This window comes from Burkholderia sp. LS-044 (assembly GCF_004803625.1).
Taxonomy (GTDB): domain Bacteria; phylum Pseudomonadota; class Gammaproteobacteria; order Burkholderiales; family Burkholderiaceae; genus Burkholderia; species Burkholderia cepacia.
On the sequence record NZ_SSWO01000013.1, the window covers coordinates 55,165 to 170,507 of the forward strand.

The following is a 115,343-nucleotide window of genomic DNA, read 5'->3' on the forward strand; positions in this document are numbered from 1 at the left end:
CGATCCGCTGCACACGCTCACACCCGGCTTCGCGAGTCCGTGCGGCCGCTTCTCGACCGGCATCTGGGAAAGCACGCCCGGCTGCTGGCACGTCGCATACACCGAAGCGGAATACTGCGAGATCCTCGAAGGCACGTCGGTGATCACCGACCTCGAGGGCAACCGGAAGACCCTGCGCGCCGGCCATCGTTTCGTGATTCCGCCGGGTTTTCGCGGCACGTGGGAAGTCGTCGAACGCACGCGGAAGATCTTCGTCGCGTACGACGAGCAGCCGCCCGAATGAGCGGCGGGCGGGCGCGATCGATGCGGCATTGCACGACAGGTCGACGATCCGCCAGCCGCGCGGCATCGCCGCCGTGCGCCATCGTTCGTCCGGGTTCGTCGCAACCGCATCGGTCACCTTCCCGACAGCTCGGCACGCCGGCCGTGCGGCACGACCGGCCCGCCGGCTGAAACGTTACCGCCGGCCGTCGAGCGCCCCGAGAATCCCGTACGCGGCCTTCACGCGGTCCTCGTTCGGAAAGCTGCGGTTCGCGAGCATCACGATCGCGATCCGCTTCGACGGGACGAACGCGACATAGGTGCTGAAGCCGTTGGTCGAGCCCGTCTTGTTGATCCACGTATCCGCGCTCGGCGCGAGCGGCGGCTTGATCGCGGAGGCCGGCAACCCGTCGCGCAGCATCTTCATCGAGTTGCCTTCGAGCAGCGTCGGCAGCGCGACCGGATACGGATACTGTTCCCAGATCAGGTCCTGCGTCAGCGGCCCCGCGCGGAAATAGCCGGTGTGGGTGCGTTCGAGCGCGCGCTGCAGGCGCGGCGCGGTTTCGATCAGCCCCATGTTCGCCTGCACGAAGCGCAGCAGGTCGGCCGCCGTGGTCCGCACGCCGTAGGCCGGCTGCCACAGCATGCCGCCCGTCATCCGGATCGGCTTGCCGTCCTGCGTATAGCCCTGTGCGTAGTCGGCCCGACGTGCTTCCGGCACGTTGATGTACGTGTGCGTCATGCCGAGCGCGGGAAAGAGCCGCTGCTCCATCAGCACCGCGAAATCCTTGTGCATCGCCTTTGCGGTGAGCCACCCGAGCATGCCGACCGACACGTTCGAATACGTCCGGTACGTACCCGGCGCGTGCGCGGGCCGCCACGCGTCGAGATAACGGATCAGCCCCGCGTCGTCGCGGATGCTGTCCGGCACCTGCACCGGCATGCCGCCGGACGTGTGCGTACCGAGATCGAGCAGCGTCACGACACCGAACGGCTTGCCCTGCAGGGCAGGCAGGTACTTGCCGACCGGATCGGCCAGCGACAGTTCGCCGCCCTCCTGCGCGTCGGCCGCGAGCGTCGCGGTCAGCGTCTTGCTGACGGAGCCGATTTCGAACAGCGTGTCGCCGGTGACGGGCTTGCCGGTTTGCGTCGACATCACGCCGTAGTCGAACACGTAGGGCTTGCCGTCGGCGACAATGCCGACCGCCATGCCGGGAATCGCGTACTGCTTCATCAGCGGCGCGATGTGGCGGGTCACGGTGTCATGGAGGTCGTCCGGGGTGGCGGCGGCCGCGCGGCCGGCCGTGGCGGTGACGCACGCGGCGACGAACAGGGTCGCGGCGAAGCGTGTCGCGTTGAATCGCATGGTTGCGGTTCCTTCGATTTGCGATGGTTGCGTGGACAACAGATCCGGTCGCGCCATGCGGAAATCGCAGCGGCCGGCCTGCCGAAGCAGGACTATCCGCTGTAAGCCGTCCGTCAACAATCGACGTTATGTTGATCGAGCCTAAAGAAAAACTTATGGGATTGGCGAAGGCGTGGATGACCGCTGCCGTCGCGGCGTGCTGGATGGTTTGCGGGGAACGTCGGGCAGCACCGTCAAGTGCACTGCCACGAACGCGACACGTCGGTGACGTTGCCGTACAAGCGAGTCACGGCGCTGGCAACACGAGGCTCGAGCGCGTCACCCCGGCAACCGGTCCAGAAACGCCAGCATCGCCGCGTTGAACCGCGCGGGCCGCTGCAGCGGCGCGAAATGGCTCACGCCGGGCAGGATCGTCAGCGTCGCGCCCGGGATCGTACGCGCGAGGTACGCGGCATGCTCGGGCCGGATGAATTCGTCATGCTCGCCCAGCACGATCGTGACCGGCACGGCGATCGCCGCGAGATCCTCCGCGCTGTAATCCGGTTGCGTGCGCATCATTTCGCTGACGGCCGCGACGAATGCATCGAACTCGCCCGGTGTCGCGGAAAGCGCCGCATAGTCCTTGCGATGCCGCGCGAAGCAGCGGTCGAGCAGCGGGCCCGGCACGATCTCCTTCGTGCCGCCCGGGTCCATGTTGCATGCGAAGAAGAACACGCCGGCCGCACGTTCCGGCGCGCGATCGGCCAGCACGAGTGCGATGCACGCGCCGTCGCTCCAGCCGACGAAGCGCGCACGGTCGACGTGCAGCGCATCGAGCACCGCGAGCACGTCCGACGCCATGCGTTCGTAGGAATAGGGTTGAGTGTCGCGCGTGCTGCGGCCGTGGCCGCGGCTGTCGATCACGATCGCGCGGTAGCCGGCCGCGAGCAGCGCCGGCACCTGGTTGCCCCAGTTGCCGCCGTGGCCGAGGCCGCCGTGCAGCAGCACGACCGGCGGGCCGTGGCCGAACGACGCGTGCCAGATGCGCGCGCCGTCGTGTTCGAGCCATCCTTGCGCGTCGGCCGCCGGCAGCGGCGTGCCGCCTTGCGCGTCGAAGCGGACGAGGTCGTCGTCGTCGAGTTCCGCATGCATCGTTCTGCCGTCCTGTCGAGGGAGACGTGCTTGCGATTGTAATGCGTGCGGCCGACGCGGCCGCATCCGCTCAGGCCTGCGTCGACACCAGCCCGCCCGCCGACGAGCCGCCCGTCTTCTCGACGGCCGCCGCGAGTTGCGCGATCGCGGTCGCCAGCGCCCCCGCGATCGCGCCGGCTTCCGCGCTCAGCGACTGCTGTTCGACCGCCGCGGCCGGGTCGTCCTTCGCGCGCTGCGCCGCGCTCGCCATCTGGCGCTCGATCGTGGCCAGCTGCTTCTGCAACCGGTCGATCAACGCTTTCAGCTGCGCGACCGCCGGATCGTCGGACGACGCCCCCGATGCGCCGAGCGTTTCGCCGGTGGCACCGGTCGAACCCTGCGCACCGGACGTGCCTGCCGTACTCGTCGTACCCGTCGCGCCCGCGGCATTCGTCGCGCCATCGGTGGATGACGTCGCGGCGGGCGCGGCCGACGAAGCGTTCGCGCCCGGGCTCGCGTCCGCCAGCGAGGTGCGCGTGGTCGTGGAGAAATCGATCTGCATCGTGTCGGTCCCTGTGTCGGTAAACGAATCGTGGCTGGGGGAAAAATTGCCTTCCAATTCGTTTACGGCATTCGTCACACGAAACTTGAGTATCAGGGCCCGACAGATTTGGCTGAAGATCGCCGGTTTTAGTCGCGAAAGGGCCAGATTCGCGGCGCCGCAGCGCTGATAAAATCGCGGCTTCGCCGGCGGAAGTCGCGCGCCCGCTGCCCCCGGGGCACGAGCGCGCAACGCCGCCGGTATCGACTCCCGCCCTTCCGGGCGCGGCACGCGACACGTGCCGACGCCGCGGTCGCGGCTGCGCGGGTCGCCTTTTCCGTTCGCCTGCGTGCCCCGCTCGCCGCTTCAAGCGGCGAACGCCGTCCGGCGCGCGCTCACTTCATCACGCATTCGAGGAACACACGATGGCCCGCATCGGCGCCTTCTGCATCACGACGTGGCTTGCCGCCGCGATTCTCTACTTCGGCCAGCACTCCGTCGCGATGATCGTGTTGAGCGGTGTCGTCGTGTTCGGCGGATTCGACCTGCTGCGTCCGTAAGCGCGCAGGGCCACGCGGCCGCGCCCGGTCGCGACGGCCGGCGCGACTGTGATAGCCTCTTCCGCACCGTCTGTCACGCGCACGCCTTGCCGGCAACCAGGAGAACGGAATTTGAATCATGGTTCGAACCGCCACCCGGCCGCCCTCGCCTGCAAGGTGTGCTCGGCCCGCGCCCCCATCTGCGGGCTGGTCGATTTCTCGCGCTGCGGCGCCGACTTCATTGCCGGGAAGAAAGTCGACCCGTTCGCGGGCGTGCCGGTCTACTACCATGCTTGCGAGCAATGCGGCTTCACGTGGGCGCCCATGTTCGACAGCTGGACCCACGACGATTTCGCGCAGCATGTCTATAACGCCGACTATGCCCGCCACGATCCCGAGTATCTCGAGGTCCGTCCGCAGCAGCATGCCGACCTGATCTGCACCAGTTTCGCGGAAATGCGGGAAGGCCGGATTCTCGATTTCGGCTCGGGGCTGGGCTTGCTGGAACGGAAACTGGCGTCGCGCGGCTTCACGGACGTGACCTCATACGATCCGTTCTCGCACCCGGTTCCGCCCGAAGGCACGTTCGACACGATCCTGTCGTTCGAGGTGTTCGAGCATCATCCGGCGCCGTTCGACCTCTTCGACCAGATCATGCGTTACCGGAAACGCGACGGCGCGCTGCTGTTCCAGACATCGCTGATCAGCCGGGAGATCATCGAGCGCGGCATCGAGCAGTGGTGGTACTGCGTGCCGCGCAACGGGCACATCTCGTTTCACTCGCCGCAGTCCCTGACGCTGCTTGCCCAACGCCACGGGCTCGAATACGGCGCGTTCAGTCCCGAGCTGCACGTCGTCTTCGATCGCGCGGCGACACCGCGCTGGCTCGACAGGTTTCTCAAGCCGTAACGGCTCGCCGGCGATCGGGCATGCAACGAGCGCCGCGTGCCTTCACGCGGCGCTCGAGCGGCTCGCTGCCGCTTGCACGGCATCGTGCCCACGCCCACGCCCACGCCGCCGTCAGCATGCCCCGAACGTAGGAACCGCCGGATCGACCGCCAGCGCGCGCTCGTTGAACACGACCGGCACGCCGCCGAGCCCAAGCCTGCAGTTCGGGCGGTCGAGCCGCCACCCGTCAACGCGCAGCGCGGCGCGCGACACCGGCGCACCGCTCGCATGCGGCAAATCGATCGTGATCTGCCGCTTCGCGCCCGGCATCAGGTTCAGGTAGTTGTCGCTGTAGAACGCGGGCAGCACGCGCGCACCGGTCGACGGATCGAATACCTGCACGTGCGTCATCAACGCGAACGTCGTGCCGATGTTCGCGACGTCGACCGTGATGCGCGTCGTCGTGTCGTCGGTCTCGGCCGATGCCGCGCCGATGGCAACCGCCGCGCCCGGCATCGTATCGAGCGACGTATACGCGGTATCGCCTCCGTCGCGCTGTCGCCAGTACACGTTCTCCGCGAGCGGATTGCCGCCCGCATCGGTCAGCACGAGCGACACGATGCACACGTCCGACTTCGCCGCGGCCATCGCCGCCTTCAGGTTCGCCACCACGCGATAGGATGCCTTCGCGACGCCGCCGACGTCCGCGACGGTCCGGCTGCTCGACGTGCCGTCGAGGTTGTACACGCGCATCTCGACGCGGCCGGTGACAGCCGCCGCCGTATGATTCGCGATCGTCACGTCGGCGGTATTCGCATCGAGGATCGGATTGACGCGACGGCACCCGTGCCGCACTGCGAAGAACGACGCGTGCGCGTCGAGGTCGTGGCTGTACATCTGCCACACGAAGCTCGGCTGCGCGGGGTTCGTCATCCACATGATCACGCCGGTGGCCGGCGACGTGATCTTCCCGGCCACCGGGCCGATCATCACGGCCGCGTTCGCCTCGTAGATCGAGCGGATGCATTCGTAGTTCATCATCTGCGCCTTGCGCACGAAGTCCGCGAGATTGCGGATCGGGCCGTAGCGCTGCGCCGTCATCGCGATGTAGCCGGCGCCGCCCTGCTTGCCGACCGACGGGTAGTACGCGCCGTTGCCGTTCATGTCGCGGTCGGCCCAGAAGTCGTCCGGGCATTCGTACGAGCCGGGCGGCAGCATCGATTCGACGCATTCGAGCGTCGGGATCGAATGCGAGCCGACCTCGTTGTGAAACGCAATCGACGTCGTGCCGTAGCCGCGGCTGAATGCCGCCTGCGGCGAGGCCCAGTTGTACGGGCCGCCGGACGAATAGCCGTTCACCGCGCCGGTGCCCGTATCGCCGGCCGAACTCGTGAGGCACAGGCGCTGCGGGTCGAGTTCGGCGACGAGCGCGTCGAGCCCCTTGACGAGTGCCGGCGGCGGCGCACCTTCGTTGCCGCCGCACCAGAGCAGGATCGACGGACGATGGCGGTTGCGCGCGATCACGTCGCGGATGTTGTCGAGATCGCGCGGCACGTTGGCCGGCCCCGACCCGTCGCCTTCGGTCGAGAAGAAGAAGTCCTGCCAGACGAGGATCCCGTAGCGGTCGCATGCATCGAAGAAATCGTCGCTCGTGCTCTGCCCGTTCCAGTTGCGGATCAGGTTGAGGTTCGCGTCGCGATGGAGCCGCACCTGGTTGAACAGCCGTTCGCGCGGAATGCGCTTCAGCGCTTCGTCGAGCCCCCAGTTGCCGCCCATCACGAGGATCGGCAGGCCGTTGACCGTGATGCTCAACTGCGGCCCCATGCCGATGTCGCGCACGTATTCGATGCGGCGCAGGCCGACCTTCAGCGTGCGCTCGTCCGAGCGCCTGCGCGCCACCTCGATGCCGACCGTCACCGCGTAGAGGTTCGGTTCGCCATACCCGTTCGGCCACCACAGTCTCGGCTGCCTGATCGACAGCGCCGCGATATCCGACGACGTGAGCGACACCTTCGTCGTCGTACTCGATGCGGGAATCGCGATGTCGTGGCGAAACGGCGCGCCGTTGCCGACGGTGCCGACGACGGTCGCGACGAGATCCGCGCCGGAGCCGTTGTCCAGTTCGAGATCGAGCCGCAACTCGGCGTGCGACAGGTCGGTGGACAGCGTGTGCGCGACGTTGATCGCCGCGATCCGCACCGCGCCGGTCGTGAACCATGCCACTGGCTGCCAGATGCCGAGTTCGCGATCGGGGATCGTCGGCAGCCAGTCCCAGCCCGCCGAGCAGAAGAAGGTCGGCCCGTTCTTCAGCGTGACGCCGGTCGGGCCGCCGTTGCGCCCGCCGCGCGTGACGCCGCTCGCGTAGCTCGGCAGCAGCGGCCCTTCCGAGAAATCCGGCTTGACGACGCGCACCGCGAGACCGGCCGCGCCGCCCGCCTGCGGCACCAGCCTCGAGATGTCGAACGTCCCCTGCTTGAACGCGCCTTCCAGCCGGCCGACGGGTGCGCCGTTCAGCCAGACCTCGGCGCAGTAGTTGACGCCGCCGAAGCGCAGCCACAGCCGCTGCCCCGGCTGCCGTGCGGGCGCCGTGAAGGTCGTCCGGTACCAGTAGTCGGTGTCCTTCAGCGTGTCGGGAATGGTGTCCGTGACGATGCGGCCGTAGAACGGGTCGGGATACTTGCCGTTGACGATCATGCTGTTCAGCACGGTGCCGGGCACCGTCGCCGGCGCCATGCCCGGCACGCCGGCCGCGCCCGACAGTTGCGCGCCGCCGGCGCCCGGCAGGCGGCTCGCCGGGGCGAACGTCCAGTTCGTCGTGAGATCCTGCGCGGCCAGCAGGCTGTGTTCGGGGTCGCCCGGCACGACGGGCGTGACCGTCGCGGGGCCGTCGGCGCCGGGCGTGCCGGACGCGCCGGCGGGCGCATCCATGTCGCCACCGCAGCCGGCGAGCCAGTTCGTGCCGACCAGTGCGGCGCCATACGACAGGAATTTCCGGCGTTCTTTCGACGTCATGTGGTTGTCTCCCTGATGATGCCGACATCGTCGCGGGCACGCGCGCGGTGCGAGACCGTGCGCGCGCCGGTCACGTTCACTGCGCGCCGGCCCGGCGCATGCGCATCACCGTCGACGGACTGCCGGCCGTCATCTGCGTATAGTCCGCGTTCGGCCCGGACGGCGGCGTCAGGTTGTCGGCGGCCGCCCATTGCGTCGGCGCAGCCGACAACGTGTAGCTCATCGTGCCGCCATTGGCGATCTTTCCCAGCGGCAGCCATGAGCCCGCGTAGTCCGCGCCGTTCACCTTCAGCGACTGGATATACGCAAACGACGGGTGCCCCGCACCGTCCATCGCCACCTGCTTGTCGCTTTCGAGCCGCAGCGTCTTGCCGTTGCCGAACCAGACGGTGATCCCGCTGAACTGCGGCGTGGACAGCGCGAGCCCCGCCTCCGACGGAATCACCGGGAACATGCCGAGTGCCGCCCACACGTACCAGCTCGACGTCGCCCCCATGTCGTCGTTGCCCGGCAGCCCGTCGCGCGCGGTCGTGAACGCCTTCGACATGATGATCGGCAGGATGTACTGCGCACCGCTCGGCTGCCCGGCCCAGTTGTAGCCCCACGGCGACTGGAACGACGGTTCGTTGCCGATGTACAGGCCGGTGGACGATTCGCCGCCGTTCAGGTCGCCGGAGGCCGGCACGGTCGAGAACGGCGTCGTGATCGCAAACAGCGTGTTCAGCCGCGCGACGGCCGCCTGCTTGCCGCCGATCGCGTCGATCAGCGCGCTCCAGTCCTGTGCGAAGGTCCAGAAGTAGTTCGGCTCGGTCGATTCATGGAACGAGCCCTGCACGAGCGTCCCCAGCGTGCCGGGCGCCGAGCCGGCCGGCGGCGCATTGCGCGCGGCGATCACCTTGTTCGTGTAGTCGAAGATGTTGCGCCACCACCCGGCCCGCGTGTACAGCGTGCCGATGTTGTCGGGCGTCACGCCGACCGACGGCGCGTTCAGCACGCTGGCGGGCAATGCCTGCAGGAACGCGGCCGCGGAACGGTCGCTCAGCACGCGCTCGATGGTGGCCGAAGACGAGTGACCGTCGTCGCCCTGCGACAGGTAGTGGGCCGTCAGGAAGTTGGCGAGGCCCGCTGCGCTCGTGCGGTCGTTGCATGCGCTCGACGGATCGAACACCGACTGCTTCGTCAGCCGCGCGGCCGACACCAGATCGAAATCGGTCGCGCCGAACTTGTACGCGCCGGCGATCACGTTCAGCGCGTTGTCGCCGGCCATCGGCGTCGAATCGTCGCTGCCGTCGACCCAGTGCGGGAATGCACCGCACTGAAGCCCGTCGACCACGAGCGACTGCATCATGTCGCTCGTTTCCTTTGGCGCGAGCAGCGCCAGCAACTGCGTCTGCGACCGGTACGTATCCCACAGCGAGAAGCCCGTGTAGTGGTTGCCCGCGCCGCCCTGCGAGCCGTCGGTGCGCCGGAATGCGTAGTCGCCGACCTTTGCCGTCGCGCGCTGCGGCACAGTGCCGGTCTGGTCGACCGACGCCGGATAGCCGCCGCTCGCGTTCTTCGGCTGGCGCATGCTGCGGAATTCGCCGTTCGTGTCGCTGTAGAGCGTCGGCGTGCCGAACACGCGATAGAGCGCGGTGTAGAACTTCGTCAGGTTCGCCTTCTGCGTCGCGTTCAGCGATGCGGGCGCGGCGGCCTGGTCGATCTGGATCGTGTTGAGCCGGTCGTTCCACAAGCCGGACGCGTTGTTGCGCGCGTCGTCGAACGCGAGCTTTTCGCCTTCGGCTTTCAGGTTGGCCTGCGCATTCTGGATGCTGACGGACGAGACCCCGACCTTCACGGTGACGGTGCGGTCGGTGTCGGTCAGGTCGAATTGCAGCGTCGCCGCGCCGTTGCTGACGGTATTCACCGCCGACGTGCCCGCCTGCTTGCGCAGCGGCTTGTCGAAGGTCGCGTAGAAATACACGGGCGCGTTCCACACCGTGCCGTACGGCGTGCAGAACGCCGGCGCGACGGCCTGCCCGCTCATCGACCTGCCGTCGCTCGCGAGCGCCAGCGCGACGTTGCTGGCGGTGACCTTCGTGCTGCCCGAATCGCTGTTGCCGTTCAGCTTCGCGTCGATCGAGAAGAAACCCTTGTCCTTGTCCGTGTACGTGAAGCGCGCGATGCCGGAGCGCGCCGTCGCGCTCAGCTCCGTGACGATGCCGTTCGCGAGGCGGACCTTGTAGTACCCGGGTTCGGCCGTTTCATCCGCATAGCTGTACCCGATTCCGGTCGGCCGGCCGCCCGACGCGATCGCCTTCGCCGCATCGGCCGGCAGCATCGCGACCGTGCCCTGCCCCGGGCACCCGACACCGCTCAGGTGCGTCACGCTGAAGAAGTCGATCGTGCCGCCCGCCCCGCCCGTCGACAGGTAGCCGCCCGAGCCGTTGAAGTTGTAGCGCGGCGTGTTGGGCCCGAAATTCACCATCCCGAACGGCACCATCGCGCCCGGGCTCACGTTGCCCGCGTAACCCGAGTCCGAGTTGACCTGCGTGCCGATGAGCGGATTGACGAACCGGGTCAGCTGCATGTTGGTGCGCCTGGGCGGCGCCGGTTGATCGGGCTGCGACGGCCGGGACGGTTCCGAAGTCGGCGGCACGGTCGACGGCGTGTCTCCCGCGCCGTTGCTGGCCGTCTGAACGCTGTTCACGTCGTCGCCGCCGCACGCGGCAAGCGCCGTGCAAGTCAGCGCGGCGACGAGCAAGAGTCGTGGATGTCTCATTTTTTCGTTTAGTACCGTTAATCAAAACGATTGTTCCGGCGCCGCGATCATCCGGCACGCCGTGCGGCTTGCGGCCCTGCGCGACACCTCGATGCCGCGCGGCGTGGCGTCGACTGGCCCTCCAGGCGACGTCATGCTGACTCGTTACATGCGAATACCCCGCGACGATCGTTGCTGCCGCAACCGTCGCCTCACCGCCCTGTCTCCGGGAACGTCACATCCTTCCCAGGGGCTTACAGTGCCGTAACGACTGTTTATTCACCACGAGAAGTTTCCCGAATTTTCAGTTTGTTTAACTAAACAATCGGGAGTTAAGCAGCTTCGGGTATGCATTCCCGCCATTTGTTGCGTTGCAACGGCGGCGCACCGGGAGGTGCATTGACGGGCGCCCGGCGAACCCGGGCGCCGCATGAACGTGAAGAACGGGACGAACGGATGCCGTGCGCGTCAGCGCGGCAACGTCCGCAGCGACGACGGTCCGCCCGTCAGCGCGATCCGCTTGCCCGTATCGCGCAGCTTGCCGCCTTCCACCGCATAGAACGCCAGTTGCCGCTCGACGTTGAACTGCACGATCACGTGCCGGCTGTCCGCGGTAAACACGATGCCTTGCGCGGCTTCGCCGCCGGGCACCTCGCTCACCTTCACGGCCTGCCCGTTGCGGATTTCGAACAGCAGCACCTTGCCGATCTTGTGGCGGCCCGGATTGTCGGCCGTCAGGTTCGAGCCGTCCATCGCCTGCACGGCGATCCACTTCCCGTCCGGCGAAATCGCGACGCCTTCCGGCAGCGACGGCACCGTCAGGTACTGGACCGTGCGGAACGGCACGCGCGACACGTCGATCAGCGCGACCGAATCGGCATCGCCCGCGAGCGTGCCCGTATAACCCGGCAGCCCGGCCAGCCCCACGTTGCTGACGACGGCCCAGCGGTTGTCGCTCGACACGTCGATCGTGTAAGGCGCGACACCCGTGCTCAGGCGCGACCCGCTGTCGGTCACCTTGCCGTCGTCGACGTTCAGCACCGCGATGCCCTGCTCGTCGCGCAGCGACACGAGCGCATGCTTGCCGTCGTGCGTGAAGCTGATCCCGGCCAGCCGCTTCTTGCCGATCTTCAGGCTGCCGTCGAGCGTCACCTGCGTGCCGTCGATGCGAAGGATCGACACGCTGCCGTCGACGTTCGCGACGAGCGCGAGCTTGCCCGAGCGGTCGATCGCGATCCCCTGCGGATGCGTGCCGAGCTCGATGCGCGTGACCGACGGCGGCGCGGCGTCGAGATTCACGACCTGCAGGAACGTGTCGAACACGAGCTGCTTCGCGGCCGTGTCGTAGCGCGTCGGCGCGCCGACAAGCGCGAGCTTCGCGTCGGGCGTGATCGCGACGGCCTGCGGCGGCCCCTGGATGCCGTTCTCGACGTCGATCTGCCGCGCGACCTTCGGCGGGAACGTGCTGGCGTCGAGCAGCGTCAGCGTGTCGGCGGGCGGCGAAGCGAGATAGGTATCGCGACCCTCGACGCGCTGGTACTTGCCGTCGTTGCCGGACACGATCCAGTCGGCGGCGTGCGCGGCAACGGCCGTCGTGGCGAGGGTCAGCGCGGCGAGCAGGCGCGCGCTGCGCGGGCGGAAAGGATTCGAATGCATGGCGGTCGGTTCTCCGGATCGGTTGCGGATGCAATGGTTGGCTCGACCCTGCTGCTCGACGGGTCGAAACCACCGCATGATGCCCGAAAGCTGCCGAATCCGGCGTCCCGCACCCGGTTCGTTTCGGTCAACCCGTCCGTCGCGCGCCGGACGACCACTCGCCGACATCATCGAGCGGATACACCGGCCGCGCCAGCCGCTCGTAGTGAAACAGCCCGTAGTCCGAGCCCGTCACGCCGCGGCTGTCGCACTCGACCAGCGCGGCCGCGATCGGCACGAACACCGGTCGGCAATACATCCGCGATTTGAGCAGCAGGAAGCGTGCGCGGCGCGGATCGACGCCGACGCTCTCGAACACGCCGAGGTCCCACGGCTCCTGCGTACGCTCGGTGATGACGAGCGTGGCCGCGCCGATATCGAGCACGGCCGTGCGGCCCATGTACGCGCGCTGCCCCGTGTAAGTCGGCCCCGTGATCACGTATTCGCCGTCGGTGAGCGCGCGCACGATGCCGGTCGCGCGAAACGGCTCGCGCCGCACGCCGCCGTGCGATGGCAGGCGGTTGCCGACCGGCACCGTGACGGTCGCGCCGACGCCCGCGTCGATCAGCGCGGCGACGGCCTGCGGGTCGCACAGCGGCCCGCTGACGATGCCGTCGAGCCCGTGCCCGAGCGCGGCCTCGAGCAGGTCCATCGTGTCGCACGGGCCGCCCGACATGCAGTTGTCGCCGTGATCGAGCATCAGCACGGGGCGATCCGCGTCGCGCGCGAGCGCCGCGGCCTGCGCGACCGATTCGGTAAGCGGCGCGCTGCGATAGACGAATTCGTCGCGCGCGTCCCAGATCTGCCGTGCGATGCGCTCGGCCGCCGCGTCGGCCGCGGCGCGGTCGCCGTCGGCCACCACGACGACGCTGATGCACGGCGCGGGAATGTCCGCGAGCGAGAAACCGGGCAGCACCGATACCGCAAGCATCCCGTCGGCCTCGGCCGCGCGCGCGGCCTCCACCGCGCGCTTCATCGCGCCTTCCGCGCTCGCGCTGCGCAACGTCGACGTCATCAGCGGCGGCTGCCGCCACGCAAGCACGGGCCGCGTGCGACCGTGGAGACGATCGAGCAGCACGCGCGCCGCATGCTCGCCCGTCTCGTACATATCGACGTGCGGATAGGTCTTGAAACTGACGATCACATCCGCGTGATCGACCATCTTCTGCGTGACGTTCGCATGCAGGTCGAGCGCAACCGCGATCGGCGCGCCGGGCAGCGCCGCACGCACACGTTCGAGCAGGTCGCCCTCGCCGTCCGCGCTCTGCTCGGCCACCATCGCGCCGTGCAGGTCGAGCATCACGGCATCGCAACCCGGCGCGGCCGCGACGATCGCATCGCAGATCGCCGCATACGCGCCGGCCGCGACCGGCCCGCTCGGGTTCGCGGCCGCCGACACGGGCGTGACGATCCCGGCGCCTTCACGCTCGGCCGCGTCGAGGAACGCGGCCATTGCGGTGCGCATCCCGCGATTCGCGCGATACGCATCATCGCCCCAGTCGGGGCCGTTGCGGCCGAACGCGGCGAGCGGCGTCGGCACCGGCGAGAACGTGTTCGTCTCGTGGTTCATCCGGGCGATCAGGATCTTCATCGTGTACCGCCCTTCGCGATCCCGGCCGCGCCCAGCATCGCCTGCAGCAGCACGTTGCAGCCGGCTTCCAGATGCACCGGATCGGCGTCCTCGATCTCGTTGTGGCTGATCCCGTCCTTGCACGGCACGAAGATCATCGCGGTCGGCGCAACGCGCGCGAGATACACAGCGTCGTGGCCCGCACCGCTGATCACGTTCATCGACGACAGCCCGAGCGCGTTCGCGCCGGCGCGAACCTGCTCGACCAGCGTCGCATCGAACGGCTGCGGCGGAAAATACACGACCTGCTCGACGTCGATCCGCATGTCGGCCGCTGCGCCCAGGTCGGCGCACGCCGCGCGCAGTTGCGCATCCATCGCCGTCAGCGTCGCGTCGTCAGCCGCGCGCAGGTCGACGGTCAGCGTCACGCGGCCCGGAATCACGTTGCGCGAATTCGGGTGCACGTCGACCCAGCCGACCGTGCCGCGTCCGTGCGGCGGATGCGCGAGCGCAATGGCGTTCACCGCGCGCACCAGATCGGCCGCGACCAGCAGCGCGTCGCGTCGCAACGCCATCGGCGTCGGGCCCGCGTGCGCCTCCATGCCGTGCACGGTCACGTCGTACCAGCGCTGCCCGAGTGCGCCCTCGACCACGCCGATCGTCGTGTCGTGCGCCTCCAGCACCGGCCCCTGCTCGATATGCGCTTCGAAATACGCGCCGACCGGATGCGCGCCGCGCCCGCCGCCCGCATCGCCCGCATAGCCGATCGCAACCAGCGCGTCGCGTACCGACACGCCGTCGCGGTCGCATTGCGCGAGCGCATGGTCGAGCGTGAACGCGCCCGCGAACACGCCGGAGCCCATCATCACGGGCACGAAGCGCGAGCCTTCCTCGTTGGTCCAGACGGCGACCTCGAGCGGCGCACGCGTGCGCACGCCCGCGTCGTCGAGTGTGCGCAGCACTTCGAGGCCCGCGAGCACGCCGTAGTTGCCGTCGAACTTGCCGCCGGTCGGCTGCGTGTCGATATGGCTGCCCGTCGCCACGGGCGGCAGGTCGTCGCGTTCGCCCGCACGCCGCGCGAAGATGTTGCCGATCGCATCGACACGCACCGTACAGCCGGCTTCCTTCGCCCATGCGACGAACAGGTCGCGCGCCTCGCGATCGAGTTCGGTGAGCGCGAGGCGGCATACGCCGCCCTTGTCGGTCGCGCCGATCCGCGCGAGACGCATCAGGCTGTCCCACAGCCGCGCGCCGTCGACGCGCAAGCCGGACGCCGCGACGCCCGATGTCGAATCCTGATCTTGCATCGATGAAATTCCTCGCAATGAAAGGGCACGGCGCTTACGCGACGCCGACGCCCAGGTAACGGTCCTTCACCTCGTGATCGGCCGCGAACGCCGCGTTGCTGCCTTCATAGACGATCACGCCCTGTTCGATCACGAAGTGGCGGTCCGCGAGCTGCGTGCACACTTCGAGGTTCTGTTCGACGAGCAGGATCGCGACGCCGGCCGCCTTGATCTGCTTCAACTGCGCGACGATCTCCTCGACGATCACCGGCGCGAGCCCCTCGACCGGCTCGTCGAGCATCAGCAGCCGCGGGTGGTTCATCAGCGCGCGTCCGATCGCGAGCATCTGCTGTTCGCCGCCCGACAGCTGTGCGCCGCCGTTGCGGCGGCGTTCCTTCAGGCGCGGAAAGATCCGGTAGATGTCGTCGAGCTGCCACGGCGAATCCCGGCGCGCGCCGAGCAGCAGGTTTTCCTCGACCGACAGCAGCCGGAAAATCCCGCGATGCTCGGGCACGAAGCACAGCCCGCGCGTGGCGATCCGGTGTGCGGGCTGCCCGGACAGCGAACGGCCCGCGAACGTCACCGTGCCGCCGGTTGGTGCCACGACACCGGCGATGGTCTTGAGCGTCGTCGACTTGCCCGCACCGTTGCGCCCCAGCAGCGTCACCGTCTCGCCTTCGTTCACGTTCAGCGAAATGCCCTGCAGCACGTGACTCTTGCCGTAGTACGCATGAACCTCCTTCACGTCGAGCATCATGCGCGGCCTCCCGTGATCATGTTGCCGAGATACGCGCTGCGCACGCGCTCGTCGCCGCGAATCGCATCCGGCTTGCCTTCGACCAGCACGCGGCCCTGCTGCATCACCGTAATCGTGTCCGAGATGTCCATCACGATGCCCATGTTGTGTTCGATCAGCACGACCGTGTAGTCGTCGCGCAGGCCGCGGATCAGTGCCTTCATGTCGTCGAGATCGTCGATCCCCATGCCCGACGTCGGCTCGTCGAGAAAGATCGCGCGCGGTCGCGCCGCCAGCGCCATCCCGACCTCGAGCCGGCGCTGCTGGCCGTGCGACAGCACGCCGGCCGCCGTATCGGCGAAGCGCTGCAGGCCGAGCCGCTCGAGCACGCCGTCGACAATGCCGTCGTGCGCGAGCGCACCGCGCGGCGGCGTCCACGGATTCAGCGCGCGCCGCGATTCGACGCCCTGCGCGGCAACCCGCAGGTTCTCGCGCACGCTCAGGTTCGGAAACAGGCTCGTCACCTGGAACGAGCGCGCGATGCCGCGCCGCACGCGCTTGTGATCGGGTTCGCGCGACACGTCGTGACCGTCGAACAGGATCGAGCCCGACGTGATCGGCAGCGTGCCCGTCAACGTATGGAACAGTGTCGTCTTGCCGGCGCCGTTCGGCCCGATCACCGAATGCACGGTGCGCGGCATGATCCGCAGATCGACGCCGCCCAGCGCCGTGAACTTGCCGTAGCGCTTGACGATGCCGCGCGCTTCGAGAATCGCTTCGCTCATTGCCGCTCCTCGGTCGTCACCGCCGTGCGTCCGCCGCGCCGCAGCGACGCCACGACGCGTTCACCCAATCCCCACAACCCGCGCTGCATGAACAGGCTGACCGCGATCAGCACGAGGCCGAGCAGCAGCAGCCAGCGCGGCCACAGCGTCGACAGCCAGTCCGCGAACAGCACGTAGAATGCCGCGCCGAGCACCGACGCGAACAGGTTGCCCGTGCCGCCGATCACCGTCATCACGAGGATCATCTCGCTCGTGTGATAGTCGATGTTCGACAGCGGCGCGATGCCCGTCATCAACGCGTGCAGCGCACCCGCGAAACCCGTGACCGCCCCCGAAAGCACGAACGCCGCAAGCTTGAAGCGCTTCACGTCGTAGCCGGCCGCCGCCGCGCGCGCCTCGTTGTCGCGGATCGCGAGCAGCGTGCGGCCGAACACGGAGCGCGACACGCGCAACAGCAGCCAGAACACCGCGACAAACAGCACCGCGACGAAGCCGTAGTAGCGCCACGGCGAATCGAGTGAAACGAGCGGATGCCCGAACACGGCGAGCGCGGGACGCGGGATGTCGAGCAGCCCGTTGTCGCCGCCCGTGACGTCCGGCGTCGTGTAGGCGAGAAAGTAGAACAGCTGCCCGAACGCGAGCGTCAGCATCACGAAGTAGGTGCCACGCTGCCGGATCGAGAACCAGCCGACGAGCGCCGCCGCGACGGCTCCGAGCACGGTGGCTGCAGCGAGCGCAGCGGTCACCGATGCGACGCCGTGCGTCAGCACCAGCCCCGCCGCGTAGCTGCCGAGCCCGAAGAAGATGCCCTGCCCGAATGACAACAGCCCCGTATAGCCCAGCAGCAGGTTGCAGCCGAGCGCGGCGAGCGCGAACACCAGCACTTCGGTCGCGAGCGAGCCCGAGCTCAGCGCGACCGGCAGCACGCACACGACGGCCACCGCGAGCCAGCCCTCCGGGCGTTGCAACGCAGAGCGCCATACAGGCACGCGCTGCGAGACTGCCGCTCCCGACGGCAGCGGTTTCGACGATTCGATCATGCGGCCCTCCCCAGCAACCCGTTCGGACGCAACAGCAGCACGGCCGCCATCGCGACATAGATCATCAGCCGTGCGCCTTCCGGCCACAGCGTGCTCATCAGGCTCTGCACGATACCGACCAGCAACCCGCCCACGAGCGCTCCGAGAAAATTCCCCATCCCGCCGACCACGACCACGACGAACGCGACGCCGAGCGCCTCGATGCCCATGAACGGATCGACGCCGCGGATCGGCGCGGCGAGCACGCCCGCGAGTGCCGCCGTCGCCGCGCCGAGCGCGAACACGAGACTGAACACGCGCGTCACGTTGATGCCGAGCAGCGATACCATCTCCGTCGATTCGCTGCCCGCGCGCACCGTACTGCCGAGCCGCGTGCCTTCGAGCACCCACCACAGCAACGCGGCGAGCACGGCCGTGAACCCGATCACGAACAGCCGGTATTTCGGGTAGACGAAGCCGCCCCAGATCACGACGCCGTTCAGCGCGTCGGGCGGCGGCACGTTGTCGCCGAGCGGGCCCCATGCGAGGATCGCGCACTCCTGCAGCACGAGCGCGAGCCCGACGGTCGCGAGGATGTGGAATTCGTGCTGTTGCGCATACACGTGACGCAGCACGAGCTTCTCGACGATCCACGCGAACGCGCCGACGACGAGCGGCACGACCGCGAGCGCGACCCAGAAATTCGCCGACCATTGCAGCGCCTGGTAGCAGAGATACGCGCCGAGCAGGTAGAACGCGCCGTGAGCGAAATTCACGAAGCGCAGCAGGCCGAACACGATCGACAGGCCGACGGCGAGCAGGAAATACAGCATGCCCACGCCGATGCCGTTGACGATCTGCAGCAGATAGACGTTCATGGCTTCCGTGTCAGAAAGGAAGGAAATGGACGTCCGCGGCGCACGACGGCCGCGGACGCATGCATAGCGTCACGCGAGCTTGCAGCCCGTCTTGTCGATCGGCAGGAACGACTGGCCCGAGCTGACGATGTCGGCGTAATCGTCGGCATTCTTCATCCGGTTCTTCGGCTTGCCCTTCAGCAGGTAATAGTTCTTCAGCACCTGGTGGTCGCCCTTGCGGATTTCCTCCGGGCCCGTGAGGCCGTCGTACTTCATGCCCTCCATCGCCGCAACGACCTTCTTCGGATCGGCACTGCCGGCCTTCAACATCGCGTCGACCAAGATCTTCGAGCAGATGTACGACCCCGCGAGGCTGTAGTTCGGGTTCGCCTTGAACGCGGCGTTCGTGCGCTTCACCAGATCGCGGTTCAGCGGCGAATCGATGCCGTGCCAGTACTGCGCGCCGAAATACACGCCGTCGCAGATGTCGGGCCCGAGCGCCTCGAACTGTTCGAGGCCCGACGCCCACGCGAGCAGGATCGTGCAGTTGCGCTTCATCCCGAAGCTGACGGCCTGGCGCAACGTATCCGACGATTGCGAGCCGAAGTTCAGGATCAGCAGCACGTCCGGCTGCGCGGCCACCGCGTTCGTCAGGTAGCCGCTGAATTCCTTCTCTGCGAGCGAGTGGTAGCTGTTGCCGACATGCTCGATGCCCTTCTCCTTGAAGATCGCTTTCGCGGCCGACAGCAGGCCGTCGCCGAACACGTATTGCGGCGTGATCGTGTACCAACGCTTCGCCTTCGGCAGCATCTGGATCAACGGGCGCACCGTCTGCTCGATCGCGCCGAAGGTCGGCACCGACCAGCGGAACGTCGCGGCATTGCAATCCTTGCCGGTGATTTCGTCCGCGCCGGCCGTCGTGATGAACACGCCGTCCGCCTTCTGGACTTCCTTGCCCATCGCCAGCGATTCGGACGACAGGATGCCGCCCGCGAAGAAGCGCACGCCCTTCTGCTGCGCGATCTCCTGCACACGCCGCACAGCGGTCGCGGGCTTGCCCTCGGTGTCGAGCGCCGTATAGGCCAGCGGCATCCCGAGGACCTTGCCGTACTGCTTGACGACGAGCTGCATGCCGAGATCGGCGTACTTGCCGTTGGCGGCGAACGGCCCCGACATCGGCACCGGGCACGCCAGCTGGATGGGCGAACCCTGCGCGAACGCGGCACGGGACGACATGCTGCCGAGCGCACCCGGCACGGCCGACAGCGCGGCCAGTTTCAACAGTTCTCGGCGATTCAAGTTGACGCTCCTGATAAAGGGGGACACACGCGATGCGACCGACTGCCAAACCGTGCCCACGCCCTGCAGGATGCGCGCCGCCGGTTGATCCTATTTATCATGATAAATAGAATGAACCTGATGCTAGAGTTGATCAAAATTAGTGTCAATCAGGCAAAATTCCGTACTCGCGCCGGAACGGATCGTCGACGATGACGCGGCGCGCAGTCAGACAAAGGAGTCGTGAAGATGGTCATGGACCGAGCCAGGGCGGGCCTCGCAGTCGAAATCAAGCAGCCGAAGCGGGCCGACCTCGTCGCCGAGGAGATCAAGCGGCTGATCACCGAGAAGGACCTGAAGCCGGGCGACCGCCTCCCGCGTGAAGCCGAGCTGCAGCAGCTCTATGCGGTGAGCAAGAGCACGATCCGCGAGGCGCTGAAGTCGCTCGAGGTGCAGGGGCTCATCAAGGTCACGACGGGGCCGACGGGCGGCGGGATGGTCGTCGAGGTGCCGCTCGACCGCACGCTGCAGCTGCTGCAGAACTACCTGTTCTTCAAGGACGTGACGATCGACGACATCTATACGGTGCGCCAACTGCTCGAACCCGAGCTGGCGGCGGGCGCCGTGCCGCACCTGACCGAGCGCGACTTCGCGGCGCTGGAGGCGAACATCGCGTGCTGCGACGGCGCGTCGGGCGTACACGACCGCGGCCACATGCTGCGCCAGCGGCAGGAGGACACGACGTTCCACGACATCCTCGCGGCCGCGAACCCGAACCCGTTCCTGCGCTTCAGCTGCGAGCTGATCAACGAGATGATCCGGCAGTTGATCGAGTTCCGGAACGATACGCCGCTCGTCGAGCACAAGCGCTTCGGCGAAGCGAACGTGTCGATCCACAAGGCGATCCTGCAGGCCGCTCGCGAGCGCGATGCCGAGCGCGTGCGTGCGCTGATGGTCGAGCACATGACCGACGCGCCCAAGCATGTGAAGCGGATGAAAGGCAAGCTGCGCGGGCGTCTGATCCTCGACTCCGAAATCCGCAGGCGGGCCGCCGCTCACATTGCGGGACCCGATGTGGCCGCAACGGATCCCGAAGAGGACTGAGCGTCGGCCGGCGCGGTCGATTCAAGGCCGACTGCTTCGCTGCGGCCTGAATACCCCTACCGCGCCGCGAATGCCGATGACGCGCCGTTGCGCACCGTTGCGGCCGAGCGCCGCGAGCGGCGTCGGCACCGGCCGGAACGTATTCGTCTCGTGGTGTACCCGGGCGATCGGGATCGTCAGCGCACGCCGCCTTCCGTGTACCCCGTCGTACCCTTCGTCTCCAGATATTCGACGAGGCCGAACTCCGCATACTCGCGTCCGTTGCCCGAACGCTTGTAGCCGCCGAACGGCGCAGCCGGGTTCCATGGCGGGTAGTTGATGTGGACATTGCCGACCCGCAGCCGTGCCGCGACCCGGCGCGCGCGCTCGAGATCCTTCGTCTGCACGTACGCCGCAAGCCCGTAGACCGAATCGTTCGCGAGCGCGATCGCCTCGTCCTCGGTGCGGTAGGTCAGGATCGACAGCACCGGCCCGAAGATTTCCTCGCGCGCGATCGTCATGCCCGGCGTGACGTTCGAAAACACCGTCGGCTTCACGTAGAAACCTTCTCTGAGCCCGTCGGGCCGACCGGTGCCACCGGCGACGAGCGTCGCGCCTTCGTCGATCCCGCACTGGATCAGCTGCTGGATGCGGTCGAACTGCGTGCGGCTGACGACCGGCCCGATACCCGTTTCCGTCGAACGCGGATCGCCGACGACGGTGCGCGCCGCCTCGTTGCGCGCCGCGGCCTCGGCTGCGGCAAGGTGGTCGACATGCACGAACATCCGCGTCGGCGCGTTGCACGACTGCCCGCTGTTGCTGAAGCAACTGCGCGCACCGCGCGTGACCGCATCCTCGATGTCGGCATCGGGCAGGATCAGGTTCGGGCTCTTGCTGCCGAGTTCCTGGTGCACGCGCTTCACGGTATCGGCGGCCGCCTTCGCGACCTCGACACCCGCGCGCGTCGAACCGGTGAACGACACCATGTCGACGTCCGGATGCCGCGACAGCGCGTCGCCCACTTCGTGCCCGTAGCCGTGCACGAGGTTGAACACGCCCGGCGGCACGCCGGCTTCGTGCAGGATCTCCGCGAACAGGATCGCGCTGAACGGCGCGATCTCGCTCGGCTTGAGCACCATCGTGCAGCCGGCCGCGAGCGCCGGCGCGACCTTGCACACGATCTGGTTGATCGGCCAGTTCCATGGCGTGATCAGCGCGCACACGCCGATCGGCTCGTGCGACACCAGCAGCGAATCGGTCTGCGTGCTGAAGCGGAACGACTGCAGCGCGCGAATCGTCTGCTCGAGGTGCGCGGTGCCGACCGCCGCCTGCATCGCGCGCGCGAATGCGATCGGTGCGCCCATCTCCTGGCTGATCGTCCGCGCGACCTCTTCGTAGCGGCGCTGGTAGATCTCGAGCACGCGCCGCAGCAGCGCGACGCGCTCGCCCACCGGCCAGCGCGAATACGTGTCGAAGGCCTGCCGGGCCGCGCCCACTGCGCGGTCGACGTCGGCCGCGCCGCCGATCCTGAGCTGCGCATACGGCCGCGCCGTGCTCGGGTCGATCACGTCGATCGCCTTCGCATCGGCCGGGTCGAGCCACTGGCCGTCGATATAGGACTGTTGTGAGGTTCGCATCGAGTGCTCCTGTGGTGACGGATGCCGGTGTCGCGCTCAGTGCGTCGCGCGCGCGAAGGTGTCGACGAGAATGTCGCGGATCTGCGCGACGAACCACACGATTTCGTCGCGCGACATCACGAGCGGCGGCGAGAACTGCACGATCGGCGTGCCTTCGTGATCGACGCCCGCGCGGCACAGCAGCCCCGCGTCGAAGATCGCGGGCGCGAGCAGCGTCGACACGAACGCCTGCGCGCTGATGCCGGCCGCCCAGCGGCGCGCGGTCTTGTCGGTCACGAGTTCGAGCGAGTAGTGGTAACCGTCGCCGCGCACGTCGCCGACGCACGGCAGTTCGAGCAGGCCGTCGAGGGTCTGGCGGAACACCGCTTCGTTGCTTCGGACGTTCTCGAGCACGCCTTCGCGCTCCATGATCGCGAGGTTCGCGAGCGCGGCCGTGCACGCGACCGGATGGCCGCCGTATGTCGCGCCGTGCAGGAACATCTGCTGCGGGCCGTCGAGGATCGTTTCGACGACCGCGTCGCTCGCGATCACGCCGCCGAGCGGCACGTAGCCCGACGCGATGCCTTTCGCGAACGTGATGATGTCCGGCTTCAGCCCGTAGCGCGCGGAGCCGAAATATTCGCCGAGCCGGCCGAACCCGCAGATCACTTCGTCGGCGACGAGCAGCACGCCGTGCCGGTCGCAGATGTCGCGCAGCCCGGCCGTGTAGCCGGCCGGCGGCGTCAGGCTGCCGCCCGCGTTCTGCAGCGGCTCGACGACGATCGCGGCGACGGTATCCGGGCCTTCCTGCACGATCAGCGACTCGATCTCGTCGAGCAGATGGCGCGTGAACTGCGCTTCCGTCTCGCCCGCCGGGCGGCCGTAGCGTTTCGTGTTGCCCACGTGGCGCACGCCCGACATCAGCGGCTCGAAATGCTTGCGGAAGTTCGTCATCCCGTTCAGCGCGAGCGCGCCGAACGACGTGCCGTGATACGCGACGCGCCGCGCGATGAACTTGCGCCGCTGCGGCTCGCCGCGCGACTGGTGATACTGGCGCACCAGCTTGATCGCCGCTTCGTTCGACTCCGAGCCGCTCGACGTGAAGAACACGCGGTTCAGCCCGTCCGGCGCGAGCGTCGCGAGCTTGTGCGCGAGCGTGATCGCCGGCTCGTGGCCGACACCCCAGTTGGTCGCGAACGGCAGCCGCACCATCTGCTCGCGGATCGCGTCGCCGATTTCCGCGCCGTGGCTGTAGCCGACCTGCACGCAGTACAGCCCGGCCAGCGCATCGAAGTAGCGCTTGCCGCGGCGGTCGACGAGCCAGCAGCCTTCGCCGCGGTCGAACACGGTCAGCGCATGGTCGCGATACGCATCGGCGTGCGTGAAATGCATCAGCAGGTGGCGCTTGCCGAGCGCCTGCAGGTCCGCATCGAGATTGACGTCAACAGCGTTCATGGTTCACTCCTCCTTCAGGGTTTCAGGTCCGGCGCGGCGCGCCCGGTCATTCAGTTCATCGACAGCGTCGGCGCGGGGCGCGTGAAACCGCGCGTCAGCCATGCGAGCTGGCAGAGCCCGAGCACGAGCCAGCCGATGCCGACGTAGAACGTCTGGCGCGACAGCCCCGACCAGAGCCACACGTTCATCGCGAAGCCGAGCGCCGGCATCACGCCGAACGTGATCCAGCCCGCGAAGCGGCGATGCTCGGCGCGGCACAGATAACTGCGCATCACGCACAGGTTCACGACCGCGAACGCGACGAGCGCGCCGAAGCTGATCATGGTCGACGCGAGATCGAGCGTGACGAACAGCGCGGACAGCGACACGACGCCGACCGCGAGCGTCGCGCGCACCGGCGTGCGCAGCCGCGCATGCAGGTGGCCGAACACGCGTTCGGGCAGCACCCGGTCGCGGCCCATCGCGAACAGCACGCGCGTCACGCTCGCCTGCCCGGCCATCGCGCTCGCGAAACAGCCGGCCACGTACACGGCGACGAAGAACGCCGACAACGTGCCGCCGCCGATGCGCCGCATCAGCTCGAGGCTGGCCGAATCGAGATCCTTGAATGCGTGCCAGTCGGGAAACACCACCTGCCCGACATACGCGATCAGCATGAACAGCACGCCGCTCGCCAGCGTGCAGAGCAGGATCGCGCGCGGCACCGTGCGCTTCGGCTCGCGCGTTTCCTCCGACAGCGTGGTGACCGCGTCGAAGCCGAGGAACGACAGGCACAGGATCGCGGACCCGGCGAAGATCGCGCGCGCATCGCCCGACGACGGCAGCGCGACGGCCATCGACAGCCCCTCGCCTGCCGCGACCCGCGCCGATGCGATGACGAAGATCGCGATGAACACGAGCTGGCTCGCGATGAGGATCAGGTTCACGCGATTGACGAGCCGGATGCCGACGATGTTCAGCCCGGTGATCAGCGCGATGCTCCCGACGATCCACACGCTGGCCGGCACCATCGGAAAAATCTGCTTCATGTAGATGCCGATCGCGAGGTAGCTGATCATCGGGATGAACAGGTAGTCCATCAGCAACGCCCAGCCCACCATGAAGCCGGCCGACGTGCCGAAATTGCGGCTCGCGAACGTATAGGCGGACCCGGCGCTCGGCATCAGCCGCGCCATGTGGCCATAGCTGCGCGCGGTGAACAGCATCGCGACCAGCGTGACCGCATACGCGGCCGTCAGGTGCCCGTTCGTCTCGCTCGTGACGAGCCCGTAGGTCGTGAACACCGTCATCGGCAGCATGTACGCGAGGCCGAAGATCACCAGCGTCGCGAGGCCGAGCAGGTGCGGCTTGCGGCGTTCGTCCGCGTCGCCGCGAAACGCGTGCGCTGCGAAGTCCTGTGTCGCGGCGGCCGATGCGTATCGACCGGGGCTGTCGTTGTCCATGCTGTCCTCACGTAGGTGGCGTTCACGGCTTCAACACTCGTTCGCCCGGCACGGCCGGCGGCGCACGACTGGAAGAAAGTGTGGTGCGCCAAAAATTCCGCCACGAATGAGAAATGCGGACGTAATCGGGGGATATTTCCGGACACCCCACCGCGTATCGCGCCGGCGCGTCATGCATGGTGCTGTGCCGCACTGGCGTTTTGCGGACATTCCGGCTATGTTCTACGCGACCCAGTCGCCCCGTCAGCACCATGGACACCCGATCTCATCGAAACCAGAGCCGGGCCGAGCGCAGCCTGCGTTCGTCGCTCGGCCTCGCGCGCCCGGCCGGACGCCAGGAGGACATTCCCGCCACCGTCCACGCGATCGCGGTCGCGCTGGACGAGTGCCGCGTGCGGCACATCGACGGTGCCGCGCTGCTCGAAGGCACGGGGCTCGGCGCGGACGAAGTCGCGTCGCCGAACCTGCACGTGAATCGCGGCCAGGAGCAGCGCTGCTTCCGCAACCTGCTGCAGCGCAGCGGCGTGCCGTCGATCGGGCTGTCGATCGGCGCGCGGCTGCACGTATCGACACTCGGCCTCGCCGGCTACGCGATGCTGATCAGCGGTTCCGTCATGCAGGCATTCCGGTGCATGAGCCAGTTTCCGCTGTTCATGGGCCTGTATTTCGACGTGCGTATCGATGCGCATGCGGACGGCATGAGCGTGACCATCAGCCGCTACAACGGCGAGCCCGATCTCGAGGTGTTCCAGGTCGACATGTGCCTGTCGAGCCTGCGCCTGATCGTGTCCGACCTCGTCGGCAAGCCGGTCTGGCCCGCGCAGGTACAGCTCGCGCGCCGCACGCCACGCAACGCGGCCGACTACACGCGCCACTTCGGCTGCAAGGTCGCGTTCAATGCCGGTGACAACCGGCTCGTGTTCACGTCCGTGAACGGCACCGAGATGCCGCTGCTCGCGAACGAAGTCAGCTTCAATGCGCTGCACGGCCAGTGCGAGGCGCTCGAACGGCAGTGGGCCGCGTCGGTCGGCACGCGTTTCGCCGATCGCGCGAAGGAGCTGATGGCGCGCGACCTCGCGCGTTTCAAGTCGATGACGTCGCTCGCGAACGCGCTGCACCTGACGGAGCGCACGCTGCGCCGTCGGCTCGACAAGGACGGCCTCACGTTCCAGTCGCTGCTCGACGACGTGCGCCGCGACGAGGCGGTGCGGATGCTCGACGATCCCGAGCTGACGGTCGCGGCCATTGCGGAACGTCTCGGCTACAGCGAGCCCCGCAGCTTCCGCCATGCGTATCGACGCTGGACCGGGCACCCGCCGCGCGCCGGCGCCGAATCCGACGCGTAACGCGCCATGGACGCCCGGTTGAAAGGCCCGCCGCACAAGCCTTTGCGCCGACCGGCCACGAGCCGGATTCATTGACGGCATCGGCCATTCCCGCACACGTCATGCATCACCTGCGTCTGCATGAAGTCGCGTTCGAGATGGCGGTTATCGTCCGGGTCGACTCAAGTAGAATGCGCGCAACCATCAAGCCGAGCGGGGCCACGCTTCCATTCCACTCGCACCGGCGCAACGCGAACAAGACGACACGAACATGCGCAGCGGCATCCGCGGGCCGCGCCGCCCCATCCGGGCGCGCGCCACCGCGACGATCGCCCGCCAACGAAGCCTCCATGAGCAAACCGATCCTGTACCTCCTCGCCGGCAACGGCAGCGCGGCCGACTGGTGGGACGACACGCTGCCCCACTTCCGCCATTACCGGCCCGTGCCGCTGGAACTGCCGGGCTTCGGCGACAATCCCGCGCCGCCCTGCGAAGATCTCGCCGCGTATGCGCAAGCGCTGCTGGACGCGACCGAACCAGGCCACGCGATCATGGCGGTCGGCGTGAATGCGCTGCTGGTGCTGCATGCGTTGCAACGGCGCCCCGGCCACTTCGGCCGCAGCGTGCTGCTCGCGCCCGTCGGTGCATTTCTGTGGGAACGGCGCCTGCCGAAACTGATGGCGCCGAAGCCGCTGCGCAAGACCATTCACTGGCTGCTCGCGCACTACCCGGCGCTGTTCGCCCGCAAGTTCTCGAACCTGACCTGGACACGCGCGCAGTACCGCCGCATGGGCGCCGGCTACGCGCGCTGCCGCGCGTTCCTGCCGCACTGGGATCTCGTGCGCGCCGATACCGCGCTGCCGCTGCTCGAGTGGGTCACCGATCGCATCGAACTCGTGTGGGGCGACCAGGACGCCGTGCTCGGCGTGCGCCAGGCCGCCGCATGGTCGGCCATCCTCGCGCGCGCCGACCTCACCGTCACGCTGCAGGCCGGCTGGGGACACTATCCGTGGATCGACGCGCCGGCGGCATTCGCGCAGTGGCTCGAAGCGGGCGACGCCGGCTTCGTCGCGCACACCAAGGGCGGGCGCCTGGCGCTGGCGACGATGGCCGGCCTGCCCGTGCCGCCCGCGCTGTCGCTGACCCGCGCCGACGATCCGCGCCTGCCCGGCTTTCTCGCGAGCCAGCCCGACGCCGAGTGGGCGATCCGCTCGTCGAGCCATGGCGAAGACCAGGCCGATGCGGCCAACGCGGGCCTGCACACCACGTTCCTGCGCGTACCGGCGTCGCACGCCGCCGCGCGCGTGGCCGAGCTGCTCGACGGCGGCCTCGAGGAAACGGTCGTACAGCGCTTCATCACGCCGGTGCTGTCGGGCATCGCGTTCGTGCGGCATCTCGCGGTCGAAGTCGAATGGGTGGAAGGCCACCTCGAATCGCTCGCCGACGGCCAGGCCAGCCCGCAACGCGCGATCCTGTCGCGGCTCGGCGAGCCCTGGCAACGCGGCACGTTCCCGGGCGCGCACGGCCTGGGCGCGACGCAACTGTGGACCTTCCTGCAACGCGTGCTGCGCGCGTTCCACTACGTGCCGGGCGATGTCGAATGGGCGTGGGACGGCACGCAGCTGTGGCTGCTGCAATACCGCCCGATCAGCAGCTACGGCTGGCACCGGCACCTGACTGCCGCGAACATCGCCGAGATCCTGCCGCCGCAGCCCAGCCGGCTGGTCGAGTACGCACAACGGCGCGCGGCCGGCAGCATCCCGGCCATCATGGCGCGCTGGGATGCGCGCGTATTGCAGGACAACGAACCATTCACCGCGCTCTATGGCGGCGCGTCGTACATCAACAACGACCTGTTCCTCGCCCGTCTCGCCGACTGGGGCGTATCGGCCGGCAACTACAGCGGCGAGATCGGCGGCGCGACCCCGCCGCTGCGCTGGCGCCCGCTGCGGCTGCTGCGTTCGCTGCCGGTGTTCTGGCGCATGCTGCGCGCCGCCCGCGGGCATCTGCCGACGCTCGAACGCGGCCTGCAGCGCTTCGACCGGGAACTCGCGACGCTCGTCGAGCAACGCGCCGACGGCCGGCAGCTGGCCGACTGGTTCACGCGCTTCTACGTGTTCGTCGTGCAGGGCAACCTGTGCATCGCGTCATCGCTGGCCAGCAGCGGCGGCGCACTGTGGGGCCGTCCGCCGACCGCGTATGGCCGGCTCGAGAACAGCCCGCATCGCCTGCCGTGGGAAACCGATCCGGGCACCGCACGGCCCGCGCCCGCCGATCTGCCGTTGCAGGCGTTTCCCGACTGGCCGCTGCCCGTCCGCGTGCTCCACGCGCTCGGCGCGCCCGGCATGCGCGGCTGGTATCTGCAGGTGCGCGAGTGGTATCGCGACAACCTGATGCGCGTGTTCTTCCGCCTGCATCACGCGATGCCGGCCGCCGACCGCGACGCATGGTTCGCGCCCCATCCCGATCGCCGCGAACGCAACGGCAGCTTCTGGCAGGACGGCAGCGAAGGCACCGACGAGGCGGCCGGCTTCATGATCTATCCGGGCCACACGCAAGGCGTGCTCGGCCGCGACATCCTGCTCGAAGACACGCTCGACCCGGGCCGGCACGCGCAGTACCAGGCCGCGCGCGCGGTGATCGCGCGCATGGGCGGCCGGCTGTCGCACGGCGCGACGCTGCTGCGCGAACTGCGCAAGCCGTCGGCCGTGCTGCCGCACGTCGACGCGGCGTGGATCGGGCGCGAGGTGCAACTCAGCGACGGCCGGCTGACGCTGGTCGACTAGGCGCGACGCGGTTGCCGCGGGCCCGGGCGCGGACTCAGCGCACCGGCGTGCGGGGTTTCCCGTCGACCTTCAACGTACGCCGGTCGTGCGCGGCTTCGTATTCGACCGTCTGCGCCGGTGTGACGGCGCCGTACGAACGGCCGTTCACGTAGACGATGCCGTCCCGCAGCTCGATCCGGTCGCCGTTGACCGTCGCGGTGGCACGGTCGCCCTGCAGCACCGCGCCCGAGCAACCGGCGGTCGAAAAGCTGCGCACCGACGTGCCAGGCATCGCGGCGATCCCGCCCTGATCCGCCGCATGCGCCGCGCTGCAGGGCGGCGCATCCATGCTGCCGGCCGCGTGAACGGCACCGGCACCGGCACCGGCACCGATCCCGCATCCGGCAAGCAACGCAATCGTCATCGGCTTCAGATTGTTCATGGTGGGCTCCGTTGTCCGCCGCCGCGGATCGAGACCGGCCGACACCCGCGCTCGCATGGCGGGGCGTCCGGATGCATCGAGTATGCGTCCGGTGCCCGGCACTCCGCCATCCGCGCCAATACCACTCACCGCCCGCCCATCCGTCCCCGTGATCCGCGCCGGCGCCGGCCCCGCAAGCACCGCTCGGCACGACGCGTCCCGATGAAAATCCGCCTTGATCAAGTTGCGACCCGCAACTATTATTGCTTGCGATCCGCAACCTTTCCGGGCTGACCATGGACCTCATCGACGCTCCCGCCAAGCCTCGCGAAGCAACCATCCTCGAGCTTCGCGACTTCTCCCGCAAACTGGTTCGCGAGCTCGGCTTCATGCGCGCGACGCTGGCCGACAGCGACTGGGCGCCTTCGGCGGTTCACGCGATCCTCGAGATCGGGATGGCGCCCGGCATCAACGCCCGCGATCTGGGCAACATCCTGCGGCTGGACAAATCGAACACGAGCCGGCAACTCGCGCGGCTCGAGGCGGCCGGCATCGTCGAACGGCGCGTGTCGAGCGACGATGCGCGCGCGACCGAGCTGTACCTGACCGCCGACGGCAAGAAGCTCCAGAAAAGAATCGACGCGTTCGCGACGGATCAGGTGTCGAATGCGCTGCGCCGCATGGTGCCGGCGGATCAACAGGCGCTGCTGCGCTCGCTCGCGCTGTATGCCGATGCGCTCGCGCAGGACAATGCCGCCAGGGCAAGCGCCGCGACACCCGATGCGCCATCGATCCGCGAAGGCTACCAGCCGGGCTGCATCGGCGATATCGCGAGCCTTCACGCGCGCTTCTATTCGGAACACTGGGGATTCGGCGCCTTTTTCGAAAAGCGGGTGGCGACCGAGCTGGCCGAGTTCGCCGGTGCGCTGCCGGCCGACGGCAAGGCGCTCTGGCTGTGCCAGGAAGACGGACGGACGCTCGCGTCGCTCGCGATCGACGGCGACCCGGCAACGGGCGTCGCGCACCTGCGATGGTTCATCGTGAACGATGCGTTGCGCGGCTCGGGCATCGGGCGCCGCCTCATGACGGAAGCCATGCGCTTCGTCGACGCGCAGCGGTTTCGCGAAACCTACCTGTGGACGTTCAAGGGCCTCGATTCGGCACGCCACCTGTACGAGTCGTTCGGCTTCACGCTGACGAGCGAATCCGCGGGCACGCAATGGGGCACCGAGGTGGTCGAGCAGCGCTTCAGCCGGCCCGGGCCATCCGGCGGCTGAAGGTCGACGGGCTGCATGCCGTCGAATATTCTCATCACTTGACGCCCGTCATGGCTGCTCGAGCCGCGTCGCGTGCGCGGTTCATCCGTTATCGCGATCACGCCGAACGCCTGCATCGGCCTGCGAATCACTAGGGAAAATCCCGAGACATCCTTACAGCGATTTACCTGATGATTCACGGAAGCGTCATGTTTTCGGCGATCCAGCGGTCCGCCAAGCTTTCAGTTCCCGTCTCGAAACCGATCGCGCATCGCGGCAAATTCGATGACCGCGGCCTGAAACGGCAGTCGCTGGCGAATCGTCAGGTGTTCAATACTTTCAACAACCCGGTCGAGAGTAAACGTGAGATTCCGTGGCCCGCTGGTGCGGTGGAGACGAGGCGATGCGCGAAACCTGCGCGCCGCGATCGCGTCCACCGACGACAGTGGTGACGGCTGGCAAAGTCCTCGCCTGCATCTGTCGATCTACACCATCCTGTCCTGCCGCTCCGTTCGCCGCCACAACGCCGTCGCCGCGCGTGCGTACGTCGCGATCCATACCGACGACGTGGCCTCGCTGCTGCCTTAGCGCTTCACCCCTTTCCCTGTATCCGTTCGACCTGCCCGCCGTGTCGCCCGACCGGTGACGGAATCCGCTCGCGCTTCGTTTCCGTGCGAGCCGGCCCGCAATCGAACGGATTCCTGATCGTCGCGCACCACGCTCGCTCACCGCGAGCGGTGCTCGCGCACGCCCGCTTCATCCGATGAACCGTCGCGCACCGGCCCGCGCATCGCGGATCGACACGCGCCCTGAAAATGGAAGACTTCGTCATGCGAATCCGCACGCTTGCCCGCAGCATTGCAACCGCCGCCACCCTGTCGGCCGCCGCGTCCGCCGGCACGACCGCCCACGCGGCCGGTGAACTGAACATCTACAACTGGTCCGACTACATCGCACCGGACACGGTCCCGAACTTCCAGAAGCAGACGGGCCTCCACGTGCGTTACGACAACTACGACAGCGACGACACGCTGCAGGCGAAACTGATGTCGGGGAATTCCGGCTACGACATCGTCGTGCCGACGTCGAACTACATGGCCAAGCAGATTCAGGCGAGCGTCTACCAGCCGCTCGACAAGTCGAAGCTGCCGAACCTGTCGAACCTCGATCCGCTGCTGATGAAGATGGTCGCCGACGCCGATCCGGGCAACCAGTACGGCGTGCCATGGGCCTACGGCACCGACGGCATCGGCTACAACGTGCAGGCGGTGAAGAAGGCGCTCGGCGACAAGGTGCCGGTCGACAGCTGGGCGCTGGTGTTCGATCCGGCCAACATGGCGAAGCTCAAGAGCTGCGGCGTGTCGTTCCTCGACCAGGCGGTCGACGTGTTCGCGGCCACGCTGCAGTACATGGGCAAGGACCCGAACAGCACGAACCCGGCCGACTACCGCGCGGCGTACGAGGTGCTGAAGAAGGTGCGCCCGTACATCACGCAGTTCAACTCGTCGGGCTACATCAACGATCTCGCGAACAACGACCTCTGCGTGTCGTTCGGCTACTCGGGCGACGTCGGCATTGCGCACCGCCGCGCCGCCGAAGCGAAGCGCCCGTACGAGATCCGCTTCGCGAACCCGAAGGAAGGCGGGCTGCTGTGGTTCGACATGATGGTGATCCCGAAGGATGCGCCGAACCGCGACGCCGCGCTGAAGTGGATCAACTACCTGCAGGATCCGAAGGTCAACGCCGGCATCACCAACGCGGTGTTCTATCCGACCGCGAACAAGGCCGCGCGCCAGTACGTGAAGCCCGCGATCGCGCGCGACCCGTCGGTGTATCCGGCCGACGAGGTGCTGAGCAGGATGACGCTGCTCAAGCCGATGCCGCCCGAGATTCGCCGGCTGCAGAACCGGCTGTGGGCGCAGTTGAAGACGGGGCGCTGAGCGTCGTCGCGCGACGCGATCCGGTGCCGCGCTTCCGGCCGTCCGGACGGCAGCCCGTACAGCGCCGACGCGCTCGTGCTCGCGTCGTAGCGGCGGATGTTCGACCCATTCGCGACGTCGCCCGACCTGCCGCACGGCCGGCGACAGCAGGAACCGGCCGCGCCGAGCGGACGTCGAGACGAATGCGCTCGACGCCATTCAACGCGCTATCGCGGCACCTGCTCCGCCGAAAACGCGTCTTCCACGAACCGGATCACGTCGTCGAGCGACGACGTGCACGTGGCTCCCGCCGCGAGCACGCGAAACGCCCCCTCCGGCCCGAAGCAGACGAGCGGTTTGCGCCAGCGCCGCGCGAGCGCAATCTCCTCGGCCGTGCCGTGCCCGCCCGGCAGCGCGACGATCAGGTCGCTGCTCAGCACGTTCACGTAGTTGCGGTTGATCGTGTGCGGCTCGGCGTCCGGCTCGCGGCGCGGCAGCGGCGTGAGGATCGGGATGTCGACGAACGGATGCGGATAGCCGTCGAGCGGCACGAAGCCCGCGAGCGGATCGGCCTGCGTCGGCAGGATGCCGATCGACCGCCCGGTCCGCCCGGGCACGCCGGCGAACGCCCGCGCGACCGCCAGCATCACGCCCTGCCCGCCGCCCGTCAGCAGGTTGAAACCGGCCTGCGCCAGCCATGCGCCGAGCGGCTCCGAAAACGCGAGCCACGGCTCCTTGCCCGAGCCCATCACGCCGATCGTCCTGTTCTTCTGCTGCATCGTGGTTTCCGGAGAAGGGGTTGGATTGCGCGCGATCGCCGCGCTCATTCGAGCTCGACGCCCTTGAGCTCGGGAATCAGGAACAGCGTCGCGACCATGTCGAGCACGTAGAGGCCGGCGAGCATCGCGATGGCCGTCTGGAACGAATAGTGCGCGGCAAGCGCGCCGACCGCGACCGGGCCGAAGCCGCCCACCGCGCGGCCGATGTTCCACAGCACGTTCTGCGCGGTTGCGCGTGCGGCCGTCGGATAACCCTCCGACATCAGCGTCCCGTAGCCACCGACCATCCCGTTGACGAACATGCCCATCAGCGCGCCGGCCCACAGCATCGCCGTGGGGTCCGACAGCTGCGCATACGCGATGACCGTCGCCACCGCGCCGAGCTGGTACAGCAGGAACGTCGGCTTGCGCCCGATGCGGTCGGCCAGCTGCCCGAACACCCAGACGCCGATCATCATCCCGACGACCGTCGCCGCCGTCCACACCCCCGACTTCGTCAGCGAGAAACCCATCTGTTTCGACAGGAAGGTCGGCAGCCAGATCATGATCCCGTAGTAGCCGAAATTCTGGACCGAACACAGGATCACGATGCCGAGGCTCGTGCGCGCTGTACGGCCGTCCGCGACGAGCAGGCGGAACGCGTTGGCCTTCGGCTGCGCCGCGCGCTGCACGAACGCTTCCGGCTCGTGCAGCTTGTTGCGCATCGCCCACGCGAGCAGCGCGGGCAGCACGCCGACCAGGAACATCCCGCGCCAGCCGATGTGCAGCAGCAGGAACGGCGTCAGCAGGGCGGCCAGCAGCACGCCGGCCTGCCAGCCGAGCGCGACGTAGCACGACACGCGCGCGCGTTTGCTGGCCGGCCACGCTTCCGCCGCGAGCGCCATGCCGATCCCGAACTCGCCGCCCAGCCCGATGCCCGCGATGGTGCGGTAGACGAGCAGATCCCGGAAACCCTGTGCGAACGCACACAGCCCGGTGAAGACCGCGAACAGCAGGATCGTCCAGGTCAGCACACGCACGCGCCCGTAGCGGTCGCTCAGCGCACCGAACAGGATGCCGCCCGCGACGGCGCCGATCAGCGTCCAGGTGACGAGCGCGCCGCCCTGCCCGGGCGTCAGGTGCAGCGCCGCCGTGATCGCCGGCAGCATGAAGCCGAGGATCAGCAGGTCGAAGCCGTCCATCGCATAGCCGATCGCCGATCCGGCCAGCGCTTTCCACGCGTACGCGCCGACCTGCTCGACGCGCGGGGCCGACGGGCCGCCGAGCGTCGGAGATTTCATGTTTGCTGCCATGGTGTCCCGCCACGATTGTCCGGCGACATTCTAAGGCCTGTGCCCGCGAACGAAGGACCGGCAGGTCGGCCAGTGGCGAGGCTCCGCGCGCGCCGGCACCCGTCTGCGGGACGGCATGGCGGCAACCTGCGGGTCATGAACGGGAGAGAAAAACGGCGGGCCGGTGTCGGCGGTGAAGCCGGCGATGTCGCGGCCAGGCCGGACACCGGATGAACGACTACGTGGGGGGAGCAGGTTGCCGGCCGGCCCGCTTGCGCGAGCCGGAGGGCGCCGGAGGGTCCGGCAGCCTGGCCGGCTTCAGCCCTGGTCGTCTCCGGGCCACCAGGTCTTGGCCTCGCGGTCGACGGCGAGCGTGTCGAGATCCTTGCCTTCGAGCCATTTCGGCCGCGGGCCGCGGCCCGACCATGAGCGGCCGGTCGTCGGATCGTAGTACTTGGCAGGTGCCTTGCGTTTTCGCTGGACGATATAACCGAGCGCGCTCAGCACTTCCTGCTGCGAAATTCCCAAAAGCTCGACCTGTTCCTTGAATGCCGCGAGCGCGGCCTGCTTCTCCTTCTGCTTCGCATCCGACAGCTTGATATTCAGGTCCCGAAGTTGTGCTTCGAGTTCCTGCAGGGCCTGGGTCATGTATTCATCCTCTTTGGGCATGTTTTCGCAAAAAGCTCCGATGGCGGAACCTACCACGAAGTTCCGCCGATGGGTGCTGTCAAATGTATGTATCGTTTGCCTGAGCCGGCGTGGCTTGCGCGATACGCACTAAACGACGTCGCGCGTCAATCGATGACAGACTGAACCGGCCCGGCAACGCGCAGCCCGCCGCATACGAAGGCACGGGCGAACGACTGCGGCAAGTAGGCGCCGCACCAGGCACTGGCGCGGCATGGCGCGAATGATAGCAGTGCACGGCATCGCGATGCAGAAGTCGTCGGCCGGCGTCGATCCGGACCCGGTCGCTTTTTGGTCGCTTTTCGGCCGCTCGTCGATCGCTTTTCAGCCGCTTACAGACCGACGTCGCAGGCGTCCCACTCGATCCTGTCGAACAGCGCGCGCAGCTTCGCGCCGCGCGCCGCGTTCAGCGCGGCCGCATGCGCGACGCGCCCGGCGAGATGCGCGTGGAAATCCGGACGCGCATCGCGATTCTGCGACGCCGGCCCGCTCCGGATGCAGTTGGTCAGGATGGCCTTCAGGAGATCGAACTCATCGCGCGCCAGGTTCGGATGACGATTGACGACCACGCCGGCGAGTTGCTGGCGCATGCCGCGCCGCATCACGCGCGTCTTGCGCAGGTGCAGCGCAAAGCCCTCCTCGAGCGCGATCGCGGCAACGCGCACCTGCAGCCGCTCGACGTCGCGCGCCAGCGCGCCGCCGCCGGAAAATGCGAGATCGTCGGCGTAACGCGTGTAGGTTGCATCGAGCGAACGCGCGAGCGCGGCGAGCCGCATGTCGAACCGGAAGGCGCTCAGGTTCGCCAGCGCCGGCGACGTCGGCGCCCCCTGCGGCAGATGCCGTTCTCGATAGCGCTGACGGCCGATCCAGTCGAACCGGTCGCGCAGATCCGGTGCGAGCAGCCGCGCGGACGGCACGCGGTTGGTGCACAGCCCGGTAAGCGTGCGCGCGACTTCGGCCGGGTATCCGAGCGTGACGAACAGCGCGTGAATGCGTGCGGCGCGTATCGATACGAAGAAATCCGCGAGGTCGAAACGGACGACGACATCGCGATCGGCATGCGGCGCCGCGAACGACACGATCCCGTGCCCCTTGCGAAAACCGTGTACCGCATCGTGCGGCGCAATGCGGTCGAGCAGCCCGTGCAGGATGCGGCGCTGCGCTTCGCGCAGCCGGCCCTTCGGGATCTCGACCAGGCGGCACCCGCCGCTGCGCTTGTCGTGCGCCACGTACGTGTAGTGATGCAACGGCGTGGCGCCGCTACGCGCGTCGACGCGCCAATGGTCGGACAGCCAGTCGAGTTCCGGCACGCGCACGCCGAGCCAGTCGGCGAGATCGCCGGGCGTCGCCCATTGCGGCACGTCGCAGCCGGCCAGCGGCGCCGGCAACGGCAGCTGGACGAGCGGCCGCCGCACGACGCGGATCGCGGCGGGCCGGTCGCTGCCGTACCACGCGAGCACGAACGGCGGCGCATCGGCGAGGTGCGCCGCAAGCGCATCGATGTCGACATCGGCCCAGCGCGCGCCGAAGCGCACGAGCGCGGCGTCCGCGACTTCGTGAGTCCACGGCGGCGCGCCGCCGAGCACCGCCGCCATCCGGGACAGGACGCCGGCACGTTCGGGCGCACCGGCCAGCATCGCCTCGGCAATCGTGCGGGTGGTATCGCGCAGGGATGAAGACATGGAAAAGGATGGGCGGGACGATGAGCCAACGTGACGGGTATTGCGAGGAGTCACGTTGCGCAACGCGCAACGGCGCTCCTTGCGACGCATCGGGATGTCGATCTGATCCACGGGGTAGCCCCGTAGTCCTGGAACATCGGCTGCCTGTTCCGGGCGTGAGCTTGACCCACCGGCCCGCGATGCGACTTTAAAGGCCGCGAACGCGGCGTGTCAAACCGGGGCGATCCGGTGCGGCCGGATCGCGACGACCGACCTACGCGCGCCGGGAAAACAGTTCGCGGTACGCGATCGGCGCGACACCGACGCCGGCCATGTTGTTCAGCATCGTGGCCCAGGTCGCGTTGTCGACGCTGACCGGAAACGACCGCACGCGGTTGGCGAGCAGCCAGAAGGTGCGCGTCATGCCGTTGCTCATCGCGACTTCGTACCCGCCTCCCTCGATCCAGTAGCCGACCGGCGGCAGTGCCACCGGTTCGAGGCGGCCGGCCCGGAACGCGGCGGCGGCCGACGCGTACTTGCTGTCGAGCGGCATGACGCGGCGCGGCACGCAGTCCTGCGAGTTCGGCTGCGGGAATCTCGGGCTCGTGCCGAGCCACAGGCCATAGAACGTCTGCGCGTCGAGATGCACGACGTAGCGCTCCGTTTCGGCGGGCGTCGCCGCCATGTAGCAGTCGGCCTGGCCCGGAACGGCGACACGCCACATCGCGCGCTGCGCGCTGAGGTCGACCAGTTCGCTCGCCTGCGGCCGTGGATGGACGGGAGACGGTCGTCCCGCTTCGCGCAGGTCGCGCGCGCGATCGAGACCGATACGAAGACGTGTCAGCATGGGCCCTCTCTTGCTCTCGTGATTTGTTCGAATGAGCCGGGGTGCGGGCGAAACCATCGTCGCGTGTCGGCAAACCGTGTGTCCGGCGCCCCGGCGCTCCCGGTGTGCCCGGGAACCCGCGCAGTGTAGCGCCTTTCCGTTCGGGCACGAGTCGCTTCGTGCCATGGATTCCTCCCGCGCTCGAACGATCGAGCCCCATGTACGCCCATGCGCATCGCCTGCCGCGCCGGCACCACCACCGATCATCGCCTCAATATTCGCCGCCGATTATTTGAATATCGAAACAATCAAAAAATAAAAACAACACCACCCAAAATTCAATTAAATCAAATTCAAACAAAAAATTATCGAATTCCATTAACGATAAATTAATTCGATTGGCGCCCTCAAACCCAAATAAATAGTCTGTGTTGTGCGCCGCAACACCGCGATTCAAAAATCAAAGAGGTAACGGAGGCGCAGCACGAATCATTTCATTCGTGCTTTGTCGCAAAGTTCCAGCTTGCCAGGCCCCGTTGATTTCCAGACGCTTGCGAATCAGCAATCCGGAAGGACAGACATGTCTTTCCGGACGTGGCCGACGTCGTCAGATCGCATCATTTCATTCAATTCCAAAGGAAAGTCATGAAGAAGATTGCAACCGTGCTGTTTTCAGCACTGATGCTCGCCTCCACGTGCGCGTCCGCACAGGCGCTTTGCAAAGCCGGCAAGATCGACAAGATCGAAACCGACACCACCGGCAACCTGCTGGTGACGATCAACGATGGCGTCTACTCGTTCAGTGCCAAGGAAGTTTATTCGATTATTTACCAGGCATATTCGGAAAACAGAAATATGTTTATCTATGGAAATAATTGCGCGAATGGCTCGCCGGCGACCCGCTTTGCGATTCGTTAATCGATCTTGAAGCGCTCGACGATTATCGATACGTGAAGCCCGGTGCTGGATTGACGGTCTGAATCCAGCACCATCGCGGGCTGGGGTGCCGATACTGCGCGACATCGCACCTGCATGCCCGCTACCTGTTCATCCGTCTGCCATTCCCGTCCCGGTAACGATGAAGCCGGCCGGCTTGCCGTTGCGAATCAAGCGTCGTCCAGCGTTTGTCGCCTCCATCGCATCATCGTGACGTTCACGCCGAGCCGGATGCCCGGTTCGTTGCGCCAGGCTCGCGCGTGATTCCATGTGCGGCTTGTGAAAGCGCATGCGCGGCCGTAGCATCAGGCATCCCTGCGTCGGCGACCGTCGGGGCCCGGCCACGAGCAGACGCCCGGCTGTCGGATATCGCCATGCGCGGACCGTACCCATCCACGTCGAAGGCGCCCAATGATCGACCACGTTTACATCTCAGTCACCGACATCGAAAAATCACTGGCCTTCTACGCTGAAGCCTTGAAGCCGCTCGGCTGGAGCATTTTCGGCAACTACGACTCCGCCTCGGGCCCGGAAAGCGTCCCCGATCTTTACGGCATCGGCGACGACGTGTACGGCAAGGGAGCGGGAGTCGGATCGAGCATCTGGCTGCGCAAACGTCATCCCGGCGAGACCGGGCTTTACGTCGGGATCGTCTGCGATACCAATGAACTGGTCGACGCCGCCTACGCCGCTGCGATCAAGGCCGGCGGGATTGACGAGGGGAAACCGGCGGATCGTACCTATTTCGCCCCCGGCTACTACGCCGCCAACGTAGCCGACTTCGACGGCAACCGCCTCGAATTCGTACACAAGGCGTGGAACCCGAAGCGACACGCGTAGCACATCGATGCACGGGCGCCCTGGCTGTTCGGTCTGCGCCGCCCGCGCCGATGCGTGAATCGCATGCGGCATGGCCCACCCCGCATCGGCTGAGAAGCGCGACCGCGCGGGCCGTCTCCCGGCGGTCCGCCAAAGGCGACGTCACCGATCCAGCAAGCGCCCCAGCCGCATCATCGTGACGTTCACGCCGAGATGCCGCATCGACGGTTGCACGATCACGCAGTTGTCGTACGGCGTGACGATCACATGGTCGCCGTCGCGGGCAATTTCGGTGCCGGCCTTCCCGATCACCTCGAGCCCCGTGAACGGTTGCGAGAACCGGAAATCCATCGAACGCGCGACGACCGGCTCCGTGATCTCGACGAACTTCTGCCGCACCGGCGCGGCCTGCGTGAGGAAGGCCGCGACGTCGTCGCGCGCGACCACGCCCGCATGCAGCAGGAAGCGCGCCGCGCTGTCGAGCGCGACGTCACGCGCGCTCGCGGCGAAGTGCTGGCCCGTCTCGATCAGCAGCGCATTCTTCGCGCTCGCCGCGTCGCCGAAGCCGCCGTAGTCGCGCAGCCGCGTGCCGTTCGCATGGCCGCGATCGATGATCACGTGCTCCGGCGTGCCGATTGCGGCCGCCAGCGCGATCGCCTTCTCGAGCGGCCCGGTCATCATCAGCGGCGCGGACGCTTCGTGCATCGAATGAATGTCGAGCAGCAGGTCGACCGTATCGAGCAGCGGACGCATCGCGCGCGCACGCGCGAGCTCGCGGCTGTCGCGCGTGCCGTCGAGCGCGGCCGGCGTCCACACGCGATTCATGTCCTCGTCGAGGTAGCGCGTCGCATCGGCGTTCTCCGCACTGAAGTGCTCGTAGGCGCCCACGTTGCCGAAGCCGAGCGACAGCCGGCCCGCGACCGGCTGCAGGCCCGCGGCCAGCAACGTGTCCACCGCGATCGCGCCGCTGACTTCGTTGCCGTGCGTCAGCGCGAGGATCATCACGTGCTTGCCGGGCCGGCCGCTGTCGAACGTATGCAGATAGTCGATGCCCGTATTGCCCGCGCGCCAGCGCGAGATGTCGGGGAAGGCCACTTCGATCGGATAGGCCGGCAAGGCGGCGCGGATGGCTTCAAGCGTGGTCATGTCGGAAAGGCTCAACAAGGTTCGGAAAAGGCACGGCCGGCGTGTGCCGGCTGCGCCGGAATCGGGTTTGCGGCCGGCGCGTCACGCCCCGGTCGCGCGTGTCGATGGCGCGGCGGCGGCCGCCGTGCCGCGCATCCGGCGGCCGAGCGAAATCACCGACGTGATCCCGAGCACGGCCGTCGCCATCACGTAGAAACTCGGCGCCAGCTTGTTGTGCGTCGCGTCGATCAGCCAGGTCACGATCAGCGGCGCGAAGCCGCCGAACAGCGTCACCGAGAAGTTGTACGACAGCGCGAGGCCCGTGCCGCGCGTGCTCGTCGGGAAGATGTCGGCGAGCAGCGCCGGCAGCGGCGCGAGGCTCACCGCGATCAACAGGCCGACCAGCGCCTGGACCGCGAGCAGCGTCTCGACCGTCGGATAGCGGTTCAGCATGACGAACAGTGGCCACGTCGTCGCGCCGACCAGGATCAGTGCGATCAGCATCACGCGGATGCGGCCGAAACGGTCCGACAGATGCCCGACGACCGGCGCGGCGACCATCAGCATCGCGCCCGTGACGACCGCGCCGAGATACGACGACGTGGCCGGGATATGCAGCTGCTTGACCGCGTACGTCGGCATGTACAGCTTGTGCACGTAGTTGAAAGCCGTGGCCGTCGCGACCACCCCCGCGCCGAGCAGCATGTTCGCGCGATCGCGCACGAACACGTCGCGCAGCGGCGACTTCGCGCGCCCTTGCTCGCCCAGCCGGCGGAAATCGGCCGGTTCGTCGATGTTGCGGCGAATGTAGAGCCCGACCGGGCCGATCAGCAACCCGACCGAAAACGCGACGCGCCAGCCCCACGTGTGCAGCTGGTCGGTCGTCAGCAGCAGGCTCAGCAGCGCCGATACGCCGGCCGCGAGCACCGTCGCGAGCCCCTGCGTCGACATCTGCCAGCTCGCGAAGAAACCGCGGCGCTTCGCGTCGGCCTGCTCGACCATGAACGCGGTTGCCGCGCCGAATTCGCCGCCCGTCGAGAAACCCTGCAGCATCCGCGCGACGATGATCAGCAACGGCGACGCGATGCCGATCTGCGCATACGTCGGCGCGAACGCGATCATCGCGGTGCCGAGCATCATCAGCCCGATCGACATCGTCAGCGATGCCTTGCGGCCCGCGCGGTCGGCGTAGCTGCCGAGCACGATCGAGCCGAGCGGACGCGTGACGAACGAAATGCCGAACGTGCCGACCGACAGCAGCAGCGAAGTCGCCGCGTCGTGCGTGGGGAAAAACAGCTGGCCGATGACGATCGCGAAGTAACCGTAGATCAGCAGATCGTAGAACTCCAGCGCGTTGCCGATGCTCGCGGCGCAGATCTCGCGCCACGGGTTGTGCGGGGCCGGCGTCGCGCCGTGTGTAGTGCGGGTCATCCCTTTGCTCCTCCGGTAATGCTGGCCGTCAGGATTTTGAAAGACGGCGCGCGGCTTTGCCGGCGGCCGTTCGGGCCAGTCAAGCGCGGAGTGTAGGCAACGCGGGGCGGGCGTTCGTGCCGTTTCGGCACGCAATCGTGCCGATCGGCGCGCAGGCCGCGCGGGCGCTGCCCGCGGAAGCTACGCGGCGCCGTCGTCGCGGGCCGGCGCGGTGCGCCAGATCGCGTCCAGTACCGGGTGCGGGTCGTTCCGTCGCCGGTACAGCGCAATGTCGAAGCCGATCTGCCAGTCGGCGCCCCCGACGATCGCGAGCTCGCCGCGCCGGACGTCGTCGGCGACGAGCCGCTGCGGCAGCCACGCCAGGCCGAGCCCGCGGCGCGCCATCGCGAGGATCGCTTCGTACGAGTCGGCCTGGTACACGGGCCGCAACGTCGGGCGGCCGGGCATTTCGGCGAGATGGCGCGCCAGCACCGCGCGCAGGGTCAACGTGCGCGCGAACGCGAGCCACGGCACCGGCGCCTGCCCGGCCGGCAGCCGGTAGCGCACGCTGCCGCGCGCATCGAACGCGCTGACCGGCACCAGCACCTCGCGCGCGACGGACAGCCAGTCGAAGCGGTCGCGATCGATCAGCAGCCGCGTATGCGGGCTCGAATAGACGATCAGCATGTCGGCGTCGCCGGCCGTGAGCTGCAGGATCGCTTCCTCCGCGCTGCCGGTCGACACGGTCGCCGTAAAAAAACCGGCGCGCGCAACGGTCTCGTCGTACCAGTCGGGGAAGAAGGTGGCCGAGAGCGTGCGGCCGGTCGCGATTCGCAGGTTGTTCTCCAGCACCGGCGACGCTTCCTGGAGTTGCGTGCGGGCGCCGTGCAGGACGTCGAGCGCGTTCGATGCCGCATCGAGAAACACGGTGCCCGCCGCCGTCAGTTCGAGCGGCTTCGTGCGCGCGATCAGGCGCGCGCCGACCCACTCCTCGAGCGACCGGATACGGCGGCCGAACGCCGGATGCGTGACGAACCGGTTCTCCGCCGCGCGGGTGAAGCTGCGCGTGCGCGCGAGTTCGACGAAGTCTTCGAGCCATTTCAGTTGCATGGCTGGGCTCCTGGGTGGGCGATGATGGGCCGGCCGGTGCGCGCGGGCCGCCTCCGTCGCGCGGCTGCTGCCATGGACGGCTGCGGATCACGCGGCGCGGGTCGCGGCGCGGCGCCCGATCCTACAGCGTCTGCGGCGCATCGCGCAGCACGGCGCGCAGCGCGATATCGAAAGGCGTCGCGTGATCGATCCCGGCTGCGCGCACGCGCGATGCGTCCAGATGGCAATCGTACGGACGCGGCGTCGCGTCGGTCGGCTGGTCGATCCGCGTGAGCGATGCTTCGATGCCGAGCGCGGCCGCGATCCGCTGCGCAATGTCGTACTTCGTCATCGGCTCCTCGCCCGACCAGTGACGGATGCCCGTGATCGACGCACCCGCGAGATGGCGCAATGTCAGGTCGCGGATGACGTCCGCGACGTCGGGCGTATAGGTCGGGTAACGGATCGCCCAGGCGTCCATGCCGACCGCGGCGGCGCCCGGCCGTGCGGACGCGGCGATCGCCGGCACGAGACTCGTGACGGCCGATTCGCTCCAGTCGACGATCGGGCCGTACAGCAGCGGCAGGCGCAGCACGCACGACAGCGGCGACGCGGCGAGGAGCGCTGCCTCGCCTTCCAGCTTCGTGCGGCCGTAGATGTTCAGCGGATTCGGGGTGGCGTCCTCGCGGTACGGAGCGGCCTTGCCGTCGAAGACGTAGTCGGTGGAGATACCGAGCGTCCATGCGCCGTGGCGCGCGGCGAGCGCGCCGATGCGCGCCGGGGCGGTGACGTTGATTGCGCGTGCGCCGTCAGGATCGCGTTCGCAGACGTCCGGGCGGCGTTCGGCCGCGCAGATGATCACGGCGGCCGGCTGGCGGGTGGCGAAGAGGTGTTCGAGGGCCGGCTCGTCGAGGACGTCGAGTTCGGCGAGGTTTTCCGCCGGCAACGCAAGGCGTTTTGCGCCTGCGCCGTGCGGGTTGCGGATCGTCGCGACGAGGTTTAACGAAGACTCGCGGGACAGCGATGCGGCAACCGCGCGGCCGAGGAGGCCGGCGGCGCCGATGAGAAGGACGGTCGATTGCGGTACGGTAGCCATCTGTGAAAGGGGAACGGGGATTCCCCAATCTATACAAGAACAGGCAACCGATGTCGACTCCCCTCACTCGTCGGCTGCATGCCCGCCTTCTCAGGAACCGTGGGCAAGGAGGCGATCGGCGCCGAACACCTGCGTGAACAGCAGCCACAGCAATATCGCATCGAGCGCAGGCATCGCCACCGTACCCAGCGCGACCGAAACACGGCTGTAGGTCTTCTTCGCCGGCCGCACGATTGCGTCCTCCGGCGCCACTCGACATTGCGCATCCACCTCCGCCGGCCAGCGAGGCAAACGGCTCATGCGCATGCCGAGCCAGCGGAACAGGCCGGCCGGTGTCGTGAGCGGCGCGAACAGCACCGCGAACGGGCCGAACATCTGCCATAGGCGATGCACGCCGTAAAGGAACGGTTCACGGCGGTTTTCGATCGGCAACAGATAATTCGGAGCAGGCACGCTCGCCGGCCCTTCCTCCATGTAGCGGCGGAAGTATTCCCAGTGCGCGAGCAAGGGCTCGTCCGGCCCGATACCCTTCGGGTGAACCGGCATGACCGCGCCCAGGTAGAGCGCATGCGTCACTTGCCCGTCCGCGTCCGGCAAATAACCGAGCACACCCCAGTTCAGTCCCCCCTTCTTCAGGCAAAACACCAGTTTGTCCCAATCGAGCGACCATACGCCGCCGGGGCCGTTATGCCGGAACACGTGCACCTTGCGTGTGGAGCGCACCAACCGGATCGGCTTGTAGGTGTAGCTCAACATGTCCTGCTTCCATTGATAGCCGATCATGAGGAGCAATGGGGCGCCGACTATCACAAGCAACGCCAGCAGCACCAGCGAAAGAGCAATCGAATCGAACCGGTTGGTAAAGACCGAGATCAATACCAGCATGTCGACAAACAGAAGTGGCGCCAGCAAAAGCGTGAACACCATCCCGCCGAAGCCGCGTCGCATGTATCGGCTATCGGCGACTTCCAGATAGGTTGCGTTGTACGACACGGCCATATCCAGCGACGTCGGCTGCCCCGTGATCCGTGCTGGCTTCGTCTTGCCGAGTTCGTACGCCAGCATTTCGCCCGTCGGCGCCCATGGTTCCTTCGGCGGCATTCCGAACTCGGCTTCGAGCCAGTAGCGCTTGCTGAACAGTTGGCCCCAATAGGCCTTTGCTGATGCGTCGTCGCTCATGTCGGTGCCCGCGTTTTTGTCTGCTTGATCGGTGACGCCGCTCGAAATTCAGGAGCTTCAAGTAAAGAGACGATCGATTTCGAACACGCGTGTAAACAGCAACCAGAACAACACGACGTCCAGCGCCAGCATCAGCACGACACCCATGGCAACGGACACGCTGTTGTCCGTCGCTTTCTTCTTGGGCGGCGCGGTTGCATCATCCGGGGACACCTGGCATTGCGCGACCACCTCCGCCGGCCAGCGCGGCAAACGGCTCATGCGCATGGCCACCCAGCGGAACAGGCCCGCCAGCGTCGTGATCGGTGCGAACAACACCGCGAACGGGCCGAACATCTGCCATAGGCGGTACACGCCGTAAAGGAACGGCTCGCGCCGGTTTTCGATCGGCAGCAGATAATCCGGAGCAGGCACACTCGCCGGCCCTTCCTCCATGTAGCGGCGGAAGTATTCCCAGTGTGCAAGCAACGGTTCGTCCGCTCGCATACCGCTCGGGTGAACCGGCATGACGTTGCCGAGATAAAAAGCATGCGTCGCCTGACCGTTCTCGTCCGGCAAATAGCCGAGCACACCCCAGTTCAGCCCGCTCTTCTTCAGGCAGAACACCAGCTTATCCCAATCCAGAGACCAGGTGCCGCCGGGGCCGGCGTGCTGGAAAACATGAACCGTGCGTGTCGAGCGCACCAGCCGAATCGGCTTGTAGGTGTAGCCCAACATGTCTTGCTTCCATTGATATCCCACCCATATCGACAAAGGGACGAACAATAGAAAAATCAGCAAGGAAGCCAAAACCAGAGGAAGTGTTATTTCATATTTCAAAAATCCATAAAAAGGGATAGCCAGGAAAGAAATAATTGGCAATTCAAACAATGAAAATATCAATCCACCGAAACCACGCCGGGCATACTGACTGTCGGCTACTTCCATGTAGGTTTCGTTGCGTATGACTACCATGTCCAGCGAAGCCGGTGGGCAATCTACTTTCGTTGGCTTTGCTTTATTGAGGACGTAAGCAAGCATCTCGGCTGTCGGGGCCCAAGGATCCCTCGGCGGCAAACCAATGACCACCTCCCGCCAGTAGCGCTTATCAAACAACTGGCCCCAGTAGGCCTTCATCGACGATTCATCGCTCATACAGCCTATCCCGTTGTTGCCTTCTGGAAGTTGTCTTGCTCCTCCGGGCCATCCTGATAGCTATTGGCCGGCCCCCACATGCAATTTCGCGTCCATGTCAAGGTGGGCGGATCCTTGAAAAGGTCGATCACCACGCTAAGCACCAGAACGATTGCTGTCGCAATCCATGCTGGCGGGCCTAATGCCTCCACCTCAGCGCCACTGATGATTGCAACGATCCAAACTCGCGTCAATGACACTGCAAGTGCGACCTCCAGGCCACCGCGTACCGCATACAAGGAAAGCATCCCGAACTCTTTGTTTTTGATTGCCTCCCAGGCGCTTACGGCATCTATACCCGCTGCAATCCACATCACGACAACACTCGCACCCGCGCCACCCACTTTTACATAGCGCAGAAACCCGCCCCCCAGACTCTTCGCCACCGGCCCGAGCAACGGCAATCGCCTCACCCCGGCCGACTTGATGCCTGTGCTGACCAGATCCAGCGTGCCTCCCACCAGGCCGACCGTCGCGGACCTGAATGCCCATCCCACACGCCCGTCCTCGCTCTTCAGCGCCGTCCCCATCGCGTCCTGGGCAGTCGCCCACCCCAGCGTCGAAAACACCAGCGACACCGACGCAAGCATGCCGGGCGACCGCGCATAGCGCAGCACCGTACCCATATAGCTGTTGACCGGGATCTTCGTGACCACCTCCGCGCCCGGCGCCTTCCCGAGCGACAGCACCCGGTCGGCCGCGAGCTTGCCCTGCGCGTCGGAAGGCAGCCGATACAACGCATCCTTGTCGGCCTCGCTGGCGTCCAGCAGCAGGTTCCACGACCTGACTTCCTCGTCGAGGCTGTAGCCGGCCTTCTTCGCCTCCTCTTCCAGGATGGCCATCCGCGCCTGCACGATCATCGCCCGATCGGCCTTGTCCGGACCGCTCGCGGCAGGCTGCAGGGTTTCCAGTGCCTGGTGCATCGCGCTGAACACGTCGCGCCGCGTGCCCACCACCTGCAACCGCTGGACCGGCATGCCTGCGTGCATCCCCAGTACCGTCTTCAGGTCCTCGGACGCCGGATCGCGTCCCTTGATCACGGCCACCATCCTCGGCCCGAGCTCCACGATCAGTTCCGGCAGCGTATTCTTGCTGTCGATGGTCTTGTACGCGTTTTCCCCCGCCATCTTGAGCTTGCTGATCACGGTCTTGTACAGCGAAAACAGCTTCGACCATTTACCGGGATTCGGCAGATGGTTGGCCGTATCGACCGTCTTGCCGTCGTCCTTCTGCGCGCCCCCGCTGACCTGCGCAGCGTGGGCCTTCAGTTCGGAATGGTTGAAGAACAGCGATCGCCATATCAGGTTGTGAGCCGCCATGCCGCCCTTCAACCATTCGTCGTAGAGCTTCACGCACGGCCCGTAGCCGCCCGTCCCCATCACACACGCAGCAAACAGCGCGGTGAAGCCGACCCCGGTGTTGATGTCCTTCGCGTCGAAGTGGTAATCGAACACCGTCGTCATGCCGGCGCTTCGCATCCACGCCACGTGGGCTTCCGCCAGCGGCCGCATGATCCGGTTGTCGTATTCGTCGGACGCCTTCGCGTACTGCTGCCGATACGTGTTGCGCAGGTTGCGATTGATCAGCTTGTCGTACTTGCCCCACGCCTCATTGCGCGCGTGCTCGAGGTCCGCCGCCGTAAACTTCACTTTCCTGGCCTCGTCGAGCAGCGGCTGCATTTGCTTGCGATAACTTTCGAGCAGGAAAGCCGTCCCGCCGCTATTGACCAGCTGGTTGTAATCGTCCTGCGATTTCCGAACCCGGCTGTTGTACAGATTCATCTCGGCCTGACGTTCGACCGCGGCCTGCAGGTTCGTCAGGTTGGTATCCAGGTCGGTCGGCCGCTTCCACTGGTCCGAGAACCCTTCCCATCGCGCATTCATGTACGCCGGAATTTCCTGCGCGATGCCGGCCGGATCCTGAAGCGCCAGCACCAGCCCCTTCGCGGGCGCCAACCCGTCGCACACCGTCTTGAGCGTCGTGGCGGACAGGATGTCGCGACACAGGAACGGGCTCCATCGCAACGCGCTGACCTCGTCGACCAGCTTCATCGCATATTCGGCGACGATCATGTCGACCTGGTAGATCTGGAACGCGTGAGCGGGTTGCGGCGCCCGGGGCTTGCCGTCGTTGTACCAGGCGGCGATATCGACGAGACGCATGAACTTCTCCCGTTCGCTCGCGAGCAATTTCTCATTCTTGTCGCGAATCGCCTTGGTCCACCACGCATCGGAAAACCCGAACCAGACCTTTCCCGCGCTGTCGGGATCCTGGATCGTGACCACCGACGCATTGGCCAGCTTGATCGCATCCCGTTTGCAGCTCTCGTGGAAACGCTCGCCGCCCGGCGGCCTGTCGTCGACGAGCGGCACGATCGACAGGACTCCGGATTCATCGACGGCGTACGCTTCCCAGTAATGGTGCGTCTCGTAGAACAGGTACAGGTAGCCAGGGCGCAACGTGCGCCCCGTATAGAGGGTCTCGCTGACGTTCAGCGGCACCTCCGCGGGCCCCAGCAGCGCTGTCGCGTCGGGTGGCTGGTGGGGGACCTTGTAGCTCCCGAACGTCTTCGTCGGTGCGATGCCGTAGCGGATCGGCAGGATCGGCAGGCCTTTCTTTTCACAGAAGGGGCAGGGTGTCGTCATCAACTCGCTCCTTGCGTCGAGTGATCGGTATTCGCCGGTGCAACGCGTTTCGCATCGGCCGCTCGCTCGAGATCCCGAACGATGGCCTGCCAGTCATCATCGCTCCAGAGCGACGTGAGGCGCCGGTAACGGGTGGGGTGCCCCGCACACTGCTGCAACATGGCAATGACTTCGGGATGCGTATCGAATCCGGGATGCTTCAACATCCCGTGCCGCGCGAACGCGACGAGGTCGTCGCGTTCGCTCAGGCCACGCGCTTCGGCCTTGACGAGCCACGCTTCGACCTGCGGCCCGTACAGCACCGGCTCGGCGCGCCACGCGGGCTCGGTTTCGAGCACGGCGTGCACCGCCCCGATACGCCCGATACGGCGCCACATGGGCTCGCCCGGCGCGAAACGCACGTGATGCGATCCCTGCGACGGCGTCGACTGCGCAAACCACGCACCGCCCGACGGGAACGTCCACACGGATACCGGCCCGAACAGCACGGACCGCTGGCCGGCATCGAGCATCCAGCCCAGGTGCAGGAACACGACCGGATCGTAGAAGCGGAATACGCCGCGCGCCCCATCGGGAAAATGCGGCACGAGCAATTGCCGCAGATGCGCGCGCACATGGGCCGGCACCGCATCGGACTGCAGCAGCCCGACGCACGACGACGCGGCGATCGCCTCGTCGCGATCGGTCAGCAGGCGCAACGCCTGCGTGCGCTGCGCGTCGCTCAAGTCGCCCCAGGCCAGCAGGGACGGCAACTGCCGCGACTGCGCGTCGAACCCGGGCGGTGCCAGCGCACGCAACGGAAAGTCCTGCCACGCCACCATCGCGTCCTCGTCGCCCTGCAACGGGTCGAGCAGCAAGACATGGCGCGCATCGAGCGCGTGACCATCGAAGTCGATACGTTCCATCGTCAGCCCGCCGGCAGCATGACGATGCTGTCATGGCTCGCGGCCGCTCCCGACAGGCGCAACTGGCAATCCTTCGCGTTGCTGCTGCCGAGCGAGGTTTGCCCTCCTGCGCCGCGCGGCCCGGTCAGTTCGCGCTGCGCCGACTTGAATTCCACCCGCCCCGGCGCGCCGACCTCGATATTGCTGCCCTCCATCTTCAGGTACGCTTTCGCGGCGTTCAGCAGCAGACGCTTCGGCGCCTGCAGATTCGCCGCGCCCTGGCTGCTCGACAACACGACCGCCTGCTGCGCGGCCGCGCCGAGCGTGCCCGCATTCTGCGCCTGCAGGTTCACCGCGCCGGAAGCCGCGTGCAACGCGATGCCTTGCCCGGCGACGGGGCGCTCGCCCGCGGCGTTGCCCTGCGTATAGAACGCAATCCCGTGTGTCGCTGCCAGGGTCGTCTTGCCCTTGGCCGTCCATTGCAGATCCTGGCCGGCGCTCAGCACGGTCTCGGTTCCGGACACCCAGACCTGGCTGCCGGGCGTCACGGCGGCGAGACCGTCCGCGCCGTGCGCGACGACATGCGGACTGGACCATGCCGCGGCGCTACCGCTGCCACCGCCGGCCTGGGCGGACGTTCGACCGTCGCGCGTCGCGGCGAGCGCCTGCTCGCTTCGCCGCAACCCGGCCACGGCAGCCGATTGCGTCGACTCGCCTGCCCCCGTCGCGTGCCCCGTATCTTCCGGCCCGGTGCCGACGCTCGCGGCGGGCTGCATCGGCTCTGCGCCTTGCGCGCGCGCCGCCTCCGCGAGACCGTCGAGCAGTTGACGGTTCTGTGTCAGCACCTGGCTCGACGCGCTCGCATCCATCTGGCTGACGCCGCGCGCCGCGCTGACGAACATGCCCGAGCCACCGCGCAATGCGGCGGCAGCGTCGGTCGTCAACTCCATGCCATACCCGCGATCGGCCTGCCGCTGGTTGTCCTGTATCTGCTTGAGATGCCCAAGCGTCAACCCGCTGCGGTGATCCGTCGTATAAAGACGCGCGCTCGCCTCGCCGGCGGTGTCGTCGAGCAGGAACTGGCGATAACCGCCCGTTCCCTGCTGGCTCAGGTTCAGGTCCTGCGTCTTGATACCCGTCAGTGCCGCGGGGTGGCCGTTGCCCGCGAACCACGCGGCCGCATTGCCGGTACTGCCGGCCGGACCGCCCGCTTGCGCATTGTGCTGCGCATCGGCATTGCCCTGGCCGTTGTACAGCGAGCCCACCACCACCGGACGGTCCGGTTGTCCCTCGAGCCATTCGACCCATACTTCCTGCCCGACGCGCGGCACGCTCACGCCGCCCCAATTGTCGCCGCCGACCGGCGTCAGCACGCGTGTCCATGTACTGGCATTCCGATCGGCAGGCGCGTTCGCCACGTGCGGATGATCCGCGAGACTCGCGGCCTTCTGCCCGCGCTGCGCATGGTGCTGGATCCGGACGCGGTGATCGCGATCGGTGTGAACCGGATCGCCCGCACCCACGACGATCGCCGTTTGCGCGCCCTGTACGGCCACCACCGGGTGAGAACGCGCGCCGTGACCGCCGTCGATCAGCGGCCGGTACGTCTGTCCGGCCGGCAATGCGACGAAGCTGTTCGCATAGACCGCTTCGTTGCCCACCAGCGGCGCGCCGTCGTGCGTCCCGCTGCCGAGCGAGGCGTGCAGCGCATGGGCGACACCGTATTCGTTCACGTCGGTGTCCAGCATCGGCGGTATGTCGCCGAGCGTCTGCCCGATCGCGGCGTGAACGTCCGCATCGACATTCGCGCGCACGCTGTGCTGAACGCGTAGGCACACGAATGCATCCGACGCCTTCAGCACCGGATGCCCGTCGACCGCGAAACGCATTCCCGGATGCAATGTCATGCAGGTGCTGCGTCCTTCGCTGCACGTCGCGGCGACGCGCTGCGCGTCGAGTTGCTGGCGCGCGCGCTGATCGCCGAGTGCCGCGGTCTGGTACGCATAAGGACCGGCGACGTCGCGGTCTTCGCCGACCATCGCGACGCCGTCGGCCTGCGCGCCGGTCAACCGGTTCGACAGCGTACGGTGATCCCAGCTGGCGCGTGCAACCCGGCCGATACGCCAGCGACGTGCGGTCATGAAGTGCTGGATGCTGCCCGCGGGATCGCCGTCGCTCGACTGGTGAAAGCCGATGACCTCCGGCTTGTCCGGCGTGAAGTGCTGGTTCGAATCGGCGAGCACGAGCGTGTGCTTGCCGAGGGTGGACGCGTGGGCGTCACCGGCATGCTCGAACCAGTAGAAGATGCCCTCCTCGGCCCACAGGCGCTTCAGGAAATCGAAATCGGACTCTCCGGCCTGGGTGGTCAGGCTCCGCTTGCGGTATCTGGAGGGATCGGTCAGGGCCCAGCGCCACGCGGGCACCACGCTGCCCGCATTGTGATAGTCGAAAATCTGCTCGGTGATGTCGAGCACGCTGGCATTCTGGAAATTGTAGTGATCGACGCGCTGACGGAGCACCGCGAGCCACGGCTCGACCTCGAGGCGAAAGCGGGCCAGCCCGCCGTTGTAGCCGATCCGCTCCGCCGCAATGATGTGACCGTGCACGGGGCGGCGGACGTCGCTGCCTTCCCGCGCCCGCCATTCGATCAGGATCGTCGCGCCGATCAGCCGCTCCAGCGGCAGCGCCGCGTTTCCCGACAATGCCGTCAACTGGAACCGGTAGCCGCCGTGATCGACCGCCTCCCACCCCAGCAGGCTCTCGGCGACCAGCGCGTCCGCGCCCAGCGGCGTGGTGACCCGGAGAAACCGGTCGTGCTGCGACCAGCCTCCGGCGAGTTTTTTCAGAACGTCCATATTCGTCGACATGAATGGGTTCGTTTTAGGTACGACGCACGCGGTTCGCTCCGCCTCGTGTCGTGGCCAACGGACAACGGTTCATTCCCGCAAGCCGGTCACTGAGCGACGGCACATGGATTCCGGCCTTGCTGCGGCACTGCGATATGCACACCTCCACCGGCCTGCCTGAGCGCACAGAACGCCGCGCCATAAACCGGGCCGGAATCCCCGCCCGGAATGATCGAGACGGAGCAGGGCCGGCCGAGATCCAGCGGTCTGGGCGGCGTGCGAACGATTGCACCCTTCACCGTCTGCCCGTACACCAGACACTCGCCAGGCCTCCGGTAAACGGGTTCGGCCCCGGCCGGCATCTCGAACCACCGGGCAGTCACATCGGGACTCGCCGGTTCGGTTGGTCTGGCGACACCCACCGAGCGGATCCGGATGAGGCCTTCTGCCCGTGGCCCGTGCGTCACTCACCGGCAGGCGGCCGGGTTTCCGTCGACCTGCCTGATCTCCGGTTCGACGGGCGCCTCCGACGCTGCCATCGCGCGCGACAGCGCACGACAGCGACGCGAGCAGGCCCGGCGCGCTGCTTCGGAAGCGTGTCCGCATTCCCTGGATCCTCCCGGAACGGCACAAGTACGTGATCGAGCACTCGTGGTGGCCCGACATCACCATGATCGAAACCCGGCAACGGCGCTCGGCACGACCGTGGCCGCGTCATCATCCGCGGCCGGTACGCCACGACTCGGAGCCCGTTGCACCGCTCAGTGTCCTGCCGACGCGCACGGGTTCCCCTCCTGCCCCGGCGTCGCAATGCGGACACCGCCCCCCGCTTGCCTGATCACGCAAAACGCCGAGCTGTACACCGGGCCATAGCCCCCCCCCGGTACGATCGAGATGCTGTAGAACTTGTTGATGTCCAGCGCCCTCGGCGCCGCACGCACAACCGCACCGGCCACGATCTGGCCATAGACGAGACACTCGCCTCGCTTCAGATAAACCGGCGGCGCACTCCCCGGAACCTCCAGCGCCCAATACGTGACAACGGGACTGACCGGGCCGGTCTGTCTCGTCACATCGACCCCGCGGATCTGGATCGGGTCGGAACCCGTGTCGTCACTTGCCGGCAGGCAAGCAGCCGGCTTTCCGTCGATCTGCCTGATGTCCAGGCGAATCGGACCGTGCGACGTGGCAACCGCACAGGCGGTAAAAACCAGGCTCGATATGCATGCCACCGCACTGCCCAACAAAATTTTCCTCATGCTTCGAATCCATTCATCGTGGCATTGAAGCCACTCGAGTTGATCAGGAATTCAAACATCACCACCGCGCGACGGCGCCTGTCTCGCTACTTCGGCAAATTGTCCGCATTCTTTGGATCCCGAAGCAATGGCGCGAGCACCCAGTTGAGTTCTTCCGGCGATCCGACGTATCCGCGGTGCCCGATCGCCTGGTATGTCTTGCGCACATGAATCGCGAAATAATCTGCGACCAGGTTTCCCTGCTGTTCCATGTTGTAGTCGTGAAAAACGTTCTGAGGCGTGATGGTGTACTGATAGGCACTCTCGCCGCGAATGGTGACGGTCAACCCGTGCCAGCGCACCGAATATCCGAGCTGGTATTGCCAGACGTGCGTCATCTCGTGCATGAACCATGACTTGTCGCCTTCCGCCACCGATTCGGCGGAGAAGTCCTCGAGAAAGTCCTCGTCGCGAAAATACATGTGCCCGTTAGGGGTGACTGCGGTTCTCTTGCGCTGCATGTCGAACCAGAAGTAACTCCCCCGGTGCACCCGCACCTTGTCGTAATCGATGCCGTCCTTGAAGACGGTCCGGGCCATCTCGATCTCGCCCGCCGTCAACGGCCGATCGTGTCCCTTGACCGTCACCGACTTCTCCGATTCGCCCAACTGAAACTGGTTCGTCTGCACGCCCTTGATCTTGACCTCGACCGGCGGTGGCGGCGTGCCCGACGTGCGCCCGCAGCAGTCCACCAGTTGGGTCGGCGTCAGCAGCGCGGACAGGATCCCCAGCGGGCTTGCCGATGCCACGCGCTCGGTCCTGCCCGCGTCGTCGGTCACGCCCGACGCCGTGGTGCCGTCGGCCAGCTTCAACTGATAGGCGACCTTCGACAGCGGCACGCCATCTTCGTTGACGAATCGCAGTTGCTCGTCGTAGAGCGAGAGCGGCACCGGTATCGGCAGGGCCGGCAGCACCGGCGACTGCGCACCCGGTCCCATGAACGGATGGGCGCCCGCCTTGACGGAAAACGATCCGGGCGTCTCGACCAGGATGTCCGCGCCCTTCAGCGTGATCCGGCTCGGCCCTTGCTGCAGCACGATCGCATCCTTCGCGAGCACGTCGATCCGGTCATCCGACGACGTGATGCGCACCGACTGGTCCGCGAGGATCTGCATCGACGACGCATGCGCCTCGACGCTGAGCGGCCCGTGGCCGGCCACGGCCTTGATCCCGCCCGCGGCCGCATACAGGCTCGCCGCATCGCCGGACGCGCCGGCGACCGTCGCGCCGGCGGCCAGGTGCGCATCGCCCTGTGCGGTCAGATGCACGTGCTGTTCCGCATAGGACACCGCGCTGTTGCCGGTACTCATCACGACGTTTTGCGGCGACTCCAGCACGACGGCCGGCACCGCGAACCGTTCGACCGGGTCCCCGCTGCCGCCTGCTCCGCCGGCGGCCGGTTTGGTCGCACTCTGCCCGTTCACCGCACCCGTGTACTTGCCGTCCTGGGCGGGATCGATCGCCTTCAGGAAATCCGACTGCGCGGCGTTCGCCGTCAGCCGGCCAGCGCCCGCGCGCGCAGCCGATTCGTCGAGCCCCTGTGCGGTTTTCACCGCCTGCTTCAACTGGGCAACGCTCTCTCCCAGGTCCATTTGCGTCGAAGCCGCTTCCGTGCGCGCGGTGCCCGACACCAGCACGCCTTCGCCCGCGCGCACGACGCCCCACCCTTCGGTCGCGAGATCGAATCCTTCGCCGCGATAGGCGCCGCGAACCGCGCCCTGCTGATCGACCAGATAGCCTTGCGCAAGCCGGCTGTTCGCGACGCTGTTGCCCAGTTCATGACGCAACTGGCCCGACGAATCGTCCATCACCCAGCGGCTGCCCGCTGTCCCGTCGAGCTTCTGTGTCTGCATGCCGGTCAGCACGCCCGCGTGATTCGCGCTGCTGCCTTCACCGGCCGCGAACGGGGGTTGCACGCGGCCGCCGTACAGCTGGCCCAGCACGACCGGCATGTCGATATTTCCCGAGTCGAAGCCGACCAGGACTTCCGCGCCGACGCGCGGCGTAAAGCTGTGGCCGAAGTTCGGGCCGGCCGATTGCTCGGCGATGCGCGCGACCACGCCGGATCGATGGTCGCCGGGCGCATGCCCCTGCGGGTTCGACCGGCTTGCCGTGTCGGTCAGTCCGCCGGGTAGCGGCGCCGTGCCGCGCATCCACGGAAACTGCACGCGCACCTGGTGGTCGCGCGTGCTGCTCACCCGGTTCGACGGTTCGCCGACGACGGTCGCGGTCTGCACGCCCTGCACGACCGGCCGGTCGCGATAGGGCGGCACGATCGGCACGCCGGGCGGCACCGCGGCAAAGCGGTTGCGATAGAGCCCCTGCTCCAGCTCGCCGTGTTCGAGCAGCTGCGCGATATCGGCGCCGAGATTGTTGACCGCCTCGTGCTCGAGCGTCAGCGGGACGAACGACACCGTTCCGTCCGGGTAGCCGGTCAGCGTGTGAACCTTGCCGATCTCCAGCGTGCGCGACGATCCGGCGCCATAGTGGATCCGCTTCGACAGGCGCAGCGCGTCGAGACGCTGCGACGCGTAGCGCTGCGCCTGGTCCGACGTTTCGAAGCGGCCGGCGCGCTGCGCGTCCAGCACTTCGCGTACGGGCATGACGGGCGCGTCGCGATCGGCCTCGGTCTGGGCATGCCCGGCGAGCGCGACGAGATTGCCGGCTTTCCAGCTCGCGGCGGTAACGTGATCCGGGACCATCTGGTGACGCGTCGTGAAATAGGTCATCACGCCGTCGGGGTCGCCCACGTCCTGCCGGTTGTAGGCGACGGTGCTGCCTTTGGGCTGTTCGGCGCGCCGGTCGAACACGACGACGGTATGGTCGCCGGACGGCTTCTCGCCCGCGTCCTGCGCGTGCTCGATGCGAAACGACAGGCCGGCCTCGGACAACTGGCGCGTCACGAAGTCGAAGTCGGTTTCGCGATACTGGCCACGCAGATCGAACGTACGCAACGGCTCCTTCAGTTCATAGCGTCGACGCGCCTCCGGATAGTCGCCGAACACGCGCTCGCAAATACCTTCGGTATCGAGGCCGACGAAATACAGGCAATTGCGGCGCAGCCGGAGCAATTCGAGCCAGGAGGCCATCGTCAGCCGATAGCGCGTGATCTCGCCGTCGCTGTCGCTGTACGCGGCCCGCACGACGTACCCGTTCCAGCAGCGCTCTCCCGCGCCGGTTGCGAGGCGCAGGCGGATCGCCGTGCCGAGCAGCGGATTCAGGTCGAGGAACGACGCGCTCGACAGCACGTCGATCTCGAACCGGAAGGACTCGTCCATCGCTTCCCGGCCGTGAAACCGCTCGACCGCGAATGCGCCCGGCATCGCCGTATCGACCTGAATCTGGCGAGTCGCTTGCGAATAGCCCTTCAATGCAGCAGCAATGTCCATTCCGTCCTCTTGCGTCACACCGGCCGCGATGCCCGTTGCCGGTCACGCGGATTCGCTCAGTTGATCGCGTCGGTCTTCTTTCTGGCAGCCCGCGCATTCGCCTCGTCGACCAGTTCCTGGATCGAGCTGTACGTAGGATTCCTGACGCCGGATTTTTCCTGCTTGCCCTTGCCGCGCAGGAACATCCATTCCGGCCACTGCCGGATGTGATCGAAGGCACCCACCACGAACTCGCCGCACGGCGGAACGTGCAGTTCCTCGGCGGACTTTTCGCCGGCGAGATACGCGTCCGACTCCGGCCCGAACACGCGGTCCTGGCAGGACTCGTGCCAGAAAACCATGACGCGGCTGCGATCCGGGTCGGGGAAATCGTCGAACACGAAGCCGTCCTTCCGGTCGGAAACGGCAATGGTGCGCAGATTTCCCTGCGCATCGCGAATGCCGACCTTCCAGTGCGGATCGTCGTTCCGGTCGTACTCCTGCCACGGGTTGATCGCTTCCTGGAGCACCTCGCGGCTGCCATCGCGCTTCTCCAGCTCGAACACCACCGTGCTCTTCGGGAACGCCTCCGAATGGCCCAGCTTCGGGTTGCCCTTTATCTTGACGATGCCGTTCGCGGGCACACGCACCTCGAGCCCTTCCTTCGCAAGGAGCGGCTCGACACCGTCGGGCTGGTCGAACAATGCGACCACCGGGCCGACATAGCCCTCCGGAATCACGTAGATCAATGGCATGCGCCGACTCCTATCCAGTCCGAACACGATTGCCGCGAGCAGCACGACAGCGAGCAACACGACGTAGCGCCACCTCACGCGACGCCCCGATGGCGGTGGCACTACTTCTTCCATAGCTTGGGATCCAGGTCTTCGCTATCGGGCGCGCGGCCCTCGTTGGGGTTTCGATGAAGGTGATAGTCATTCCAGGCCTGAACGGTCGTGTCACGGGTGGCCGGCGGTCGCTTGAAGCTGTCCTGCAGACGTTGCCAGACAGCCCCCACGTCCTCGTAGGCGGAAATATGCAAAGGCTTGCCCAGGCCGCCGCTCACGCCGTCGCCGATCTTGCTGATCGGATCGGCCGGCCACGCGACGACGTCCATGCCCGGCAGGATGACCGGCGGCCCGTCGCCCGGCACGCCGGACCATGCCGACGGATCCGGGTCACTCATGCGGCGGGCGGGCGTGCCCGGCGCGGTCTTGATGTCGCCGATCGCCGGATAGTCGTCGCGCCGGTCGGGCGTACCGCCGAGAGCCTGCGTGAAGATCCACAGTTTCGATCCGAAGTTGCCGTCGAGCGTCAGTTCCACCCGCAATACGTTGGCAAACATGATGCGCCTGTTGTCGCCGGAGAGATGGGTGGCGGGCGTGCCGATCCGCACGTGGGTACCGAGGAACAGCTTGTTGCCCGCGGGATCCTCGATGAACGATTCGCAGTTGGGGAACCCGTCGCCATAGACCAGCATGCAGATGTCCATCCAGCGGCGCACGCGCTCGACCCTGATCCACAGATGCCCGCGCGCATCGAGCGTCGGAACGACGGTGGTGTGAAGCGTATTCCAGTCCAGCCGCGATCCCAGGAACGCAAAATTCTTGCCCCCGTACCACGACGTCACTTCGGCAATCTGCTCCCCCGCATGCCCCTGCTCGAACGCGTTCGCATCGGCGGTTCCATCGGGCTGATATTTCTTCTCCGTATAGGGCTCCGGGCCGTCGGAGGCCCACCACGGCCCCGAGGACGTGTTGGACGCCGCGTACTTCGAGCGCCTCAGCCGGTCCTGGAACTTGTCCTTGCTGCCTGCCGCCAGATTGCACGAGTACAGTTGCCACACGCGTGACGTCACCTTGCCGGTCTGGCGAGCCAGGTAGCTCGGGTGAAAGCTCTCCCCCAGCGAAAAGCCGCGCGTGTCGCCGTGAAAGCGGAAGCCCAACCGCTCGAACTTCTTGTTCGGATGAAACGAACGGATATTGACCGTGTACTCCACGAGCCTGACCAGATCGACCGCGACCGCATGCCCGTCCTGTTGCGCCATCGGCGTGCTGTCGGTCTGGGTCAGCACCTTCGGGACGGCGACCGTATCAGCTCCAGCCATGATCGATGTCCTCGTTGCCGGTGTATTCGACCCGGATCGGTTTCGCCGCGGCCTTCGTCGAATAGGTCGCCGTCCGGCCGTCGCCGGCGCTGCTGCGTGCAGCCAGCGCATCGCCATTCGGGCCGACCATCCGGTAAGGCAGCCCCTTCACCGCGCTGCCCGTCTGCGCGTCGCGCAGCCAGTAGTACTCGTTGTAAAGCCCATGATCGCCCCACGCGCCCTTCGCCTTGTCCAGGTCGGTCGGCCCCTGGAACTGATGGTCGGCCGCGTGAACCGTCAGGTTGCCCGGACACTCGAACGTGACGTTGCCGCCTTCGATCAGCAGCGACGCGCCGCCGCTCACGGCGAGCCGCAATGCCTGCCCGGCGGCCAGTTCGACGTCGCTCTTCGTCGCGGCCACCGTCAGGTCGTCCTTCGCGCGCAGTGCCAGCGTGCCGTGCTGCGCCTGCAGATCCAGGTTGTCCTTGCCCGAGACCAGGCTGAGGCCGGCGTCGCTCGCCGCGCCCGTCCCGTTCGCGCCGGCCAGCCAGCCGATGCCCTGGCCGCTGTGAACCCGCAACGACCGGCTGACCGCCAGGTTGGTGTCGCCGCCGCTGCCGACCGTCAGCGTTTCACCGGCGGCCCACTGCAGCGCCTGGCCCGCGAACAGCCCCTGGCCGCCGCGGGCGGCGATGCCAAGCAACGCGTCGCCCGTATGCGGCAGCGCGTTGCCGGTGCCGCGGCGCGCGGCATCGGCCGTGGCCTGCTCGAACCCGTTCGCGCTCACCGTGGTCGCCAGGCTGCGCGACAGCGCGTCGAGCGGTGCGGCCTCGCCGTCGAGCGACGACCGGCCCGCCTTGCGCACGCCACGCTGCGCGGCAAGCGGCAACGTGCGGTGCGTGTCGGCGGCCTTGTCGAAGGTGCGCGCCAGCGCCACCTGTTGCGCCAGCAACGACTTCAGCGCGGCGACGTCACCGGCGGGTTGCGCAGGATCCGGCGCATAGCTCGAGATCAGGACGCCGCGCGTCGCACGCACGGCGCCATAGGCGTCGGAACGCAGCTCGACACCCTGGCCGCGAAAACTGCCGAGATAGTTGTCGGCCTGGTGACGCAGATGGCCAAGATTGAGCTGGGTCGCGGCGTGCGTCGTCGCCATCTGCAGGCGCCCCATGCCGTCGCTGTCGTCCATCACCAGCTGATTGTGGCCCTGCGTGTCGAATCCCTGGCTCTTGAAGCCGGACAACGCGCCGGCATGGTTGTGCCGCTGCGCGCCCGCGCCGCCGCCGTGCCATGCCGGGCTGTAACCGCCGACCTGATTGCCCTGCGCGCTCGGCACGTGATCGGCCGCCTTTGCGTAGATCGACTCGTCGAGCGGCTGGCCCGTCTCGCCGCCCGGCGTCGGCGATTCGCCACCTTCGCCACGGCCGTTGAACAAGCCGCCGAGGATCACCGGCCGATGCACGAGACCATTCATGAACTGCACCAGCACTTCGTGGCCGATCCGCTGCGTCTGCTGCAACCCGTGGCCGTCGCCGGCCAGACGCTGCATCGCGCGTGTCGCGACCCTTCCGGTGTCGCCGTCCGCCTGCCAGTGGTAGCGCAGCTTCAACCGGCCCTGCGCGTCCGTATGAACGGGGCCGGCGGCGCCCGGCTGCGTCTCGCCCTGCGGGCCGACCACGATCGCGGATTGCGCGCCCAGCGCCGTCGGCACCGGATTCAGCCGCTGGCCCGTCCCGTCCTCGAGCGTGGGGCGCCAGACCTGCTCGCGCGGCACCCCCGTGAAACGGTTCGCGTAACCGCCGATACCCGCTTCCTTCAGCACGCGCGGATCGAGATCGTCCTGCGGCAGCGTGCCGAGCGTCTGCTGAAGCGCGTCCATCATGGTACGCGGCAGGTTGTTGATGCCGACGTGAGTCACTTCGGTGACGAGAAAGGTGTCCGGCGTTTCCGCTGAGCCGCGCATCTGCGTCCACGGCGCGTTCGCCACGCGCAGCGCCCGTCCGGCCCGCGCCGTGTGCAGCGTGCTGCAGCCCGCCCAGCAGCGCGCCTCGGACAGGATCGCGTCGGCCTGCCGGCGCGCCGTGTACTCGGCCGCGCGCAGCGTCGTGAACGCTTCCGGCCCGACGTCGTCGTACAGCTCGCGAAAGCCGGCCGGGCTGCCCAGGCTCGCCGTTGCCGTCACCGACTGGTTGCCGCGATAGTCGCTGCTGATCAGCGTCAGCCGGTCGGCCGTCAGCGAGACGACCTGGCCCATGCCCAGAATCACGTCGCCCGTGCCGACCGCCATGCCGTTCAAGCGAAGCGGCAGGCCGCCGAGACGCCGCGAGGTGTCATCCTCGGGAAGTTGTGCGCTGTCGTCGAAGACGAGCATCGTATGGCCCGCCGGCGCGTCGTCGTCCTCGACGAAGCAGAAGCCGAGCCCGGCCTCCGCCAGCACGTGACGGACGAAGTCGAGGTGCGTGTGGGTTCGGTACTGCACGCGGTATTCGCACGGCCCGAGCGCATCGATACGCTGGCTGGCATCGGCGGTGCAACGCCAGCTGGCGCTACCGCGGTAGGCCGCGAACACCGTGTCGAGCACCTCGGCGACAGTCCGGTTCACGAACGTACGCTGATCGCGGCCATGCGCGAGCGCCTCCAGCCACGGCACCAATTGCAGATGATAGCGAGCCAGCGTGCCGTCATAGCCGACACATCCGGCTTCGGCCACGAGGCCGCTGCGGATCGTGGCCGATCCGTTCGCCAGCGTGGTGGTGAGGGTCACGCGCTGCCCGACCATCGCATCGAGGTCGAGCCCGGGATCGGTGGCGAGCGCGTAGACGTCCCAGCGATAGATGTCCGAAAGCGCTTCGCGGCCACTCCAGCGCTCGATCTGCAAGGACGAGATCGAACCCGGCCCGTCAAGTACGTGAAGACGATTCAAAGCGCTGAATAGAGACGACAGTTGCGAATTGACATCCATGCGGGTCTCTCTCACCTGTTACGTTTTTCTATTAAGTGTGCCGCGGCGCAAAAACTTATTCTCTCGAAACTGCGACAACGAATACCAATGAACCCGGCCCGGCATTCGTTTTTAAAATGACATAAAAATGTAAAATCATTTTGCGCCAAATGATGCAACCCTATTTTATGGCGCCATGGCAATTAGAATATCATCAGCTTGATAGCAAGTGCCAACCCCGGATTGGAACTCGGATAGAATGGCACACCAACCCTGATTTGCCTTTCTCCCTCGATCCGGCGTGTGCCGGACGTATTCAGCGGTGGGAGCCGCCACAAAACAGCATTAATTACCGACCACCATCCATCGGTCGTCGTAAACCTCGAATTAAATACCGATCGCTCGAAGCGGCATATTCAAAAACAGCAGGAGGCCTCAATATGACGCGCCCGTTTATTGTTCTCGGGGACAAACACAGCCACGGCGGCGTCGTGACCAGTGCGTCAGGCATTGCCAAAATCGACGGCAAGGGAATTGCCCGTCGCGACGACACGGTTACCTGCCCGCTTCATGGCGTCAATTTCATCGCTGAAGGCGACGACACCGCGATTATCGAAAGTCGCGCCGTCGCCCGGGATGGCCACAAGACGCAGTGCGGCGCGATCCTGATCGCCAGCCAGTCGAATACCGGCAGCGAATGAGCACGGCGCCCGACTCTCCGGCTGATCGCCCGGGCGGGCGATCGCCGGTTCGCGCGGCCGTCCGGGTGGCCGCCGCGTTCGTCTCCGTCTGGCTGATGGCCGGTGCGTACTGGAAAGCGACCGGCCACGTGCCGAGCCTGAAGGAACTGTTCATGGGCGGCGTCGGGGTGCCGCTATTGCTCGTCATCGGGGTGGCCAGCCTCCGCAGGGGCTTCGCACCCGTGCCGAGCCCGGCACCGAGGCCCGGACCGCAAGCTTCCGGCGTGCCGGCCGAAGCGGCTGCCGAGGATCCGTCGCTCACGTGGACGATGGCGCTGCTCGACGCCAGCCTGCGCCTGCCGGCGGGCATGCATGTCGAGGACGTGCTCGCGCTTGCCCGCGACGGGCGGGTCGTCGGCCTGCACCCGACGCTGCAGCGACCTGACGGCACGAAGGTGTTCGCGGCCACGGCCGCGTCAATCTGGAGCGACGCCCCTGACGACGGCATGCTGGCGCTCGACGTCATGCCAAGCGACAACGACGAGCAGCGCCGCGCGATGATGCTGGTAGCCGAAGCGATCGACGAGCTGATGGCACGCCATGCCACCACGCCCGTCACGCCGCCCGGCGTGACGTCGCAGGGCGCGGTACCGCCATTTGCGCTGCACCTTCTGCTGCCCGAGCGCTGGCGCGCCGATGCGCCGGCACTCACGGCCTGGCTCGACCGGCATCTCGAACGCGGTCGCTGGCGTCCGACCGTCGAGCCGGCACAAGTCACCTTCATTGCGCATCCGGTTGAAGCACTCGCCGCGCTCGATGCGCTGAACGTCGCGCTTCACCGGTCGCACGCGACGACCCGACATCTCGTACTGGCGTGCGATTCGACGTTAAGCCAGCCGACGGTGACCGCACTCGCCCATGCCGACCGGCTGTTCGCGCACAATCGCCCCGACGGCCAGGTACTCGGCGAAGGCGCGTGCGCACTCCTGCTCGCGCTGCCGATGTCGGCCGGCACGCCGGGCGCGCCGCTGATTCATCGGCTCGTGACCGCCGAACAGCGCTCGTCGACTGGGCAGCCCGACGGCGAGACAGTGGCCGGGCTGCTTCGGCAGGCCGTCGCCCGCATGTCGGACGCCGAACCGGCCATGACCGGCTGCGCACTGGTGAGCGACGCGGACCAACGCAGCAGCCGTCGCACGGAGATCGGCGATGCGGCGCAGCGCACGTGGCCCGACGACCCCGACGTCCGGCTGCGTTGCCGTCACCTTGGCATCGCGAATGGCGATGGCGGCGGCGCGCTGGCGCTCGGCCTGATCGCCGCCGCCAGTGCTCACGCAGTCGATGCGCAACGGCCAACGCTGGCCGTTTCGATCAGCGATCCGCTGATGCGCGGCGCGATCGTCGTCAGCCATGACATCGCACCCGACGCGGCCGGCGGCTCGGCTCATGCGTGACGGAAGACCGCCTTCTTCATGCGTGGCGGCACCGGCGCAGGTACACAGGTGCGCTCAAGTCAGGAATCCGTTGCCGGCGCGGCGCGGGCAGCGCAGCAACATGTCACCGGTACGGCTCGAGAAGACGATCAACTGGGTGAAGCTGCTCGTCGTCACGTGCAGGCGCAGGAGCCTGTCCACGACCTGCGCAAATGCATGAATGCCGGTACCCGTGCCGACGAATGCGTCTTCGTCGACGGTCAGGTGAAGCTCGATACCGCGGACGATACCCGCGAAGTTTCGCTCGGTGACCCACGCCGTCACTGCCTTCTGCGCAAGCTTCACGACGCCGTCGATCAGCCGGACCGATGAGGTCGACCGTTGCAGATCATGCAGCGCGAGCAAGTCGCGGAGAGGGCCCGCGCCACCCGTCAACGACACGGCATTGAGTGACAGTTGCGAAATCAGTCGCCACTGCGCCCCGCGTTCCTGCCGGGGATGCAACGACCGGGTCGGCCGGTGCAGCAACGTAATCCGCCGCGCAAGGCTGCCGCCTTCCATCATCAGGTCTCCCATCGGCGATCCGTAACCCAGCCGCTCGGGCAGATCGCCATTGCTGCAGGTGAGCCTGATGTCGAGTGCCGGTGGCGGCGCCCGGCGCTCGACGTCACCGCTCACGAACGTCAGCGTCGCGTCCTCGCCGGGACTGCCCGGCGTCGCCCGGCGATTAAGGACGGCTTGCCAGTAGAGTGCCTCCGCCCCCGCATGCCGCCCATGGCGCAGCGAAGGCAGCGGGTCGAGCACCACGGCCTGGTTGCCTTGGGGCGACGCCTTCACCTGCGCGACCGAGTCCACCGAATAGATCGTGCACGCATGGGCACTCTGCTCATCCGCCTCCAGCGCGTATGCGTCGGCAGCGTCCGACGTGCTCGATCGCTCGCCCAGTTTGCCCACCGCCTCGAACAGGTTGACGACGGGCGTACAGCCCGGCACCAGGTGACTCGCGTCGAGCGCCGCCAGTACCTGCGCGGCGGCGGATTCGGCCGGAATGTTCTTCAACACGACATGAATGCCGAACTGCCTGCCGCCCAGTCGGCCGGCCTGACGCAGATCGCAGTCGAAGAAGCCGAATTTTTCCGGGTACGCGAAAAACTCCGTCAGCAGCAGGTAGGCCGGGTCCGCCGATTCGGGATACGGGACGAGACTGTCCGCACGGCCCAAGCCTGCCGCAGTGCAAGGCGTACCGTCGAGTTCGATCCACCGGCCGCCGTGAGCCGGCTCGACATAGGCGCGCAACGCCTTCATCGACAGCGCGTCGCGAAGCGCCGCGGTCAAGCCGGGCGCGCCTTGCGTGTAGAGCCGTATCGAATCCACGTTCAGCTCGGCGATCGACAGATGGGCGGATTGAATCGCGAACGTCAGCGAGATCAGCGCCGTCGCACCGGCAGGCAGGCGCAACGTGCGCGGCACGTCGGCTATGGAGCGGAACTTCGCCCCCGTCAGCTGCAACGGCGAAAGCGTGACGTCATACGCAGTCCGGAACAATATCTTGGATCCGTTGAGCGGCCGGCTGTAAAGCTGCGTACCGCGCGGCACTGTGACGGCGGCGGACATCTGTGCCGCCCGGCCGCTATCCATCTCGAAGTGCGCGATCGAACATGACGGAAACGCGCGCAAGTAGTGCGGGTACAGCGTCTCGAACAATGCCTCGGTAAACCGCGGATAGTCGTCGTCGATATGGCGGGCCGTACGTGCCGCCATCAACGCAAACGACTCGACCAGACGCTCGACGTGAAGGTCCATGCTGCCGCTGTCCATCCCGCCGGTCAGCGACAGCCGGCTTGCAATCTTCGGATAGCGCGCGGCGAACTCGCGCACGTATTGCCGCAGGAAGGTTAGTTCCCGTTCGTAGTAGGACAGCAAGTCTTCCGGACTCATACGTCGTCGTTCTCCGTCGGCAATGTCCTGAAGCAGACGATTTATGCGAGACGCCGCGGTCGTGCGCCCGGTCGCTGCCGATACGCATTGCAAGCAGCAATGCGTGTGCGCTGCGGCCTCGCGCGCGTCACCGGAATCGTCCGAATGCGAGGGCAGAACATGGGCAGCACATTGAAACGCGATGCGAAAACACCTGAGTCAACGCGGCGTGAACAGCGTCACTGTGCACGCGCAATCATGTCCGGAACCTGTTCGTTTGGCAACGCAGCACCCACGCCGCACGCGCCACACGTCACGCCCCGCCCACAAAAACAAAACCCGGCGCACTTTCGTGCACCGGGCTCCGAGCCGGACAGAAACGCCGCCCCGCCTTACTTCCGGTCGAGCGAATACCGTCCCGGCCCGGTCAGTGCGAGCAACAGCAGCCCGCCGATGATGCTCACATTCTTGTAGAAGTTGATCATCGCCATGTATTGCTCCATCCCCTGCAGCGCCCAGTAGCGATGGCCGATCAGCGCGGTCGCGAGCGTATAGGCGGCGAACACCAGTGCGAGCGGACGCGTATAGAAGCCGGCCGCGATCAGCAGGCCGCCGACCAGCTCGACCGCCACCGCGATCACCGCGGCCAGTTCGGGCGCCGGGTTCCCCGTCGACGCCATGTACGCGACGGTGCCCGAGAAGCCGTTCAGCTTCTGCCAGCCGAACAGCACGAACAGGATCATCAACAGCACGCGAGCCGCCAGCAGCAGCTCGTCCTTCTTCGACTCCAGCGAAACGTAACGCATAGCAATATCACCCTTGAATTGACGGTTTGATGCATCCGGTGCCGGGAGGCGCCGAATCACTCCTCGCACGATCGGACAGCAGGCCGGAGCGCCCGCCGCCGAAGAATCCGTCGGGTTGCGCCGTTCCCGGCGCGCTTCCGATCGGTTCTGGCGAAGCACGGGTGCAGTCTACTGTCTCGCCAGGAATCATCAATCCGCCAAAGAAGGATTCGCTGTCTCCCTTGAGTGGACAATCGAAGACAAAAACGCCGACAGCCAAAGGTCGGCAGGCAGTGCAAATCAACCCGCCGCATGTTTCCGGAACACGGAAACGCCCCGCTTCTTTCAGGTCACCTGATTCAATCGATATTTTCGGCTTCAATTGACACAAATCGGTCACAACCGCGCATATCGAACTTGTCATTAAACGGCGGGTTCAATATCGATTCACAAAGGCCGACTTGATTCCCGCAACTCGACCCGCATTGCAATCGACCGGGCATTCTGTTTCATAAAAAATCTCATGGCCCGGAAACGAACATCCGCAATGCGAAAACGTTTCGCGGGCAGGCGGACTGGAATCGCCGGTGACGCATGTCGTCCGTCAGACAAGGATTTCAGCCCGTCATCGACCAGGAAACACCCTTTCCACACACCGTCGATCGATCCGATGTTTAGCAGAATCAGCGCAAAACCTTGACCAATCATTCTCGCCCTTTGCCAGTTTTCAACACCGGGAAAAATGCTTGAATAAATACAGCCAAAACGGTGTGTTTACGGCAAAAAATCGCAGACCTTTAGCCCTCACTCAAACACCCCGTTCCCGTCTGCATTTTTCTCAACATGCATTACAAAAAATTACCAAGTAATACCGATTTAAATATACGATAGCGCACGTCCTTACGTTTTCCCGACACTCCCGTGAACCCCGGGAACGCGTCGCGCCGGACGCGCCCTGCCTTCGAAGCGCCGCAGGCCGATCCGGCAGCCGCTCGTCACGGGATCGTCATTCAACCGGAGACCACCCATGGCAACGAACACGCCCGTGACCAGCGGCGCGAACACGAACAGCCTGTTGCAACAGGCGGCGCAATCGATCATCAACGGCTCGACCGGTAATCCGTCGATGGACGTCGGCACGCTCGTCAAGACGCTGGTGAACGCGAAAACCGCCGGCCGGGCCGCGGCGCTCGCCGCGTCGCAGACCACCGGCACGACGCAGATTTCCGCATTCGGCGCGCTGTCGTCGGCGCTGGGTGCGCTCGAGGCGGGCCTCGCCTCGCTGACCAATGGCGGGCTGCAGTCGACGTTCACCGCGATCGCGAGCGGCAAGGGCCTGACCGCGACGGCGGGCGCGGGCGCGGTGGCCGGCACCTACACGATCGGCGTCACGCAGACCGCGACCGCGCAGGCGCTGGCTTCGTCGGGCTTCGACGGGAGCAAGGCGCTCGGCACCGGCACGCTGACGCTGTCGCTCGGCAGCCAGTCGTTCAAGGTCGACGTCACCGGCACGAACAACACGCTGTCGGGCATCGCGGCCGCGATCAACTCCGCGGCGAATAACCCGGGGATCAGCGCGACCGTGATCAACGGCACCGACGGCGCGCACCTCGTGCTCGCGTCGACGAAGACGGGCTCCGCGAACGCGATCAGCGTCGCGGTCGGCAACGTGGCCAACGACAACGGGCTGTCGAACCTCGGCGTCACGTCGACGGCGGACACGACGGGCGGCGCGTCGAAGATCGAATCGGCGAACAGCGCGGCCGCGTGGCGGCAAAGCGCCGTCGCGCAGGACGCGAAGTTCACGCTCAACGGCATCGCGTCGACCAGCGCGAGCAACACGGTGTCGGGCGTGCTGAGCGGCGTCACGCTGAACCTGTCGGCGGCCGCGGTCAGCGCGACCGACACGCAGACGCTGACGGTCAGCACCGATACGAAGTCGCAGGCGGCCACGATCACGAACTTCGTGAACCTGTACAACACCGTCGTCAAGACGATGGGCGCGCTGTCGAGCTACACGGAAGGGGCGAGCTCGCAGGGTGCGCTGATCGGCGATTCGACGCTGAACACGATCCGCAACTCGCTCGCGTCGATCGTCGCGCGCGGTGTCGTGAACGAGAACGGCAACGGACACACGAACCTGATGGCGATCGGCATCTCGCTCGAGAAGGACGGCACGCTGAAGGCCGACAGCGCGAAGCTCGACAGTGCGCTGTCCAACAACCCGTCAGGGGTCGCGCGCCTGTTCAACTCGACGAACGGGATGGGCAAGCAACTGACCGACCAGATCGCGCCCTTCACGAAAAAAGGCGGGATGATCGAAGTGCGCACGAACGCGCTGAGTGCCAACCTGAAGCGCGTCACGCAGCAGCAGACGGATCTGGCCGACTACGCCGCGCAATTGACCAAGCAGTATCAGGCGCAGTTCACGGCGCTCAATACGCTGATGGCCAAGATGAACTCGAACACGCAATACCTGACGCGGCTGTTCGGCGGCGCCAACAGCAGCGGCACGCTGGCGAACAAGTGATGCGCGCCCGGGCCGCCGGATGATCGTGGCGGCGGCTGCCGGTCAATGGATCGACCGGCTCACGCCGCCGTGCACGGCGTCCCGCCTGGACACATCACGCAGACGCCGGCGGTGCGCAAGCATGCGCCGGGCGCCCTTCCGCGGTTCGCTCCGTCACGGCAGGCCGTGCGGTCAGCCGAGACCTTCGACGCGATCGGCAAACAAATCGATCGCACGCGACACCTGACGCCCGAAATAGCCTGGCCGTTCGCGCTCGTATGCGCGCAGCAGCGACGTGCATTCACGCTCCGCCCAGCGCCACACGGGGCCCTGTTTCGCGAAGACCGGATGACCGTGCAGTTCGGCCGGTACCGCGTGCTCGTCGTCCCAGCCCCAGAAATACGCCTGGTACGCACGTGCGTACGGCATCCCCAGATGGCTCGCCACGGTCTCGTCGTGGCGCAGCGTGAAATCGACGATTTCCTTGCGCGCACGGCCGCCGATATCGTCATGACGCGCCTCGATCCAGCAGTGATACCTCGCGAGCTGCGACAGATGCCGCGCGGTGCGGCGCCGCTCGCGCGTCGTGCACAGCGCATACAGGTTGCCGCCGCCGAAATCCAGCACCTCCCCACCCGCGAACGGCCGGTACGGCTTGCCGGTCAGCAGCGTCAGCACCTGCGCGCCGACGATCGCGTAGTCGGCACATCGCATGTAGCCGCTGCGCGTCGTCGCTTCCGACACGCTCCGGTGGACGACCTCATCGATCACGGCATGCAGCATGGGATCTACCGGTGCCGCCAGGATCGGTGGCTGGCTTGTCGTCGTGACGTGTTGCATGGGAAGCGGATGCGGATTCAACGGTTCGTCGGGAAAAGCGCTCGGCGGCGCGATATTACGAATCGTTACAAGAAACGATGAGGGGGGATGATCAGATTTGTGTGCTTTTGTCACCCGATGTGAACATGCACCGGTCAGCCGGCGGCGGCAGATCGCGGGGCACAACGCGTCGGACGGACGAGCGGCGGCGCCGCGGTTGGGGCTTGGCTTGGCTTGGCTTGGCTTGGCTTGGCTTGGCTTGGCTTGGCTTGGCTTGGCTTGGCTTGGCTTGGCTTGGCTTGGCTTGGCTCGGCACCGGCGCTTGAGGCTTGAGGCTTGAGGCTCGGCGCTCGCGGCTCACAGCTCGCGGCTCGCGGCTCGCGGCTCGCGGCTCGCGGCTCGCCGACGGGATAGTGCGATGAAACGGATGAAGGTGGGACCGCGCGTCGGTGCCGTGTCGACAGCCCATCGTCATTCATGACGACGGGCACCCCTGACCGTCGACGAATGCAGCGGCCCCGCCGCGACAGGTACCCTTGCCGCCCTCGACAGCATAGAAACGGCCGATGGATTCGCCGCGCCATACGTTGGGGCCGAGCACGCGCCGGGTTCACATCATCGGCGATCGCGGATACGCCACCAACACCGCTTGTCGCGACGCGTACACAACGCAACGCATCGCGACAAACCGACCGTGCTTGCAGCCACCGTGCGCCGCCCTGCGCCTCCCGACGCCCGCACGCGCAAGCATCCGCCTGTACGGCACGCGATGCCGTCGCGCACCGCAGAACACGGACGGCACACCACATACCCTATTGCGCAGCGATCCGACGACGGAAATGCTCGGTGCCGGCCACGATCTTGTCGAGCACCGCATCGAGTGCCCAGAATCGTTCACGCACGTCGTAGTCGATCGCACGGCAGCGGATCGACGCGAAGGTGCCGATCCGCTGGTGATAGAGCTTCGCGAGCGCCGGGTACCCGAGCGCCTCCGACACAGCCGAGACGACCAGGAACGTCGAAAGCTCGTCGGCCAGTTCGGGATGCGCATCCCCTTGCGTGCGCAACCACCGGTACAGATCCGGATGAAAGTTGGTGAACACGCCGTTGAAGCCGGCGGAACCCGCCTTCATCGCATCCCGCGCGATCGCGGCATTCGCGTTGAGGATCTTCAGCGGCGAGCCCTCGGCGAGCGCGACCCGCCGCTTCACCGTTTCCAGGTCGCAGCTCACGTCCTTGAGCATCACGAACCGGCCCGTGTCGATGCACGCGCGCAGTTCGTCATCCGACAGCAGCCGCCGGTAAGGCGCCGGACATTCGTACAGCCCGAGCGGCAGGTCCGACGGCAATCGCGCAAGCAGCCGGTGAAGGTGGTCGAGCAACGCGGCACTGCCCTGGCGCTGCGGATCGAGGCGGTTGGTCACGAGCACGACGCCCTGCGCGCCCGATTCGGCCGCCGCGCACAGCTCCGTGGCCTGCGCGTCGAGATCGTCGCTGATGTGCCCGGACGCGACGACGGGCACGCGCCCGGCTACCCGCTCGACCACGAAGCGCGCGAGCTCCGCGCGTTCGGCCAGACTCAGGAACTGCATCTCGCTCGATTGCGCGACCGCGAACAACGCATCCGCGCCGTGCGCGAGATACCACTCGATCAGCCGCTCGAGCCCTGCGTAGTCGATCGCGCCGGCATCGTCGAACGGCGTCAGCATCACCGGGACGATCCCTTCGATGGTCACGTTCGCTTGCTGCTGTTGCATCTGTTTCTCCTTGCTTCAGTGAATGCGGGGGGGCAGGCTCACGCGGGCAACGGCCCGGGCGCGGCGTTCGCGGCCTGCTCGGGAATCGGCTTGCGCACCAGCAGCAGATAGGCGATCGCACCCGCGAACGCGATCGCCGCGGCGGTCAGCAGCGCCGGCACGAACGACCATTTCTGCGCAATGATGCCCGTCAGGATCGGCGCAAGCGCACCGCCGACGAAGCCGCCGAAATTCTGGATCGCGCCGAGCGATGCGACGCGGCTCGGCGGCGCGGCCGCCGTCGCGAGCGCCCACGAGCAGGCCGACGCCGCGTTCGCGAGAAAGATCACGACCGAGATGCAGGCGAGCGCCACCGTGTTGCTCTGCACGAGCGCGGCCGGGATCGTGAAGACGACCATCCCGAGCATCGCGACCACCACCGCATTGCGCCGGCTCACGACCGGCGAACGGCTGCGGCGCGTAATCAGGTCCGACACCCAGCCGGCCACCAGCGAGCCGACGAACCCGCACAGGAACGGCACCGACGCGGCGAAGCCCGTCCGGATCAGGCTCATGTGGCGTTCCATCGTCAGGTAGCCCGGCAGCCAGGTCAGGTAGACCCAGTTCAGGTACACGGATCCGAAATAACCGATCAGCATCCCCCAGGTCGTGCCGTGCGAGAACAGGCTGCGCCATTCGACGAACGTCAGTTTCGGTGTCGCGGCCACGCTTTGCGCGTCGGCATCGAGGTAGTTGCGCTCGGCGGCGGACAGTTGCGCGCGCACCGGATCGCGATACAGCGCGAACCAGACGACGGCGACGACGAGGCCGAGCGCTCCCGTCGCGATGAACGCCCAGCGCCAGTCGAACGACGCGACGAGGATCGACAGCAGCAACGGCGCGAGCGCGGTGCCGAGCGGCGACGCGGCGTTGAAGATCCCGGTCGGCGTGCCGCGCGCGCGCAGCGGAAACCAGTTGCTCACCACCCGCGCGGCCGACGGGAATTGCGGCGCCTCGCCAATGCCGAGCACGATGCGCGCGACGATGAACCAGCCGAAAGTCGACACGATGCCGCCCGCCGCCTGCGCGAACGACCAGACGATCAACCCGACGCCGAGCAGCCGGCGCGGCCCGATGCGGTCGACGAGCCCGCCGACCGGAAACTGGCACAGCGCATAGCTCCACGAGAAGGCCGACAGCAGCAGCCCCATCTGCGCGAGCGACAAGCCGAGATCGCCGCGGATCGCCGCGCTCGCGACGGCCAGCGTGCCGCGATCGAGGTAGTTGACGATGCCGCTCGCCATCAACAGCGCGAGCGCGATGCGTTGCCCGCGCCGGATACGCGGCGGTGCGGGCGGGACGGTCGGGGTTTCGTTCATTGCGGTTGTCTCCATGTCACTGGTATCGGCCGGTTCCGGCCTGTCCGTCTGATGCGGCATTCAGGGTTCGAGGCGCGCCACTTCCTCGCGCGTCGGAATCGAGGTCTGCGCGCCGTGGCGCGTCACGCTGATCGCGGCGGCGCGCTGGCCGAAGCCGATCGCGTCGTCCATCGATGCGCCGCCCGCGCGGGCGGCCGCGAATCCGCCGACGAACGTGTCGCCGGCCGCGGTCGTATCGACGGCGGCCACCGTCATCGCCCGCAGGCGGCCGTTACCGGCGCCGCCGCGCCAGCAGACGCCGCGCGCGCCGAGCGTCACCAGCACGTTGCCGACGCCCTTCGCGCACAGCGCATCGGCGGCGCGCACGGCCGATGCGTCGTCGCCGACGGCGATGCCGGTCAGCGATTCGGCTTCGGTTTCGTTGACGACGAGGTAGTCGACCCGTGCCAGCAGCGCGTCGAACAGCGGCTGCGCGGGCGCGGGGTTGAGCAGCACCGGCGTGTGGTGCGCGGATGCACAGGCGATGGCGCGCGCGACGGCGGCAACCGGCACTTCGAGCTGGCACACGAGCAGCGCGGCCTCGGCGATCGCATCGCGCGCCGCGTCGATCCGGTCGGCGTCGAGGCGCGCATTCGCGCCGGGCACGACGACGATGCTGTTCGCGCCGCCCGCGTCGACCGTGATCGTGGCCACCCCGGTCGCCGTGCCGCCGATCCGGCCCAGGTGCGTCACGTCGATGCGTTCGGCCGCCAGCGCATCGTGCAGGCGCGCACCGAACGCGTCGTCGCCGACGCAGCCGATCATCGCAACCGACGCGCCCAGCCGCGCGGCCGCGACCGCCTGGTTCGCCCCCTTGCCGCCATGAACGGTCTGGAAATCCGTGCCGAGCAGCGTCTCGCCCGGCACCGGCAGGCGCGGCGCGCGCGTCACGAGGTCGATGTTCACGCTGCCGACGACGGCGATGCGCGGTGAAAGGATATCGCTCATTTTGCAATGTAACCGCTTACATTCGCGGCGGACAAAATGGCCGAATCGGCCGTCGTCGATGAAAATCTCACGATATGGATAGAATATGTGTCTGACATAATGCGGAAGCACGTCAAGATAGCGCTTACATTCTCACAGGGTCGAGCGGGAATGCAAGCGGTGCCACCACGAATCGAGGGTAAACAATGACGCATATGACAACGCGGGGCGCCTTCACTGCCGCCCCGCCGGGAGCCGGCCGATGAGCACGCCTCCGTCCCGTGCCGGCGCGCCCCGGGCGCGCCGCGGCAGCGGCCGCTCGGTGCTCGGCGATGTCGCGAAGCTGGCCGGCGTATCGACCGCGACCGTCTCGCGTGTGTACAACGATCCCGGCAAGGTGTCGGCCGACGTGCAGCAGCGCGTGCGCGACGCGGCGCGCGCGCTGAACTGGATTCCGAATGCGGCGGGCCGCGCGCTCGCGTCCACGCGCACCCACATCACGGGCGCGATCATTCCGACACTCGACGACCAGGTGTTCGCGTCGCAGGTCGCGGGCATGCAGACGGTCATGGCCGAGCACGGCATCACGCTGTTCCTCGGCTGCTCGAATTACGATCCCGCGCAGGCGCTGGCCCAGGTGCGCGCGATGCTGTCGCGCGGCGTGGAGGCCGTGTCGCTGGTCGGCGAAGCGTATCCGCCGGAACTGTTCGAACTCCTTGCGATGCACCGCGTGCCGTACGTCGTCACTTATGCGTATCGCGACGACAGCCCGCACTGCTGCATCGGTTTCGACAACCGCGCGGCATTCGCGCGGCTCACCACCCACCTGCTCGACCTCGGCCACCGCGATTTCGCGATCATCATGCAGCCGTCGGCCGACAACGACCGTGTGCAGGCCCGCCTGCGCGGCATTCACGACACGCTCGCCGCGCGCGGGCTCGCGGTGCGCCCCGTCCATCAGCACGAGGGCGCGGCCACGATCGCCTTCGGGCGGGCGAGCCTGCGCGCGATCGCGAACAGCGATGCGGCGACGCGGCCGACAGCCGTGATCTGCGGGAACGACGCGCTCGCGCTGGGCGCGCTGCTCGAGGCGCAGGCGCTCGGCATCGACGTGCCCGCGCAATTGTCGATCACCGGGTTCGACGACGTCGCGCTCGCGCGCGAAATCCAGCCGCCGCTGACGACGATGTGGGTCGACACCGACGCGATCGGGCGCCAGGCCGCACAGGCCTTGCTCGACGCGATCGAGAACGGCGCGACGAGGCCCGGTCATGCCGTCCTGCCCGAATTGCGTACGCGGGGATCGGCTGCGCCACCGGCGCACGCGCGCGCAGCGGGAAAGAAATGAGGCCGCGCCGGGCAGCTTCGGCCGCCCGGCCCGCTCGTCACTGCATCACGTCGACCGGCAGCGTCTTGTCGAGCCTGTCGTGCCACGCCTGGATCGTCTTCGGCACGGTTTTCTTCCACGCGGGCACGTTCGAGTAATAGCGCATCCGGACGTTGCTCTGCGCGTCGAACACGAGCAGCCCGATCCACAGATCGTTGCCGCGGCGCATCACGATCGCGGCGTTCGTCGTCGCGACGCCGCGCACCCAGTACGACGTCACGTGCGCGTTCAGCCCGTCGAGATCCCTTGCTTCGGCACCGTAATTGACGATGTCGACGAGCGTCTGGTAATCGGCGCCGAGCAGCTTGTGCGCGGTCGCGTTCTGCTGCGCATTCGCGAGCACATCCAGGCTCACGAGATCCGCCGGCGGCTTCGCCTGCATCTGCGACGCCGTCACATAATCGCCCGAGTAGACGACGCCCGCACCGGCGCCGCATTCGCCGTCGGCGCCGTGCTGCGCGACCTGAACGCGTGCACCCTTGAGGCTGAAGTCGAGACGGCATTGATCGTGACTGAACGTGCCACTATTGCCGTGCAGTTCGATATCGCCGCCAAGTTCGCCGGTATTCGCGCCGTTGTTGCCGCTCAGCTCGAAATGCAAACGTGGCGCCGTGCCGGTGAACGTCAGCACACCACCGAACGACGGATTACCACTGTCGAGATACCACGTCTGCTGCCAGCGATCGGCGGCCAGCGGCCTGCCGTTCAGGCTCGCGAGCCGTTCGCGGTAGCGGTCGCCGAGGCACAATTCGTCGGCGCCGCACCGGTCGCGCTGCTTGAGCCACTTCAGCTGCGCGGCCTTCAGCGCGGCCGTGTCGCCGCCTTTCACGAGCGCCTGCTTCCACGCCGCCGCGAGGTCGCCGTCGAGCTTCGATAGCGCCGCATCCGCGCAGATCGTCTTCTCGGTTGGCGAAGCGGCCTTCGCGCAGTCGAAGCCGGCCGCGTGCGCGGCGGCCGGCAACAGCGTCAGCAGCGCGGCCGCCGCGACGGATCGCACACGCATGTGCAATGCATCGCCGGCGGAAATCGCGGTTTTCACGCGAGCATTCAATTGGTTCTGGAGGATCATCGGCTTGGATCGTCGCTGGATCGCGCGCCTGTAGAAGCTACCTGCACGCGGCATTCGAGGTAAAAACGCCCGGCCCGGCATGGAGCGCATGCCGTTGCTCGCCGAAGCCTAACCCGAATGCGCGACGCCGATCAATCGACGTTCGATGTCGGCGCAACCATCGCGGCGGCCTCGCTGCATTGCACGATGCCGTCGCGCAATGCGGCTTCCGCGGCGGCATCGACCGACAGGATCGATGCGCACGCAACGATCAGTTCGAGCCCGCGGCTCGCATGGTGCCCCTTCACAGGCCGCACAGCGTGATCGCGTTGTGGCGCCTGCCGGCCTTCCGGATCTGCGGGCCGATGCAATATAGCGGTCAGCCGTCGAACGGCACCAGCTCGTAACTCGTGCTCCGGCCGCCGGACGACGAGCGTTGCAGCACGCCGCGCTCGACGAGTTCAGTGATGTCACGCAGCGCCGTATCCTGCGAGCACTTCGCGAGCGCCGCCCACTTGGTGCTCGTCAACTTCCCCTCGAAGCCGTCGAGCAGGCGATTCATGACCTTGGCCTGACGCTCGTTCATCGCGACGCCGGCACATCGTTGCCAGAAGCGCGCCTTGACCAGAACGGCATCGAGCGTCGCATGCGCGTGATCGATGGCCCGGCCGAGCGCGGTCAGGAACCACGCGAGCCATTCCGTGACATCGAGCGAACCGCGCTGCGTACGCTCCAGCACGTCGTAATACGCGTTGCGCTCGCGCTGGATTTGCGCCGACAGGCTATAGAAGCGTTGCGGACTGCGGTCGGCACGCGCCAGGATCAGATCTCCGAGCGCGCGCGCGATGCGGCCGTTGCCATCGTCGAACGGATGGAGCGTGACGAACCACAGGTGGGCCAGGCCGGCCCGGATCAGCAGGGGTTCGACCGGCGCGGCATTGAGCCAGGCGAGCAAGCGCCCGGTTTCGTCGGCGAGGCGCGCGGCGGGCGGCGCCTCGAAATGCACGCGCTGCCGGCCGATCGGCCCGGATACGACCTGCATCGGCCCGGTCGCATCCGTGCGCCAGCCACCGACCGTGATCCGCGACATCCCCGAGTAGCCGGTCGGGAACAGTGCCGCATGCCACCCGAACAGACGGGCTTCGGTGACCGGCGCCGCCGCATGGGTGGTCGCGTCCAGCACCATGTCGACGACGCCCTCGACGTGGCGGTCGACCGGCGCCAGCGCGCCGATATCGACCCCGAGCCGACGCGCGATCGACGACCGCACCGATGCCACGTTCAGGCTTTCGCCCTCGATCGCACTGGTCTTGACGACGTCCTCCGTCAGCGCGGCCAGGCTGGCCTCGTCGCGCAGCGCCAGGCCGACGTCCGCCAGCCGCCCGGCCAGCATGCCTTGCGCACGGCTGACGTCGGCGAGTGGCGTTGCCAGTGCAGGCAGGTCGAAGCGCCATGCGGGCCAGTCGGCCAACGCCCAGATGAAGGTGTAATCTCCGCTCATGATGCGGAGATTATCCCACCGATTCACCGCATGGCTCAACATTCTCCGCAAATCATGCGGATAATAAAGCCTCCATTCCCCGCAAACCGGCCCGCTACCGCGCCCGACCCGCCCCGCCCTTCGCCGCGGGCGCAGCCTCCCCGAGCCGTTCCGCGAGAAACCCGATGAACGTGCGCAGCGTGACGAATCCCTCCCGATGCTGTGGGAACACCGCGTTGAGCGTGATCGGCGACGGCGCATACGCGTCGAGCACCGGCACGAGCGCGCCGCTGTCGAGCGCCGCGCCGACGATGAAGTGCGGCAGCAGCGCGATGCCGAGCCCCGCGATCGCCGCGTCGCGCACCACTTCGCCGTTGTTCGCGACGAGCGGCCCCTGCACGTCGAACGTGCGCGCCGCGCCGTCGACGCGGAATTCCCAGCCGATGCGCCGCTCGCGCCCGTACAGCAGGCACGTGTGGCCGGCGAGATCCGCCGGCGTCTGCGGCGTGCCCTGCCGCTTCAGATAGGCGGGGCTCGCGCACGCGACCATCCGCCACGCGCCCAGCGGGCGGGCGATCAACGTCGAATCCTCAAGCGAGCCGATCCGCAGCACGAGATCGAAGCCCTCGCCGATCAGGTCGACGCGCCGGTCGGTCAGGTCGAGGTTCAGCCGCACGGCCGGGTGCGCGGACAGGAATTCGGCGATCAGCGGCGACACGTGCGTGATCCCGAACGACAGCGGCGCGCTGATTTTCAGCGACCCGTGCAACTCGGTGCTGCGCACCGACATCGCCTGCTCGGCGTCGGCGATTTCCGCGAGGATCCGCTGCGCGCGCGCATAGAACTCCTGCCCCGATTCGGTCACCGCGAGGTTGCGCGTGTTCCGGTGCAACAGCCGCACGCCGAGCGACGCCTCCAGCGCCATCGTGCGCCGGCTGACGAACTGCTTGGACAGCATCAGTTGATCGGCCGCCGCCGTGAAGCTGCCCGCATCGACCGTCGCGACGAAGATCCTCAGGTCGTTGATTTCCATATTGTCTACTCCATAGCGACAGTCATTATCTCTACAGCCATTTATTTGTCAAATCGATTGACCTAAGATTCACCTCAACGAACGGCCGGTCCCACTTCCGAGGTCCGGCGTCTTGAGGAACAAAAATCATGATCGAAATCCGTGCAGCAAACCAACGTGGCCGTGCGGAGCATGGCTGGCTCAGCTCCCGTCATTCGTTTTCGTTCGCGAATTACTACGATCCGAAGCAAGTCGGCTTCTCCGACCTGCTGGTGATCAATGACGACCGCGTCGCGCCGGGCCGCGGCTTCGGCACGCACCCGCACCGCGACATGGAGATCCTGTCGTACGTGCTCGACGGCGCGCTGGAACACAAGGACTCGATGGGTACCGGCTCGGTGATCGTGCCGGGCGACGTGCAGCTGATGAGCGCGGGCACGGGCGTGCGCCACAGCGAGTTCAATCACTCGCCGGAACTGCCGGTCCACTTCCTGCAGATCTGGGTGGGGCCGGCCGAGAAGGGTGCCGAGCCGCGCTATCAGCAGACGAATGTCACCGCAGACGACAAGCGCGGCAAGCTCGCCCTCGTCGTATCGCCGGACGGCGACGCCGGTTCGCTGAAGATCCGGCAGGACACGCGGATTTACGCGGGCTTGTTCGACGGCGCCGAACGCGCGACGCTGGAACTGGCGCCGGACCGCTTTGCGTACGTGCACGTGGCACGCGGCAGCGTGTCGGTCAACGGCGTGACGCTCGGCGAAGGCGACGGCGTGCGCATCCGCGACGAACGAACGCTGACGTTCGCCGACGGGAAGGATGCCGAAGTGCTGGTGTTCGACCTGCGTCCGGTCGAAGTAACGGCCGAGTGGGCATAAAGCCCGTTCGGGAAACCGGGCCCCGCTGAACGCGGGGCCCTTTTAATCGGAGATTCGCAACATGGCCAAGGTTCTCGTTCTTTATTACTCGTCCTACGGGCACGTCGAAACGATGGCGCAGCACATCGCGGAAGGCGCGAAGTCGGTGCCCGGCGTCGAGGTCACGCTCAAGCGCGTGCCGGAAACGATTCCCGTCGACCAGGCCCGGGCGATCGGCGTGAAGGTCGACCAGGCTGCGCCGGTCGCGACCGTGGACGAACTCCCCGGCTACGATGCGATCATCTTCGGCACGCCGACCCGTTTCGGCAACATGGCCGGCCAGATGCGCACGTTCCTCGACCAGACCGGCGGCCTGTGGATGAAGGGCGCGCTCGTCGGCAAGATCGGCAGCGTGTTCGCGTCGACCGGCACGCAGCACGGCGGCCAGGAAACGACGATCACGTCGTTCCACACGACGCTCCTGCACCACGGGATGGTGATCGTGGGCGTGCCGTATGCGTGCAGCGGCCTCGTCAACATGAACGAAATCACCGGCGGCACGCCGTACGGTGCCACCACGCTCGCGGGCGCGGACGGCAGCCGCCAGCCGAGCGCGAACGAGCTCGACATCGCGCGCTATCAAGGCAAGCACGTCGCGGAACTTGCCAGCAAGCTCGCGTCGTAACAGGCCGCCTTCGCGGCCCCGCACACGCGCACACGGCGCCGGTCGACCCGGCGCCGTGTGCGCTGTGCCCAGGCCCGGCCGTTGTTACTGGCCCGACGCCGGAGCGGCGGGCGCCGCCTTCGTCGCGGGCGCCTTCTGCGCGGCGTTCTGCGGGTAGTTGCTCTGGTCGTTGGTCAGCCGGTAGCCGCTGCCCGTGCCGATCGCCTTCAGGTCCGACGCGTGACGCGCCCGGGCGGCCTTGCGGGCCGCCTTCTTCTGCGCCTTGTCGATCTGCTTCTGCGTCGGCGCGGACGCCGGATCCTGCCCATATGCCGCCGGCGCGGCTGCCAACAGCAGACCGAACGACGCCGTTACTGCCACTGCCACCGAAACCACGCGAGACTTCTTCATGGCCGGACCTCCTTGTCGATTGTTGATTGTGGATAGAACACCGGCGCGCACACGACCGCTTGCGACAACGGCGCCGATGCAACGTTAGCCGAACAGTATGTACTTGTCCTTGTGCGTTCCTGAATTCTCCCGATAACGGCAACGATACGTGGGCACCGCGTACGCCGTCGTTCCGGCGCGTCGCCCGCGCCATCAGGGAAACCGATAACCCGGCCTGGCCCCGCCGGCGCTCAGATCCAGCGCGACAGCACCGGCAGCAGGACCGGCACGACGAAGGCGGTGAGCACGCCGTTCAACCCCATCCCGAGCCCGGCGAACGCGCCGGCCTCCTCGCTGACCTGGAACGCGCGCGCGGTGCCGATCCCGTGCGACGCGACGCCGAGCGCGAACCCGCGCACGGCCGGTTCGTCGACGCGCAGGGCGTTGAGGATCCCGCGCGCGCACACGGCCCCGAAGATCCCGGTCGAGATCACGAGCACGGCGGTGAGCGATGGAATCCCGCCGATTTCCGCCGCGACGGCCATCGCGATCGGCGTCGTCGCCGATTTCGGCGCGAGCGACGCGATCGTCTGGTGCGACGCCCCGAACAGCGCCGCGATGCCGACCGCCGACACGATCGCGGTCAGCGAGCCCGCGAGCAGGCCGACCAGCAGCGGCACCGCGGCGCGGCGCAGCTTCGACCACTGGCGGTACAGCGGCAGCGCGAGCGCGACGGTCGCGGGGCCGAGCAGGAAGTGGACGAACTGCGCGCCTTCGAAATACGTCGGGTACGGCGTGTGCGTGATCGTCAGCAGCACGACGATCAGCGCAACCGCGATCAGCACCGGGTTCGCGAGCGGGTTGAAGCGCGCCCGCGCATAGACGGCCTGCGCGAACAGATACGCGATCAGCGTGATGGTCAGGCCCAGCAGCGGGCTCGCGGCGAGATAGACCCAGATCGCGCCGAGTTTCGGGAAGGCCGTCATTGCGTGCCCTCCACCGCATCGCCCGCGCGCCGCTGGCGCCGCAGCAGTGCACGCGTGACGAGCGCCGTCACGGCGATCGCGAGCGTGGTGCTGACGGCCAGCGCGACGACGACCGCGAGCGCATCGCCGCGCACGCGGTCGGCCGACACCATGATGCCGACGCCGGCCGGCACGAACAGCAGCGACAGGTGGCGCAACAGCTCGAGCGCGGTCGGCTCGATCGTGTCGGCCACTTGCGGGCGCAGCATCACGAAGCCGAACAGCAGCAGCATGCCGATCACGGGGCCCGGCACCGGCAGGCCGAACAGGTAGGACACGCCTTCCCCGAAACACTGGAAGGTCAGCAAGACCGCGAACGCCTGCAGCATGAAACGCTTCTCCCGAACGGGGCCGCGCTGTCGTACGGCCGCGCGACCGATGGCCGGCGGCTTGCGGCGCCGGCGTGGACGATACGCGCGATCGTACCAACAATGCCCGCGGCGCGGGGCCTCGCGGGCGCCGGAGCCAACGATGCGGGTGGTCGCGGGCACGCCGTGAAGCACCACGCGAAGCCGACGATGCGGCGCGATTCGCGACGGAGCTCGTGCTGCCGAACCGGGACGAAAAATCGCGGGCGATGGGGGCGTGCGGGGCGTGCGGGTTGCAGGCCGACACGTTCGCCCGGTTCACGCGCCGCACGCAACAAAGGCGGGCATGCGCCCGCCTCGTCGTCATGCGCACTCGCGCTGCCCCGCCTCACGGGCAGCGCGAGTGCGAACCCGTCGCTTACTTCAGTCGCGTCGCGAGTTCATTCGCCATCGCCTTCGTCGCGGCCTTCGTCGGCGCGTCGCCGGCCAGCGCGTTCAGCAAACCGAAATCATGGATCGTGCCGTCGTAGCGCGTGGTCGTCGCATCGACGCCGGCCGCGTCGAGCTTGCGGCCGTACGCCTCGCCCTCGTCACGCAGCACGTCGAACTGCGCGACCTGGATCAGCGCGGGCGGCAGGCCCTTCAACTGCGCGGTGCTTGCGCGCAGCGGCGACGCGTAGATCTCGTTGCGTTGCGCTTCGTTCTTCGTATAGGCATCCCAGAACCACTTCATCATCGGCCGCGTCAGGAAGTGCCCTTGCTGATACGCGTTGTACGAACCCGTGTTGAAGTTGTGGTCCGTGACCGGCCACATCAGCCCCTGGAAGCGGATCGCGGGGCCACCCTTGTCCTTCGCCATCAGCGCCACCACGGCCGCCATGTTCCCGCCGACGCTGTTGCCGACCACCGCGAGGCGGCTGCCGTCGACGCCGATCTCCGCGCCGTGCGCGGCCACCCACTTCGTCGCCGCATACGCCTGGTTGATCGCGACCGGGTAATGCGCTTCCGGCGACGGCGTGTAGTTCACGAATACCGCGACGGCCCCCGATTGCACGACGAGATCGCGGACGAGGCGTTCATGCGTCGGAAAATCGCCGAGCACCCAGCCGCCGCCGTGGATGAACACGAACACCGGCAGCGTGCCCGTCGCGCCTTGCGGGCGGACGATCGTGACCGGCACGGACAGGCCGTCCTGTTCGATCGTGCGGTTCGACACGTCGATCCCGGACAGATCGACCTTCGTGCCGTTCTGCGCGTCGACCAGCACCTGGCGCGCCTTCGCGGGGCTCAGCGTTTCGAGGCCCGGGCCCTTCTGGCCGTTCAGCGCGGCGAGGAAAGTGCTCGTCGTCGCATCGGGGCGGACGGTATCGGCACCGGCGGCGAATGCCGTGGTCGAGGCGGACAGTACAGCGGCGACGGCGGCAGCGATCAGCAGCGGCTTGACGATTTTCATGATGGTGTTCCTTGGCTTCAGGCGTAAATGACGATGGATGATTCGCAGTGCGACCGATCAGGCAAGCGTGAGCGTGACGTCGATGTTGCCGCGCGTCGCGTTCGAATACGGGCACACGACGTGCGCGCGGTCGATCAGCGTTTGCGCGATGTCGCGATCGAGGCCCGGCAGCGAGATCGTCAGTTCGACTTCGATGCCGAAGCCGTTCGGGATCGCACCGATGCCGACGCTGCCTTCGATGGAAGCGTCCGCGGGCATCGCGATCTTGTCGCGGGCCGCGACGAACTTCATCGCGCCGATGAAGCACGCGCTGTAGCCGGCGGCGAACAGTTGCTCGGGGTTCGCGCCTGCGCCGCCCGCGCCGCCGAGCTCGCGCGGCGTGGTCAGTTTCAGGTCGAGGTTGCTCTCGGGCACCGTGGCACGGCCGTCACGGCCGCCGGTGGCTTTTGCATGGGCGCGGTACAGCACTTTTTCGATCGACATGACAGACTCCTTTTCAACAAATGAATGAAACAGCCTTCGAACCGGGGACCGCGTGCCGACAGCCTTGCTGCCCGCATCGCGCCTGTTTATCTACTCATAGATAGATAAACATCCCCAAAAAATGCAGATAGTCGAGCCATCTGCGCCAGAACTCTATCTACCTATAGATAGACAGCGAGATTCAATAAAAAGGCGGCGAACCGCCTCACTGCATGCGCGCTCCGTCAGGACCGCTTTTTCCAGACGGCCTCGACATCTTCGAGGCGCGCCCGCGTGTGAAACAGCCGGCTGGCCAGCACACTGCCCTGGAACGCCGCGTACAACGTGCGCGCGGCCGTCTCGGGCTCGCCGCTGAACTGCAGCGTGCCTTCCCGCGCACCCTGCTTCAACAATTCCGCCAGCCAGCTTTCGTTGGCCTTGAAGAACGCCTGCACCGCCTGCCGCACATTCTCCGGCAACGTTTCGATGTCGGCCGCGAGCATCCCGCACAGGCAGATCAGGTTGCCGTCGCCGAGCGTCCGGCCGAACATCTTCGTGTACAGGCTCAGCTTCACGTCGGCCGGCAACGCCGGATCGATCGCCCGCATGGCCGAGAGGACTTCGTCGCTATACGCCGCCACCGCTTCCAGCACGAGGTCGTCCTTCGACGGGAAGTAGTAGTGGATGCTCGACGTCTTCACGCCCACCAGGTCGGACAGGTCTCGATAGCTGAAGCCGTTGTAACCGCGCAGCATCATCAGCGTGGTCGCATGGTCGAGAATCTGTTCGCGGACGGTCGGTTTCGTTTCCATGGAGCGAACTTTATCTACTCATAGATAGACAGTCAAGAACTTTTTTAAGGGCGCAATGCGTAGTGCACCGAACGCCTTGTCCGTGCTCGCCGGCCAATGGCCGCCGGATGCCCGCATCCGGTTCGGTGCGGCGCATTGCGCCCGAACCGGGCGGGCGTCAAGCCGGACCAGCGATCCTCACTGCGGCTTCAACATCCGCTGAATGATCGTCCGCAACATCGCCCGGTGCGCGCGCGGCTTGAACCCCGGCTCGAACACGACGCGCCCGACCGCGCCTTCCGCGAGCGCGAGCAGCCACGTCGCGACAAGATCAGGCTTCAGGCTTGCGTCGATCTTCCCTTGCGCCACACCGCGCTTGATCAGCGCGACCATCCGCCCTTTCACCTGCGCCTCGTTCGCCGCGAACAGCGCGGCGACGTCCGGATTGCGCGTCGCCTCCGCCGCGGTCTCGACGCAGATGCGCGCATAGACGGGATCGCTCGACAGTTCCATCAACGTCAGTGCGATCTCCTCGATCGCGGCCAGCGCGTCGTCGGCGTCCGCGTACCGCGCGAACAGTTCGGCCATCTCGCGCTGGTCGTCTTGCGCGACTGCCTCGATGATCGCCGCCTTCGTCGGGAAATAGTGGAACAGGTTGCCGGGGCTCATGCCGGCCGCCTTGCAGATCGCGGCCGTGGACGTCGCATGGAAGCCGTCGCGCGCAAAACAGTCGATCGCGGCATCCAGGATCTGGCGCCGCTTCGCTTCCACTCTTTCAGGGTCGATCTTTCTCAACAGGCACTCCGTACTCGACGATGACTCGAATCTTTATTAGACTGATTAATCGATCTATTATCGTGGCGACGTCCTGCAGGCGTCAAGGCAGCGTGCCCACGCACATGCCGCCTGCGACATCCGCTCACACCACTGCACCGAGGGCCTCTTGAAACGAATCGTCATCGTCGGCATCGCGCTCGTCCTGTTCGTGCTCGTCGCGGCCGGTGCCCTCGTGCTGCGCGGCCTCGCCGACTTCGAGCTGAAGGGCGCGAACGTGTCGTCGCTCACGTTCCGCGCCAACGGCGCCGACCTCGTCGGCACGCTCGCGCTGCCGGCCCATGCGCCCGGCGCGCCGATCGTACTGCTCGTGCACGGTGACGGTCCGCGCACCCGCTTCTCCGACGACGCGATGCTGCCGCTCGTCAACAGCCTCCTCGACGCCGGCATCGGCGTGTTCGCATGGGACAAGCAGGGCACCGGCCGCAGCGGTGGCGACTGGCTCGCGCAATCGATGCAGGATCGTGCGAACGAAACGCTCGCCGCGATGGCGCGCGTGCGCGCCGTCGTCGGCCCCGCGCACAAGATCGGCCTGCTCGGCTTCTCGCAAGGCGGCTGGGTCGTGCCGCGCGTCGCGAATGCGGTGCGGCCCGCGTTCTCGGTGATCGTCGGCGGCGCCGTCAGCTGGCGGCGGCAAGGCACCTACCTGACGCGGCAGCAGCTCCAGGCAACGGGCCTGCAGCCGGATCGAATCGATGCGACACTGGCCGCCGAGCGACGCGACAACGACGAAATCTTCGGCCGGACGGACGTACCCGCCGATCCGCACCGGCGCCCCGACATCGAGCCGCGCCGCTTCGGCTTCATCGCACGCAACTACCTGGAGGATTCGTCGCAGGCGCTCGCGGCGATGCAGGGGCCCGTGCTGGCCGTGTGGGGCGCGCAGGATCGCAATGTCGATCCGGTCGACGAGGCGACTGCCTACACGCGTGCCTTCGCGGACCGGCCCGACCGGCGCGTGGTGGTCGTGCCCGGTGCGACGCATGGGTTACTGCGCGCCGGCTGGTTCGACTACCAGCTCGAGTCCGACTGGCCGACGTGGAAGACATGGCTGTACATGGCGCTCGGCCGCCATGCGTATGCGCCCGACACGCTCGCCCCGATCGAGGCGTGGATCCGGTCGCAGTGAACACGTGTGCAGTACCGCGGCGCTGCGAAGGCGCCGCACCTGAAACAGGCAATACGGCCGCGCCGGCAGGCGTGGCCGCATCAAGGAGAGGTTTCAATGTTTTCGTGGTTTGAACGGCGCCTGCCGACTTTCCCGCTCGAAGATCCCGTCACGCCGCCGAGGGGATTCTTCTCGTTCGTCTGGGCGTGCACGAAAGGCGCGCGCAGCTGGATCCTGCTGATCGCGTTGACGTCGGCCGCGCTGGCCGCGTACGAAGCCGCGCTGTTCGCGATGATGGGCCGCGTGGTCGACTGGCTCGCGTCCGCGACGCCGGCGGATTTCGGCGGTCGGCACTTCGGCACGCTCACCGTTTTCGCGGCGATCCTCGCCGGCAGCGCATTGCTGATCGCGCTGCATACGATGGTCAAGCACCAGGTGCTCGCGATCAACTTCCCGATGCGGCTGCGCTGGCTGTTTCACCGGCTGATGCTCGACCAGAGCCTGTCGTTCTACGCGAACGAATTCGCGGGCCGCGTGACGACCAAGATCATGCAGACCGCGCTCGCGGTGCGCGATGCGCTGTTCATGTCGGTCGACGTCGTGATCGGCGTCGCCGCGTACCTGATCGGCATCCTCGCGCTCGCGGCCAGCTTCGACTGGCGGCTGATGATCCCGCTCGCGCTGTGGGCGCTCGGCTACGGCGCGGCATGCGCGTTCTTCGTGCCGCGCCTGGGCGCCGTCGGCAGCCGCCAGGCCGATGCGCGCGCGCTGATGACGGGCCGCATCACCGACGCGTATTCGAACATCACGACCGTGAAACTGTTCTCGCACACGCGGCGGGAAGCCGACCACGCGCGGCGCGCGATGGAAGCGTTCAAGGCGACCGGCGACGCGCAGATGCGCCTCGTCAGCGCGTTCGAGATCGTCAATCACCTGCTGTCGACGCTGCTGCTGGTCGGCTCGACCGGCCTCGCGCTGTATCTGTGGATGCACGGCGAGGCGAGCGCGGGCGTCGTCGCGGCGGTGATCGCGATGGCGCTGCGCCTGTCGAGTTATTCGCACTGGATCATGTGGGAAATGACCGAGCTGTTCGAGAACGTCGGCACGATCCAGGACGGCATCAATACGCTGACGAAGGTGCGCAGCGTGGTCGACGCGCCCGATGCGAAGCCGCTCGCGGTGCAGCGCGGCGGGATCGTGTTCGACAACGTGCAGTTCGCGCACGAGGACAACGACCGTGCCGTGTTCGACGGGTTGAACCTGACGATCCGGCCCGGCGAGCGGATCGGCCTGATCGGCCGCTCGGGTGCCGGCAAGTCGACGCTCGTGAACCTGCTGCTGCGCTTCTACGACGTGGGCGGCGGCACGATCCGGATCGATGGGCAGGACATCGCGCACGTCACGCAGGACAGCCTGCGCGGCGCGATCGGGATGGTCACGCAGGATACGTCGCTGCTGCACCGGACGATGCGCGAGAACATCCTGTACGGGCGCCCCGACGCCACCGAGCGCGAGATGCACGATGCGGCCGTGCGCGCGGAGGCGTCCGAATTCATCGACCGGCTGCGCGACCGCCACGGCCGCAGCGGCTACGACGTCGAGGTCGGCGAACGCGGCGTGAAGCTGTCGGGCGGCCAGCGGCAGCGCGTCGCGATCGCGCGCGTGATGCTCAAGGACGCGCCGATCCTCGTGCTCGACGAAGCGACCAGCGCGCTCGATTCCGAGGTCGAAGTCGCGATCCAGCGCAGCCTCGACGGCCTGATGAGCGGCAAGACGGTGATCGCGATCGCGCACCGGCTGTCGACCATCGCGGCGATGGACCGGCTGATCGTGCTCGACGAAGGGCGCATCGTCGAGGAAGGCACGCACCAGCAACTGCTGCAGGCCGGCGGCATCTATGCGGCGCTGTGGGCGCACCAGAGCGGCGGGTTCCTCGGCGAAACGGCGGAGGTGGAGAAGGCGGAGCAGTAGGCGGGACCGCTGTGGCAACATGGCGCACGGCGATCGCCGCCCGGTTCGGCCACGGTCGCATTCCCGCCGGCGGGATACCAGCCCCCGGCTTCCCGTCGCCCGACGCAGATCCAAGGAGCCCCGCATGACCACGCGACCGGATATCGCCACCGCGCTCGACGCGCCCGATTCGGTGCTCGAGGAAGACGAGCAGCGATTCGTGCAGCGGATTCGTCAGCACGGGTGGTTCCGCACGGAAGTGTTCGCGGAAGGGGACGCACCCGAGTTTTCTTTCACGACCGGGCTGTGGGTCAACCACGGTTTTCCGGAACTCATCGTGTTCTCGATGCCGGCGCGCATCGTCCATGACGTGCTGTGGGACGTCTACCGGATGGTCGCAGCCGGCACGCCGCCGCCGGTCGGCGAGGTCACGGATTCCGTCTTCGGCAACGCGAACGCGCTGCTGATGCCGGTCGAGAAGGCGCACTACGAAGCCCATCTCGGCTGGAACCGCTGGTTCTACGGCAACGACGCGTTCCCGTGCGTCCAGTTGCTGTGGCCCGACCGGGACGGGGTTTTCCCGTGGCAGCCGGAAGCGGACGACGCGTTGAACGCCGCGCAGCCGCGCCTGTTCGGAGCCGGCAACCAACACCACTGACCCGCGCGCAGGATCGCGCGCACAGTGAATGCCCTGCAGCCGACGTCGCGATGCGCATGTGCGCATCGTTCATCCAGCGTATGACGCATAACGTCTCCATGCACCGGCCACCGGCCGGTTGCGCGCGCATCCATCTCCGCGCCGCCTCATAACGATCCGACAATTTATTGGTTCCCTCGACGATGTGCTGTCCGTATCGTTCACCGACTCGTCAGACCAATCGACCAACGGGGAATCCAACAATGAAACCAGTCCGTTCATTCGCACTGCTCGCGCTGCCGGCCGCGCTCTTCGCCGCCGGCGCCCACGCGCAAAGCAGCGTCACGCTGTACGGCATCGCCGATGCGGGCATCGCCTATGTCCACAACGCGCAGAACGCGAACGGCAGCAACGCGTCGAGCCTCGTCAAGTTCAGCAGCGGCAACCTGTCCGGCAGCCGCTGGGGGCTGCGCGGCACCGAGGATCTCGGCGGCGGCCTGGCCGCGCTGTTCCAGCTCGAGAACGGCTTCAACATCGGCACGGGCGCACTCGGCCAGGGTGGACGCGAATTCGGCCGCAAGGCCGTCGTCGGCCTCGCAAGCAGCACGTACGGTACCGTCACGCTCGGCCGCCAGTACGATCCGGTCGTCGACCTCGTGCAGGGCCTCACGCAGGACAACTACTTCGGCGGCGTGTTCGCGACGCCGGGCGACCTCGACAACTACGACAACAGCCTGCGCGTCAGCAACTCGGTGAAATACACGAGCCCGCTGATCTCGGGCTTCCAGTTCGAGGGCCTGTACGGCTTCGGCGGCGTCGCGGGCGCCACCGGCAGCGGCCGCACGTACAGCTTCGGCGCAAGCTACGCGAACGGCCCGCTGTCGCTCGGCGCCGGCTTCTTCTACGCGAACGGCGGCTCCTCGGTCGCGAACGGCGTGCGCACGTGGTCGAGCAGCTCGGACACGCTGTTCAACACCGTGATCAACCAGGGCTTCTCGAGCGCGAAGTCGATCCAGATCGTGCGTGTGGCCGGCCAGTACGTGGCCGGGCCCGCCACCTTCGGCCTCGCGTATTCGAATACGCAGTACGGCGCGGACACGCTGTCGGCATTCAGCCAGAACGCGAAGTTCAACAACGGCTCCGCGTTCTTCAACTGGCAGTTCTCGCCGGCGCTGCGCGCGGGTGTCGGCTACAACTACACGTCGCTGACGGGCCCGTCTTCCGCACACTACAACCAGGTCAACCTCGGCGCGGACTACTCGCTGTCGAAGCGCACCGACCTGTATGCGCTGTTCGGCTACCAGAAGGCGAGCGGCAACACGCTCAACGCGAACGGCGCGGTCGTGAAGGCCGCCGCGTCGGTCGGCTCGTACGGCGTGAACTCCGGCACCGATACGCAGGAACTCGCGATCGTCGGGATTCGCCACAAGTTCTGATCGCGTCGCCGCCAGGCGACGACAGCGACGGACGACAGCCGGCAGGCGCGCACCGCGGTGCGCGCCTGCGGCGTTTACACTGTCCGCGTTCAAGTTCCGCACGACACAAGGAGGCCGGCATGCTGACCGTATGGGGGCGCCGCAATGCATTCAACGTCCAGAAGGTGATGTGGCTTGTCGACGAGCTCGCGCTTGAGCATCGGCACGTGCCGGCCGGCGGGCAGTTCGGCGTGCTCGACACGCCCGGTTTTCTCGCGATGAACCCGCACGGGCGCGTGCCCGTGATCGACGACGGCGGCACGGTCGTCTGGGAATCGCACAGCATCCTGCGCTACCTCGCCGCGCGTTACGGGCGCCCCGGTTTCTGGCACGACGATCCGGCCGAACAGTCGCGCGCCGACCGCTGGATGGACTGGTCGCAAACCACGCTGCAGCCGACGTTCCTGAACGGCGTGTTCCGGGGCTTCTACCGGACGCCGCCCGAGCAGCGCGACACGGCGCGCGTCGAGCAAAGCATCGCGCAGTGCGCGCAATACTTCCGGACGCTCGATGCGGTGCTGGCCGGGCAACCGTTTCTCGCGGGCGACACGCTCACGCTCGCCGACATCGCGGCCGGCACGCATCTGTATCGCTATTTCGAGCTCGACATCGCCCGGCCGGACCTGCCGCACGTGCAAGCGTGGTACGAACGGCTGAAAGCGCGGCCCGCGTATCGCACGCACGTGATGATTCCGTTCGACGACCTGCGCGGCAAGCTCGACTGAGCGGGCGCCGCGCCAACGGCGGGGCGGCTTGTTGGATGGTTGTAAGAACAACGGTGTAGGGTGCCGACCTGTACGCCCGCCGGATTCGCATGCGTCGTCGCGACCAGGATCGTCGCCAGGCGGGTCATCGCTGACCAACCACGCAGGCAACGTGATGAGCGCTCAGGACGTCCCGGTCGACTTCGCTTCTCGGCAGGACACGGCGGCAGCCGTCCATCGAAACGCCGGCCTCGACGCGTTGCGCGCGTGCCTGACGTTGCTGGTGGTCTTTCACCACTGCGCGATCACATACGGCGCGCTCGGCGGGTGGTACTACCACGAGGTGGCTGCCGGGCCGTCCGTGGAATCCGCACTGCTGACGCTCTTCTGCGCGATCAATCAGGCCTTTTTCATGGGCCTGTTCTTTTTCCTGGCCGGCTATTACACGTCGCCATCCATCGATCGAAAGGGCGCCGCCCGTTTCCTCGCCGACCGGTTCATCAGGCTCGGCCTGCCTCTGCTGGTGTACGGCTTCGTGATCGGCCCGGCAACGATCGCCCTGGCGCAATCGGGCGCAGGCCACCCGTTCGCGGATACGCTGGGTCGCCTGTGGCGGAAAGGCACGTTCGAGAACGGCCCGATGTGGTTCGCCGAGGCGCTGCTGATGTTCAGCGCAGCTGCAGCACTCTGGCACATCGCCTTCCGGCGCACCGTGGCGCGCGATACGAACCGCCCCGCCCGCAACCCCTTTCCGTCCGACAGGACGTTGGCCGCCGCGGCGTTGCTCACGGGTATCGCGGCACTGGCGTTGCGGTCCCGATGGCCGGTAGGTATCAACGTATGGGGGCTGCAGCTCGGCTACTTCGCGAGCTACGTCGTGTTGTACGCAGCCGGGTGCCGGACCGCGCGCGTGCACTGGATCGAGCATCTGCCGGCACGGCAGGTCAGACTGTGGTGGCGCATCGCACTGCTGGCACTCCCTGTCCTGCCGGTCGCTTACCTGCTCGCCAAGCACGTTCCTGCATTGCGCGGCCACCCGCAGGAGGTGATCTACGCATTCTGGGAGCCGCTGGTCGCGTGGGGAACGAGCCTGTTTCTTGCCAGCCGTTTCCAGCGGCGCTTCGATCGACTGACGGGCGCATGGCAGTCGCTGTCCCGGCGCGCGTACACGATCTACATCATCCATCCCCCGGTGCTGGTGGGTATCGCTCTCGTGTGGCGAACCGTGCCGGTGTCGCCGTTCCTGAAATTCGCCGTGACCGGCGGTGTCGCTTGCGTCACGTGCTACCTGATTGCCGGCCTCCTGCTCCGGGTGCCGAGACTCGCGTCGATCCTGTAAGCGCACCCATGCCTGACGCAGCTGGAAGAAGGCGCACGATCAAGCCGGAAATGCGAGCCTAATGTCGCCGCATGCCCCCCGCTCCGCCCATGCCGCCGAACCCATGCATTCCGCCGAATTCGCGATGCGCGCCGACCGGGAACGCGCCATGGTGAAAACCGGCACCGGTCGGCACGCCGAAGCGGCGATGTTCCATCCCGTTGACGTGAACGACCGGATCGAAATGGTGGAAGTGGTGGAAACGATCGATGAAGACGAAGCCCACGCCCGCGCCGATGAAAAGCGGCGGCCCCCAGTACCCAAGGTCGGCATACGGGTAGTCCACCGCCGGATACCATAAAACACTACCATCGGGACTCTGCACGAACTGCCATGTGCCGTCGTCCTGCAGGCACGCACGCCCCACGATTTGCTGGTCCGTGCCGTCGATGTTCGCTCGCGCGACGACTGCACGGCAGTTGGCCGTGTCGTCCGCCAGATCGTCGTACGTTTGCGCGAAGACCGCCGCGGAACAGCCGAGACAGACGATACCTATCCCGGATCGAAACAAGTTGCCCATGATCGGCTCCTGATTGCCCCCGACCGCTAGATCGCGGGCACCGTTGGCGGTGCCCGACACATCGAATCGCTCACGCACGATTCACCACGCGGCGGTAACGCGCCGCCGCTACGTACAGGGTCTCCTGCCGGCTAAACGATGCGGCGCGCGTGCTTATTCCAGGGGTCTGGTGCGATTGATCAACGCGGGAGCCTTCGACAGTCGATGCCGCGGCTGGCGGCTGGCGCCGGCCTAGCGCCTCGCGAAGCGGTAGGCCGCTGCCGCCGTGATCCCGAATACCAGATGGGCCACCAGCGTGATCGCACCACGAACCGGAATGAACCACGGGAAGATCGCTGTGAAGGCGTACAGGTTGACGCCGTACAGGATGAGGCCGAACGCACCGCCTGCGAGTAGCGCGGCCGCGAACGACAGGGTGCGGATCGTTTTCGCCAGCACCGCCGCATAGACCAGCGACAGCACCATATGCACGAGGGTCGCCACCGCCATGACCAGCGGATCGAAGCCGGCGGACGCGTCGAGCACGCGGCGCCCCATCACGATGGCGGCCGTGAGACGTGCGTCGCGCAGCAGGTTCCCGATCGCATCATCGCCGGCGATCGGCCAGAGCAGCAGCTCGACGACGGTCGAGCCGACCGCCGCGGCGAATGCCGCCCAGAGAATCGGGACGACACTGGCGCGTTTCAATTGGCGCCCCCGGCGCAACCAGCCGAGGAATCGAAGCAGCGTATGCCGCCCCCGCTCCGGCGCCGGTCGGGCAGCATGTGCCCGCGATGCCGAACCGGGCAGCCACGCCACATCACGACGCCCGTTCGCAATCCGTCCAGTAAGCGAACGGATCGCGATGCTTCGGATAGTTTTCGTCCAGCCATTTCAGCAACGTCGCCCGTGCGTTGTCCATGTCGGCTTTCAGCGACGAGGTCGTCAATTCATGCACTTCGACGGACTTCTCGCGATCGACCACGAAGCAGTTCCAGTCGGGGCCGTCGAGATCCGGATCGTCGGACGCCTTCGACGACTTGCCCCAGCCGAACCCCTTGCGTGCGTCGATGTAGTACCGCGGATGCACTTTCAGGTACGACATCTCGCCGCCCTGCAGGCTGCTCTCCGCGCGCAGCACGTCGTGCCCGTCGACGATCTGCGTGACTTCCGGAAGCCGGCGCGCTCGCCATCCGGCGGGCAGCGTCGCGATGGCCTTGACGCTGTCGTACATCCCCCAATCCAGCCCCCACGCTTCGGCCATGCGCTTCATGAATGCGTCCGCATTCGGATAACCGCGCAGCTGAATCCGGGTCGACAGCGTGACTTCGATCCCGCCGCGCACGCCCGTGCCGGCGGATGCCTCGTTTGCGTTCGCTTCGAACGGATTGCCGGGACGCGACGCGCGCGTCTCGTCCGTGGGCGCCATGCCCGAAAACAGCTGGTCGAGCGCTGCACGCGCTTTCGACGATTTGTCCGGCCTGTTCATTGTTGACCTCGCTTGCACCCGCACGGGTGCATACATTTTCGATTTTCGTTCATCTCTCCACCTCATCGTTTTTCGCGGACGCATTGTCGTCGATCCGGCGCCGCCGGCCTAGTGCCTCGAATCGCGCACCGCGTCCTTCGCACCAGCCGGCCCGCCGTGGCGGGTCGCCACGACCATTTCCATTTCGATCAGTTGCCGGCCGCCACCGCCGCCCGCATCCGCTCCATCAACGCCAGCACCTCCGGCCGATTCTCCCCCTTCGCGTGCACGAAGTAATACCGGAGCACCGAATCGACCTCGCGGCGGCTCACGCGCACGAGTTCGCTGCGCTTGAGATAGGCGTCGGCAAGCGGTACGCGCGCCAGCGCCACCCCGAGCCCTGCCTCGGCCGCGGCCAGCACGAGGTTGTAATCCTCGAACCGGCGATCCTGCGCGCGCGGCTTGAACGGCACGCCCAACGCATCGAACCACGTGCGCCAGCCGGTCACATCGGAATCGTGCAGCAACGGCATGTCGAGCAACGCGGCATCGCCGCGCCGGCGGCGCTCCGCAGCCAGTTGCGCGGCGAGCCGCGGATGCGCGACCGGATAGAGCCGCTCCGGCATGAACGCACGGGTTTCGAGCTGGCGCCAGTTGCCGCGCCCGTACCGGACCGACAGGTCCGCTTCGCCGCCGGCGATATCCACGTTGCGAAGATCGATGCCGAGTTCGATCTGCAACGCGGGTGCCTCGCTCTCGAGCGCATGCTGCCGCTCGAACAGCCACAGCTGCGCGAATGCCGGCACCACGCTCATCCTGACCAGTCGCGGCGCACGCGGCGAACGCCACTGATCGGCCGCACTGTCGATGATCGCGAACGCCTGTTCGATCCGGCCGACGAAGCGCTGCCCGTCCGGCGTCAGGCGCACGCCGCGCGCATGACGTTCGAACAACTTCAGGCCGAGCCAGTTTTCAACGGCGGCCACCCGCCGGCTGATCGCGCCGTGCGTCACGCCGGAGACGTCGGCGGCGGCCAGGAACGAACCCTCGCGCGCGACCGTGCACACCGTCTCCAGGCTCGCGAGCGGCGGCCGCGAACCCGGCGCCGGCGTCGGCGCCGCGGCGGGCAACGCCGCCGCGCCCTGTTTCGCGCGGGGCGAAGCGCCGACCGGCCGCCGGCTCGAGCTGTGAATCATCTTCATATCCGGATGCTGATCTGTGCGCTAGCTTAACATCTCGCGACGCCGCATCATCGCCGCATGAACACACTCTTCACACCGTCGTCGCGCGCTGCGCGGCAGCCGCTGGTCGCGGCCGGCGCGGTCGCCTTCACGATCGTTTCGTGGGCGTCCGCTTTCCCGTTCATCCGGATCGGCCTGCATGGCCTTACCCCGCTTCAGCTCGCGGCGGCACGCTTCGCCACCGCGGCCGTGCTGATCGTCGCGTGGCTGGTGGCGCGGCGGCCGCGCGTGCCGACCCGGAGCGATGCGCTGCGCTTCCTGCTGTGCGGCTTTCTCGGCATCGCGCTGTACAACGCGCTGCTCAATACCGGCGAGCAAACCGTGTCGGCCGGCGCGGCGAGCTTCATCGTGAACACCCTGCCGATCTTCACGGCCCTGCTGGCCGCCGTGTTTCTCGGCGAGCGCTTCAATCGCTGGGGCTGGCTCGGCTCGCTCGTCAGCCTCGCCGGCATCGCAGTAATCGCGCGCGGGCAGCCGGGCGGCCTCGTCCTCGGCGCGGGCAGCACGCTGATTCTCGGCGCGGCCCTGTGTTCGGCCAGCTATTTCGTGCTGCAGCGGCGGCTGATTCCGGTATACGGCGCGCTGGCCTGCACCGCTTACACGCTGCTGGCCGGCGCGCTGCTGCTCACGCCGTGGCTGCCCGGCGCGCTCGGGGCGCTGGAGAGCGGATCGCGCGACACGACGCTGGCCGTCCTGATGCTCGGCATCTTCCCGGCCGCGCTGGGTTACGCGACCTGGACCTTCGCACTCGGCTACTTCGGCGCGGCACGCGCCGCCAACTTCCTCTATCTAACGCCGGCGGTCGCGACGGCCCTGTCGATGGCGCTGACGGGCGAGCGGCCCGGGATCGAGACGGTGTGCGGCGGCCTGCTGGCGATCGCCGGCGTGATCTTCGTGGCGTTGCGCGGACGCGCTTAGGCGCAACGCCGCATCGGGCCGGCACAGTCGGCCCGACGATCCGCAAGCGAACCGGTCGGATGAACCCCGACATCTGCAAAGCCGATCGGATGGCGCGGGCTATCGACTCGCGCCAGTTCGCCAGCGCCGCCGGGGCTTGACCGTTAGTTGCATCAATAGGGGCATCGATCCCGATGAAACCCGGCAGCTCAACCGGATGCGCAATCACAACGTTCCAAACTGTGCAGACAAATCGACCGAACAGTTCCGGATTGACCGCGCATCAGTGTCCATGGCTTCGTCCCGGCCGCCGGCCGAATAATGGATGCGGCCGTAAGGCCGTCGACAGCGAATCGCAATCCATCGCGTGCCGCGGCGCACGATTTCCGGCATCCGGCGCCTTCGGATTTCGGGCGCCGGCCTTGCCGCACCGGCCCCGTGACGCGATTCGCTGCAGCGCGCAAAATCGGCTTCATATATATTCATACGAATTGCGCGCTGTCAGGCCCCGGGCCGCTCATCCGGGCATCACGCCGACGGGCAGGACACGATGCAAGTGAAACCCATGACGGGTATGGAGACTCATCCGATCGCCCCGGCCTCGCCGTCGGACGGTCGAGACGTCCAATAGAAAGATCATTCAAATCGGAGATGGCAGATGGAACGAAGCACTGTCGGCATGCGCTGCAAACCCCTGATCACCGTCGCACTGGCTGCCGCCGCATTCGCGGCCGCGTCGGGCGCGATGGCCGACCAGGTCGTCAAGATCGGCAGCGTCGAACCGACGACGGGTGGCATCTCGCACCTCGGCAAGGACAACGAGAACGGCGCGCGCCTCGCGGTCGAGGAAATCAATGCGAAGGGCCTGACGATCGGCGGCAAGAAGATCACGCTGCAACTCGATGCGCAGGATGACGCGGCCGACCCGCGGCAGGCCACGCAGGTTGCGCAGAAGCTCGTCGACGACAAGGTCGTCGCCGTGATCGGCCACCTGAACTCGGGCACGTCGATCCCGGCGTCGAAGATCTACAGCGACGCGGGCATCGTGCAGATCTCGCCGTCGGCCACGAACCCGACCTACACGCAGCAGGGCTTCAAGACGACGTACCGCGTGGTCGCGACCGACGCGCAGCAAGGCCCGGCGCTCGCGAGCTACGCGCAGGCGAAAGGCGTGAAGAGCGTCGCGGTGATCGACGATTCGACCGCGTACGGCCAGGGCCTCGCGAACGAGTTCGAGAAGAAGGCGAAGGCGCTCGGCCTGAAGGTGCTGTCGCATGACGCGACCAACGACAAGGCCGTCGACTTCCGCGCGATCCTGACGAAGGTCAAGGGCGAGAACCCGGACGCGATCATGTACGGCGGCATGGACGCCACCGGCGGCCCGCTCGCGAAGCAGGCGAAGCAGCTCGGCCTGCGCGCGAAGATCCTGTCGGGCGACGGCGTGTGCACCGACTCGCTGGCCGAACTGGCCGGCCCGGCGGCCGACAACGTGCTGTGCTCGCAGGCAGGCGCCGCGCTCGAGAAGATGCCGGGCGGCGCGGACTTCCTCGCGAAGTACCAGAAGCGCTTCAACCAGGGCATCAAGTTCGATGCGCCGTTCGCGTATGACGCGGTCTACATCGCTGTGGACGCGATGAAGCGCGCGAACTCGACCGACCCGGCGAAGATCCTCGCGGCGATGCCGGCGACGAAGTACGACGGCGTGATCGGCACGACGACCTTCGATGCGAAGGGCGACCTGACGCACGGGATCATCTCGATCTACGGTTACAAGAGCGGCAAGAAGACCTTCCTCGACCAGGTGAAGATGTAACCCGCCGCGGCGCCGGCACGACGGGAACGCCACCCGTCGGCGCCGGCGCCGCGCGGGCCGATTTCTGATTCACGGAGACGAAGCATCATGTGCGCAATGGCGTATGCGGAATTCCAACAGGAGTTGAGGAAGGCACAGTTGACGGCGCGCGAGTTCGCCCGCCTGATCCGGATGAACGAAAGTTCGATCACGAACTATTCGAGCAAGGGCACCGTCCCGTCCCACCTCGCGGTCATCGCGAAACTGATCGGCACGCTGGCCGCGCACGAGATCGATTTCCGGCGCGTGATCCGGCAGATGCGGATCGAACCGAAACGGCCGCGCGGCGGCGGCGTATTTCCTGCGGCGGACAAGCCGCGCTCCAGAAAAACGACGAAGACCGACGCCTGAGCGCAGGCATGCGTCGACAGCGGCTCAACGCTTGCCGCTTGTCGCTCAACGCCGGAACGGAAGTCGTCTCACGGGCACCGCGCCATGCGACGCCCGATCATCCTCCCGCCGCCCGCACGTGATCGAGCAGCGCCTGCAACGGATGGCGCACCTGCTTCGAAGACATCCGCTTCACCTGGCTGCGGCATGAATAGCCGGTCGCCAGCGCCTCGCCCTCCACATCCGCCGCATCGACGTGCGCCGCCCACGACTGCGCATAGATCGACTTCGACGTCTCGAGATTGCGCGCTTCGTGCCCGTAGGTGCCCGACATCCCGCAGCACCCGGTTGCCTGCACCTGCAAACGCAGCCCGCGTCGTGCAAACACCTGTGCCCATTGCTTGCCGCTGTCGGGTGCATTGGTCTTCTCGGTGCAGTGCGGCAGCAACCGGTAAGAACCGGCGACGCGCGGCCCGCCGCCCGCATCCGCTTCCGGCAGCGCCTGCAGCAACCATTCCTGCGGCAGCGCCACCTTCGGCACATCGGCGAGCCCCGTCACCTTCAGGTATTCCTGCCGATACGTGAGCGTCATCGCCGGATCGAGGCCGACCAGCGCGACACCCGAGCGCGCCAGCGCCGCCAGCTGCCCGGCATTGCGGATCGCCGCCTTCTCGAACGCGCGCAAGAAGCCTTGCACGTGCAGCGCCTTGCCGTTCGGCGCGAGCGGCGCGAGCCACACCTGAAAACCCGTGCGCGCCGCCAGCTCGATCAGCGTCGCCAGCTGCTCGGTATCGAAATAGCGCGTGAACGTGTCCTGCACGATGACGACGCTGCGTGCGCGCTGCGCGTCGCTCAGCGCGGCGAGCGCCCGCGGGTCGGCCGGCTTCACGCGCCATTCGCGGATCACGGCCGCGAGATCGAAGCGGCTCAGGAGCGGGCTGTCGACCATGCCGACGTGTCGCTCGAGCAGCGTGCGCACCCAACCGGCGCGCATCAGCCCGTTGTACAGCGCGGGCACGCGCGCCATCCACGGCATCGTGAATTCGAGCGAGCCGATCAGGTAGTCGCGCACCGGCCGCAGGTAGCGCTGGTGATACAGCTCGAGAAACCGCGAGCGGAATTCGGGCACGTTGACCTTGACCGGGCACTGCCCGGCGCACGATTTGCACGCGAGGCAGCCGGCCATTGCGTCGTACACCTCGTGCGAGAAATCGGCCTCGCCGTTGCGCGCCGCGCGGCTGTTGCGCCAGCGCGCGGCCAGGCCGCGCAGGAACGGCTGCCGTGCGCGCGCCGCCGCGACGACGTCGACGCCGGCCTGCCCTTGCAGGCGCAGCCATTCGCGCATCAGCGACGCACGCCCCTTCGGCGACTGCACGCGTTCGCGCGTCGCCTTCCACGACGGGCACATCGCGTCGTCCGGATCGAAGTTGTAGCACGCGCCGTTGCCGTTGCAGTGCATCGCCGTGCCGTAGCTCTGCCACACGCGCTCGTCGATCTGCCGGTCGTGGTCGCCGCGCGTCGGCACTTCGTCGATCTTCAGCAGCCGCATCGTGTGATCCGGCGGCGTCGCGATCTTGCCCGGGTTGAACTGGTTGTGCGGATCGAACGCGGCCTTCAGCTGCTGCAGCGACGGATACAGCTCGCCGAAGAACGCCGGCGCATATTCGGAGCGCACGCCCTTGCCGTGCTCGCCCCACAGCAGGCCGCCGTGGCGCTGCGTGAGTTCGGCCACCGCATCCGACACGGGCCGCACCAGCGCCGCCTGCTTCGGGTCCTTCATGTCGAGCGCCGGGCGCACGTGCAGCACGCCCGCGTCGACGTGGCCGAACATCCCGTATTGCAGCCCGTGGCCGTCGAGCAGCGCGCGGAATTCGGCGATGTACGCGGCGAGGTTCTCGGGCGGCACTGCGGTGTCCTCGACGAACGGCTGCGGGCGCGCCTCGCCCTGCACGTTGCCGAGCAGGCCGACCGCGCGCTTGCGCATCGCATACACGCGCTTCACCGCGTCGTCGCCGGCCGCGAGCGTGTGGCCCAGGCGCTCCACGCCGGTATCGGTGCGCAGATGCTCGACGAACGCACGCACGCGTGCGTCGACGTCGTCCGCGTCGTCGCCGCTGAATTCGATCAGGTTGATGCCGAGCGTCGGACGCGCGTCGTCCTGCGGGAAATACTCGGCGACGCTGCTCCACACGAAGTCCTTCATCGCGAGCATCAGCACCTTCGAGTCGACCGTCTCGATCGACAGCGGCGCGTGCGCGAGCAGTGCGCGCGCGTCGCGCAGCGCATCCATGAAGCCCGCGTAGCGCACGTTGACCAGCACCGAATACTTCGGGATCGGCAGCACGTTGAGTTTCGCCTCGACGACGAAGCCGAGCGAACCTTCGGCGCCGCACAGCACGCTGTTCAGGTTGAAGCGGCCATCGGGTTCGCGCAGGTGCGCGAGGTCGTAGCCGGTCAGGCAGCGGTTGAGCTTCGGAAACTTCGCTTCGATCAGCGCGGCCTTGTCGTCGCTGATGCGTCGCGCGGTGCGGTAGACCTTGCCGATGCGGTCCTGCCGCGCGCAGCGGCGCTCCAGTTCTTCGTCATCGAGTGCGTCGCTGTGCAGCCGCTCGCCGCCCATCAGCACGAAATCCAGTTCGAGCACGTGATCGCGCGTCTTGCCGTACGTGCAGCTGCCCTGCCCGCTCGCGTCGGTGTTGATCATCCCGCCGACGGTCGCGCGGTTCGACGTCGACAGTTCCGGCGCGAAAAACAGCCCGTGCGGCTTCAGCGCCGCATTGAGCTGATCCTTGACGACGCCCGCCTGCACGCGCACCCAGCGGCGCTCGACGTCGATTTCGAGGATCCGGGTCATGTTCCGCGACAGGTCGACGACCACGCCGTCGGTCAACGACTGCCCGTTGGTGCCCGTGCCGCCGCCGCGCGCGGCCACCGCGACGTCGCGATGCGCGGGCTCGGCGAGCAGCCGTGCCAGCAGCTGGACGTCGTCGGCATGCGCGGGGCAGATCACCGCTTGCGGCAGGCGCTGGTAGATCGAGTTGTCGGTGGCCTGCACCGTCCGGTTCGCATGGTCCGCGCGGATCTCCCCGGCGAATCCGGCGGCCCGCAGCGCGGCGAGAAAGTCACGGTACGCATTCGCGGGCGGGCTGGCGGGACGGGGCAACGAGGCGATCGACATGGGGCAAAAGCGCAGTGTGGGTGGAGCCGGCCGGTTCGCGCGCTCCGAAACATGATTTTTTGGCAAGTTTCCGCGCGACCGGGAATTCCAGTATCTTTGGAATTTCTACGAGAAACAAACGAATTCTCACCCGGCGAATATTGCATAAAACTCATGAATTACCGTCGTCTCACCCCGTCCATGTCGCTGCTGCTCGTGTTCGAGGCCGCCGCGCGGCATGAAAGCTACACGCGCGCGGCCGAGGAGCTGTCGCTGAGCCAGAGCGCGATCAGCCGGCAAGTCCAGACGCTCGAGGATCAACTCGGCGTGCCGCTGTTCCGGCGCGAGGGCCGCTCCGTGAAGCTGACCGAGGTCGGGCGCCGCTACTTCGCCGAGCTGAGCGGCGCACTGGGGCGCATCCGCGGCGCGACGCTTCAGGCGATGTCCCACCAGGCGGGCGCCGGCACGCTGCGGCTCGCCACCTTGCCGACGTTCGGCTCGAAATGGCTGTTGCCGCACCTGCACGACTTCTACACCGCGCATCCGGGCGTGACCGTGCACCTCCATTCGCGGATCGGCGCCATCGATTTCCTCAACGACGACCTCGATGCGGCCATCACCGTCGGCGCGGGCGACTGGCCGGGCCTGCACGCGCACCGGTTGTACAACGAGTTCCTGATCGCGATCGCGCCGCCGGACACCGGCAGCCGCCGCAAGGCCGACGCGCGTTCGCCGGCGTGGGCCGCGAAGCAGACGCTGCTCGGCGTGACGAGCAACCAGCAGGCGTGGGCCGAGTGGTTTTCGCACTATCGGCTCGACCATCGGCAGATGCGCATCGGCCCGAGCTTCGAGCTGACGTCGCACCTGATCCAGGCCGTGCGGGCCGGGATGGGAATCGGGCTGGTGCCGAAGGTGCTGGTGGAAGACGAGCTGGGCCGCAACGAACTCGTGTCGATCGGCGACGCGATCACCAGCCAGCGCAGTTACTACCTCGTCTATCCGCCGGGGAACGAGACACTGCCGTCGCTCGTCGCGTTCCGCGAATGGCTGCTGAAGTCGTGCTGAAACACGGCCGCCGGCGGGCTGCCCGCGTTCAGGTACGCCATTCGCCGAGAATCTGCTCGGCCAGGTAGTCGCACGGCGGGCGCGCGGACTGCGCGCTGCGCGCGAGCACGACCTCGAGTTCGCCCAGCGGCGGCAGCCCGTGGCTTTCCGACAGCTGCACGAGATGATCGGGAATGCAGCAGCGCGCCAGCGGCGCGACCGCGAGCCCGGCCTCCACCATGCTGAGGAGGCCGAGGTGGCTCGGGCTCTCGTAGGACATCCGGTACGGGATCTTCCGCCGGTTCAGCGCCTTGACCGCCTGATCGCGCGCCATGCTGCCGCCGTGCGTGAAAAAGGCTACCGGCAGCGGCCGCTCCTCCCATACGTTGCGTTTCGGCGACCCGGCCCACACGAGCGGTTCGAGCCGGATCAGCTCGCCGGTCACGCCCTTGATCCGCGTGAGGCACGCGAGGTCGACCGTGTTGTCCTTCAGCATCGGCACGAGCGCGCTGCTCGGCTGGCCGATCACGCGCACTTCCACACGCGGGTGCATCGCGGCGAACTTGCCGAGCACCTGCGGCAGCAGCGACGAAATGTAGTCGTCGGGCACGCCGATCGTCACGCGGCCGCGAATCTCCGGGCGCACGACCGACGCCCAGGCCTCGTCGCGCATCGCCAGCATCCGGCGGCCGTATTCGGCGAGCATCGTGCCTTCGCCGGTCGGCGTCACGTTGCGCGTGTCGCGGATGAAGAGCGGCTTGCCGAGCGCATCTTCCAGCGCCTTGATCTGCATGCTCACCGCCGACGGTGACCGGTGCACGGCCTGCGCGCCCTGAGCGAACGATCCGGATTCGGCGACGGCCACCACCATCGCGAGCACATCGAGGTCGAGCTTTTTCATCGCATTCAGAAAAACTGATCAATCGATTCAGTTTATCCCGTTTTACTGTTCGCCTCCACGATCGGACAATGATTCCCGTCAGCACTCACTCGTTGCAGGAATCGTCAGACATGCATACGTCCGGATCGCTCTACGGGTTTCTCGTCATCGGCGGCATGCTCGCGGTCACGCCCGGGCCGAACATGGTCTACGTGATGTCGCGCTCGATCGCGCAGGGCCGCACGGCGGGGCTCATTTCACTTGGTGGCGTGATGATCGGGTATCTGTTCTACATGTTCGGCGCGGCGTTCGGCATCACGACGCTGTTCATGAGCGTGCCCTATGCGGGCAGCGGGCTGGCCGTGGTCGGTGCGGCGTACCTGCTGTATCTGGCATGGCAGGCCGTCAGGCCCGGCGGCCGCTCGCCGTTCGAGGTGCGGGCGTTGCCCAGCGAGCGGCCGCTGCGGCTGCTCGCGATGGGCGCGACGACCAGCGTGCTGAACCCGAAGCTCGCGATGCTGTTCATTTCGTTGCTGCCGCAGTTCATCGACTACCGGAACGGCAGCGTGCTCGGCCAGTCGCTGTTTCTCGGTTCGCTGCTGATCGCCGCATTCGCCTGCGCGAACGGGACGGTGGCGATCTGTTCCAGCAGCATCGCGAAGTTCCTGCACGGGCGCCCGACGCTGCTGCTCGCCCAGCGCTGGGCGATGGGGCTCATCCTCGGCGGGCTCGGCGTGCAGATGGTGGTCGACGCGTCGAGGATGGCAGGTGTGGCGTGATCCGCGAATCATACGATCGCGCGAATGCGTTCAGCGCAGTGACCGGAAGCTCGCACGCAGTTCTTCCGACAGCGCATTCGGCTGCTCCCAGGCTGCGAAATGCCCGCCACTGGGCAACCGGTTGTAGTGAATCAGTTTCGGATACGCGGCCTGCGCCCAACGCTTCGGCGCGGCGTAAATTTCATCCGGAAACACGCTCACGGCCACCGGAATGGTCACATGCTTCGGCGCAAAGAATTCGAGCTTGCTCTCCCAGTACAGGCGCGCCGACGAGACGCCCGTGCGGGTCAGCCAGTAGAGCGTGACGTTGTCGAGCACGTCGTCGCGCGTCAGTCCCTCGGTATGGCCATCGAAAACGCGCTCGATGAGCGCGAGGCCGCTCGCGTCGTGGTCAAGCATCCATGCGGCGAGTCCGACCGGTGAATCCTCGATGCCGTACAGCGTCTGCGGGCGGTTCGCCATTTCCTGCGCATAACCGAGGCCGTGCCTGTAGAAACGATCGAGCTGCTCGTACGCGTGCCGTTCGTCCGGCGGCAAACCGGCGGGCGCGGGCTCACCGGACTTGAGTGCCTTCGCGATATCGTCCGGCACCGCGGCCGGCATGTTCGTGTGAATCGCGACGAGCTCCGGCGGCGCGATCAGCGCCATCTGCTCGGTCACGGCATTACCCCAGTCGCCACCCTGCGCCACGTAACGCCGGTATCCGAGGCGTTTCATCAGGACGATCCACGCGCGCGCAATGCGCACGGGATCCCAGCCGGTCGCAGCGGGCTTGCCCGAGAACCCGTAGCCCGGCAACGATGGAATCACCACGTCGAACGCGTCCGATGCCGTGCCGCCATGGACCGTCGGATCGGTCAGCGGCCCGATGATCTTCAGTTGCTCGATGATCGAGCCGGGCCATCCGTGCGTGACGATGACGGGCAACGCATCCGGATGTTTCGAGCGAACGTGGATGAAATGAATGTCGAGCCCGTCGATCCGGGTGACGAACTGCGGAAGTGCGTTCAGCGTCGCTTCGACCTTGCGCCAGTCGTAGTCGGTCGCCCAATAGCGCGCGAGTTTCTGCATCGTCTCGAGAGGCACGCCCTGCGATGCGTCGGCGACCGCTTCCCGTTCGGGCCAGCGCGTTGCGTTGATCCGCCGCCGCAGCTCGGCAAGTTGCACGTCCGGCGCATGCACCCGCAGCGGGCGCACGGCGGACGCGTCGCCGCCGGCCGGTCGGGCAACGCCCACGACGGCCCGGCTCGCTTCGGTTTCGGCAAACGTGAGGCGGCTCAACGAACCTGCCACCGCGGCGGTCGCGGCTACGCCCATGAAATGACGCCGCGACGGCGTCCGCAAAGAAGTATCAGTCGACATACACGCTCCTGTTGGTCGGACGAACGACATCTGCACTACTGATTACCTGTCATTCGCAAGAACTTCGCACCGGCACCGGGAACGGGCGCCAGTGCGCCCGCTTCACGCGAGATAGCCGGAAACGCCGTCCCAGAAGAGTTTCAGCGCGGTCACCGCCAGCAATCCGTAGCAGATCCGATAGATCAGGCGCTGGTCCAGCCTGCCGTGCAGCCGCCAGCCCAATACCACGCCGGCCGGAACGGCGAGCAGACAGACCGCCATCAATGCCCAGACGTTCATGGTCGGCCGCACGATCAGCATCCAGGGCACCGCCTTGAGCGCGTTGCCCACGGTAAAGAAAAGACTCGTCGTTCCCGCGTACATCTCCTTGCCGAGACCGAGCGGCAGCAGGTACATCGCGAGCGGCGGCCCGCCCGAATGCGCGACCATCGTCGTGACGCCCGACGCGAAACCGGCGGTCACGGCCTTCGGTCGCGAACGCGGACGGACCGTCAGCTGCGCGCCGCCGGCCACCCACAGGCCGACGAATATCAGCGTGACCGCCGCCATCAGGAGTTCGATGGCCCGATGGTCGAGAAACCGAAATGCCAGATAGCCGCATCCGATACCCATCACCAGCCCGGGCAGCAGCAGAACGAGATCCGGCTTCGACCATGTCGAAGGCTTCCAGTACCGCAGCGCGAACAGATCCATCGCGATGAACAGCGGAGCGAGCAGACCGCCGGCGGTCACCGGGTCCATCACGAGCGACAGCAGCGGTATGCCGATGATCGCGAATCCACCGCCGAACGCGCCGCGCATGAACGCGATCACGAACACGCCCGCGAACGCGATCAGGATGGTGGTCAGCGTCAGTTGCAGCCCCACCGCGACCGGTGCGGCCGTCATGGCCGACTCGCCGACACGGAACGCCACACGGCGGGCTGCCGCGAGCCGGCTCGAAGCTGCGTCGCCGCCATGCGAGCGATCAGGGTTGAACGCGTTCCATGCATACTGCCTCTCCAATGGGTATGCCGGGGCGATGCAGTGCGCCGGTCAGGTGCACTGCCTGCCGCCCGAGTCGTACAAGCGTTGCAGCCCCGGTACAATCGACTCGCTGAAATCAGAATGCACCGCCTCATATCTCAGTGCAATAAAAACATTGACCTCGGTGCAATAATCATTGTTATCGGTGCAATCCATGTCCAAATCCGAGTATCTGCAACTGGCCGACGCGATTGCCGCGCAAATCGCCAACGGCACACTGGCGCCCGGCGATCGCCTGCCTCCCCAGCGTCTTTTCGCCGACCAGCATGCAATCGCCGCATCGACGGCGGGCCGGGTCTACACGGAGCTCTTGCGACGCGGGCTGGTGGTAGGTGAAGTCGGCCGCGGCACCTTCGTGTCGGGCGAGACGCGGCGCGGGGCGGCGGCGCCCGGGGAGCCGCGCGGCGTACGGATCGATCTCGAATTCAACTATCCGAGCGTCCCCGATCAAACGGCGTTGATTGCACGAAGCCTGAGCGGATTGCACCGACCGGCGGAACTCGATGCCGCGCTGCGCGAGGCCACCAGTATCGGCACCGCGGCCATCAGAAGCGTAGCCGCCGCCTATCTGTCGCAACCGGAATGGTCGCCGTCGCCGGACCAGCTCGTGTTTACCGGCAACGGGCGGCAAAGCATTGCCGCAGCCGTGGCCGCGGTCGTTCCGACAGGCGGGCGCTGCGGCGTGGAAGCGCTGACCTACCCGTTCATCAAGGGCATCGCCGCCAAACTGGGCATCTCGTTGGTACCGCTGGCGATGGACGATGACGGCGTGCGTCCCGACGCAGTGCAAAAGGCGCACCGTGAAGCCAGGCTGTCGGCAATCTATGTCCAGCCGGCCATCCAGAACCCGCTGGGCATGACGATGAGCACCGCGCGTCGCGCCGAACTGTTACGCGTGGTCGAAAAGCTCGACATTCCCGTCATCGAGGACAACGTGTACGGCTTCCTCGGCGACGAACCGCCACTGGCCGCGCTCGCTCCGGACGCCTGCATCGTGATTGACAGCCTGTCCAAGAAGGTCACGCCCGGCATGACCCTGGGATTCATCGTGCCGCCGCCGCGGCTACGCGAAAGCGTCATGGCATCGGTACGCTCGGGCGGGTGGACCGCCTCGGGATTCGCATTCGCGGCCGCGCAGCGGTTGATGCGCGACGGCACCGTGGCCGAGCTCGCGCAACTCAAGCGCATCGATGCGAGCGAGCGCCAGGCGCTGGCAATCGATCGTCTCGCGGGTTTCGATATCCGGACCAACGGCAAGTGCTACCACCTGTGGCTGACCTTGCCGGCGCACTGGCGCTCACAGGCGTTGGTCGCGGCCGCGGCCAGGCGCGACATCGGGCTGACGCCGTCGACCACGTTTGCCGTCTCGTCCGGCCATGCACCGAACGCGGTAAGGCTCGCACTGGCCGCGCCGACCATGGACCAGCTCGACGCCGGGCTGCGGACACTGACCGCGATACTGAACGGCCGCGAAGAAGATTTCGACTTGACCGAATAAGCCCCGTCCAGCCGACCGGCGCGCCGAAGTCCGACGGCGCGCCCCGTCACTTCGTCAGCAACTCGGCCTCCAGCTCGCGCAACCGCTCCGGAAACCGGACGCGCAGCACCAGGAACCACCCGAGCCCGATCGCCAGCAGCGCGACGAACACATAAGGCAGCCACGCATACACGCCCTCCGGCACCGGATACACGCTGCCGGCCAGCGGAATCGCGAGCAGCACGACCGCAATGACGCTGATCGCCACATGCCGCGCGCGAAGCCGGCGCTGGCGGCGCAGATAGAGCGGCGCGCCGATCGCCACCAGCACGTATGCAAGCAGCCAGCCATACGTGGCAATCGAGCTGAGATAGCCATACGAATCGAGTAGCGCGGTGCCGCGCGCGGTGAATACCAGCGCGGTGACCAGCGCCAGCACCGCGATCAGCGCCACCGCGACGTGCGGCGTCGCATTGCGCTCGTGTGCGTGGCCCGTCGACGCATGCAGCACGCCCTGCCGCCCGAACGTATAGACGATCCGCGCCGCCGCATTGATCGACGAAAAGAACGCCGCGAAGAAGCTCAACGCCACGCCTGCGTCGATCAGCACGCCGACCCAGCCGGCGCCGAGCCGATGCGCGAGCACCATCCCGAGCTGCAGCTGGGTCGGCTTCACGCCTTCGAGCGTCAGTTGCGCGCGATCGACCGGATGGCCGCCGAACGCGATCGTCCCGATCACGACGACGGCGATCAGCAGCAGCGTCGCGAGTTCGACGAACAGCGTGAAACGCGTGGACAGCCGGATGTCGCGAAACGCGATGTACCACGCGGCGAACGCGGTGACGACCGTGAGCCCGAGCACCGCGCCGAGCGGCGTCGCGCCGCCGAGCAGCCCGGTCTCGCGGCCCAGCACGAGAAACGTGTTGATCGTCCCCTGCAGGATGCCCGCGGCGGCCACCGCATAGGCAATCAGCAGCGACCAGCCGCAGATCGCGCCCCAGACCGGCCCAATGCCGGCCGACACGTATGCATACAGCGCCCCCGGCGACGCCGAATCGCGCGCGAACACCGAGATGCTCCACGACGCAAACAGCAGCGCGACGATCGCGAACAGGTACGCGAGCCACGTGCCGTTGCCGGCCGTCGCGAACACGGCGGGGATCAGTACGCCGATCCCGCCGGACACGCCGACGAGGCCGATCGACTGCGCAATCAGTTCGGGCAGGCTCAGGTAGTTGCGCCGCAGGCCGCCCGCCGGCGGTGCGGCATGCTGCGCGGGCAGTGCCTGCGCGGGGCTTGCTGGATGACTCATCGATTGACCTCGTCAGGAATGAAGCGGCGCCGCGTGCGTGCCGTCCGCGGCGGTGGTGGTGGTGATGGTGAGGGTGGTGACGGCGGCCGGCGCGAGCCGGTCAGTTCCAGGAGTGGCGCGCGGGCTTCACGCCGTTGAGGTAGTAGTTGCCGATCGCGTGATACTTCCAGCGCACCGGGTCGTGCAGCGTATGCACGCGCGCGTTGCGCCAGTGGCGGTCGAAGTTGTATTTCGCCAGCGTCGACTTGCTGCCGCCGAGCTCGAACAGCTTGTTCGCGGCAAGCAGCGCCACTTCGGTCGTCGCGATCTTCGCCTCGCCCACCGCGATCGCGGCCTGCGCGACCGTTTCCTCGCCCGGCTCGCGCTTCGCCGCGTCGACAAAGCGGCCCGAGCGCGCGAGCAGCGCTTCGGCCGCGTGCACGCGGTACGCGATGTCGCCGATCTGCGCGACCGTCAGCGGGTCCTCGCTCGCGCGCTCGACGCCGCTGTCGATCCACGGGCGCGCATGCTGCTGCACGAACGCGATCGTGTCCTGCAGCGCGGCGCGCGCGATCCCGAGGTCGATCGCGGCGGTCGTGATCTGCGCGAACGGGCCCGCGAAGGTCGGGCGATCGTACGAACGCTGCGTGTGGAAGATTTCGAACGGGCTCACGCGCACGTTCTCGACGATCACCGTGCCGCTCGCGGTTGTGCGCTGCCCGAAGCCGCTCCAGTCATCCACGACGGTCAGCCCCGGCGCACCCTGCCGCACGAAGGCGAGCACGGCCTGGTCCGACTCGTCGAGCGCGAGTACCGGAATCCAGTGCGCGAACAGCGTACCGGTCGAATAGAACTTGCGGCCGTTCAGCACGAACGCGTCGCCGTCGCGATGCACGCGCGTCCGGATATCGAGCACGTTCTTGCCGCCGGCTTCGGAAAACGCGTTCCCGTAGCGTGTGCCCTTCAGGACGAGATCGAAGAAGAAGCGCTTCTGCGCATCGCTGCCCTCGAGGCGGATGTCCTCGATCAGGCAATAGTGGTTCTGCGGGATCTGGCCGAGCGACGGGTCCGCCTCGGAAACGATCGCGATCACTTCCGCGAGCGTCACGTTCGACACCTCCGCGCCGCCGTATTCGCGCGGCACGGTGATGCCCCACAGCCCGCTCGACGAGAACAGTTCGATCTCGTCGAACGGCAGCTTCCGCTCGCGGTCGCGCAACGCAGCGTGCTCGGCCAGCCGTGCCGCGACCTGACGCGCGACGTCGAGTGCCTCGGCATCCGAGCCGATGACGGGAACGGGCGTGGCGCCCGCTTGCGGTTGCACGTTTTCTTCGATGATTTCCGTAGACATGTCGATTCCGGCAAAGCTCATGAACCGGCCGGCGGCGCCGGGAAGCATCCGCCGACCTCCTGTTTCGATATCCGAAACGTCAAACCGGGTCGACCCGCGAGAACCGCCGGTGTCGCCCCTTCGATCGGCCGGCGCGCGGCACGCGTTCGTGCCCGCCGCGCACCGCGCCGTCGCATTACGCGGCAACCGCCTGCCGCCGAGCCTCGAGTTCGCGCACGAGCGGCAGCACGCGCTGGCCGAAGTATTCGACCTCCTCGATGAAATGCAGGAACCCCGCGAGCACGAGATCGACGCCGATCGCCTTCAGCGCGACGATCCGTTCGGCGATCTGCTGCGGCGTACCGATCAGGTTCGTGCGGAAGCCGTCGTTGTACTGCACGAGATCCTCGAACGTCGATTTCGCCCAGTTGCCCTCACCCTCCGGCGACGCCTTGCCGGCCTGCTTCACCGCATCGCCGAACGCGTGCACGGCCTCGACGTGCGCGTGCCGGATGATGTCGTCGAGCACGGCCTGCGCCTCTTCCTCCGTATCGCGCGCGATCACGAACGCGTTGACGCCGATGCGCACGCGATGGTTGTTCGCCGCCGCCTTCGCACGGATGTCGTCGATCTGCGCCTTCAGGTTCTCCAGCGTATTGCCGTTCGTGAAATACCAGTCCGACACGCTCGCCGCGTTGTCGCGCGCCGCGCGCGAGCTGCCGCCCTGGAAGATTTCCGGATGCGGCTTCTGCACCGGCTTCGGGCTCAGCGTGTAGTCGTTGAAGCGGTAGAAATCACCCTTGAACGTGAAGTTGTCCTGCGTCCAGATGCCTTTCAGCGCCTGGATGAATTCCTTCGAGCGCCGGTAGCGTTCGTCGTGCTCGAGCCACGGCTCGCCGATCGCGGTGAATTCGCCCTTGAACCAGCCGCTCACGACGTTGATCGCGATGCGACCGTTCGAGATATGGTCGATCGTCGCGAGCTGCTTCGCGACCACGGCCGGGTGCCACGGCCCCGGCAGGATCGCGGCGAGCACCTTGAGCTTCGTCGTCGCATGCAGCAGCGCCTGGCTGAACGACACCGACTCGTGCTGGTATTCGGCGCCGTAGCCGGCCGTGAAGCGGATCTGGCTCAGCGCGTACTCGAAGCCGGCCGCCTCGGCCGTGCGTGCGAGCTGCTGGTTGTATTCGAGGCTCCAGTCGGTGCGTTGCTCGATCGTGCTGACGACGAGGCCGCCGCTGACGTTCGGCACCCAGTAGGCGAACTTGACGCCGTCGGCGGAAGAGTCGGAATGGCTCATGAGTGTGTCCTGGTCGGAAGGGAAAACGCTGGCGGCCTAGGCGGCCGCGACGGAAAGCGCATGCGGGCGCAGCTGCGGCACCGCGCGATCGACGGCGAGCGCGATGCGCGCACGCAGCGCCGGGCTCGCGATCTGGTACTGGTCGAAATCGCTTTCGGACGCATACACGCCGATCGGCAGCGTGCGTGCCTGGAAGAAGCTGAACAGCGGCCGGAGCTGATGGTCGATCACGAGCGCATGACGCTCGCTGCCGCCGGTGGCGGCGAGCAGCACGGGTACGTCGACCAGCGCCTCGTGATGCACAAGGTCGAACAGGTGCTTGAAGAGGCCCGTGTACGACGCGCGATACACGGGGCTCGCGACGACGAGTGCATCGGCCGTCTCGATCGCACGGATCTGCGCGTCGAGGTCGGCCGGCACCTGCGCGCGCGTCAGCGCGCCGGCCAGCCGGCTGCCGATCTCGCCGAGTTCGATCAGCCGCGTGTCGATCGGCAGCGCGGCGCCGAGTGCCGCGACGATCGCGTCGGTCAGCGCCAGCGTGCGCGACGGCCGTTGCAGGCCGCCCGATATCGCGACCACGTTGATTGCATTGCTCATCGGTTGCATTCCCATTGTCGAATCGGGTGCCGATGCACCCACCACGTCATGGGTCAGCAAGGAGCGTGCCATTTCGACGACGGCGATGAAAAATCGATCGTCTGCATGACGAAATGCATCGCGATCGACGGCCTGTCGTGGCACACCCGCCGATCGACATACGTTGATAAGCGTGCCAGCCACGGCATCACAACCATATTCCGCAGCACGATGAACTGGGGGAAACAGCGCTGCTGATGCACTGCTGCGTAATCAGCAGCGCAGTGTGCGGCGGACGCATTTTTCCGCTTCCGCACGGATTCCGGCAGGCGCGCAGCGTCCAGCGCAGCAATCCGGCATTGGTTATCAGAAATCGATGTTTCCCGCGTTGCGCAAAACGTTGAACACTCTGCTGATCACGCAGCACCCGGTCGGCAATGCCCGATGCAGCCTGGCCGTTTTCGTGCAGCGACCCGACGCATTCATCGCCATGACATCCATTTCCGTATCGCCCCGCGCGGAAAGCCTGCGCGTCGTCGCGCCGTCCCGCGACGAACCGGCTCCTC

97 protein-coding genes (2 of these 97 only partly in view) are annotated in these 115,343 nt (G+C 67.1%); 31 read left to right on the forward strand and 66 right to left on the reverse strand.

All coding sequences use genetic code 11. The features are described from left to right. Nucleotides 1-283 carry the 3' portion of a cupin domain-containing protein gene (locus tag E9536_RS28550; protein WP_049096504.1) on the forward strand. 89 nt of this gene lie to the left of the window's left edge, so 283 of the gene's 372 nt are visible here — the last part of the coding sequence; the start codon falls outside the window, past its left edge; it ends in the stop codon at nt 281-283. 174 nt (nt 284-457) lie between these two features. Here the strand turns inward: E9536_RS28550 and ampC are convergent, their stop codons facing one another. The 3 genes from ampC to E9536_RS28565 all read right to left on the reverse strand — a co-directional run bounded on the left by ampC (nt 458) and on the right by E9536_RS28565 (nt 3,299). Beyond that, nucleotides 458-1,627: a class C beta-lactamase gene (gene ampC / locus E9536_RS28555; RefSeq protein ID WP_060357832.1), complete on the reverse strand. Its 1,170-nt coding sequence runs from the start codon at nt 1,625-1,627 to the stop codon at nt 458-460. A 318-nt stretch (nt 1,628-1,945) separates the two neighbouring features. Further along, nucleotides 1,946-2,758, reverse strand: a complete 813-nt coding sequence (locus tag E9536_RS28560; RefSeq protein WP_136471530.1) for an alpha/beta hydrolase — start codon at nt 2,756-2,758, stop codon at nt 1,946-1,948. Nucleotides 2,759-2,828: 70 nt separating this feature from the next. Next, a complete protein-coding gene (locus E9536_RS28565) occupies nt 2,829-3,299 on the reverse strand; it encodes a hypothetical protein (RefSeq protein WP_059682918.1) in 471 nt (156 codons plus the stop codon). A 404-nt stretch (nt 3,300-3,703) separates the two neighbouring features. On the opposite strand from E9536_RS28565, the gene E9536_RS42570 reads away from it, so the two are divergent. Then, nucleotides 3,704-3,838, forward strand: a complete 135-nt coding sequence (locus E9536_RS42570) for a hypothetical protein (protein WP_006767081.1) — start codon at nt 3,704-3,706, stop codon at nt 3,836-3,838. 111 nt (nt 3,839-3,949) lie between these two features. Further along, nucleotides 3,950-4,726 (forward strand): class I SAM-dependent methyltransferase, encoded by a 777-nt coding sequence (locus tag E9536_RS28575; protein WP_136471532.1) that lies wholly within the window; start codon nt 3,950-3,952, stop codon nt 4,724-4,726. Nucleotides 4,727-4,837: 111 nt separating this feature from the next. Here the strand turns inward: E9536_RS28575 and E9536_RS28580 are convergent, their stop codons facing one another. From E9536_RS28580 to E9536_RS28625, 10 genes are all read right to left on the reverse strand, one after another. Continuing rightward, nucleotides 4,838-7,717 carry a sugar-binding domain-containing protein gene (locus tag E9536_RS28580; RefSeq protein ID WP_136471534.1) on the reverse strand — a complete coding sequence of 960 codons (2,880 nt, stop codon included), beginning with the start codon at nt 7,715-7,717 and terminating at the stop codon, nt 4,838-4,840. A gap of 76 nt (nt 7,718-7,793) precedes the next feature. After that, nucleotides 7,794-10,478 carry a glycoside hydrolase domain-containing protein gene (locus E9536_RS28585; RefSeq protein ID WP_136471536.1) on the reverse strand — a complete coding sequence of 895 codons (2,685 nt, stop codon included), beginning with the start codon at nt 10,476-10,478 and terminating at the stop codon, nt 7,794-7,796. A gap of 447 nt (nt 10,479-10,925) precedes the next feature. Then, nucleotides 10,926-12,113, reverse strand: a complete 1,188-nt coding sequence (locus E9536_RS28590; RefSeq protein ID WP_136471538.1) for a beta-propeller fold lactonase family protein — start codon at nt 12,111-12,113, stop codon at nt 10,926-10,928. A gap of 127 nt (nt 12,114-12,240) precedes the next feature. Beyond that, nucleotides 12,241-13,743, reverse strand: a complete 1,503-nt coding sequence (locus E9536_RS28595) for a M81 family metallopeptidase (protein WP_136471540.1) — start codon at nt 13,741-13,743, stop codon at nt 12,241-12,243. After that, a complete protein-coding gene (locus E9536_RS28600; protein WP_136471542.1) occupies nt 13,740-15,029 on the reverse strand; it encodes a Zn-dependent hydrolase in 1,290 nt (429 codons plus the stop codon). Before E9536_RS28600 ends, E9536_RS28595 begins: the two co-directional genes overlap by 4 nt. Nucleotides 15,030-15,063: 34 nt before the next feature. Beyond that, nucleotides 15,064-15,765 carry an ABC transporter ATP-binding protein gene (locus tag E9536_RS28605; protein ID WP_060170144.1) on the reverse strand — a complete coding sequence of 234 codons (702 nt, stop codon included), beginning with the start codon at nt 15,763-15,765 and terminating at the stop codon, nt 15,064-15,066. Continuing rightward, on the reverse strand, nt 15,762-16,529 hold the full coding sequence (locus E9536_RS28610; protein ID WP_136471544.1) for an ABC transporter ATP-binding protein: 768 nt from the start codon (nt 16,527-16,529) through the stop codon (nt 15,762-15,764). Before E9536_RS28610 ends, E9536_RS28605 begins: the two co-directional genes overlap by 4 nt. Next, a complete protein-coding gene (locus E9536_RS28615) occupies nt 16,526-17,569 on the reverse strand; it encodes a branched-chain amino acid ABC transporter permease (RefSeq protein WP_136471546.1) in 1,044 nt (347 codons plus the stop codon). Before E9536_RS28615 ends, E9536_RS28610 begins: the two co-directional genes overlap by 4 nt. Then, nucleotides 17,566-18,426: a branched-chain amino acid ABC transporter permease gene (locus E9536_RS28620; RefSeq protein ID WP_027792118.1), complete on the reverse strand. Its 861-nt coding sequence runs from the start codon at nt 18,424-18,426 to the stop codon at nt 17,566-17,568. The genes E9536_RS28615 and E9536_RS28620 overlap by 4 nt, the downstream gene beginning before the upstream one ends. 69 nt (nt 18,427-18,495) lie before the next feature. Further along, the gene (locus tag E9536_RS28625) at nt 18,496-19,704 is read right to left on the reverse strand and encodes an ABC transporter substrate-binding protein (RefSeq protein WP_136471548.1); all 1,209 of its coding nucleotides are present in this window, start codon (nt 19,702-19,704) and stop codon (nt 18,496-18,498) included. Between the two features lie 228 nt (nt 19,705-19,932). Between E9536_RS28625 and E9536_RS28630 the strand changes: the two genes are divergently transcribed. Continuing rightward, nucleotides 19,933-20,787: an FCD domain-containing protein gene (locus tag E9536_RS28630; protein ID WP_136471550.1), complete on the forward strand. Its 855-nt coding sequence runs from the start codon at nt 19,933-19,935 to the stop codon at nt 20,785-20,787. Between the two features lie 176 nt (nt 20,788-20,963). On the opposite strand, the gene E9536_RS28635 is transcribed toward E9536_RS28630, so the two are convergent. The 3 genes from E9536_RS28635 to E9536_RS28645 are packed head-to-tail and all read right to left on the reverse strand — an operon-like array spanning nt 20,964 to nt 25,279. Beyond that, nucleotides 20,964-22,403, reverse strand: coding sequence for an aldehyde dehydrogenase family protein (locus E9536_RS28635; RefSeq protein ID WP_136471552.1), 1,440 nt, complete (start codon nt 22,401-22,403; stop codon nt 20,964-20,966). Between the two features lie 36 nt (nt 22,404-22,439). Beyond that, complete coding sequence (locus E9536_RS28640; protein WP_136471553.1) at nt 22,440-23,837, reverse strand: aspartate aminotransferase family protein; 1,398 nt, start codon at nt 23,835-23,837, stop codon at nt 22,440-22,442. A 50-nt stretch (nt 23,838-23,887) separates the two neighbouring features. Next, nucleotides 23,888-25,279 (reverse strand): APC family permease, encoded by a 1,392-nt coding sequence (locus E9536_RS28645; RefSeq protein ID WP_059620381.1) that lies wholly within the window; start codon nt 25,277-25,279, stop codon nt 23,888-23,890. A 251-nt stretch (nt 25,280-25,530) separates the two neighbouring features. Between E9536_RS28645 and E9536_RS28650 the strand changes: the two genes are divergently transcribed. After that, nucleotides 25,531-26,625: an AraC family transcriptional regulator gene (locus E9536_RS28650; protein ID WP_136471555.1), complete on the forward strand. Its 1,095-nt coding sequence runs from the start codon at nt 25,531-25,533 to the stop codon at nt 26,623-26,625. Nucleotides 26,626-26,954: 329 nt separating this feature from the next. Further along, the gene (locus E9536_RS28655; RefSeq protein ID WP_168799585.1) at nt 26,955-29,390 is read left to right on the forward strand and encodes a PEP-utilizing enzyme; all 2,436 of its coding nucleotides are present in this window, start codon (nt 26,955-26,957) and stop codon (nt 29,388-29,390) included. Between the two features lie 34 nt (nt 29,391-29,424). On the opposite strand, the gene E9536_RS28660 is transcribed toward E9536_RS28655, so the two are convergent. After that, nucleotides 29,425-29,811: a sugar ABC transporter ATPase gene (locus E9536_RS28660; protein WP_136471557.1), complete on the reverse strand. Its 387-nt coding sequence runs from the start codon at nt 29,809-29,811 to the stop codon at nt 29,425-29,427. Nucleotides 29,812-30,086: 275 nt separating this feature from the next. On the opposite strand from E9536_RS28660, the gene E9536_RS28665 reads away from it, so the two are divergent. The 3 genes from E9536_RS28665 (at nt 30,087) to E9536_RS28675 (ending at nt 32,986) form a co-directional block, all read left to right on the forward strand. After that, entirely contained in the window at nt 30,087-31,067 is a 981-nt protein-coding gene (locus E9536_RS28665) for a helix-turn-helix domain-containing GNAT family N-acetyltransferase (RefSeq protein ID WP_027792127.1), read from the forward strand. A 342-nt stretch (nt 31,068-31,409) separates the two neighbouring features. After that, nucleotides 31,410-31,634 carry a hypothetical protein gene (locus tag E9536_RS28670; protein WP_081057161.1) on the forward strand — a complete coding sequence of 75 codons (225 nt, stop codon included), beginning with the start codon at nt 31,410-31,412 and terminating at the stop codon, nt 31,632-31,634. Nucleotides 31,635-31,876: 242 nt separating this feature from the next. Then, a complete protein-coding gene (locus tag E9536_RS28675; RefSeq protein WP_136471680.1) occupies nt 31,877-32,986 on the forward strand; it encodes a polyamine ABC transporter substrate-binding protein in 1,110 nt (369 codons plus the stop codon). A gap of 206 nt (nt 32,987-33,192) precedes the next feature. On the opposite strand, the gene E9536_RS28680 is transcribed toward E9536_RS28675, so the two are convergent. The 5 genes from E9536_RS28680 to E9536_RS28705 form a co-directional block, all read right to left on the reverse strand. After that, nucleotides 33,193-33,792: a DNA-binding protein gene (locus E9536_RS28680; protein ID WP_124814948.1), complete on the reverse strand. Its 600-nt coding sequence runs from the start codon at nt 33,790-33,792 to the stop codon at nt 33,193-33,195. Next, nucleotides 33,789-35,036: an MFS transporter gene (locus E9536_RS28685; RefSeq protein WP_059856331.1), complete on the reverse strand. Its 1,248-nt coding sequence runs from the start codon at nt 35,034-35,036 to the stop codon at nt 33,789-33,791. Before E9536_RS28685 ends, E9536_RS28680 begins: the two co-directional genes overlap by 4 nt. Nucleotides 35,037-35,333: 297 nt before the next feature. Next, the gene (locus tag E9536_RS28690; RefSeq protein WP_027792132.1) at nt 35,334-35,663 is read right to left on the reverse strand and encodes an H-NS histone family protein; all 330 of its coding nucleotides are present in this window, start codon (nt 35,661-35,663) and stop codon (nt 35,334-35,336) included. A 371-nt stretch (nt 35,664-36,034) separates the two neighbouring features. Then, complete coding sequence (locus E9536_RS28700) at nt 36,035-37,384, reverse strand: reverse transcriptase family protein (RefSeq protein WP_136471559.1); 1,350 nt, start codon at nt 37,382-37,384, stop codon at nt 36,035-36,037. A 253-nt stretch (nt 37,385-37,637) separates the two neighbouring features. Beyond that, nucleotides 37,638-38,210, reverse strand: coding sequence for a hypothetical protein (locus tag E9536_RS28705; protein ID WP_027792134.1), 573 nt, complete (start codon nt 38,208-38,210; stop codon nt 37,638-37,640). A 624-nt stretch (nt 38,211-38,834) separates the two neighbouring features. Between E9536_RS28705 and E9536_RS28710 the strand changes: the two genes are divergently transcribed. After that, nucleotides 38,835-39,107, forward strand: coding sequence for a hypothetical protein (locus E9536_RS28710; protein ID WP_027792135.1), 273 nt, complete (start codon nt 38,835-38,837; stop codon nt 39,105-39,107). Nucleotides 39,108-39,536: 429 nt separating this feature from the next. Beyond that, on the forward strand, nt 39,537-39,965 hold the full coding sequence (locus E9536_RS28715) for a VOC family protein (protein WP_027792136.1): 429 nt from the start codon (nt 39,537-39,539) through the stop codon (nt 39,963-39,965). A 141-nt stretch (nt 39,966-40,106) separates the two neighbouring features. On the opposite strand, the gene E9536_RS28720 is transcribed toward E9536_RS28715, so the two are convergent. The 14 genes from E9536_RS28720 to E9536_RS28790 form a co-directional block, all read right to left on the reverse strand. Then, nucleotides 40,107-41,090, reverse strand: coding sequence for a succinylglutamate desuccinylase/aspartoacylase family protein (locus tag E9536_RS28720; RefSeq protein ID WP_060170119.1), 984 nt, complete (start codon nt 41,088-41,090; stop codon nt 40,107-40,109). Nucleotides 41,091-41,171: 81 nt separating this feature from the next. After that, the gene (locus E9536_RS28725; protein ID WP_136471561.1) at nt 41,172-42,500 is read right to left on the reverse strand and encodes an MFS transporter; all 1,329 of its coding nucleotides are present in this window, start codon (nt 42,498-42,500) and stop codon (nt 41,172-41,174) included. Between the two features lie 180 nt (nt 42,501-42,680). Continuing rightward, nucleotides 42,681-43,589: a LysR substrate-binding domain-containing protein gene (locus E9536_RS28730; RefSeq protein ID WP_027792138.1), complete on the reverse strand. Its 909-nt coding sequence runs from the start codon at nt 43,587-43,589 to the stop codon at nt 42,681-42,683. Between the two features lie 121 nt (nt 43,590-43,710). Next, nucleotides 43,711-44,664, reverse strand: coding sequence for an SDR family oxidoreductase (locus E9536_RS28735; RefSeq protein ID WP_027792139.1), 954 nt, complete (start codon nt 44,662-44,664; stop codon nt 43,711-43,713). A gap of 90 nt (nt 44,665-44,754) precedes the next feature. After that, nucleotides 44,755-45,843, reverse strand: a complete 1,089-nt coding sequence (locus tag E9536_RS28740) for a DUF6708 domain-containing protein (protein WP_136471563.1) — start codon at nt 45,841-45,843, stop codon at nt 44,755-44,757. 57 nt (nt 45,844-45,900) lie between these two features. Further along, on the reverse strand, nt 45,901-46,977 hold the full coding sequence (locus tag E9536_RS28745; protein ID WP_081052582.1) for a hypothetical protein: 1,077 nt from the start codon (nt 46,975-46,977) through the stop codon (nt 45,901-45,903). A 5-nt stretch (nt 46,978-46,982) separates the two neighbouring features. Continuing rightward, entirely contained in the window at nt 46,983-49,661 is a 2,679-nt protein-coding gene (locus E9536_RS28750; protein WP_136471565.1) for a T6SS effector BTH_I2691 family protein, read from the reverse strand. Then, the gene (locus E9536_RS28755) at nt 49,661-50,566 is read right to left on the reverse strand and encodes a DUF4123 domain-containing protein (protein WP_059492506.1); all 906 of its coding nucleotides are present in this window, start codon (nt 50,564-50,566) and stop codon (nt 49,661-49,663) included. The genes E9536_RS28750 and E9536_RS28755 overlap by 1 nt, the downstream gene beginning before the upstream one ends. Nucleotides 50,567-50,568: 2 nt before the next feature. Beyond that, complete coding sequence (vgrG, locus tag E9536_RS28760; RefSeq protein ID WP_136471567.1) at nt 50,569-53,412, reverse strand: type VI secretion system Vgr family protein; 2,844 nt, start codon at nt 53,410-53,412, stop codon at nt 50,569-50,571. Nucleotides 53,413-54,152: 740 nt separating this feature from the next. Then, a complete protein-coding gene (locus E9536_RS28770) occupies nt 54,153-54,650 on the reverse strand; it encodes a hypothetical protein (RefSeq protein ID WP_136471569.1) in 498 nt (165 codons plus the stop codon). 86 nt (nt 54,651-54,736) lie between these two features. Beyond that, nucleotides 54,737-58,078 (reverse strand): type VI secretion system tip protein VgrG, encoded by a 3,342-nt coding sequence (gene vgrG, locus E9536_RS28775; protein WP_136471571.1) that lies wholly within the window; start codon nt 58,076-58,078, stop codon nt 54,737-54,739. Nucleotides 58,079-58,134: 56 nt separating this feature from the next. After that, nucleotides 58,135-58,857, reverse strand: coding sequence for a hypothetical protein (locus E9536_RS28780; protein ID WP_247873525.1), 723 nt, complete (start codon nt 58,855-58,857; stop codon nt 58,135-58,137). Between the two features lie 56 nt (nt 58,858-58,913). Then, nucleotides 58,914-60,164 carry a hypothetical protein gene (locus E9536_RS28785; RefSeq protein WP_136471573.1) on the reverse strand — a complete coding sequence of 417 codons (1,251 nt, stop codon included), beginning with the start codon at nt 60,162-60,164 and terminating at the stop codon, nt 58,914-58,916. Then, nucleotides 60,151-63,105, reverse strand: coding sequence for a type VI secretion system Vgr family protein (locus E9536_RS28790; RefSeq protein ID WP_124535069.1), 2,955 nt, complete (start codon nt 63,103-63,105; stop codon nt 60,151-60,153). Before E9536_RS28790 ends, E9536_RS28785 begins: the two co-directional genes overlap by 14 nt. 419 nt (nt 63,106-63,524) lie before the next feature. On the opposite strand from E9536_RS28790, the gene E9536_RS28795 reads away from it, so the two are divergent. Next, nucleotides 63,525-63,785: a PAAR domain-containing protein gene (locus E9536_RS28795; RefSeq protein ID WP_059492511.1), complete on the forward strand. Its 261-nt coding sequence runs from the start codon at nt 63,525-63,527 to the stop codon at nt 63,783-63,785. Further along, nucleotides 63,782-65,218 carry a hypothetical protein gene (locus E9536_RS28800; RefSeq protein WP_136471575.1) on the forward strand — a complete coding sequence of 479 codons (1,437 nt, stop codon included), beginning with the start codon at nt 63,782-63,784 and terminating at the stop codon, nt 65,216-65,218. The genes E9536_RS28795 and E9536_RS28800 overlap by 4 nt, the downstream gene beginning before the upstream one ends. A 54-nt stretch (nt 65,219-65,272) precedes the next feature. Here the strand turns inward: E9536_RS28800 and tssF are convergent, their stop codons facing one another. From tssF to E9536_RS28815, 3 genes are all read right to left on the reverse strand, one after another. Continuing rightward, nucleotides 65,273-67,135, reverse strand: a complete 1,863-nt coding sequence (gene tssF / locus E9536_RS28805; protein ID WP_136471577.1) for a type VI secretion system baseplate subunit TssF — start codon at nt 67,133-67,135, stop codon at nt 65,273-65,275. 371 nt (nt 67,136-67,506) lie between these two features. Continuing rightward, a complete protein-coding gene (locus E9536_RS28810) occupies nt 67,507-67,920 on the reverse strand; it encodes a DoxX family protein (RefSeq protein ID WP_027792143.1) in 414 nt (137 codons plus the stop codon). Between the two features lie 7 nt (nt 67,921-67,927). Beyond that, on the reverse strand, nt 67,928-68,281 hold the full coding sequence (locus E9536_RS28815) for a hypothetical protein (protein ID WP_136471579.1): 354 nt from the start codon (nt 68,279-68,281) through the stop codon (nt 67,928-67,930). A 645-nt stretch (nt 68,282-68,926) separates the two neighbouring features. Between E9536_RS28815 and fliD the strand changes: the two genes are divergently transcribed. Beyond that, a complete protein-coding gene (gene fliD, locus E9536_RS28820; protein ID WP_136471581.1) occupies nt 68,927-70,429 on the forward strand; it encodes a flagellar filament capping protein FliD in 1,503 nt (500 codons plus the stop codon). A gap of 171 nt (nt 70,430-70,600) precedes the next feature. Here the strand turns inward: fliD and E9536_RS28825 are convergent, their stop codons facing one another. The 4 genes from E9536_RS28825 to rbsK all read right to left on the reverse strand — a co-directional run bounded on the left by E9536_RS28825 (nt 70,601) and on the right by rbsK (nt 75,329). After that, nucleotides 70,601-71,248: a hypothetical protein gene (locus tag E9536_RS28825; protein WP_027792145.1), complete on the reverse strand. Its 648-nt coding sequence runs from the start codon at nt 71,246-71,248 to the stop codon at nt 70,601-70,603. 791 nt (nt 71,249-72,039) lie between these two features. After that, entirely contained in the window at nt 72,040-72,984 is a 945-nt protein-coding gene (locus E9536_RS28830; RefSeq protein ID WP_136471583.1) for a dihydrodipicolinate synthase family protein, read from the reverse strand. Nucleotides 72,985-73,022: 38 nt separating this feature from the next. After that, on the reverse strand, nt 73,023-74,342 hold the full coding sequence (locus tag E9536_RS28835) for an MFS transporter (RefSeq protein WP_060085970.1): 1,320 nt from the start codon (nt 74,340-74,342) through the stop codon (nt 73,023-73,025). A 60-nt stretch (nt 74,343-74,402) separates the two neighbouring features. Next, nucleotides 74,403-75,329 carry a ribokinase gene (gene rbsK / locus E9536_RS28840; RefSeq protein WP_027792148.1) on the reverse strand — a complete coding sequence of 309 codons (927 nt, stop codon included), beginning with the start codon at nt 75,327-75,329 and terminating at the stop codon, nt 74,403-74,405. Nucleotides 75,330-75,570: 241 nt separating this feature from the next. Between rbsK and E9536_RS28845 the strand changes: the two genes are divergently transcribed. Beyond that, the gene (locus tag E9536_RS28845; protein ID WP_136471585.1) at nt 75,571-76,656 is read left to right on the forward strand and encodes a LacI family DNA-binding transcriptional regulator; all 1,086 of its coding nucleotides are present in this window, start codon (nt 75,571-75,573) and stop codon (nt 76,654-76,656) included. Between the two features lie 37 nt (nt 76,657-76,693). Here E9536_RS28845 and E9536_RS28850 read toward each other — a convergent pair whose 3' ends face one another. The 4 genes from E9536_RS28850 to E9536_RS28860 all read right to left on the reverse strand — a co-directional run bounded on the left by E9536_RS28850 (nt 76,694) and on the right by E9536_RS28860 (nt 80,256). Then, the gene (locus tag E9536_RS28850; RefSeq protein ID WP_247873526.1) at nt 76,694-77,698 is read right to left on the reverse strand and encodes a lysozyme inhibitor LprI family protein; all 1,005 of its coding nucleotides are present in this window, start codon (nt 77,696-77,698) and stop codon (nt 76,694-76,696) included. A 197-nt stretch (nt 77,699-77,895) separates the two neighbouring features. Beyond that, nucleotides 77,896-78,051, reverse strand: a complete 156-nt coding sequence (locus tag E9536_RS41610) for a hypothetical protein (RefSeq protein WP_168799582.1) — start codon at nt 78,049-78,051, stop codon at nt 77,896-77,898. A gap of 71 nt (nt 78,052-78,122) precedes the next feature. After that, the gene (locus tag E9536_RS28855) at nt 78,123-79,244 is read right to left on the reverse strand and encodes a Fic family protein (RefSeq protein WP_211097505.1); all 1,122 of its coding nucleotides are present in this window, start codon (nt 79,242-79,244) and stop codon (nt 78,123-78,125) included. A gap of 94 nt (nt 79,245-79,338) precedes the next feature. Continuing rightward, a complete protein-coding gene (locus tag E9536_RS28860; protein WP_021160675.1) occupies nt 79,339-80,256 on the reverse strand; it encodes a LysR family transcriptional regulator in 918 nt (305 codons plus the stop codon). A 128-nt stretch (nt 80,257-80,384) separates the two neighbouring features. On the opposite strand from E9536_RS28860, the gene E9536_RS28865 reads away from it, so the two are divergent. Together E9536_RS28865 and wrbA are read left to right on the forward strand one after the other, a co-directional pair. After that, nucleotides 80,385-81,110: a pirin family protein gene (locus E9536_RS28865; protein ID WP_059693649.1), complete on the forward strand. Its 726-nt coding sequence runs from the start codon at nt 80,385-80,387 to the stop codon at nt 81,108-81,110. A 61-nt stretch (nt 81,111-81,171) separates the two neighbouring features. Further along, nucleotides 81,172-81,774, forward strand: coding sequence for an NAD(P)H:quinone oxidoreductase (gene wrbA / locus E9536_RS28870; RefSeq protein WP_027792153.1), 603 nt, complete (start codon nt 81,172-81,174; stop codon nt 81,772-81,774). An 84-nt stretch (nt 81,775-81,858) separates the two neighbouring features. Here wrbA and E9536_RS28875 read toward each other — a convergent pair whose 3' ends face one another. From E9536_RS28875 to E9536_RS28905, 7 genes are all read right to left on the reverse strand, one after another. After that, the gene (locus E9536_RS28875) at nt 81,859-82,164 is read right to left on the reverse strand and encodes a hypothetical protein (RefSeq protein WP_136471589.1); all 306 of its coding nucleotides are present in this window, start codon (nt 82,162-82,164) and stop codon (nt 81,859-81,861) included. A gap of 230 nt (nt 82,165-82,394) precedes the next feature. Beyond that, nucleotides 82,395-83,129 carry an LrgB family protein gene (locus E9536_RS28880; protein WP_048028849.1) on the reverse strand — a complete coding sequence of 245 codons (735 nt, stop codon included), beginning with the start codon at nt 83,127-83,129 and terminating at the stop codon, nt 82,395-82,397. Further along, nucleotides 83,126-83,497 (reverse strand): CidA/LrgA family protein, encoded by a 372-nt coding sequence (locus tag E9536_RS28885; protein WP_136471591.1) that lies wholly within the window; start codon nt 83,495-83,497, stop codon nt 83,126-83,128. Before E9536_RS28885 ends, E9536_RS28880 begins: the two co-directional genes overlap by 4 nt. Before the next feature lie 397 nt (nt 83,498-83,894). Next, nucleotides 83,895-84,929 (reverse strand): alpha/beta hydrolase, encoded by a 1,035-nt coding sequence (locus E9536_RS28890; RefSeq protein WP_060170102.1) that lies wholly within the window; start codon nt 84,927-84,929, stop codon nt 83,895-83,897. 57 nt (nt 84,930-84,986) lie between these two features. Next, nucleotides 84,987-85,412 carry an organic hydroperoxide resistance protein gene (locus E9536_RS28895; protein WP_059678157.1) on the reverse strand — a complete coding sequence of 142 codons (426 nt, stop codon included), beginning with the start codon at nt 85,410-85,412 and terminating at the stop codon, nt 84,987-84,989. A 224-nt stretch (nt 85,413-85,636) separates the two neighbouring features. Next, nucleotides 85,637-86,203, reverse strand: coding sequence for a TetR/AcrR family transcriptional regulator (locus E9536_RS28900; RefSeq protein ID WP_027792159.1), 567 nt, complete (start codon nt 86,201-86,203; stop codon nt 85,637-85,639). A 177-nt stretch (nt 86,204-86,380) separates the two neighbouring features. After that, nucleotides 86,381-86,977: a TetR/AcrR family transcriptional regulator gene (locus E9536_RS28905; protein WP_059693653.1), complete on the reverse strand. Its 597-nt coding sequence runs from the start codon at nt 86,975-86,977 to the stop codon at nt 86,381-86,383. Nucleotides 86,978-87,125: 148 nt separating this feature from the next. Here E9536_RS28905 and E9536_RS28910 point away from each other — a divergent pair, with 148 nt between their 5' ends. From E9536_RS28910 to E9536_RS28935, 6 genes are all read left to right on the forward strand, one after another. After that, nucleotides 87,126-88,145 carry an alpha/beta hydrolase gene (locus tag E9536_RS28910; RefSeq protein WP_136471593.1) on the forward strand — a complete coding sequence of 340 codons (1,020 nt, stop codon included), beginning with the start codon at nt 87,126-87,128 and terminating at the stop codon, nt 88,143-88,145. A gap of 96 nt (nt 88,146-88,241) precedes the next feature. Continuing rightward, nucleotides 88,242-90,095 carry an ABC transporter ATP-binding protein gene (locus tag E9536_RS28915; protein ID WP_060311436.1) on the forward strand — a complete coding sequence of 618 codons (1,854 nt, stop codon included), beginning with the start codon at nt 88,242-88,244 and terminating at the stop codon, nt 90,093-90,095. 124 nt (nt 90,096-90,219) lie between these two features. Further along, nucleotides 90,220-90,732 (forward strand): DUF4262 domain-containing protein, encoded by a 513-nt coding sequence (locus E9536_RS28920; protein ID WP_136471595.1) that lies wholly within the window; start codon nt 90,220-90,222, stop codon nt 90,730-90,732. A 242-nt stretch (nt 90,733-90,974) separates the two neighbouring features. Continuing rightward, entirely contained in the window at nt 90,975-92,147 is a 1,173-nt protein-coding gene (locus E9536_RS28925; RefSeq protein ID WP_136471597.1) for a porin, read from the forward strand. A 119-nt stretch (nt 92,148-92,266) separates the two neighbouring features. Continuing rightward, complete coding sequence (locus E9536_RS28930; RefSeq protein WP_059491831.1) at nt 92,267-92,911, forward strand: glutathione S-transferase; 645 nt, start codon at nt 92,267-92,269, stop codon at nt 92,909-92,911. A gap of 154 nt (nt 92,912-93,065) precedes the next feature. Further along, on the forward strand, nt 93,066-94,229 hold the full coding sequence (locus E9536_RS28935; protein ID WP_211097506.1) for an acyltransferase: 1,164 nt from the start codon (nt 93,066-93,068) through the stop codon (nt 94,227-94,229). Between the two features lie 58 nt (nt 94,230-94,287). On the opposite strand, the gene E9536_RS28940 is transcribed toward E9536_RS28935, so the two are convergent. From E9536_RS28940 to E9536_RS28955, 4 genes are all read right to left on the reverse strand, one after another. Next, nucleotides 94,288-94,788 carry a DUF3300 domain-containing protein gene (locus tag E9536_RS28940; protein WP_136471601.1) on the reverse strand — a complete coding sequence of 167 codons (501 nt, stop codon included), beginning with the start codon at nt 94,786-94,788 and terminating at the stop codon, nt 94,288-94,290. A 231-nt stretch (nt 94,789-95,019) separates the two neighbouring features. Next, nucleotides 95,020-95,475: a hypothetical protein gene (locus tag E9536_RS28945; protein WP_060197432.1), complete on the reverse strand. Its 456-nt coding sequence runs from the start codon at nt 95,473-95,475 to the stop codon at nt 95,020-95,022. Nucleotides 95,476-95,587: 112 nt separating this feature from the next. Beyond that, on the reverse strand, nt 95,588-96,256 hold the full coding sequence (locus E9536_RS28950; RefSeq protein WP_027792169.1) for a hypothetical protein: 669 nt from the start codon (nt 96,254-96,256) through the stop codon (nt 95,588-95,590). A gap of 188 nt (nt 96,257-96,444) precedes the next feature. Beyond that, on the reverse strand, nt 96,445-97,431 hold the full coding sequence (locus E9536_RS28955; protein WP_136471602.1) for a LysR substrate-binding domain-containing protein: 987 nt from the start codon (nt 97,429-97,431) through the stop codon (nt 96,445-96,447). 63 nt (nt 97,432-97,494) lie between these two features. On the opposite strand from E9536_RS28955, the gene E9536_RS28960 reads away from it, so the two are divergent. The 3 genes from E9536_RS28960 to E9536_RS28970 all read left to right on the forward strand — a co-directional run bounded on the left by E9536_RS28960 (nt 97,495) and on the right by E9536_RS28970 (nt 100,576). After that, nucleotides 97,495-98,394 carry a DMT family transporter gene (locus E9536_RS28960; protein ID WP_136471604.1) on the forward strand — a complete coding sequence of 300 codons (900 nt, stop codon included), beginning with the start codon at nt 97,495-97,497 and terminating at the stop codon, nt 98,392-98,394. 637 nt (nt 98,395-99,031) lie between these two features. Beyond that, nucleotides 99,032-100,186, forward strand: a complete 1,155-nt coding sequence (locus E9536_RS28965) for a branched-chain amino acid ABC transporter substrate-binding protein (protein WP_021160717.1) — start codon at nt 99,032-99,034, stop codon at nt 100,184-100,186. Between the two features lie 87 nt (nt 100,187-100,273). Further along, nucleotides 100,274-100,576: a hypothetical protein gene (locus tag E9536_RS28970; protein WP_059685469.1), complete on the forward strand. Its 303-nt coding sequence runs from the start codon at nt 100,274-100,276 to the stop codon at nt 100,574-100,576. A 97-nt stretch (nt 100,577-100,673) separates the two neighbouring features. Here the strand turns inward: E9536_RS28970 and E9536_RS28975 are convergent, their stop codons facing one another. Further along, on the reverse strand, nt 100,674-103,733 hold the full coding sequence (locus E9536_RS28975) for an FAD-binding and (Fe-S)-binding domain-containing protein (RefSeq protein WP_136471606.1): 3,060 nt from the start codon (nt 103,731-103,733) through the stop codon (nt 100,674-100,676). A 153-nt stretch (nt 103,734-103,886) separates the two neighbouring features. Here E9536_RS28975 and E9536_RS28980 point away from each other — a divergent pair, with 153 nt between their 5' ends. Next, nucleotides 103,887-104,777, forward strand: a complete 891-nt coding sequence (locus E9536_RS28980) for a LysR substrate-binding domain-containing protein (protein ID WP_027792174.1) — start codon at nt 103,887-103,889, stop codon at nt 104,775-104,777. 28 nt (nt 104,778-104,805) lie between these two features. On the opposite strand, the gene E9536_RS28985 is transcribed toward E9536_RS28980, so the two are convergent. Further along, the gene (locus E9536_RS28985) at nt 104,806-105,657 is read right to left on the reverse strand and encodes a LysR substrate-binding domain-containing protein (RefSeq protein WP_027792175.1); all 852 of its coding nucleotides are present in this window, start codon (nt 105,655-105,657) and stop codon (nt 104,806-104,808) included. Between the two features lie 110 nt (nt 105,658-105,767). On the opposite strand from E9536_RS28985, the gene E9536_RS28990 reads away from it, so the two are divergent. After that, complete coding sequence (locus tag E9536_RS28990; protein ID WP_021160723.1) at nt 105,768-106,415, forward strand: LysE family translocator; 648 nt, start codon at nt 105,768-105,770, stop codon at nt 106,413-106,415. 30 nt (nt 106,416-106,445) lie between these two features. Here E9536_RS28990 and E9536_RS28995 read toward each other — a convergent pair whose 3' ends face one another. Next, complete coding sequence (locus E9536_RS28995) at nt 106,446-107,777, reverse strand: epoxide hydrolase family protein (protein WP_136471608.1); 1,332 nt, start codon at nt 107,775-107,777, stop codon at nt 106,446-106,448. A 102-nt stretch (nt 107,778-107,879) separates the two neighbouring features. Continuing rightward, nucleotides 107,880-108,665 (reverse strand): sulfite exporter TauE/SafE family protein, encoded by a 786-nt coding sequence (locus E9536_RS29000; RefSeq protein WP_136471610.1) that lies wholly within the window; start codon nt 108,663-108,665, stop codon nt 107,880-107,882. Nucleotides 108,666-108,957: 292 nt separating this feature from the next. On the opposite strand from E9536_RS29000, the gene E9536_RS29005 reads away from it, so the two are divergent. Next, a complete protein-coding gene (locus E9536_RS29005) occupies nt 108,958-110,301 on the forward strand; it encodes a PLP-dependent aminotransferase family protein (protein ID WP_136471612.1) in 1,344 nt (447 codons plus the stop codon). Nucleotides 110,302-110,347: 46 nt separating this feature from the next. Here E9536_RS29005 and E9536_RS29010 read toward each other — a convergent pair whose 3' ends face one another. The 4 genes from E9536_RS29010 to msuE form a co-directional block, all read right to left on the reverse strand. Continuing rightward, nucleotides 110,348-111,592 (reverse strand): APC family permease, encoded by a 1,245-nt coding sequence (locus tag E9536_RS29010; RefSeq protein WP_136471614.1) that lies wholly within the window; start codon nt 111,590-111,592, stop codon nt 110,348-110,350. A gap of 100 nt (nt 111,593-111,692) precedes the next feature. Then, entirely contained in the window at nt 111,693-112,922 is a 1,230-nt protein-coding gene (locus E9536_RS29015; RefSeq protein ID WP_168799586.1) for an SfnB family sulfur acquisition oxidoreductase, read from the reverse strand. Nucleotides 112,923-113,097: 175 nt separating this feature from the next. Continuing rightward, a complete protein-coding gene (gene sfnG / locus E9536_RS29020; RefSeq protein ID WP_136471618.1) occupies nt 113,098-114,201 on the reverse strand; it encodes a dimethylsulfone monooxygenase SfnG in 1,104 nt (367 codons plus the stop codon). Nucleotides 114,202-114,237: 36 nt separating this feature from the next. Then, nucleotides 114,238-114,798, reverse strand: a complete 561-nt coding sequence (gene msuE, locus E9536_RS29025) for an FMN reductase (RefSeq protein ID WP_042975766.1) — start codon at nt 114,796-114,798, stop codon at nt 114,238-114,240. A 48-nt stretch (nt 114,799-114,846) separates the two neighbouring features. Between msuE and E9536_RS41615 the strand changes: the two genes are divergently transcribed. Together E9536_RS41615 and E9536_RS29035 are read left to right on the forward strand one after the other, a co-directional pair. After that, nucleotides 114,847-115,035 carry a hypothetical protein gene (locus E9536_RS41615; RefSeq protein ID WP_168799587.1) on the forward strand — a complete coding sequence of 63 codons (189 nt, stop codon included), beginning with the start codon at nt 114,847-114,849 and terminating at the stop codon, nt 115,033-115,035. A 118-nt stretch (nt 115,036-115,153) separates the two neighbouring features. Next, a protein-coding gene (locus E9536_RS29035; RefSeq protein WP_247873527.1) for an acyl-CoA dehydrogenase family protein crosses the window boundary here: on the forward strand, nt 115,154-115,343 show its beginning. The gene runs 1,157 nt beyond the window's last position; only the first 190 of its 1,347 coding nucleotides appear in the window; the start codon lies at nt 115,154-115,156; its stop codon lies off the right edge, out of view.

Excerpts from the sequence above, each read along its gene's own strand:
- ampC (WP_060357832.1), bottom strand. The coding sequence starts at position 1,627 with ATGCGATTCAACGCGACACGCTTCGCCGCGACCCTGTTCGTCGCCGCG.
- E9536_RS28560 (WP_136471530.1), bottom strand. The coding sequence starts at position 2,758 with ATGCATGCGGAACTCGACGACGACGACCTCGTCCGCTTCGACGCGCAA.
- E9536_RS28565 (WP_059682918.1), bottom strand. The coding sequence starts at position 3,299 with ATGCAGATCGATTTCTCCACGACCACGCGCACCTCGCTGGCGGACGCG.
- E9536_RS42570 (WP_006767081.1), top strand. The coding sequence starts at position 3,704 with ATGGCCCGCATCGGCGCCTTCTGCATCACGACGTGGCTTGCCGCCGCG.
- E9536_RS28580 (WP_136471534.1), bottom strand. The coding sequence starts at position 7,717 with ATGACGTCGAAAGAACGCCGGAAATTCCTGTCGTATGGCGCCGCACTG.
- E9536_RS28585 (WP_136471536.1), bottom strand. The coding sequence starts at position 10,478 with ATGAGACATCCACGACTCTTGCTCGTCGCCGCGCTGACTTGCACGGCG.
- E9536_RS28590 (WP_136471538.1), bottom strand. The coding sequence starts at position 12,113 with ATGCATTCGAATCCTTTCCGCCCGCGCAGCGCGCGCCTGCTCGCCGCG.
- E9536_RS28595 (WP_136471540.1), bottom strand. The coding sequence starts at position 13,743 with ATGAAGATCCTGATCGCCCGGATGAACCACGAGACGAACACGTTCTCG.
- E9536_RS28600 (WP_136471542.1), bottom strand. The coding sequence starts at position 15,029 with ATGCAAGATCAGGATTCGACATCGGGCGTCGCGGCGTCCGGCTTGCGC.
- E9536_RS28605 (WP_060170144.1), bottom strand. The coding sequence starts at position 15,765 with ATGATGCTCGACGTGAAGGAGGTTCATGCGTACTACGGCAAGAGTCAC.
- E9536_RS28610 (WP_136471544.1), bottom strand. The coding sequence starts at position 16,529 with ATGAGCGAAGCGATTCTCGAAGCGCGCGGCATCGTCAAGCGCTACGGC.
- E9536_RS28615 (WP_136471546.1), bottom strand. The coding sequence starts at position 17,569 with ATGATCGAATCGTCGAAACCGCTGCCGTCGGGAGCGGCAGTCTCGCAG.
- E9536_RS28620 (WP_027792118.1), bottom strand. The coding sequence starts at position 18,426 with ATGAACGTCTATCTGCTGCAGATCGTCAACGGCATCGGCGTGGGCATG.
- E9536_RS28630 (WP_136471550.1), top strand. The coding sequence starts at position 19,933 with ATGGTCATGGACCGAGCCAGGGCGGGCCTCGCAGTCGAAATCAAGCAG.
- E9536_RS28635 (WP_136471552.1), bottom strand. The coding sequence starts at position 22,403 with ATGCGAACCTCACAACAGTCCTATATCGACGGCCAGTGGCTCGACCCG.
- E9536_RS28640 (WP_136471553.1), bottom strand. The coding sequence starts at position 23,837 with ATGAACGCTGTTGACGTCAATCTCGATGCGGACCTGCAGGCGCTCGGC.
- E9536_RS28645 (WP_059620381.1), bottom strand. The coding sequence starts at position 25,279 with ATGGACAACGACAGCCCCGGTCGATACGCATCGGCCGCCGCGACACAG.
- E9536_RS28650 (WP_136471555.1), top strand. The coding sequence starts at position 25,531 with ATGGACACCCGATCTCATCGAAACCAGAGCCGGGCCGAGCGCAGCCTG.
- E9536_RS28655 (WP_168799585.1), top strand. The coding sequence starts at position 26,955 with ATGAGCAAACCGATCCTGTACCTCCTCGCCGGCAACGGCAGCGCGGCC.
- E9536_RS28660 (WP_136471557.1), bottom strand. The coding sequence starts at position 29,811 with ATGAACAATCTGAAGCCGATGACGATTGCGTTGCTTGCCGGATGCGGG.
- E9536_RS28665 (WP_027792127.1), top strand. The coding sequence starts at position 30,087 with ATGGACCTCATCGACGCTCCCGCCAAGCCTCGCGAAGCAACCATCCTC.
- E9536_RS28675 (WP_136471680.1), top strand. The coding sequence starts at position 31,877 with ATGCGAATCCGCACGCTTGCCCGCAGCATTGCAACCGCCGCCACCCTG.
- E9536_RS28680 (WP_124814948.1), bottom strand. The coding sequence starts at position 33,792 with ATGAGCGCGGCGATCGCGCGCAATCCAACCCCTTCTCCGGAAACCACG.
- E9536_RS28685 (WP_059856331.1), bottom strand. The coding sequence starts at position 35,036 with ATGGCAGCAAACATGAAATCTCCGACGCTCGGCGGCCCGTCGGCCCCG.
- E9536_RS28690 (WP_027792132.1), bottom strand. The coding sequence starts at position 35,663 with ATGACCCAGGCCCTGCAGGAACTCGAAGCACAACTTCGGGACCTGAAT.
- E9536_RS28700 (WP_136471559.1), bottom strand. The coding sequence starts at position 37,384 with ATGTCTTCATCCCTGCGCGATACCACCCGCACGATTGCCGAGGCGATG.
- E9536_RS28705 (WP_027792134.1), bottom strand. The coding sequence starts at position 38,210 with ATGCTGACACGTCTTCGTATCGGTCTCGATCGCGCGCGCGACCTGCGC.
- E9536_RS28710 (WP_027792135.1), top strand. The coding sequence starts at position 38,835 with ATGAAGAAGATTGCAACCGTGCTGTTTTCAGCACTGATGCTCGCCTCC.
- E9536_RS28715 (WP_027792136.1), top strand. The coding sequence starts at position 39,537 with ATGATCGACCACGTTTACATCTCAGTCACCGACATCGAAAAATCACTG.
- E9536_RS28720 (WP_060170119.1), bottom strand. The coding sequence starts at position 41,090 with ATGACCACGCTTGAAGCCATCCGCGCCGCCTTGCCGGCCTATCCGATC.
- E9536_RS28725 (WP_136471561.1), bottom strand. The coding sequence starts at position 42,500 with ATGACCCGCACTACACACGGCGCGACGCCGGCCCCGCACAACCCGTGG.
- E9536_RS28730 (WP_027792138.1), bottom strand. The coding sequence starts at position 43,589 with ATGCAACTGAAATGGCTCGAAGACTTCGTCGAACTCGCGCGCACGCGC.
- E9536_RS28735 (WP_027792139.1), bottom strand. The coding sequence starts at position 44,664 with ATGGCTACCGTACCGCAATCGACCGTCCTTCTCATCGGCGCCGCCGGC.
- E9536_RS28740 (WP_136471563.1), bottom strand. The coding sequence starts at position 45,843 with ATGAGCGACGACGCATCAGCAAAGGCCTATTGGGGCCAACTGTTCAGC.
- E9536_RS28745 (WP_081052582.1), bottom strand. The coding sequence starts at position 46,977 with ATGAGCGATGAATCGTCGATGAAGGCCTACTGGGGCCAGTTGTTTGAT.
- E9536_RS28750 (WP_136471565.1), bottom strand. The coding sequence starts at position 49,661 with ATGACGACACCCTGCCCCTTCTGTGAAAAGAAAGGCCTGCCGATCCTG.
- E9536_RS28755 (WP_059492506.1), bottom strand. The coding sequence starts at position 50,566 with ATGGAACGTATCGACTTCGATGGTCACGCGCTCGATGCGCGCCATGTC.
- vgrG (WP_136471567.1), bottom strand. The coding sequence starts at position 53,412 with ATGTCGACGAATATGGACGTTCTGAAAAAACTCGCCGGAGGCTGGTCG.
- E9536_RS28770 (WP_136471569.1), bottom strand. The coding sequence starts at position 54,650 with ATGAGGAAAATTTTGTTGGGCAGTGCGGTGGCATGCATATCGAGCCTG.
- vgrG (WP_136471571.1), bottom strand. The coding sequence starts at position 58,078 with ATGGACATTGCTGCTGCATTGAAGGGCTATTCGCAAGCGACTCGCCAG.
- E9536_RS28785 (WP_136471573.1), bottom strand. The coding sequence starts at position 60,164 with ATGGCTGGAGCTGATACGGTCGCCGTCCCGAAGGTGCTGACCCAGACC.
- E9536_RS28790 (WP_124535069.1), bottom strand. The coding sequence starts at position 63,105 with ATGGATGTCAATTCGCAACTGTCGTCTCTATTCAGCGCTTTGAATCGT.
- E9536_RS28795 (WP_059492511.1), top strand. The coding sequence starts at position 63,525 with ATGACGCGCCCGTTTATTGTTCTCGGGGACAAACACAGCCACGGCGGC.
- E9536_RS28800 (WP_136471575.1), top strand. The coding sequence starts at position 63,782 with ATGAGCACGGCGCCCGACTCTCCGGCTGATCGCCCGGGCGGGCGATCG.
- tssF (WP_136471577.1), bottom strand. The coding sequence starts at position 67,135 with ATGAGTCCGGAAGACTTGCTGTCCTACTACGAACGGGAACTAACCTTC.
- E9536_RS28810 (WP_027792143.1), bottom strand. The coding sequence starts at position 67,920 with ATGCGTTACGTTTCGCTGGAGTCGAAGAAGGACGAGCTGCTGCTGGCG.
- fliD (WP_136471581.1), top strand. The coding sequence starts at position 68,927 with ATGGCAACGAACACGCCCGTGACCAGCGGCGCGAACACGAACAGCCTG.
- E9536_RS28825 (WP_027792145.1), bottom strand. The coding sequence starts at position 71,248 with ATGCAACACGTCACGACGACAAGCCAGCCACCGATCCTGGCGGCACCG.
- E9536_RS28830 (WP_136471583.1), bottom strand. The coding sequence starts at position 72,984 with ATGCAACAGCAGCAAGCGAACGTGACCATCGAAGGGATCGTCCCGGTG.
- E9536_RS28835 (WP_060085970.1), bottom strand. The coding sequence starts at position 74,342 with ATGAACGAAACCCCGACCGTCCCGCCCGCACCGCCGCGTATCCGGCGC.
- rbsK (WP_027792148.1), bottom strand. The coding sequence starts at position 75,329 with ATGAGCGATATCCTTTCACCGCGCATCGCCGTCGTCGGCAGCGTGAAC.
- E9536_RS28845 (WP_136471585.1), top strand. The coding sequence starts at position 75,571 with ATGAGCACGCCTCCGTCCCGTGCCGGCGCGCCCCGGGCGCGCCGCGGC.
- E9536_RS28850 (WP_247873526.1), bottom strand. The coding sequence starts at position 77,698 with ATGCGTGTGCGATCCGTCGCGGCGGCCGCGCTGCTGACGCTGTTGCCG.
- E9536_RS28855 (WP_211097505.1), bottom strand. The coding sequence starts at position 79,244 with ATGAGCGGAGATTACACCTTCATCTGGGCGTTGGCCGACTGGCCCGCA.
- E9536_RS28860 (WP_021160675.1), bottom strand. The coding sequence starts at position 80,256 with ATGGAAATCAACGACCTGAGGATCTTCGTCGCGACGGTCGATGCGGGC.
- E9536_RS28865 (WP_059693649.1), top strand. The coding sequence starts at position 80,385 with ATGATCGAAATCCGTGCAGCAAACCAACGTGGCCGTGCGGAGCATGGC.
- wrbA (WP_027792153.1), top strand. The coding sequence starts at position 81,172 with ATGGCCAAGGTTCTCGTTCTTTATTACTCGTCCTACGGGCACGTCGAA.
- E9536_RS28875 (WP_136471589.1), bottom strand. The coding sequence starts at position 82,164 with ATGAAGAAGTCTCGCGTGGTTTCGGTGGCAGTGGCAGTAACGGCGTCG.
- E9536_RS28880 (WP_048028849.1), bottom strand. The coding sequence starts at position 83,129 with ATGACGGCCTTCCCGAAACTCGGCGCGATCTGGGTCTATCTCGCCGCG.
- E9536_RS28885 (WP_136471591.1), bottom strand. The coding sequence starts at position 83,497 with ATGCTGCAGGCGTTCGCGGTCTTGCTGACCTTCCAGTGTTTCGGGGAA.
- E9536_RS28890 (WP_060170102.1), bottom strand. The coding sequence starts at position 84,929 with ATGAAAATCGTCAAGCCGCTGCTGATCGCTGCCGCCGTCGCCGCTGTA.
- E9536_RS28895 (WP_059678157.1), bottom strand. The coding sequence starts at position 85,412 with ATGTCGATCGAAAAAGTGCTGTACCGCGCCCATGCAAAAGCCACCGGC.
- E9536_RS28900 (WP_027792159.1), bottom strand. The coding sequence starts at position 86,203 with ATGGAAACGAAACCGACCGTCCGCGAACAGATTCTCGACCATGCGACC.
- E9536_RS28915 (WP_060311436.1), top strand. The coding sequence starts at position 88,242 with ATGTTTTCGTGGTTTGAACGGCGCCTGCCGACTTTCCCGCTCGAAGAT.
- E9536_RS28920 (WP_136471595.1), top strand. The coding sequence starts at position 90,220 with ATGACCACGCGACCGGATATCGCCACCGCGCTCGACGCGCCCGATTCG.
- E9536_RS28925 (WP_136471597.1), top strand. The coding sequence starts at position 90,975 with ATGAAACCAGTCCGTTCATTCGCACTGCTCGCGCTGCCGGCCGCGCTC.
- E9536_RS28930 (WP_059491831.1), top strand. The coding sequence starts at position 92,267 with ATGCTGACCGTATGGGGGCGCCGCAATGCATTCAACGTCCAGAAGGTG.
- E9536_RS28935 (WP_211097506.1), top strand. The coding sequence starts at position 93,066 with ATGAGCGCTCAGGACGTCCCGGTCGACTTCGCTTCTCGGCAGGACACG.
- E9536_RS28940 (WP_136471601.1), bottom strand. The coding sequence starts at position 94,788 with ATGGGCAACTTGTTTCGATCCGGGATAGGTATCGTCTGTCTCGGCTGT.
- E9536_RS28950 (WP_027792169.1), bottom strand. The coding sequence starts at position 96,256 with ATGAACAGGCCGGACAAATCGTCGAAAGCGCGTGCAGCGCTCGACCAG.
- E9536_RS28955 (WP_136471602.1), bottom strand. The coding sequence starts at position 97,431 with ATGATTCACAGCTCGAGCCGGCGGCCGGTCGGCGCTTCGCCCCGCGCG.
- E9536_RS28960 (WP_136471604.1), top strand. The coding sequence starts at position 97,495 with ATGAACACACTCTTCACACCGTCGTCGCGCGCTGCGCGGCAGCCGCTG.
- E9536_RS28965 (WP_021160717.1), top strand. The coding sequence starts at position 99,032 with ATGGAACGAAGCACTGTCGGCATGCGCTGCAAACCCCTGATCACCGTC.
- E9536_RS28970 (WP_059685469.1), top strand. The coding sequence starts at position 100,274 with ATGTGCGCAATGGCGTATGCGGAATTCCAACAGGAGTTGAGGAAGGCA.
- E9536_RS28975 (WP_136471606.1), bottom strand. The coding sequence starts at position 103,733 with ATGTCGATCGCCTCGTTGCCCCGTCCCGCCAGCCCGCCCGCGAATGCG.
- E9536_RS28980 (WP_027792174.1), top strand. The coding sequence starts at position 103,887 with ATGAATTACCGTCGTCTCACCCCGTCCATGTCGCTGCTGCTCGTGTTC.
- E9536_RS28985 (WP_027792175.1), bottom strand. The coding sequence starts at position 105,657 with ATGAAAAAGCTCGACCTCGATGTGCTCGCGATGGTGGTGGCCGTCGCC.
- E9536_RS28990 (WP_021160723.1), top strand. The coding sequence starts at position 105,768 with ATGCATACGTCCGGATCGCTCTACGGGTTTCTCGTCATCGGCGGCATG.
- E9536_RS28995 (WP_136471608.1), bottom strand. The coding sequence starts at position 107,777 with ATGTCGACTGATACTTCTTTGCGGACGCCGTCGCGGCGTCATTTCATG.
- E9536_RS29000 (WP_136471610.1), bottom strand. The coding sequence starts at position 108,665 with ATGACGGCCGCACCGGTCGCGGTGGGGCTGCAACTGACGCTGACCACC.
- E9536_RS29005 (WP_136471612.1), top strand. The coding sequence starts at position 108,958 with ATGTCCAAATCCGAGTATCTGCAACTGGCCGACGCGATTGCCGCGCAA.
- E9536_RS29010 (WP_136471614.1), bottom strand. The coding sequence starts at position 111,592 with ATGAGTCATCCAGCAAGCCCCGCGCAGGCACTGCCCGCGCAGCATGCC.
- E9536_RS29015 (WP_168799586.1), bottom strand. The coding sequence starts at position 112,922 with ATGTCTACGGAAATCATCGAAGAAAACGTGCAACCGCAAGCGGGCGCC.
- sfnG (WP_136471618.1), bottom strand. The coding sequence starts at position 114,201 with ATGAGCCATTCCGACTCTTCCGCCGACGGCGTCAAGTTCGCCTACTGG.
- msuE (WP_042975766.1), bottom strand. The coding sequence starts at position 114,798 with ATGAGCAATGCAATCAACGTGGTCGCGATATCGGGCGGCCTGCAACGG.
- E9536_RS41615 (WP_168799587.1), top strand. The coding sequence starts at position 114,847 with ATGGGTCAGCAAGGAGCGTGCCATTTCGACGACGGCGATGAAAAATCG.